The sequence below is a fragment of the Janthinobacterium aestuarii genome (genome assembly GCF_046113285.1).
In the GTDB taxonomy this organism is placed as follows: Bacteria; Pseudomonadota; Gammaproteobacteria; order Burkholderiales; family Burkholderiaceae_D; genus Janthinobacterium.
Map to the genome: position 1 here is coordinate 2,286,193 of NZ_CP142524.1, position 115,343 is coordinate 2,401,535.

The 115,343-nt window shown below is 64.0% G+C and carries 99 protein-coding genes, 2 tRNA genes and 1 pseudogene (2 of these 102 only partly in view); 55 read left to right on the plus strand and 47 right to left on the minus strand.

Annotation, left to right across the window (positions count from 1 at the left end; translation table 11 throughout):
* The 3 genes and pseudogenes from OX462_RS10350 to OX462_RS10360 form a co-directional block, all read left to right on the plus strand.
* Positions 1-2,047, plus strand: the 3' portion of a protein-coding gene (locus OX462_RS10350) for an efflux RND transporter permease subunit (RefSeq protein ID WP_070219500.1). Its footprint begins 1,154 nt before the window's first position; only the last 2,047 of its 3,201 coding nucleotides appear in the window; its start codon lies beyond the left edge, outside the window; the stop codon is at positions 2,045-2,047.
* Between the two features lie 44 nt (positions 2,048-2,091).
* Positions 2,092-3,537, plus strand: coding sequence for an efflux transporter outer membrane subunit (locus OX462_RS10355; protein ID WP_070219510.1), 1,446 nt, complete (start codon positions 2,092-2,094; stop codon positions 3,535-3,537).
* Positions 3,538-3,677: 140 nt separating this feature from the next.
* Positions 3,678-4,114 (plus strand): annotated as a pseudogene (locus OX462_RS10360) (fasciclin domain-containing protein).
* A gap of 55 nt (positions 4,115-4,169) precedes the next feature.
* On the opposite strand, the gene OX462_RS10365 reads toward OX462_RS10360, so the two are convergent.
* The 8 genes from OX462_RS10365 to OX462_RS10400 form a co-directional block, all read right to left on the minus strand.
* Positions 4,170-4,448: a hypothetical protein gene (locus tag OX462_RS10365; RefSeq protein WP_409028344.1), complete on the minus strand. Its 279-nt coding sequence runs from the start codon at positions 4,446-4,448 to the stop codon at positions 4,170-4,172.
* A gap of 45 nt (positions 4,449-4,493) precedes the next feature.
* Complete coding sequence (locus OX462_RS10370) at positions 4,494-4,838, minus strand: hypothetical protein (protein WP_070219501.1); 345 nt, start codon at positions 4,836-4,838, stop codon at positions 4,494-4,496.
* A 115-nt stretch (positions 4,839-4,953) separates the two neighbouring features.
* On the minus strand, positions 4,954-5,976 hold the full coding sequence (locus tag OX462_RS10375) for a serine hydrolase domain-containing protein (RefSeq protein WP_409028345.1): 1,023 nt from the start codon (positions 5,974-5,976) through the stop codon (positions 4,954-4,956).
* Between the two features lie 63 nt (positions 5,977-6,039).
* Complete coding sequence (locus tag OX462_RS10380; RefSeq protein ID WP_409028738.1) at positions 6,040-7,275, minus strand: PepSY-associated TM helix domain-containing protein; 1,236 nt, start codon at positions 7,273-7,275, stop codon at positions 6,040-6,042.
* Positions 7,276-7,290: 15 nt separating this feature from the next.
* Positions 7,291-9,459: a TonB-dependent siderophore receptor gene (locus OX462_RS10385; RefSeq protein ID WP_409028346.1), complete on the minus strand. Its 2,169-nt coding sequence runs from the start codon at positions 9,457-9,459 to the stop codon at positions 7,291-7,293.
* Positions 9,460-9,737: 278 nt separating this feature from the next.
* On the minus strand, positions 9,738-10,076 hold the full coding sequence (locus OX462_RS10390; RefSeq protein WP_070313444.1) for a hypothetical protein: 339 nt from the start codon (positions 10,074-10,076) through the stop codon (positions 9,738-9,740).
* A 39-nt stretch (positions 10,077-10,115) separates the two neighbouring features.
* Positions 10,116-10,457, minus strand: coding sequence for a hypothetical protein (locus OX462_RS10395; protein WP_070219505.1), 342 nt, complete (start codon positions 10,455-10,457; stop codon positions 10,116-10,118).
* Between the two features lie 222 nt (positions 10,458-10,679).
* Positions 10,680-11,009: a hypothetical protein gene (locus OX462_RS10400; RefSeq protein ID WP_070289293.1), complete on the minus strand. Its 330-nt coding sequence runs from the start codon at positions 11,007-11,009 to the stop codon at positions 10,680-10,682.
* 212 nt (positions 11,010-11,221) lie between these two features.
* On the opposite strand from OX462_RS10400, the gene ligD reads away from it, so the two are divergent.
* The gene (gene ligD, locus OX462_RS10405; RefSeq protein ID WP_409028347.1) at positions 11,222-13,708 is read left to right on the plus strand and encodes a DNA ligase D; all 2,487 of its coding nucleotides are present in this window, start codon (positions 11,222-11,224) and stop codon (positions 13,706-13,708) included.
* Here the strand turns inward: ligD and OX462_RS10410 are convergent.
* The 3 genes from OX462_RS10410 to OX462_RS10420 all read right to left on the minus strand — a co-directional run bounded on the left by OX462_RS10410 (position 13,692) and on the right by OX462_RS10420 (position 17,982).
* The gene (locus OX462_RS10410; protein WP_409028348.1) at positions 13,692-16,004 is read right to left on the minus strand and encodes a PAS domain S-box protein; all 2,313 of its coding nucleotides are present in this window, start codon (positions 16,002-16,004) and stop codon (positions 13,692-13,694) included. The two genes, ligD and OX462_RS10410, sit on opposite strands and share 17 nt — an antisense overlap.
* Before the next feature lie 121 nt (positions 16,005-16,125).
* Positions 16,126-17,001 carry a non-homologous end joining protein Ku gene (locus tag OX462_RS10415; protein WP_409028349.1) on the minus strand — a complete coding sequence of 292 codons (876 nt, stop codon included), beginning with the start codon at positions 16,999-17,001 and terminating at the stop codon, positions 16,126-16,128.
* A 3-nt stretch (positions 17,002-17,004) separates the two neighbouring features.
* Positions 17,005-17,982, minus strand: a complete 978-nt coding sequence (locus OX462_RS10420; RefSeq protein WP_409028350.1) for an SDR family oxidoreductase — start codon at positions 17,980-17,982, stop codon at positions 17,005-17,007.
* A gap of 127 nt (positions 17,983-18,109) precedes the next feature.
* Here OX462_RS10420 and OX462_RS10425 point away from each other — a divergent pair, with 127 nt between their 5' ends.
* The 6 genes from OX462_RS10425 to OX462_RS10450 all read left to right on the plus strand — a co-directional run bounded on the left by OX462_RS10425 (position 18,110) and on the right by OX462_RS10450 (position 21,604).
* The gene (locus OX462_RS10425; RefSeq protein ID WP_409028351.1) at positions 18,110-18,691 is read left to right on the plus strand and encodes a TetR/AcrR family transcriptional regulator; all 582 of its coding nucleotides are present in this window, start codon (positions 18,110-18,112) and stop codon (positions 18,689-18,691) included.
* Between the two features lie 67 nt (positions 18,692-18,758).
* Positions 18,759-20,399 carry a SulP family inorganic anion transporter gene (locus tag OX462_RS10430; RefSeq protein WP_409028352.1) on the plus strand — a complete coding sequence of 547 codons (1,641 nt, stop codon included), beginning with the start codon at positions 18,759-18,761 and terminating at the stop codon, positions 20,397-20,399.
* Entirely contained in the window at positions 20,396-20,785 is a 390-nt protein-coding gene (locus OX462_RS10435; protein ID WP_409028353.1) for an Imm1 family immunity protein, read from the plus strand. The genes OX462_RS10430 and OX462_RS10435 overlap by 4 nt, the downstream gene beginning before the upstream one ends.
* A gap of 1 nt (position 20,786) precedes the next feature.
* On the plus strand, positions 20,787-21,071 hold the full coding sequence (locus OX462_RS10440; RefSeq protein WP_409028354.1) for a hypothetical protein: 285 nt from the start codon (positions 20,787-20,789) through the stop codon (positions 21,069-21,071).
* Positions 21,061-21,438 carry a DUF2750 domain-containing protein gene (locus OX462_RS10445; protein ID WP_409028355.1) on the plus strand — a complete coding sequence of 126 codons (378 nt, stop codon included), beginning with the start codon at positions 21,061-21,063 and terminating at the stop codon, positions 21,436-21,438. The genes OX462_RS10440 and OX462_RS10445 overlap by 11 nt, the downstream gene beginning before the upstream one ends.
* Entirely contained in the window at positions 21,416-21,604 is a 189-nt protein-coding gene (locus OX462_RS10450) for a hypothetical protein (protein WP_409028356.1), read from the plus strand. Before OX462_RS10445 ends, OX462_RS10450 begins: the two co-directional genes overlap by 23 nt.
* Before the next feature lie 4 nt (positions 21,605-21,608).
* Here OX462_RS10450 and OX462_RS10455 read toward each other — a convergent pair whose 3' ends face one another.
* The 7 genes from OX462_RS10455 to tssF all read right to left on the minus strand — a co-directional run bounded on the left by OX462_RS10455 (position 21,609) and on the right by tssF (position 30,818).
* Positions 21,609-22,088 carry a GNAT family N-acetyltransferase gene (locus tag OX462_RS10455; RefSeq protein ID WP_409028357.1) on the minus strand — a complete coding sequence of 160 codons (480 nt, stop codon included), beginning with the start codon at positions 22,086-22,088 and terminating at the stop codon, positions 21,609-21,611.
* A gap of 71 nt (positions 22,089-22,159) precedes the next feature.
* A complete protein-coding gene (locus OX462_RS10460) occupies positions 22,160-23,275 on the minus strand; it encodes a T6SS immunity protein Tli4 family protein (RefSeq protein WP_409028358.1) in 1,116 nt (371 codons plus the stop codon).
* A gap of 2 nt (positions 23,276-23,277) precedes the next feature.
* On the minus strand, positions 23,278-25,137 hold the full coding sequence (locus OX462_RS10465; RefSeq protein ID WP_409028359.1) for a Tle4 family T6SS lipase effector: 1,860 nt from the start codon (positions 25,135-25,137) through the stop codon (positions 23,278-23,280).
* A complete protein-coding gene (locus OX462_RS10470; RefSeq protein WP_409028360.1) occupies positions 25,134-27,728 on the minus strand; it encodes a type VI secretion system Vgr family protein in 2,595 nt (864 codons plus the stop codon). The genes OX462_RS10465 and OX462_RS10470 overlap by 4 nt, the downstream gene beginning before the upstream one ends.
* Positions 27,729-27,740: 12 nt before the next feature.
* Complete coding sequence (locus tag OX462_RS10475) at positions 27,741-27,995, minus strand: PAAR domain-containing protein (RefSeq protein ID WP_409028361.1); 255 nt, start codon at positions 27,993-27,995, stop codon at positions 27,741-27,743.
* Positions 27,996-28,023: 28 nt separating this feature from the next.
* Complete coding sequence (gene tssG / locus OX462_RS10480; protein ID WP_409028362.1) at positions 28,024-29,013, minus strand: type VI secretion system baseplate subunit TssG; 990 nt, start codon at positions 29,011-29,013, stop codon at positions 28,024-28,026.
* Positions 29,013-30,818, minus strand: a complete 1,806-nt coding sequence (gene tssF / locus OX462_RS10485) for a type VI secretion system baseplate subunit TssF (protein WP_409028363.1) — start codon at positions 30,816-30,818, stop codon at positions 29,013-29,015. The genes tssG and tssF overlap by 1 nt, the downstream gene beginning before the upstream one ends.
* Before the next feature lie 175 nt (positions 30,819-30,993).
* Between tssF and tssK the strand changes: the two genes are divergently transcribed.
* The 12 genes from tssK (at position 30,994) to OX462_RS10545 (ending at position 45,953) form a co-directional block, all read left to right on the plus strand.
* Complete coding sequence (gene tssK, locus OX462_RS10490; protein WP_070219426.1) at positions 30,994-32,340, plus strand: type VI secretion system baseplate subunit TssK; 1,347 nt, start codon at positions 30,994-30,996, stop codon at positions 32,338-32,340.
* A 162-nt stretch (positions 32,341-32,502) separates the two neighbouring features.
* Positions 32,503-35,568, plus strand: coding sequence for a sensor histidine kinase (locus tag OX462_RS10495; RefSeq protein WP_409028364.1), 3,066 nt, complete (start codon positions 32,503-32,505; stop codon positions 35,566-35,568).
* The gene (locus OX462_RS10500) at positions 35,565-37,730 is read left to right on the plus strand and encodes a sensor histidine kinase (protein WP_121669904.1); all 2,166 of its coding nucleotides are present in this window, start codon (positions 35,565-35,567) and stop codon (positions 37,728-37,730) included. Before OX462_RS10495 ends, OX462_RS10500 begins: the two co-directional genes overlap by 4 nt.
* Positions 37,731-37,905: 175 nt before the next feature.
* Positions 37,906-40,116, plus strand: a complete 2,211-nt coding sequence (locus OX462_RS10505) for an EAL domain-containing response regulator (RefSeq protein WP_409028365.1) — start codon at positions 37,906-37,908, stop codon at positions 40,114-40,116.
* 154 nt (positions 40,117-40,270) lie between these two features.
* A complete protein-coding gene (locus OX462_RS10510; protein ID WP_409028366.1) occupies positions 40,271-41,113 on the plus strand; it encodes an urease accessory protein UreD in 843 nt (280 codons plus the stop codon).
* A 41-nt stretch (positions 41,114-41,154) separates the two neighbouring features.
* Positions 41,155-41,457, plus strand: a complete 303-nt coding sequence (locus OX462_RS10515) for an urease subunit gamma (RefSeq protein ID WP_070313463.1) — start codon at positions 41,155-41,157, stop codon at positions 41,455-41,457.
* Positions 41,458-41,486: 29 nt separating this feature from the next.
* Positions 41,487-41,816 (plus strand): urease subunit beta, encoded by a 330-nt coding sequence (locus OX462_RS10520; RefSeq protein WP_409028367.1) that lies wholly within the window; start codon positions 41,487-41,489, stop codon positions 41,814-41,816.
* Between the two features lies 1 nt (position 41,817).
* On the plus strand, positions 41,818-43,518 hold the full coding sequence (ureC, locus tag OX462_RS10525) for an urease subunit alpha (protein ID WP_409028368.1): 1,701 nt from the start codon (positions 41,818-41,820) through the stop codon (positions 43,516-43,518).
* Between the two features lie 12 nt (positions 43,519-43,530).
* Positions 43,531-44,055 carry an urease accessory protein UreE gene (ureE, locus tag OX462_RS10530; RefSeq protein WP_409028369.1) on the plus strand — a complete coding sequence of 175 codons (525 nt, stop codon included), beginning with the start codon at positions 43,531-43,533 and terminating at the stop codon, positions 44,053-44,055.
* A complete protein-coding gene (locus OX462_RS10535) occupies positions 44,055-44,735 on the plus strand; it encodes an urease accessory protein UreF (protein WP_121669901.1) in 681 nt (226 codons plus the stop codon). Before ureE ends, OX462_RS10535 begins: the two co-directional genes overlap by 1 nt.
* Before the next feature lie 22 nt (positions 44,736-44,757).
* The gene (gene ureG, locus OX462_RS10540; RefSeq protein WP_071076652.1) at positions 44,758-45,396 is read left to right on the plus strand and encodes an urease accessory protein UreG; all 639 of its coding nucleotides are present in this window, start codon (positions 44,758-44,760) and stop codon (positions 45,394-45,396) included.
* A complete protein-coding gene (locus OX462_RS10545) occupies positions 45,393-45,953 on the plus strand; it encodes a HupE/UreJ family protein (RefSeq protein ID WP_099411585.1) in 561 nt (186 codons plus the stop codon). Before ureG ends, OX462_RS10545 begins: the two co-directional genes overlap by 4 nt.
* A gap of 5 nt (positions 45,954-45,958) precedes the next feature.
* On the opposite strand, the gene OX462_RS10550 is transcribed toward OX462_RS10545, so the two are convergent.
* From OX462_RS10550 to OX462_RS10570, 5 genes are all read right to left on the minus strand, one after another.
* Positions 45,959-46,570, minus strand: a complete 612-nt coding sequence (locus OX462_RS10550; protein ID WP_070289317.1) for a 1-acyl-sn-glycerol-3-phosphate acyltransferase — start codon at positions 46,568-46,570, stop codon at positions 45,959-45,961.
* Positions 46,571-46,774: 204 nt separating this feature from the next.
* On the minus strand, positions 46,775-47,074 hold the full coding sequence (locus OX462_RS10555) for a hypothetical protein (protein WP_409028370.1): 300 nt from the start codon (positions 47,072-47,074) through the stop codon (positions 46,775-46,777).
* An 83-nt stretch (positions 47,075-47,157) separates the two neighbouring features.
* A complete protein-coding gene (locus OX462_RS10560; protein ID WP_409028371.1) occupies positions 47,158-48,222 on the minus strand; it encodes an alkene reductase in 1,065 nt (354 codons plus the stop codon).
* Positions 48,223-48,279: 57 nt separating this feature from the next.
* Positions 48,280-48,576: an ArsR/SmtB family transcription factor gene (locus tag OX462_RS10565; protein ID WP_070217983.1), complete on the minus strand. Its 297-nt coding sequence runs from the start codon at positions 48,574-48,576 to the stop codon at positions 48,280-48,282.
* 162 nt (positions 48,577-48,738) lie between these two features.
* On the minus strand, positions 48,739-49,101 hold the full coding sequence (locus OX462_RS10570; protein ID WP_035819959.1) for a DUF1304 domain-containing protein: 363 nt from the start codon (positions 49,099-49,101) through the stop codon (positions 48,739-48,741).
* A 194-nt stretch (positions 49,102-49,295) separates the two neighbouring features.
* Here OX462_RS10570 and sugE point away from each other — a divergent pair, with 194 nt between their 5' ends.
* Positions 49,296-49,616 carry a quaternary ammonium compound efflux SMR transporter SugE gene (gene sugE, locus OX462_RS10575; RefSeq protein ID WP_070217981.1) on the plus strand — a complete coding sequence of 107 codons (321 nt, stop codon included), beginning with the start codon at positions 49,296-49,298 and terminating at the stop codon, positions 49,614-49,616.
* A 23-nt stretch (positions 49,617-49,639) separates the two neighbouring features.
* Positions 49,640-49,969, plus strand: a complete 330-nt coding sequence (locus OX462_RS10580; RefSeq protein WP_409028739.1) for an SMR family transporter — start codon at positions 49,640-49,642, stop codon at positions 49,967-49,969.
* Here the strand turns inward: OX462_RS10580 and OX462_RS10585 are convergent, their stop codons facing one another.
* Complete coding sequence (locus OX462_RS10585; RefSeq protein ID WP_409028372.1) at positions 49,970-50,932, minus strand: M14 family metallopeptidase; 963 nt, start codon at positions 50,930-50,932, stop codon at positions 49,970-49,972.
* Positions 50,933-51,070: 138 nt separating this feature from the next.
* On the opposite strand from OX462_RS10585, the gene OX462_RS10590 reads away from it, so the two are divergent.
* A complete protein-coding gene (locus tag OX462_RS10590) occupies positions 51,071-52,183 on the plus strand; it encodes an acyltransferase family protein (protein ID WP_409028373.1) in 1,113 nt (370 codons plus the stop codon).
* Positions 52,184-52,186: 3 nt separating this feature from the next.
* On the opposite strand, the gene OX462_RS10595 is transcribed toward OX462_RS10590, so the two are convergent.
* Positions 52,187-52,651: a hypothetical protein gene (locus tag OX462_RS10595; RefSeq protein WP_409028374.1), complete on the minus strand. Its 465-nt coding sequence runs from the start codon at positions 52,649-52,651 to the stop codon at positions 52,187-52,189.
* Between the two features lie 148 nt (positions 52,652-52,799).
* On the opposite strand from OX462_RS10595, the gene OX462_RS10600 reads away from it, so the two are divergent.
* The 12 genes from OX462_RS10600 (at position 52,800) to OX462_RS10655 (ending at position 63,564) form a co-directional block, all read left to right on the plus strand.
* Positions 52,800-52,876: transfer RNA gene (locus tag OX462_RS10600), tRNA-Val, on the plus strand.
* Between the two features lie 89 nt (positions 52,877-52,965).
* A tRNA-Val gene (locus tag OX462_RS10605) sits at positions 52,966-53,042 on the plus strand.
* Positions 53,043-53,257: 215 nt separating this feature from the next.
* The gene (gene thrS / locus OX462_RS10610) at positions 53,258-55,165 is read left to right on the plus strand and encodes a threonine--tRNA ligase (protein ID WP_099411605.1); all 1,908 of its coding nucleotides are present in this window, start codon (positions 53,258-53,260) and stop codon (positions 55,163-55,165) included.
* A gap of 12 nt (positions 55,166-55,177) precedes the next feature.
* A complete protein-coding gene (infC, locus tag OX462_RS10615) occupies positions 55,178-55,738 on the plus strand; it encodes a translation initiation factor IF-3 (RefSeq protein WP_205711303.1) in 561 nt (186 codons plus the stop codon).
* Positions 55,739-55,965: 227 nt separating this feature from the next.
* On the plus strand, positions 55,966-56,163 hold the full coding sequence (gene rpmI, locus OX462_RS10620) for a 50S ribosomal protein L35 (protein WP_038493025.1): 198 nt from the start codon (positions 55,966-55,968) through the stop codon (positions 56,161-56,163).
* A 26-nt stretch (positions 56,164-56,189) separates the two neighbouring features.
* On the plus strand, positions 56,190-56,549 hold the full coding sequence (gene rplT, locus OX462_RS10625; protein ID WP_010399214.1) for a 50S ribosomal protein L20: 360 nt from the start codon (positions 56,190-56,192) through the stop codon (positions 56,547-56,549).
* 145 nt (positions 56,550-56,694) lie between these two features.
* Positions 56,695-57,711 (plus strand): phenylalanine--tRNA ligase subunit alpha, encoded by a 1,017-nt coding sequence (pheS, locus tag OX462_RS10630; protein WP_034751917.1) that lies wholly within the window; start codon positions 56,695-56,697, stop codon positions 57,709-57,711.
* Between the two features lie 78 nt (positions 57,712-57,789).
* Positions 57,790-60,216 carry a phenylalanine--tRNA ligase subunit beta gene (gene pheT / locus OX462_RS10635; protein ID WP_409028375.1) on the plus strand — a complete coding sequence of 809 codons (2,427 nt, stop codon included), beginning with the start codon at positions 57,790-57,792 and terminating at the stop codon, positions 60,214-60,216.
* A gap of 172 nt (positions 60,217-60,388) precedes the next feature.
* Positions 60,389-60,736, plus strand: coding sequence for an integration host factor subunit alpha (locus OX462_RS10640; protein ID WP_010399205.1), 348 nt, complete (start codon positions 60,389-60,391; stop codon positions 60,734-60,736).
* Between the two features lie 10 nt (positions 60,737-60,746).
* Entirely contained in the window at positions 60,747-61,154 is a 408-nt protein-coding gene (locus tag OX462_RS10645) for a MerR family transcriptional regulator (RefSeq protein WP_070217963.1), read from the plus strand.
* A gap of 210 nt (positions 61,155-61,364) precedes the next feature.
* A complete protein-coding gene (locus tag OX462_RS10650; protein ID WP_034783185.1) occupies positions 61,365-61,997 on the plus strand; it encodes a response regulator in 633 nt (210 codons plus the stop codon).
* 151 nt (positions 61,998-62,148) lie between these two features.
* Positions 62,149-63,564: a sensor histidine kinase gene (locus OX462_RS10655; RefSeq protein WP_409028376.1), complete on the plus strand. Its 1,416-nt coding sequence runs from the start codon at positions 62,149-62,151 to the stop codon at positions 63,562-63,564.
* Positions 63,565-63,629: 65 nt separating this feature from the next.
* Here the strand turns inward: OX462_RS10655 and OX462_RS10660 are convergent, their stop codons facing one another.
* Positions 63,630-64,439: a Crp/Fnr family transcriptional regulator gene (locus OX462_RS10660; RefSeq protein WP_034751913.1), complete on the minus strand. Its 810-nt coding sequence runs from the start codon at positions 64,437-64,439 to the stop codon at positions 63,630-63,632.
* A gap of 225 nt (positions 64,440-64,664) precedes the next feature.
* Positions 64,665-66,722, minus strand: a complete 2,058-nt coding sequence (locus tag OX462_RS10665) for a methyl-accepting chemotaxis protein (RefSeq protein WP_409028377.1) — start codon at positions 66,720-66,722, stop codon at positions 64,665-64,667.
* A 162-nt stretch (positions 66,723-66,884) separates the two neighbouring features.
* Here OX462_RS10665 and OX462_RS10670 point away from each other — a divergent pair, with 162 nt between their 5' ends.
* The gene (locus tag OX462_RS10670) at positions 66,885-68,573 is read left to right on the plus strand and encodes a peptide chain release factor 3 (RefSeq protein WP_373633058.1); all 1,689 of its coding nucleotides are present in this window, start codon (positions 66,885-66,887) and stop codon (positions 68,571-68,573) included.
* A 120-nt stretch (positions 68,574-68,693) separates the two neighbouring features.
* Here OX462_RS10670 and OX462_RS10675 read toward each other — a convergent pair whose 3' ends face one another.
* Together OX462_RS10675 and OX462_RS10680 are read right to left on the minus strand one after the other, a co-directional pair.
* Positions 68,694-70,586, minus strand: a complete 1,893-nt coding sequence (locus tag OX462_RS10675) for a putative bifunctional diguanylate cyclase/phosphodiesterase (protein ID WP_409028378.1) — start codon at positions 70,584-70,586, stop codon at positions 68,694-68,696.
* Between the two features lie 273 nt (positions 70,587-70,859).
* Positions 70,860-70,988: a hypothetical protein gene (locus OX462_RS10680; protein WP_256267358.1), complete on the minus strand. Its 129-nt coding sequence runs from the start codon at positions 70,986-70,988 to the stop codon at positions 70,860-70,862.
* A gap of 184 nt (positions 70,989-71,172) precedes the next feature.
* Between OX462_RS10680 and rnk the strand changes: the two genes are divergently transcribed.
* Complete coding sequence (gene rnk / locus OX462_RS10685) at positions 71,173-71,580, plus strand: nucleoside diphosphate kinase regulator (protein ID WP_162835757.1); 408 nt, start codon at positions 71,173-71,175, stop codon at positions 71,578-71,580.
* A 56-nt stretch (positions 71,581-71,636) separates the two neighbouring features.
* Here the strand turns inward: rnk and OX462_RS10690 are convergent, their stop codons facing one another.
* The 3 genes from OX462_RS10690 to OX462_RS10700 form a co-directional block, all read right to left on the minus strand.
* A complete protein-coding gene (locus OX462_RS10690; RefSeq protein WP_175444840.1) occupies positions 71,637-72,665 on the minus strand; it encodes a transporter in 1,029 nt (342 codons plus the stop codon).
* A 115-nt stretch (positions 72,666-72,780) separates the two neighbouring features.
* Positions 72,781-73,479 carry a YXWGXW repeat-containing protein gene (locus tag OX462_RS10695; RefSeq protein WP_409028379.1) on the minus strand — a complete coding sequence of 233 codons (699 nt, stop codon included), beginning with the start codon at positions 73,477-73,479 and terminating at the stop codon, positions 72,781-72,783.
* A 188-nt stretch (positions 73,480-73,667) separates the two neighbouring features.
* Positions 73,668-73,904, minus strand: coding sequence for a hypothetical protein (locus OX462_RS10700; protein ID WP_070313469.1), 237 nt, complete (start codon positions 73,902-73,904; stop codon positions 73,668-73,670).
* A 300-nt stretch (positions 73,905-74,204) separates the two neighbouring features.
* Here OX462_RS10700 and OX462_RS10705 point away from each other — a divergent pair, with 300 nt between their 5' ends.
* The 4 genes from OX462_RS10705 (at position 74,205) to OX462_RS10720 (ending at position 80,318) form a co-directional block, all read left to right on the plus strand.
* Positions 74,205-76,544: a coiled-coil domain-containing protein gene (locus OX462_RS10705; protein ID WP_409028380.1), complete on the plus strand. Its 2,340-nt coding sequence runs from the start codon at positions 74,205-74,207 to the stop codon at positions 76,542-76,544.
* A 19-nt stretch (positions 76,545-76,563) separates the two neighbouring features.
* Positions 76,564-78,876: an SUMF1/EgtB/PvdO family nonheme iron enzyme gene (locus tag OX462_RS10710; RefSeq protein WP_409028381.1), complete on the plus strand. Its 2,313-nt coding sequence runs from the start codon at positions 76,564-76,566 to the stop codon at positions 78,874-78,876.
* Positions 78,877-79,035: 159 nt separating this feature from the next.
* The gene (locus tag OX462_RS10715) at positions 79,036-79,434 is read left to right on the plus strand and encodes an OsmC family protein (RefSeq protein ID WP_070224653.1); all 399 of its coding nucleotides are present in this window, start codon (positions 79,036-79,038) and stop codon (positions 79,432-79,434) included.
* Positions 79,431-80,318 carry a pirin family protein gene (locus tag OX462_RS10720; protein ID WP_409028382.1) on the plus strand — a complete coding sequence of 296 codons (888 nt, stop codon included), beginning with the start codon at positions 79,431-79,433 and terminating at the stop codon, positions 80,316-80,318. Before OX462_RS10715 ends, OX462_RS10720 begins: the two co-directional genes overlap by 4 nt.
* Positions 80,319-80,324: 6 nt before the next feature.
* Here OX462_RS10720 and OX462_RS10725 read toward each other — a convergent pair whose 3' ends face one another.
* The 6 genes from OX462_RS10725 to OX462_RS10750 form a co-directional block, all read right to left on the minus strand.
* A complete protein-coding gene (locus OX462_RS10725) occupies positions 80,325-82,808 on the minus strand; it encodes a TonB-dependent siderophore receptor (protein ID WP_409028383.1) in 2,484 nt (827 codons plus the stop codon).
* A gap of 114 nt (positions 82,809-82,922) precedes the next feature.
* Positions 82,923-83,891: a FecR domain-containing protein gene (locus OX462_RS10730; protein ID WP_409028384.1), complete on the minus strand. Its 969-nt coding sequence runs from the start codon at positions 83,889-83,891 to the stop codon at positions 82,923-82,925.
* The gene (locus OX462_RS10735; protein ID WP_409028385.1) at positions 83,891-84,409 is read right to left on the minus strand and encodes a sigma-70 family RNA polymerase sigma factor; all 519 of its coding nucleotides are present in this window, start codon (positions 84,407-84,409) and stop codon (positions 83,891-83,893) included. The genes OX462_RS10730 and OX462_RS10735 overlap by 1 nt, the downstream gene beginning before the upstream one ends.
* A 109-nt stretch (positions 84,410-84,518) precedes the next feature.
* Positions 84,519-85,118, minus strand: coding sequence for a metal-dependent hydrolase (locus OX462_RS10740; protein WP_409028386.1), 600 nt, complete (start codon positions 85,116-85,118; stop codon positions 84,519-84,521).
* Positions 85,119-85,516: 398 nt separating this feature from the next.
* Positions 85,517-87,130 (minus strand): FHA domain-containing protein, encoded by a 1,614-nt coding sequence (locus tag OX462_RS10745; protein WP_409028387.1) that lies wholly within the window; start codon positions 87,128-87,130, stop codon positions 85,517-85,519.
* A gap of 227 nt (positions 87,131-87,357) precedes the next feature.
* Entirely contained in the window at positions 87,358-88,209 is an 852-nt protein-coding gene (locus OX462_RS10750) for a class I SAM-dependent methyltransferase (RefSeq protein ID WP_409028388.1), read from the minus strand.
* Positions 88,210-88,363: 154 nt separating this feature from the next.
* On the opposite strand from OX462_RS10750, the gene OX462_RS10755 reads away from it, so the two are divergent.
* Positions 88,364-88,783 carry a DUF2177 family protein gene (locus OX462_RS10755; RefSeq protein WP_409028389.1) on the plus strand — a complete coding sequence of 140 codons (420 nt, stop codon included), beginning with the start codon at positions 88,364-88,366 and terminating at the stop codon, positions 88,781-88,783.
* On the opposite strand, the gene OX462_RS10760 is transcribed toward OX462_RS10755, so the two are convergent.
* The 3 genes from OX462_RS10760 to OX462_RS10770 form a co-directional block, all read right to left on the minus strand.
* The gene (locus tag OX462_RS10760; RefSeq protein WP_409028390.1) at positions 88,764-89,714 is read right to left on the minus strand and encodes a PP2C family protein-serine/threonine phosphatase; all 951 of its coding nucleotides are present in this window, start codon (positions 89,712-89,714) and stop codon (positions 88,764-88,766) included. The two genes, OX462_RS10755 and OX462_RS10760, sit on opposite strands and share 20 nt — an antisense overlap.
* Before the next feature lie 143 nt (positions 89,715-89,857).
* On the minus strand, positions 89,858-90,256 hold the full coding sequence (locus OX462_RS10765) for a glycine zipper 2TM domain-containing protein (RefSeq protein ID WP_409028391.1): 399 nt from the start codon (positions 90,254-90,256) through the stop codon (positions 89,858-89,860).
* Positions 90,257-90,424: 168 nt separating this feature from the next.
* Complete coding sequence (locus tag OX462_RS10770) at positions 90,425-90,955, minus strand: GNAT family N-acetyltransferase (protein WP_070224661.1); 531 nt, start codon at positions 90,953-90,955, stop codon at positions 90,425-90,427.
* 175 nt (positions 90,956-91,130) lie between these two features.
* Here OX462_RS10770 and OX462_RS10775 point away from each other — a divergent pair, with 175 nt between their 5' ends.
* Positions 91,131-92,579 (plus strand): M20/M25/M40 family metallo-hydrolase, encoded by a 1,449-nt coding sequence (locus OX462_RS10775; RefSeq protein ID WP_230504746.1) that lies wholly within the window; start codon positions 91,131-91,133, stop codon positions 92,577-92,579.
* Between the two features lie 6 nt (positions 92,580-92,585).
* Positions 92,586-93,491 carry a LysR family transcriptional regulator gene (locus tag OX462_RS10780; protein WP_070224663.1) on the plus strand — a complete coding sequence of 302 codons (906 nt, stop codon included), beginning with the start codon at positions 92,586-92,588 and terminating at the stop codon, positions 93,489-93,491.
* On the opposite strand, the gene OX462_RS10785 is transcribed toward OX462_RS10780, so the two are convergent.
* From OX462_RS10785 to OX462_RS10805, 5 genes are all read right to left on the minus strand, one after another.
* On the minus strand, positions 93,478-94,941 hold the full coding sequence (locus tag OX462_RS10785) for an efflux transporter outer membrane subunit (RefSeq protein WP_409028392.1): 1,464 nt from the start codon (positions 94,939-94,941) through the stop codon (positions 93,478-93,480). The two genes, OX462_RS10780 and OX462_RS10785, sit on opposite strands and share 14 nt — an antisense overlap.
* Entirely contained in the window at positions 94,938-98,078 is a 3,141-nt protein-coding gene (locus tag OX462_RS10790) for an efflux RND transporter permease subunit (RefSeq protein ID WP_409028393.1), read from the minus strand. The genes OX462_RS10785 and OX462_RS10790 overlap by 4 nt, the downstream gene beginning before the upstream one ends.
* 9 nt (positions 98,079-98,087) lie before the next feature.
* The gene (locus OX462_RS10795; protein WP_409028394.1) at positions 98,088-99,224 is read right to left on the minus strand and encodes an efflux RND transporter periplasmic adaptor subunit; all 1,137 of its coding nucleotides are present in this window, start codon (positions 99,222-99,224) and stop codon (positions 98,088-98,090) included.
* Entirely contained in the window at positions 99,221-101,440 is a 2,220-nt protein-coding gene (epsC, locus tag OX462_RS10800) for a serine O-acetyltransferase EpsC (RefSeq protein WP_409028395.1), read from the minus strand. Before epsC ends, OX462_RS10795 begins: the two co-directional genes overlap by 4 nt.
* A 463-nt stretch (positions 101,441-101,903) precedes the next feature.
* Complete coding sequence (locus OX462_RS10805) at positions 101,904-102,761, minus strand: MBL fold metallo-hydrolase (RefSeq protein ID WP_070220958.1); 858 nt, start codon at positions 102,759-102,761, stop codon at positions 101,904-101,906.
* Between the two features lie 178 nt (positions 102,762-102,939).
* On the opposite strand from OX462_RS10805, the gene OX462_RS10810 reads away from it, so the two are divergent.
* From OX462_RS10810 to OX462_RS10850, 9 genes are all read left to right on the plus strand, one after another.
* Complete coding sequence (locus tag OX462_RS10810; protein ID WP_070220955.1) at positions 102,940-103,176, plus strand: hypothetical protein; 237 nt, start codon at positions 102,940-102,942, stop codon at positions 103,174-103,176.
* Between the two features lie 122 nt (positions 103,177-103,298).
* Complete coding sequence (locus OX462_RS10815) at positions 103,299-103,547, plus strand: hypothetical protein (RefSeq protein WP_034751890.1); 249 nt, start codon at positions 103,299-103,301, stop codon at positions 103,545-103,547.
* 329 nt (positions 103,548-103,876) lie between these two features.
* A complete protein-coding gene (gene prpB, locus OX462_RS10820) occupies positions 103,877-104,764 on the plus strand; it encodes a methylisocitrate lyase (RefSeq protein WP_070220951.1) in 888 nt (295 codons plus the stop codon).
* 78 nt (positions 104,765-104,842) lie between these two features.
* The gene (prpC, locus tag OX462_RS10825) at positions 104,843-105,997 is read left to right on the plus strand and encodes a bifunctional 2-methylcitrate synthase/citrate synthase (protein WP_070313487.1); all 1,155 of its coding nucleotides are present in this window, start codon (positions 104,843-104,845) and stop codon (positions 105,995-105,997) included.
* An 11-nt stretch (positions 105,998-106,008) separates the two neighbouring features.
* A complete protein-coding gene (gene acnD, locus OX462_RS10830; protein ID WP_409028740.1) occupies positions 106,009-108,603 on the plus strand; it encodes a Fe/S-dependent 2-methylisocitrate dehydratase AcnD in 2,595 nt (864 codons plus the stop codon).
* A 120-nt stretch (positions 108,604-108,723) separates the two neighbouring features.
* A complete protein-coding gene (gene prpF / locus OX462_RS10835) occupies positions 108,724-109,923 on the plus strand; it encodes a 2-methylaconitate cis-trans isomerase PrpF (protein WP_409028396.1) in 1,200 nt (399 codons plus the stop codon).
* Between the two features lie 144 nt (positions 109,924-110,067).
* Positions 110,068-111,603 (plus strand): MBOAT family O-acyltransferase, encoded by a 1,536-nt coding sequence (locus OX462_RS10840; RefSeq protein ID WP_121669877.1) that lies wholly within the window; start codon positions 110,068-110,070, stop codon positions 111,601-111,603.
* Positions 111,604-111,615: 12 nt separating this feature from the next.
* Positions 111,616-112,842 (plus strand): hypothetical protein, encoded by a 1,227-nt coding sequence (locus tag OX462_RS10845; protein ID WP_070220946.1) that lies wholly within the window; start codon positions 111,616-111,618, stop codon positions 112,840-112,842.
* A 15-nt stretch (positions 112,843-112,857) separates the two neighbouring features.
* Positions 112,858-114,798 carry a propionate--CoA ligase gene (locus OX462_RS10850; RefSeq protein ID WP_409028397.1) on the plus strand — a complete coding sequence of 647 codons (1,941 nt, stop codon included), beginning with the start codon at positions 112,858-112,860 and terminating at the stop codon, positions 114,796-114,798.
* A gap of 35 nt (positions 114,799-114,833) precedes the next feature.
* On the opposite strand, the gene OX462_RS10855 is transcribed toward OX462_RS10850, so the two are convergent.
* Positions 114,834-115,343: the 3' portion of a S24 family peptidase gene (locus tag OX462_RS10855; protein WP_070220944.1), read on the minus strand. Its footprint extends 204 nt past the window's final position; the window shows 510 of its 714 coding nt (coding positions 205-714); its start codon lies beyond the right edge, outside the window; the stop codon is at positions 114,834-114,836.

Sequence of the window (115,343 nt, forward strand, 5' to 3'; positions counted from 1 at the left end):
GCTGGGCTTTGGCTTCTCGATCAACACCCTGTCGCTGTTCGGCCTCGTGCTGGCCATCGGTATCGTCGTCGATGACGCCATCGTCGTGGTGGAAAACGTCGAGCGCAACATCGAGGAAGGCCTCTCGCCGCGCGACGCCACCATCCAGGCCATGAAAGAGGTGAGCGGTCCCATCGTCGCCATCGCCCTGGTGCTGTGCGCCGTGTTCGTGCCGATCGCCTTCGTGCCCGGCCTGTCGGGCGAGTTCTACCGCCAGTTCGCGCTGACGATCGCCATTTCGACCGTGATCTCCGCTTTCAGCTCGCTGACCCTGGCGCCGGCCCTGTCGGCCGCTTTGCTGAAACCGCACGATGCGCCGAAAGACGCGCTGACGCGCGGCATGGACATGGTCTTCGGCCGCTTCTTCGCCTGGTTCAACCGCTTCTTCGGCCGCGCCTCGCACCGCTACGAAGCGGGCGTGAAGGGCGTGTTGGGCCGCAAGAGCGCCTCGCTGGGCGTGTATGCGCTGCTGGTCGTTGCCGCCATCTTCACCTTCAAGTCCGTGCCGGCCGGCTTCGTGCCGGCGCAGGACAAGCAATACCTGGTGGGCTTTGCGCAATTGCCTGACGCCGCCTCGCTGGACCGCACGGAAGATGTCGTGCGCCGCATGTCCGACGTCATCAAGTCGGTGCCGGGCGTCGAATCGACCATCGCCTTCCCCGGCCTGTCGATCAACGACTTTACCAACGCGCCAAACGCCGGCATCGTCTTCGCCACCCTGAAGCCGTTCGACGAGCGTACGACCAAGGAGCTGTCCGGCGGCGCCATCGCGGCCGAGATCAACAAGCGCCTGGGCGGTATCCAGGACGCCTTCATCATGGTCTTCCCGCCACCGCCCGTCAACGGCCTCGGTACCATCGGCGGCTTCAAGATGATGATCGAAGACCGCGGCAACCTCGGTTACGACGCGCTGTACAACGCCACCCAGGCACTGGCCGCGAAAGCGTACCAGACGCCGGAACTGGCGGGCGTGTTCTCGGGTTACCAGATCAACGTGCCGCAGCTGTTCGCCGACGTCGACCGCGTGAAAGCCAAGCAGATGGGCGTGCAGCTGCAAACGATTTACCAGACCTTGCAGATCAACCTCGGTTCGCTGTACGTGAATGACTTCAACCAGTTTGGCCGCACCTACCAGGTGCGCGTGCAGGCCGATGCGGCATTCCGTTCGCATGCGCAGGACATCGCGCAGCTGAAGGTACGCAATGACAAGGGCGAGATGATCCCGCTGTCGTCGCTGATGCGCGTCAAGGACAGCTATGGTCCTGACCGCGTGCAGCGCTACAACGCCTATGCCGCAGCCGATTTCAACGGCGGCGCAGCCCCTGGCGTATCGAGCGGCCAGGCGCAAGTCGCGCTGGAGCGCATCGCCAAGGAAGTGCTGCCGCAGGGGATTTCGTATGAGTGGACGGAGCTGACCTACCAGGACATCTTGTCCGGCAATACGATGATCTATGTCTTCCCGCTGTGCGTGCTGCTGGTGTTCCTGGTGCTCGCTGCCCAGTATGAAAGCTGGACCCTGCCGCTGGCCGTGATCCTGATCGTGCCGATGTCGATCCTCTGCGCGCTGTTGGGCGTCAAATTGACCGGCGGCGACAACAACGTGTTCACCCAGATCGCGCTGTTCGTGCTGGTGGGGCTGGCATCAAAAAATGCCATCCTGATCGTGGAATTTGCCCGCGAACTGGAAGAGCATGGCCGCACCGTCGTGCAAGCGGCGCTGGAAGCGTGCCGTCTGCGTCTGCGTCCGATCCTGATGACGTCGATCGCCTTCATCATGGGCGTGGTGCCCCTGGTGTTCTCGCACGGCGCCGGTTCGGAAATGCGCCATGCGATGGGCGTGGCGGTATTCGCCGGCATGCTGGGCGTGACCTTCTTCGGCCTGTTCCTGACGCCCGTGTTCTACGTACTGCTGCGCACCCTGGCGCAGCGTTTTGAGAAAAAACCAGCCGCCGCTGCCGCCAAGCCTGTCGCCGCGCCAGCGCTGGACCTGGAAGGAGATATATATTGAAAACCAATGCAATCATCCGGCGCGCGGCGCCCGTCTTGAGCGCCATGGCCGCCGCAGTCCTGCTGGCCGCCTGCGCGGCGCCCGAGTTCAAGCAGCCGCAGATCGAGACGCCGGCGGCGTTCAAGGAAGCACAAACCTTGCCTGCCGTGCAGACGGCAGCCGACGGCACGCGCTGGAAGCAGGGCGTGCCGGCCGAGCGCCAGGCGCGCGGCGAGTGGTGGCTGGCGTTCAATGATCCGGCTTTGACTGGCCTGATCAACGAGGCCACGCAGGCGAACGCCAACCTGGCGGTCGCCGCCGCCCGCGTCAAGCAGGCGAGGGCGATTGCCGGCATCGCCGAAGCGGACCGCATTCCGCAAGTGGGCGTGAACGTGGGCGGCCAGCGCAACCGCGCTTCCGCCGTGTCGCTCGGCTTGCCGAACGGCGCGCCGGTGGCGGCGACCAACGTCTACCAGGCCAACCTGACGGCCAGCTACGAAGTCGATCTGTTCGGCAGGGTGGCATCGAACGTCAGCGCCTCGCGCAGCGATGCGCTGGCCGTGGAAGCGACTTACCGCTCGGTGCTGCTGTCCTTGCAGGCCGACGTGGCGCAAACCTACTTCCAGCTGCGCGCCACGGACGCCGAACTGGCGACCCTGGAACAGACGGTGCGCCTGCGCGAGGAGAGCGTGCATGTGAACCAGCGCCGTTACGACCTGGGCGACATCGGCGAATTTGACCTGTCCCGTGCCCGCACGGAGCTGTCGACCGTGCGCGCCGAAGCCATCGGCCTGCAGCGCCAGCGCGCCACCAGCGAGCATGCGCTGGCCGTCCTGCTGGGCAAACCTGCCGCCAGCTTCACGGCCGGCGTCAACCCCCTGCAGGACAGCGGCTTCCTGCCCGTGATCCCGGCCGGCATGCCGTCGTCCCTGCTGGAACGCCGTCCCGACATCGCGTCGGCGCAGCGCACCATGGAAGCGTCGAATGCGCGCATCGGCGTGGCCAAGTCGGCCATGTTCCCCGCCTTGAGCCTGAACGCTTCCGGCGGCGGCGCGTCCGATACCTTCTCGGACATCTTCAAGTGGAGCAGCCGCTCCTGGCTGCTGGGCGCCCTGATGTCGATGCCCATCATCGACGGTGGCCGCAACAAGGCGGCCGTGAGCCGCAGCGAAGCGCAGCTGGAAGAATCGGTGGCGACGTATCGCCAGAGCGTGCTGGTGGCCTTCGCCGAGGTGGAAGACAACCTGGCCGGCCTGCGCATCCTGTCGGGCCAGACGCAGCAGATCGACGAAGCCGTCGTCTCGGCGCGCCGCTCGGCCGACCTGGCGCAAAAGCTGTACGACGCGGGCCGTTCCAGCTACCTTGATCTGCTCGACGCGCAGCGCAACCTGGCGGCCATCGAGCGCAATGCCGTGCAGCTGCGCGGCAACCGCGCCGTCACCACGGTGGCGCTGATCCGCGCCCTGGGCGGCGGCTGGGGCGAGACGGAGCCGCAAGTCGCGGCCAACTAGTATCCCGGCGATAAGCCAGTCAAGAACGGCGTCGTGCATTGCACGGCGCCGTTTTTTTATGGTTGGCGCAGGTCGGCTCAGCGCTGTAGGTCGGCTTAGCGCGCAGCGCGTAAGCCGACAATACCCTGTTCATTACGTCCATGCTGGCCGCCAGCGCCCCCTTTGCCGCCGACATGGCGACCATGGTCGGTGGCCAGAGCATGTATCCGTCCAGGGACATCGTCGACAACGCCGTCAATTCGGCCGACCACACGACCCTGGTCGCCGCCGTGAAGGCGGCTGGCCTGGTCGACACCCTGGTCAAGCCGGAAACAAGGCGACCCTGACGAAAATCCTCACCTACCACGTGGTGCCCGGCAAATACGACTTCAAGGCGCTGGCCAGGGAAATCAAGATGCATGACGGTAAAGCCACCTTGCCCACGGCCAGCGGGGGCAAGCTGATGTTCGCCATGAACGGCATGCACAACATCGTGGTGATGGATGAAGGCGGCAACAGCGCCAACATCAGCACCTATGACGTGTACCAGTCGAATGGCGTGATCAATGTCATCGACACGGTGCTGATGCCACAATAAGCGGACGAAAAAAAAGACAGGGAAAACCCTGTCTTTTTGCTTGCTGCGGCCGTGATTACTTGGCTGGCGCTGGCGCTGCTGCTGGTGCGGAAGCTGCTGGTGCGGCCGGAGTTGCTGGCGTTGCCGGCGTTGCTGGTGCCGCTTTCTTCGCCTTGTGATGCTTGGCTTTCTTGTGCGCGGCCGGCTTGACGGCTGCTGCCGGTGCTTCAGCCTTGACGACAGGGGCGACGACAGGAATCGGTGCCACTGGAGCGACTGGCGCGACGGCTGGCGTCTGGGCGAAAGCGGCGGTGGCGAACAGGCTGGCGATCAGGGTGGCGATAACTTTTTTCATGATGAGATCCTTGGTGTTTTTTCGGGTGAATGCAGTGGGAAGAAATTACTTCGCTGGAGCCGCTTCAGCGGTGGCCGATGCCAGCTTTTCGTCAGCCTTGGCCTTGGTTTTCTTGGCTTTGTGGTGGGCTTTGGCCTTGGTGGTAGCCGCTTCCGCTTTGGCGCTGGCGACGTCCGTCTTGGCGGCGACGACGGCTTTCGCTTCTTTCGCATCCGCTTTCACGACCGTTTGCGCTTCCTTGGCATCGGCTTTCACGACGGCCTTGGTGTGGGCCGCTTCCACTTTGGCGGGAACCGAGGCTGCCGGGGTGGCTGCAGGAGCTGCAGGCGTCTGGGCAAAGGCAGCGGTTGCGAACAGGCCGGCGATCAGGGTAGCGATTACTTTTTTCATGGTGCAGTCCTCAGTGGTGGTTTGTCTGGTGTATCTGTTGGTGCCGGGATGATTCCCGTGTCACTGAGCATAAAACGCGCCCCGGGACGCTTGCGTTGACGGTCATTACAAACGCTTACATCTGCGTGGCATCCGCTTTCAGGATGGCCTTCAGGATGTCTTCCGAACGGCGCTGTCCATGTGCCTTGCCGTAGGCGCTGGACGCGATGCTCACCACCATGCGGTGCGATGGAATCACATAGATCTTGTTGCCGCCATTGCCGGAGGCGAAATACACGGCGATTTGCTGTCCTCCAATCTCCTGCGTCTTCGCGTACCAGAAATAGCCGTAGCTGTCGGCGTAGCGGTCGACGGCGCCGACGGCTACGCGCGGCGCCAGCGCCGCGTGCAGCCAGGCGGCGTCGATCACGCGCCTGCCGTCAACCACGCCGTCGTCGAGCACCATCTGGCCGATTTTCGCCGTATCGCGCGCCCGCAGCGACAGATTGCCCTGTCCCTTCGGATGGTTGGCCACGTCGCGGCCCCAGCTCCAGCGCCTGATGCCCAGTGGCGCGAACAGCACCTTGGCGGCGTAGTCTTCCAGGTCGGCGCCGCTGGCGTTTTCCACCACCCTGCCGGCGATGTACGCCCCCAGCGAGTTGTAGCGGTAGGCGCTGCCCGGCTTTATTGCGGCCGGCACGCCGCGCACGAAGGCGGCGGGGTCGGGCGCCGCATCGAGCTTGTCTTCATTGCCGGGCGACTGTTCGTCTTCATCGAAGGCGGCCAGGCCCGAACGCATGGTCAGCACGTCGTCGAGGACGACCTTGCCCGCCGGGCTGCCGGCCACTTCGGGCCAGTAGTCGCCCACGGTTTTTGTCGTCGCCAGCTGGCCGCGCGCCACGGCCGCACCGGCCAGCAGGGCGGTGATGCTCTTGCCGGCCGAGCGGATGTCGTGCAGGGTATCGGCCGTCTCGCCGTTGTAATAGCGTTCGGCGACGATGGCGCCGTCGCGCAGCACGACGACGGCGCGCAGGTCGCCGTGGCTGTCGCGGTCCTGGGCTTGCAGGACTTGCGCGATGGTGCCGGGGGCGCTGTCCTGTGCCAGGGCGGCGCAGGACAGGAGGAGGGTAGTCAGCAAGGACAAGGACAGGCGGCGCATGGACAGCTTTCGTGGCGATGGTCGGATCGCCAGTGTCGCCCAGTTGCGCCGTTTTGTGGCGTTTTACTGCACCTGCTTGCTGAAGTTGGCATGCAGCGGCGCCGGCGCCTTACCGGTCTGCGCCGCGCGGGCACGGCGTTTTCTCAACCAGATGATCAGGCCCGTCGCGCTCAGCATGGCCACCACCAGGCCCATGGCGGAAATCAGGATGCGCCCGGGCAGGCCCAGGATGCGGCCCGAATGCAGGGGGAATTGCGCCTGCAGGAAGATGTCGCCGGCGCTGCCCGTGCCGGGCACCACGCCTCCCGCCGGCTTGCCGTCGCGCCCGTCGAAGTACAGCCATGCATTGCCCAGGCCGCCGTCGCCATGGTCGTTGTCCGCCGCGAAGAAACCGACGCCATACAGGCCGTAGGCGGAAGAATAGAACACGCCGCCGGCCGGCAGCGTCCAGCCCCGTCTTGCCGCTTCCGTCTTCGCCAGCGCCACGGCCTCTTCGCGCGTCAGCAGCGGCTCGATGGGGTTCCCGGGGGGCTGCGGCGTGCGGCTGTCGAAGGCGTTCGGGCTGAGCGTGGACAACTTCGCGACCAGGGGACGCATCACCTGGGTTTGCAGATTCATCGACACGGACGTGACGGCCAGCACCAGCAGCAGCAACCAGACCCACACGCCGCCCGAGCGGTGCAGGTCGAAGTTCAGCCTGTGGCCCCCTTCGAGCCAGCGGAAGGCCAGCGACTTGCGCCAGCTGCGCCAGTTCGGAAACGACAGATACAGGGCGATGCCGCAGTCAAGGACCCACACGATGCCGATGATGCCCATGAACCACACGCCCAGCTCGATGCCCCAGCCATCGGGAATGTGCATGGTGTAGTGCAGTTTATACAGGAAGGGCAGCAGGTTTTCGCGCGTCAGCGAGACCACGCCCCACTGGCGCGTGCCCTGGATGGCGCCCGTGGCCGGGTCGACGGCCACCTGGTTGAAGCCCGGCTCGAACGGCTTGCCGGTGGCCGGGTCGGGCCGGCCTTCCACCGCGATCAGCGCCGTGTGGCCAGGCTCGATCGCCGTGAGCGTGTAGTTCACGCGCAGGCGCCGGTCCTGCGCCTCGAGCTGCTGCGCCAGCTCCAGTCCCGATTTTGCGGGGCCGTCACTGGCGGCGCTTGCGGCGTGGAACAGCTGCGGATTGAGCCAGGCATCGAGCTCGTGATCCCACGAGATCACGGCGCCCGTCAGGCCGGAAATGAACAGGAAGAGCGCCACCGCCAGGCCGAACCAGCGGTGCAGAACAACCATGGGAGGACGCAGTCGCATGGCGGCTCCCTAGTACTTCCAGCTCAGGGTGGCGCTGCCATTGCGGCCTGCCGCGTACAGCGACTGGGTCCAGTACAGGCTGGTCAGGTGCTTCTTGTCCGTCACATTGTTCAGGTTCAGCGACAGGCTGACGTTGCGGCTGATGGCGTAGCTGGCCATCAGGCCCAGTTGCGCGTAGGCGCCCTGGTGCAGGGTGGTGCTGTCGTCGACCTTGTTGTAGATGGCGTCCTGCCAGGTCAGGCTGGCGCCCAGCTTCAGCGCCGGCACGGCCGGCACGTGATAGGTGGTGGCCAGGTGAAAGCGCTTGCGCGGGATGAAGGTGCGCGCATCGTGGCCGTCGTCGCCTTCGATGCGCAGCTGCGCATAGCCGGCGTTCGCCTGCCAGCCTTTCGCCAGCTCGCCCGAGGCATCGAGCTCGAAACCCTGCGATTCCGAATCGACGCCCTTGTAGAACGTCTTGAGGTCGGGCGTGGTGCCGGCCGCTTCGGCCACGTTCTTCTGGCGCGTCTTGAACAGGGCGCCGGACAGGTTCAGGCGGCCGTCGAACCAGTCGCTTTTCAAGCCCGCTTCCAGGCTCTTGCCGGTGGCCGCCGCCAGGGTCTGGCCCGTGCGGTCGATGCTGCTTTGCGGGTTGAAGATTTCCGTGTAGCTGCCGTAGGCCGACACATGGCGGCCGATGTCGTACACCAGGCCCACGTAGGGCGTGGTATCGCTCTGCGACTTGGCCTGGCTGACGCCATACGCGCTGCCCGTGCTGTCGGCCTTGACGGTGTTCACGCCCGCCAGCAGCTTGGCGTTGTCGGCCAGGTTGAAGCGGGCGGCCAGGTAGGCATTCTTGCGTTCGTCCTTGTAGGCGCTGCCATTGGTCGATGCATCGAAGAGCGGTTCCGGGTAGGAGCCGTCGAAGGCCGCGCCGTTCGGCAGGGCCGTGCCGATGCCGCGGCCATAATACGACACGTCGTCGAGCGTGGACTTCGACCAGGCCAGGCCCATGCTGAGGTCATGCCGGCGCCCGGCCAGCGTGAATGTGCCCGTGGCGGCGACATCGAGCAGGCGCTGCTTGTTGGCCGAGGCATAGCGCGAAGGGTAGCTGAACAAGCCGTCGCCCGTGGCCTTGTCCGGCGTGCCGTAGACGTAGAACAGTTTGGAATCCGAGGTGGAGCGGTTGTAGGTGGCCGTGGCCGTCACGCGCCAGTCGGCATTGAACTGGTGCGCCAGTTCGGCGAAGGTGCTGTTGTTGAGGATGCTCCAGCGCGACCAGTCGGCCGACGTCGAGGCGGAAACCGGGTAGTCGGTGGGCGTGCCGTCCGTGTAGGCGACGGGCAGGGCGCCCCACATTCCGCCCCTGGCCAGGTTGTTCTGGTAGCTGTGGCCCACGGCCAGGCGGGTGTCCGGCGTCAGTTTCGCTTCGACGATGGCGTAGGCGACATCCTTGCGCGGCGAGTAGCGGTCCAGGTGGGAATCGCCTTCCTCGTGGGCGGCGACGAAGCGGGCCGCCACCTTGCCGTCGCTGCCGAGCGGCGTCGAGACGTCGGCATCGACGCGGCGCGTGTTCCAGGAGCCCAGCGTGACGCCGGCAGCAGCGGCCAGGCCCTGGGTCGGGCGCTTGCGCACGAAGTTGACGGTGGCCGACGGATTGCCGGTCGAGGAAATCAGGCCATTCGCGCCGCGCACGATGTCGACGCGCTCGAACAGCGCCGTATCGAGGTCGCCCATCACATTGCCGAAGACGAAAGGAATGCCGACGCCGTCGAACTGGAAGTTGGTGATGTCGTAGCCGCGCGCCGTGTAATAGCTGCGGTCCGTTTCTACCGCTTCCACCGTCACGCCCGTCGTTTGCGCCAGCACCTTGCTGGCGTTATCGAGCCTGAAATCGTCCATTTGCGCGCGCGTGACCACGGAAACGGCCTGCGGCGTCTCGCGCAGCGACAGGTCGAACTTGCTGGCCGAGGCGCTTTTGCGCGCCGTGTAGGCGTTCGCGTCGCTGCTGCCCGTGACGGTAATGGTTTGCATCACGGGCGTATCTTCGCCAGCATCATCGGCGGGGGCGCCGTCGGCGCCATGCGCCATGCCGGCGCCGAGCGCCAGTGAAATGGCCAGGGCCAGCGGGCGCAACGACAGCGCGGCGGGGCAGGATGGGGTGGACGATGCGGCGGAAAGAACGGTGCGACCTGGCATTGAAACGGCTCCTGAATCAAGGATGAGAATGAGAATAATTCTCAATTCTATTTGAGGAGGGGCCGGAATGGGGACTTTTTGTGACTGAAAAGCGTTGTTTTTTTACATCTTTACACGGTTTTACGTTGGAGGTTTTGCTTCCGGTCGTCAGTGCCGCTCATGCGCTACCAGTGCCAGCCGCGAAAAAAAAAGACAGCCGAAGCTGTCTTTGATACTGCGGGCGAAGCCGCCACGGAAGCGCAGACCCGGCGGACGCGCTCCCGTGGCGATTGCCGCGATTACTTCGCTGGCGCTGGCGCTGCCGGTACGGCTTCTGCCGCTTTCGTTGCGTCCGCTTTCACTTTCGCTTTGCTGGCCTTGTGATGGGCCTTGGCCTTGCTGACCTTGGCGTCGGCCTTGGCGCTGGCCACGTCGGCTTTCGCATCGGCGACGACGGCCGCTTCTTTCGCATCGGCTTTCACGACGGCCTTGGTTTCCTTGGCTTCCGCTTTTGCTACGGCTTTCGTGTGGGCCGCTTCCGCCTTGGCGGGAACCGGTGCTGCCGGGGCGGCAGGGGCTTGGGCGAAGGCGGCGGTAGCGAACAGGCTGGCGACGAGGGTGGCGATAACTTTTTTCATTGTATTGTCCTGGAGAGTGGTAAGCGATTGTCTGGGTGATTACTTGGCTGCTGCCGGTGCTGCTTCAGCGGTGGCCGATGCCAGCTTTTCGTCAGCCTTGGCCTTGGTTTTCTTGGCTTTGTGGTGGGCCTTGGCTTTCGTGGTGGCCGCTTCCGCTTTGGCGCTGGCGACTTCCGTTTTCGCGGCGACGACGGCTTTCGCTTCTTTGGCGTCCGCTTTCACGACCGTTTGCGCTTCCTTGGCATCGGCTTTTACGACGGCCTTGGTATGGGCCGCTTCGACTTTGGCGGGCACTGCCGGAGCTGCTGGGGCTGCGGGCGTCTGGGCAAAGGCAGCGGTTGCGAACAGGCCGGCGATCAGGGTAGCGATTACTTTTTTCATGGTGCAGTCCTCAGTGGTGGTTTGTCTGGTGTATCTGTTGGTGGTGGGATGATTCCCGTGTCACTGAGCATAAAACGCGCCCCGGAAGCTTACCGTTGACCTTGTTTACACTTTCTTACAATCAGGTGTTTTATAGGATGTTGCTGCATGATGCTGGCATGAAAATGAAAAAAGACAGCCGAAGCTGTCTTTTTGTGTGGCGCAAAAAATGCGCTGTGGGGATTACTTGGCTGCTGCTGCGGTCGCTTCAGTTTTGGCTTCGTCAGCCTTGGCCTTGGCTTTTTTCGCTTTTTTGTGGGCTTTGGCTTTGGTGACGGCGGCATCGGCCTTGGCGCTGGCGACGTCGGCTTTCGCATCGGCGGCAACAGCGGCTTCTTTCGCATCGGCTTTCACGACGGCCTTGGTTTCTTTGGCTTCTGCTTTAGCCACTTCCTTGGTGTGCTTGGCTTCGGCCTTGGCCGGCGCTGCTGGTGCTGGGGTTTGAGCAAAGGCTGCGGTAGCGAACAAGCCGGCGATCAGAGTAGCGACAATGTTGACAGTGCGTTTTTTCATGATGCAGTTCCTCGAGAAGTGGGGTTGTAGTTCAGGAGATGCATTTCCCCTGTCACTGAGCCAAAAACGCGCCGTGCGGCAATTGCGTTGACACGTTTTCTCTCAATTACAAACACTTACATTTGCCGGGGCAGGCGCTCTGTTAGCTGGCGTACCGCGCCTTGGCCCCTGGCGGCCTAGACTCGATGCCATCGTCACCGCATGGGTCCGCCATGAAAGCCGCCTTGAAAACCTATCAAGCCAAGCGCAACTTCGCCGTCACGCCCGAGCCTGCGGCGGGCGGCGAGGCGGCGGGCGGCGGGCTTACCTTCGTCATCCAGAAGCATTGGGCCAGCCGCCTGCACTATGACTTTCGCCTGGAACTGGACGGCACGATGAAAAGCTGGGCCGTGCCGAAAGGCCCCAGCTACGACCCGCGCGACAAGCGCATGGCCGTGCAAGTGGAAGACCACCCGATTGCCTACGCCAGCTTTGAAGGCACGATCCCCGAAAAACAGTATGGCGCGGGCAAGGTCATCATCTGGGACAAGGGCACGTGGCAGCCCCAGCCGGCCACGCCCGATGCGCGCAAGGCGCTGGCGGCCGGCGAGCTGAAATTCACCGTACATGGCCACAAGATGCACGGCAAGTGGGTGCTCGTGCGCATGAAGGGCAAGGGCGAAAAGCAGCCCGCCTGGCTGCTGATCAAGGAAAAAGATGAATATGCCCGGCCGGCGCTGGAATTTTCTGTCGTCGACGAATTCCCCGACAGCGTCAAGCACAAGGCCATGCCCAGGCGCAAACACAGCGCGGAGCAGGCGGCTGCGCCAGCCGCGAAGCTGCCAGCCGCCCTGTCGCCGCAGCTGGCCACGCTCGTCGATGCGCCGCCGCTAGACGCGCAAGACTGGATGTTCGAGGTGAAATTCGACGGTTACCGCATCCTCGCGCGTTGCGATGGCGAACGGGTCAGTTTGATCACGCGCAATGGCAACGACTGGACGGCGAAACTGCCGAAGCTGCGCCAGGCGCTGGAAAAGCTGGGCTTGCCGCCTGGCTGGTATGACGGCGAAATCGTCGTCAACGACGCCAGCGGCCATCCGGATTTTGGCGCCTTGCAGCGCGCCTTCGAGGCAGACACGACCAGCGAGATCGTGTATTACCTGTTCGACGTGCCGTTTTTCGACGGCCACGATCTGCGCGGCCAGCCGGTCGAGGCGCGCCGGGCCTTGCTGGAACAGCTGCTGCAGCGCTTGCCGGCTTCGCCGCTGCTGCGCTTCAGCGAAGCGCTCGACGCCAAACCCCGGCAATTGCTGGCCCACGCCTGCCGCCTGGGGCTGGAAGGGGTGATTGGCAAGCGGCGCGGCTCGCCCTACGTCACGCGGCGTTCCGGCGACTGGATCAAGCTCAAATGCGGGCTGCGCCAGGAATTCGTCATCGGCGGCTATACGGCGCCGCAAGGCGCGCGCGAAGGCATCGGTTCGCTGCTGCTGGGCGTGCACGATGACCAGGGCAAGCTGCGCTATGCGGGCAATGTGGGCAGCGGCTTTGACGATGCGGCCTTGCGCGACTTGCGGCGCCGCCTCGACACCCTGACCATCGAGACGAGTCCGTTTGCGGGCAAGGCGGGCGGCGTGCGCCAGCCCATCTGGGTCAAGCCGGAGCTGGTGGCCGAGGTCGGCTTTGCGCAATGGACCAGCGGCGGCGCCGTGCGCCACGCCGTGTTTCACGGCTTGCGTGCGGATAAACAGCCGGCCGCCATCGTGCGCGAGCGGCCACAGCGAATCGACAGGGAGAAGACGATGCCGAACCAATCCAGGCCGGACAGCGTCTTGCCGGCCAGTTTCAAGGTCAGCCATGCGGACAGGGTGATCGACAAGGACAGCGGCGCCAGGAAGATCGACCTGGTGCGCTACTACGCGCTCGTGGGCAAGCTGATGCTCGTGCATTTGCGGGGCCGGCCCGTGTCGCTGGTGCGCGCGCCGTCCGGCGTGGGCGGCGAGCTGTTTTTCCAGAAGCATGCGGACACGTCCGCCATGCCCGGCGTCAAACAGCTCGATCCCGGCCTCGATCCCGAGCATGCCAGCATGCTGGAAGTGGCCAGCGTACAGGGCCTGTTGTCGGCGGCGCAGTGGAATGTGGTGGAATTTCACACGCAAAATGCACTGGCCAGCGCCTACGACACGCCGAACCGCCTGGTGTTCGACCTGGACCCGGGCAAGGGCGTGGCCTGGCCCGCCATCCGCGAAGCGGCCGTGCTGCTGCGCGCCTTTTTGACGGAACTGGGCTTGCCCGCCTGGCTGAAAACCAGCGGCGGCAAGGGCTTGCACGTGGTCGTGCCGATCCGCCCGAAACACGACTGGGATACGGTCAAGGCGTTTTCGCAAGCCATCGTGGCGCACATGGCGCAGCTCATTCCCCAGCGTTTTGTCCTGAAAAGCGGACCGTCCAACCGGGTCGGCAAGATCTTCATCGATTATTTGCGCAATGGCCGGGGCGCCACCACCGTGTGCGCGTGGTCGGCCCGCACGCGTTCGGGGCTGGGCATTTCCGTGCCGCTGGCCTGGGAGGAGCTCGACCAGCTGAAGGCGGGCGACCAATGGAACGTGGGCAATGTCCACAGCCGTCTCGACGTGGGCAACGCGCCGTGGGCTGGCTATGCGCGCAGCGCGAAAGGGCTCGATGCGGCGATGAAAAAGCTGGCCTTTACGCCTCCGGCTTGAATGTCACGGTGGCGCGCGCCAGCTGCAGGGCTTCGTCGATGGCGGCGTTGAGCTGGGGAATCTCGACGGGTTTGGTCAGGTAGCGGAAAAAGCCCGCGGCCAGGCCATGCCGGATGTCGCCCTTCATGGCGTTGGCCGTCAGGGCGATGACGGGGATGTGCGCCGTGCGCGGATCGTTGCGCAGAATGCGTTGCGCCTGGTTGCCGTTCATGCCGGGCAGGTTGATATCCATCAGGATGACATCGGGCTGGCGTTCCAGCGCCAGCGCGATGCCCTGGCGCGCATCGGTGGCCGAGATCATGCGCAGATGCGGCAGGAAGCTGACGATGTCTTCCACCAGGCGCAGGCTGGCAGGATTGTCTTCCACGTACAGCAGCAGCGCCTGGCCGCTGGCGTCGTCCCCGGCGTCGCCGGCAGGCTCGGATAACCCCTCCGTATCCAGCGGCATGCTGTCGGGCGGCGCGGCCATGGTGTCGAGTTCGATCCAGAACACGCTGCCCTCGCCAAGGCAGCTGTGCACGCCCATGCGTCCGCCCATCAGTTCGACCAGGCGCTTGGTGACGACCAGGCCGATGCCCGTGCCTTCTTCGCTGCCGGCCTCCTGCCCCAGGCGGTTAAACGGCTGGAACAGTTCGGCCATCTGCGCGTCGTCCAGCCCCTTGCCCGTGTCGCGGATGGCGATGCGCACGCACAGCGCATCGGGCTGCGAAATTTCCAGCTCCACCTTGCCGGCCGGACGGTTGTACTTGATGGCATTCGACAGCAGGTTCAGCAGCACTTGCTTGAGGCGCGTATGGTCGGCCCTGAGCGTCAGCGCTTCGCAGGCGGGAAAGATCAGGTGGATCTGGCGCTGCTGCGCCTGTTCTTCCACCATCACGCGCACTTCCTCGATCAGCGCGGGCAGCGTCACCGCTTCCATCGACAGGCTCAGGCTGCCTGATTCGATCTTCGCCAGGTCGAGGATTTCATTGATCAGGGTGAGCAGGTGGCGCCCCGAGGTGACGATGTTTTGCACGAAGGTGCGTTTTTGCAGCACGGTGGCGGGCAAGGCTTCGTTGGCCAGCAGCTGGGCAAAGCCGAGGATGGCATTCAGCGGCGTGCGCAGCTCGTGCGACATGCTGGTGAGAAAACGGTCCTTCGCCTGGCTGGCCCGTTCGAGTTCGACTTTCTGCTCGTTGAGCGTGCGTTCGATGCGCTTGCGCTCGGAGATGTCGCGGATGGCCGACGACACGAGCACGCCTTCGTCCGTTTCCAGCGGCGACAGGCTGATTTCGACGGGAAATTCGGTACCGTCGCGGCGCAAGCCGTACAGTTCCAGCCCTGCGCCCATGGAGCGGGCGCGCGGCGCCGTGGAAAACGCATGGCGGTGGCGCGGATGGTCCATCGCGTAGCGGGCCGGGATCAGCACTTCCACATTGCGCCCGAGCAACTCCGCGCGCGAGTAGCCGAACAGGCGTTCCGTCTGCGAGTTGACGAGCACGATCTCGCCATCGCCGTTGACGATGACGATGGCGTCCGGCGCCGATTCGAGCAGGCCGCGGAACTTCTGCTCGGCGCGGCGGCGGTCGCTGACGTCGCGGATGGCGCTGATGACGAAGGTGCCGATCTCCGTCTGGATGGGCGACAGGCTGATTTCGACGGGAAACTCGACGTTGTCCTTGCGCAGGCCCAGCAATTCCAGGTCGGCGCCCATGGTGCGCGTGCGGGGCTGGTCGAAATAGCGCGCGCGGTGCGCCACGTGCGAATGGCGCAGCCGTTGCGGCAGCAGACTATCGATTTGCCTGCCGTTCAATTCGCCTTCCGCGTAGCCGAACAGGCGCTGCGCCTGCTGGTTGGCCAGCACGATGGCGCCCGTGGCATTGACCATGATGACGCTGTCCGGCGTCGATTCGAACAGCACGCGGTAGCGCACCTCGACGAACTGGGCGTCGCGCGCCGCCTTCAGCAAGGTCGTGTCCTTCATGGTGGAAATCAGGTAGCGGGGGGCATCCGCCCCGGCCTGTGCCACCTGGCACGCGACATCGACGTGGATGAGTTCGCCATCCTTGCGCCGCCGCAGCGATTCGCGGTCGTAGCTGCCATGCAGGGTCAGCTGTTCGTCGATCAGCTGTGCCGCCTCGGCTTGTCCGGGCAAGGAGATCAGCTCCCACAGCGTGCGGCCCAGCGCTTCGTCGTTGGCATAGCCGAAGATGCGCTGGGCACCCACCGTCCAGCGCACGACGGCGTGCTCTTCGTTCGTGATGACGACGCCGCCAGGGGCGCCGCTGAGGATAAGCTGATCTAACTCGGCATCCATTTTTTTCCGCACGCGAGACAGGGGCTTGCCGGCTGGCAGGCCTGTGCATAACGTAGCGAGAAGCTTGATCAAAGTCAATGCATTTATAGTATTGACTATTCTCGGTGGCGTGGGGCGTGCCTCAGGCCGCCTTGCGCCTGGCGGACGCCGTTTTGCGCGCGGGGGACGCGGCCGTCCGCTTGCGGACCGGTGCCGCGGACGTCTTCTTGCCCAGGCTTTGCTGCAGCAGGGCGACCAGGTCGATCACATTGCTGGCGTGTTCCTCTTCCGGTTCGGGGGCGGGCGGCGTGATGGTCTTGGTCTGTTTCGCCTTGATTTTCTTCTTGACCAGCGCCAGCACGTCTTCGCGGTAGCTGTCGTGGTATTGCTCCGGTTCCCACGCTTCGCTCATGCCTTCCACGAGCGACAGGGCCATCTTGAGTTCCTTGTCGGATATGCCGGCCGCCTTCAGGGTGCTGGCGGGCAAGTCCAGGTCATCCGTGGGGCGGATTTCATCAGCGTAGCGCAGGGTGTTGAGCACGATGGCGTCGCCCACGCAGACGAGCGCGCACAAATGCTGCTTGGTGCGCATGACTACGCTGGCGATACCCACTTTGTTAGCTTTGCGCAAGGTTTCGCGCAGCAGCGCATAGACTTTCTCGCCGCCCTTGGCGGGCAGCAGGTAATACGGGTGCTCGTAAAAGGTCAGCGGCACTTCCGCCGCATCGACGAAGGTGAGGATGTCGATGGTTTGCGTGGCCTTCACGTTCGCCTGCCTTAAATCCTCGTCGGACAGCACCACGTACTCGTCCGTCTTGTATTCATAGCCCTTGACGATGTCGTCCCACTCGACTTCCTTGCCCGTCTGCTTGTTGTAGCGCTTGTAGCCGATGGGCGCGAAGTCGCGCCGGTCCAGCATGGACAAGTCCAGTTCGTGGTCGAGGCTGGCAGAAATCAGCTCGACGGGAATGTGCACGAGCCCGAAGCTGATGGCGCCTTTCCAGAGTGCGCGCGCCATCGGCTAGTCTCCCACGCTGCCGGTGACGGGCAGGACGATGCCGCTGATGTAGCTGGAACAGGCGGGCGAGGCCAGGAAGACATAGGCGGGCGACAGTTCTTCCGGCTGGGCCGGGCGGCGCATGTCCGTGTCCTGGCCGAATTTCTCGATCTCCTCGGGCGACTTGTCGGCCGGATTGAGCGGCGTCCAGACGGGGCCGGGTGCGATGGCGTTCACGCGGATGCCCTTGTCGAGCAGGTTGCCGGCCAGCGCCATAGTGAACGCATGGATGGCGCCTTTGGTGGTGGAATAGTCGAGCAGGTGCTTGGAACCCTGCAAACCCGTCACGGAACCCGTGTTGATGATGGACGCGCCCCGCTGCAAATGGGGCAGCACGGCCTTGGCCATGTGAAAGTAGCCGTAGACATTGGTCTTCATGGTCAGGTCGAAGCGTTCTTCGCTCAGGTCCAGCAAAGATTCGGCGTGCTCCTGGAAGGCGGCGTTGTTCACCAGCACATCGATGTGCGTGAACCTCTCCAGCACCTGGCTGACGGCTTGCTGGCAAAAGCCCTGGTCGCGCACGTCGCCGGGGATCAAAAGACAGCTTTGGCCTTCCGCTTCCACGTAGCGCTTCGTTTCGTTGGCGTCCGCGTGTTCGTTCAGGTAAATGATGGCGACATCGGCCCCTTCGCGCGCGTACAGCACGGCCACGGCGCGCCCGATGCCCGAATCGCCGCCCGTGATGACGGCCACCATGCCGGCCAGCTTGCCGCTGCCACAGTAATCGGGCGCCAGGAAGCGCGGTTTCAACTGCATTTGCCCCTCGATGCCCGGTTTGTCCAGGTGCTGGGCGGGCAGGGGTGTGCCTGGCTGGCTGCGGCTGCCCGTCTGTACGGGCTGCTTGCTGTCCTGTTTGCCTTTTGCTACGGCATCACGGCCATCCTGCTCCTGCTGGATGGCGCGCTGCAAGTTGCCGGCGGACTGGTCTTTGTTTTCGTTCATGCTGGCCTCCCTGGAAACGAAGACCCAGTATCGGCGCGGCGCCGCCATCAAACGGTGCGCTTGCTAACAGAGTGGCGCAAACGGGCGTAAAGTTATATGATGATTGACATAAATGCAGGAGGGCAGCATGAAAGTGAGCAGGGAGCAGGCGGCGCTGAACCGCGAGCGCATCGTTGACGTGGCGGCAAGATTGTTCCGCGAAAAGGGCTATGACGGCATCGGCGTGGCCGACCTGATGAAGAACGCGGGCCTCACGCATGGCGGCTTCTATGGCCATTTCGCGTCCAAGGAAGACTTGATGATCGAGGCGTGCCAGCATGCCTTGAACAAGTCGCTGGAAGGCTGGCGGGCGAAGGTTGCCAGCGACCCGCAGCGCGCGCTGCCGGCCATCATCGACAGCTACCTGACCACCCGGCACCGCGACCAGCCGGGCGGCGGCTGCCCGGCGGCGGCCATGGGCGTCGACGTGGCGCGCATGTCGCCCGGCGCGCGCCCCGCGTTTACGCAAGCCACGCGGCAGCAGTTCGCGCTGCTGGAAGGCTTGCTGCCCGGCGGCGCGCCCGATGGTGCGCCCGAGCGGCGGCGCCAGCAGGCCATTGCCACGTTTGCCGCCATGGTGGGCGCCATGGTGCTGGCCCGTTCCGTCGATGACGAAGCGCTGTCGGCGGAAATCCTCGATGCCGTGAAGGCGCAATTGCTGCCAGACTGATCGCGTTCCCCCTGTCAGCCGGCCTCGTCGCATGATAGGCTTCGGTTTTCAGATTTTGGGATCATCCATGCTGCTCTGGCTCAGGCAATACCGGCGTCCTCTGTTGGCCGGAGACATCACCGCCGGTATCGTTGTCGCCATGATGATGGTGCCGCAAGGCATGGCTTACGCCTTGGTGGCCGGTTTGCCGCCCGTGGTCGGCATCTACGCCAGCATCTTGCCGCCCGTGCTGTATGCCTTGTTCGGCAGCAGCATGACGCAATCGGTGGGCCCCATGGCCATCGTCTCGCTGATGACGGCCGCGGCCCTGGCGCCGCTGGCCGACCCCGGCTCCTCGCTGTACATCGTGCTGGCCGCCCAGCTGGCCTTCATCAGCGGCCTCGTCCTGTTGCTGTGCGGCGTGCTGCGGCTGGGCTTCATGGCCAGCTTTTTGTCGCGTCCCGTGATCAGCGGTTTCAGCAATGGCGCCGCCATCCTGATCATCTGGGGCCAGATCACGCCCCTGCTGGGGGCCACCTGGCCACACTGGCACACGCCCAGCCTCGTGCTGGGGCTGTCCGGCCTGCTGTTCCTGTGGCTGGCCAAGCGCTACGCATCGCGCCTGCTGCAGCGCTGCGGGCTGAACAAGGTGGCCGCCGACGTGGGCGCGCGCCTGGCGCCGATGGCGCTGGTGCTGGCCGGCATCGCGCTCGTCGCCTATGGCGGCCTGGAAGCGATGGGCGTGCAGACGACGGGCCACGTGCCCAGCGGCTTGCCGGGGCTGAATCTGGCCACCTCGGGCGCCCATTGGCGCACCTTGCTGTCGCCGGCGTTGCTGATCGCCTTCATCATCTTTCTGATGAGCATGTCCGCCGCCCAGACCCTGGCGCAAAAACGCGGTGAAAAGCTGCATACGAACCGGGAACTGCTGGGCTTGGGCGCGGCCAACGTGGCCAGTGCGCTGTCGGGCGGCTTTCCCGTCACGGGCTCGATTTCCCGTTCGGCCGTCAATTTCCAGGCGGGCGCCAACACGCCGTTGGCCAGCATCATCACGGCGGGGCTACTCGCGCTGGCGCTGGTGGCGCCCACGGGCTGGCTGGCCCTGCTGCCGCTGCCCGTGCTGGCGGCCACCATCATCTTTGCCGTCAGCAGCCTGCTGGACTGGGATACCTTGAAATTGTCGTGGCGCTACGACCGCAGCGATGCGCTGGCCCTGCTGGCGACGACGGCCGGCGTGCTGGTGCTGGGCGTGGAAGCGGGCGTGGTGATCGGCGTGCTGCTGTCGATGGGGACGCTGATCTGGCGCGCCAGCCGCCCGCATATCGCGGTGCTGGGGCGTATTCCGAATAGCGAGCACTTCCGCAACGTGGAGCGCTACGAGGCGCAGACCTTGCCCGACGTCTTGCTGCTGCGCATCGATGCGGGCCTGTTCTTTGGCAACGTGGAAGCCGTCACGGAGCGCGTGGAAGACGAGCTGCGCGGCCACCCGACGGCGCGCCATCTGGTGTTGGTGCTGTCGGCCGTCAACCAGATCGACAGCACCGCCTTGCTGGGCTTGATCGAGCTCAACAGCACGCTGGCCAAGCGCGGCATCAGCCTGAACCTGGCCGAAGTAAAGGGCCCCGTGATGGACCGCCTGCGCCAGAGCAGTTTATTGAAAGACCTCAGCGGCAAGCTGTATCTGAGTACGGCCCTGGCGACGAACGATTTGAGCGGGAGCACAACATGACAATGGAATTGAATCTGCATGGGGAGGCGCGCGCCGTCGACACCATCGCTGCGCTGGAACAGGCGCTGATGGAAGCGCGCGCCCTGGCCCAGTGCGAGCTGTGGCTGACCATGGCAACCGATGCGGAGCAGGGCCCGGCCCTGTGCATGCTGCGCAATGGCGGCAACGCCTGGCTGATGTATCTGTCGGGCCAGGAAGACTTGAGTTTTCACTCGCTGGGCGACGAGGAGGCAGACGGCGTTTGCAGCTATCTGCTGTCGAATGGCCAGGTGGATGAGTATCCGGAAGCGTGGTGCATTGATGTGGAACACTGCCAGCGTGCCTTTGCCGATTTTTTCAGGACGGGCGGCGCGCGGTCGGCCGCCATCGCGTGGGAGGCGGATTGACATGCCGCACACCATCATCGCCGAGATCGACAGAGACCTGCTCGCCGCGCTGGAGTCCGGGGCAGGTTTATTGACGCTGCGCGCCATCCTGCTGCGCTACAAGGCCAGCGGCGTGACGGCGGCACAAGTGGCCGGCTTGCTGCAGGAATTGCGCCCGTCTGCGCAGGACGGCGCGCAGGATGAGGCGCGGGAAGACGTGATACTGGATGCCCTCGACCTGGTGACGGGCTGGTGCACGCCGCAGCTGCGGGTATGGGACGAGGCAGGGGGAAACCGTGCATCCTGAAAAGTTCAAGCAGGTGATGGGCCTGCCGTCCGCCGAACGCCATGGCTATTTTGTGCGCAAGGTAGCCGATACGCAAGAAGTGTGGGGTTTGCACCACGACGGCTGGGCCACGGCGCAAGCCGACGCCAAGGTGGCGATTCCATTCTGGCCGGAAGCGGCATACGCGCAAGCGTGCGCCAGCGGCGAGTGGGGACATTTCCAGCCGCGCGCCATCGCGCTGGGCGATTTTTTGCATAAATGGCTGCCAGGCATGGCCGGCAACGGCCAGCTGGCGTCCGTTTTCCCCGTGCCGCAAGGCCGCGCCAGCATCGCGGCGCCGGACGATTTACGGAGGGATTTGCAACATGAGGCAGAACAATATGAGTGAAGACAAGGATCGCCTCGACGCCTGGTACGACGGCTCGGCCATCTGCCTGATCGCCGTCGGCGCGCACGGCGACCCGTTGGATCTGGGCGACGACGAAGTGCGCGCCCTGATCGCGAAGCTGCAGCAATGCCTGGCTGAGTCCGAGGCAGGCGCGGTGCCTGATTGAAGGTTCAGGCCGCCGCCAGCGCCTTTTCCATCGCCACGCTGGCCAGGCTGATGCCGCTCGGGTGCGCATAGGCTTCCGCGCGCAAGGCAACAAAACCGGCGGCCCGGTAAAACGGCTCCGCATTGAGCGACGCGGACAGGTGCAGGCGCACGATGCCGCGCTGGCGCGCCAGCTGCTCCAGCGCCGCCAGCAGGCGCTTGCCGATACCGAGTCCCGCGCGCGCGGGATCGACGAAGACGGCATCGACTTCCTGCTTGTCCGCATCGAGCATGGCATAGCCGGCGATGGCCTCGTCCTGCATGGCGACGATGCCGCCACCGGCAGCCAGCATGGCGCCATACGATGCCGGCACGGGCGAGGCCGTCCACGCGGCGATCTGTTCCGGCGCATAGTGCGTGGCGCAACTGACGCGCACGGCCACCGTGCGCAGGGCCCACAGGGCGTCGATGTCAGAGGGCAGGGCGGGGCGCAGGGTGATGGGCATGGGGGCTTTCCGGGCAAAAGGAGCATGCTAGCGCAACAGCTTGCACGGCGCCAGCATGAGTTTGTCAATTGTCACTGCGCCGGCTTGTCCGGATCGATGTAATACGAACCCGGCGGCGCACCCGGCACTTTCACCCGGAACTTCAGGCCGGAGAGCAGCTTGTCCCACAAGGCGATGGCCTCTTCGTCCGTCAGCGACGCGGCTTCGGCGGCGCCGACCATGTTGTGGGCGACTTTGGTGTACATATGCGCCTCCAGTACAGATGGATTCGCGACATCGCGCGGTTTGCCGACCAGGGCCCATTCAAAATCGTGTACGCCATCTGTTCGTCGTATCAGCGACTCTTCTCCTTGCCAGTGCTGGACGTTGCGTTTGCCCTCGCGTAGCAGGGTTCTCTTGGGATAGCGATTGCCTTGTCTTTTCTTGGCCATATCAATACGGCCCAAGAGGGATAGTTCAATGTGCATTTTTTCATACAATTCACTCGAATAATCCATATATGCATTTTTATTCGAGCTTACTGAAAATGTGACGTCAGGAAAACTGGGGAAATACAGCCCCGCACTAACTATTTCCTGTTCCTCATAGCTATTTCCCTTAATGAATCCGTAAGGAATGCAATTTCCCGGTTCCGTCGGTATGTCAGATTCTTCGCGTAATCGAAAATTATTTGCACGAACTATTTGTTCGGCAGCGACATCCATTCTTGTTTTTCCTTCAGGAGTAGTGTCTCCTATGGTAAATGTGATATTTCCTTTTGTAATGTACGTATTGAAATATACATTGCCTTCATTTTTGGTATATTTGTCAGGGAAATATTGAATCTGCCAAATGCCTTCGGCTGGGGATTTTCCATTGTAGATAATTTCCGAAGTTGGGTTGTTGAATTTTATTCGTTCAATATCTTCTAGAACTTGTTTGTCGCGTCCTGCCAATCCATCGGTTCTTATTTCAATCGTTGATGGTAGTGATGTTTCCCCAAAAATCAATTCTGTCTCTTGCGGTATGCGCAGGGTGTAGCGCCCAAAACATACCAATTTCGTTTTTAGAAAGAGCACTTCAAGACGTTTAGTAAGAGCGATATTTTCTGACACGGCATTCTCCTCGATCGAACTTAGCGCTTTGAAAGGTTGGAACAATCCAAACATTGCAATAGTGGTGAAAAGAATTTTTTTTTGACTAAACATGATCAATTCCACTTTGCTGTTTTTGCGATTTGTATAATGGAATATAGCATTGATGCAAGTACATTTGGATTCGAATAGCTATCTTGGTGCCCGTAATCAGTTCCATCTTTCACCCCATGAATAAATAACCGTTCTTTTTTAAAGCACTTTTCTAAATTTTTTGAGGGTACTGTGTCATCGCCAGCGGCACTGGCTGGCATTAGCCGCAATCGTAGTTTTTGAGGGCCAGCTTGAACAATAAGCTCATTTTTGGCGTTGTCTCCGTGCAGAGACCATTTTTCAGGAGAGAGTGACTTGGGTCTTTCTTTTGCATCTGGTAGCCCGCTGTTAAGCCCATGGATTACTTTGAATGCGACGTTGCCATAACTTAAACGCTTCGGTGATGCGCAGTAGCTTGCATAAGTAAGGGTGTGGAACGTATCTTTTATTGATTCTAAAAATTCAAACGCGTTTTTGAGCCTGCGATTAACGTTCATCAAACCACCACCATTTTTTTCTTCTATTTTTGCCGGATTTATCCATTCTGGATTTATTAGCCGCCACCACGCATTTGGTGGTTGCAAATAAATAGCATCCAATGCTGTAGCGCCCTCGCGCGGCCAGCTCCACAGTTCTTTGTCTTGCTGATCTACCACCCTGAGCCATTTTTCACCGTACACGACGCCAGGCATCATCTCCAGCGGTGCCGGGGCATTCGCCAGAATGGCGGTCGCATGGACACCATTGATGCCAAGTACCTCAGCTTCGTATTCACCGGCAGTAGTGTCTTTTTCCTGAAAGCCGAATCGCATGCGCTTATACGCCCCGGCGGCGCCGATGGCTGGCATAACACTGTGATAAATGCCAAGTATGGTCAGGTCACTGTCGTTGACTATTTTTCCATAGTCAGGGTGTATCAAGGCGCGGGCCAGCAGGCCCCCCATGCTGTGTGTGACCAGAATGACTTCATGACAATTGAATCCTCGCTCACGATAACCTTTGACCAGGCCTCTTAGGCGTTTGGCAATGGTCACGGCAGTGACGCTATTGCTCTGCACAAAGTTGTAGCCCATCGCGTGAACTGGGTACCAGCATGCCGCGATTTTTTTCAAGTCTTCTTCCGTTACGGGATTGCCTGATATGCCACCAAACGTGGATGGGTCTTTCATTACCGACGCACTCAAGCCACTTGTCCCGCGCCAGACTGGATGCAGCTTCCCGCCTAACACCATATTGTTCATGTGCTTTTCAGTGTGTTGGAGCATGGAGCCATAAGCTCCATCAAATAACACTTCGCTCCAGCCGCGCCATCGGGCTACCTGCGCTGGAGTTGTGAACGCTTGCGGTTTCCCTTGTACAGGACGGCTGCCGGGGTTGACTCTGTTCGAGCCCATCAGGGGAGGGATGGCTGTCAGACTGTCAGGAACGTTCTGATGTCGTATATCGGAAGCCATTGTTTGTGGTCCCTCCGCGTCAAATCGTCCATTGTTTTCTGTGTAATGGTAGTATTCGACTTCTGTTTCGTTGGGGTCAAACACCAATTGACGTTGTTGAGGCGTAGCTTCTCTGAACCATCCGCCTAAACCAGTTCCGGCTGCAACGTCTGCCATCCCTCCCACCCCCATCAAGTCGTCCGGTCGCCATGCTCGATTGTCCGGGCGCTCCAACCGTTTTTGCCGCGCCTTGGACATACGTAAGTTGCTGCCCATGACACCCGGCAGAAAGATAATCGGTATCACTTTGCCTGGAGGCTTGGCGACCTCATGGCGTGCTGTGTCGCTGGTTCTGGTCATCTGCACCGCGTACTCAGCCCATCCGCCCACACCCTGTGTAAATTCTCTTGGATGATTACCTCGTTTGTTCAGCTCATCGTTGTCACTCATGGCAGTTCTCCCTTATAGCGAATGATGTAGCTGTCCATGCCCGTGGATTTTTGTAGTTGCGTGGAACCGTCTTCCGCGCTTTTGCCGGGCATGTTGCCGTCATCGCGCAGGATTTCAAAAGCAAGGCCAACGGCCGGTGTATCGTCGACATTCACCAGCAACACTTCCTGGTCAAAACTGCTGTGTGGCCGTTCATTGAATTCCTGCGACACGCTCTTCGGCGCCAGGGTTTCCAGGTTGCCGTTGAAGAGCACGGGCGAGGAGGTGAAGAACTGCACCTTGTCGCTGATTTCCAGCATGTGGTTGGCGCCGTGCAGGCGCACGCCTTTCTTGCCCTTGATGTTGACCCAGTCCGCTTCGCTGATCAGCGACAGCACTTTCCGGGCGAGGATTTCCACCTCGTCGCTCTGGGCCTGGATGGCTACCTTGCCGCTGGCGGCGATCAGTTTCATGCCGGCCTTGTGCACGAACAGGCTGAAGGTTTTGGCGATGCTGGCAAACATGCTGTCGCCGCTGGCGAGTGAAATATGTTTGCTGCTGGTGAGCGCCACATGCTCGCTGGCGGCCAGGTGGATGGACTGGGCCGTGCTCAGCTCGATGCCGGCCGGGCTGGCCAGCACCAGATGTGGTTCGGACAGTTCCGGGAAGTCGCCGCCGCTGCCCTTGATGGCGGCGTTTTGCCGCTGGATGGTGTCGGCCACGGCGCTTTGCTGTGCGGTACTGTCCTGCGCGCCCGCATCGACGGCCATGCCGGCCAGTCCCTCATGCAGTTGGCGTGCCTGCGCCAGGCGGGACTGTGTTTCGTCGAGCTGTTTGATCGACGCGGCGCCTGCCGAAGTCTCTGTGCTGATCAGCATGCCTCTGGCAGCGCGCAGGGCGCCCCAGGCGTTGCTGGCCAATTCAAAGCCCGCGCCGCGCGCTTCCTTGCGCCCGGCATTGTCGTCGATGCGGGTGATGTTGCCCAATGAAAGCCTGCTGTCCTGGTGCTCGCTGCGCAGCTGTGCCTGGATCGCCCCCTTGGTATCGTCGAGTACCAGGTGGTTGGCACTGCGGGCGCCCAGTTCGCGGCTGCGCACGCCGGACAGGGCGCGTTGCTGCGGCAATTGCCACGGCGGCGGATTGGCGCTGTTGTAGACGACGCCGATGACGATGGGGTGGTCAATATTACCGTCCTGAAATTGCACGACCACTTCCTGTCCCACGCGGGGCAAGGCGATCTGTCCCATTTGCGGTCCCGCCATCGGCATCATGACCCGTATCCATGGCGAGCTGCGTTCATCGAATTTGCCCAGGCGGTCCCAGTGAAATTGCAGGCGGATGCGTCCCAGGGCATCGGTATGGATGTCTTCCCCGGCCGGCCCGACCACCAGTGCCGTCTGCACGCCGGCAACCACGCACGGCGTGCTGTTGTAGCCACGGCCCGGGCGCCAGCGAATGTCCCGCCGCACGCACACCAGCGTGTTAGCATAATCCGATGGCGCGCTGGGGCCCGCTTGATAATTGTTGCTGGCGATATGCTCGGCTGACAGGATCAGGTATTCGCGTTCGGCAATACTGTCCGGGCGTTCCTGGCCAGGCTGATAGCGCTTTTCCTCGGCGCTGAAATGTCCATCGAGCCGGAAACAAAGGCCGGGCTGCGCGCCACGGTGATTGCCTGCCGCCTCGAAATACTGGCGCAGATGGTCGCTTTCTTCCATGCGGCGCTGTGCCAGGGACTCTCCATCATCGACATTGCTGTAGCCATAGGCGCCCGTATCTTCATACAACTCGTGGGCAAATACGTCGCCCTGGCGATTCAGCGAGTAGCCGCTGGCAAGGCGTGGCTGCGGATTTTTATAGTCGAAACTGGCCAAGGTCAGCTGTCCTGAGCCGATCCGGCGCACGGCTTGCCATTGTTGCAGGCCATCGTCTTCCAGGGAACCCGACTCGGCGTGAAAGCGCATGGCGCCGTCGCCGGATGCTGTGGCGATCATGTCAGCCAGGGTGCTGTTGTCCGCGAGCCACAAGGTATGGCCATCGGCACGGTGCTCGTACCAGTAATGCCAGCCGAGGGCTTCCCAGCGCCGGTGCAGGTGGTTGTAGTCGGTTTCATTGTGCTGGTTGGCGCAGGTGATCTGTGGATCGTCGCCATGGATGCTGGTTTTCCAGTCGCGCTGCTCGTAATGCGCAAACGTTGTTTCGGTCAGCTGCATGACGCTTTGGCCATGAAAGGACACGTTGTCCTGGCGCAGCCGGGCAAAGGCCAGCCACGGCTGCAGCACCATCCGGTACCAGGCGAAGCCGCCGTCGGCGCGCAGCAGGCAGAATTCGCCCACATAGCCGTTAAAGTGGCGCAGCGTGCCATCGTCGCGCACCATGGAAATGGTCACCATGCGGCCCATCATGGCCTTGAGCGCGATATGCGCGTCGTCCGACAGCAGCTCGGTTTCGAAACGGAAGTCGCGCGATACTTCTTCCCTGGCGGTCAGCGAATTGACCAGCAGGATGGCGCCGGCCGGCCCATCGTCATGGGGGAAATCGATCTTCAGCAGGCGCCGCTCTTGCGCGGCGAGGTCGAAGGCCGATAACGCCGCCTGTATGCTTGCATGCATGGCCTGCCTCCCTTATAGCGATGTGATCAGGCGGGCGCCGCAGGCGGTGGCATCGCCGTCATAGGCGTACGGCTTGCCCATGTGCTTTGCGCCGGCGCCGTCTGGCGTGATGGGAAAGCTGCCCTTGCACTTGGGGCAGAAAGTCATGTCGTCGACCAGCGCCGCCGTCTTCCCCATCACGGTGCTGCCCGACGATGCACTGGTGACCTTGCCGCCGTGATCGGTTGCGTCTCCTAGCCGGATGACGCCGCGTCCCGCATGTTTCATGCTTGCCTCGCTTTCAGGGATAAACTGCTCAAGCCAGTTGCAGCAAATAACGCACCTGCGCGCCGCGTACCTTGCCCTGTGCCGTCTGCAAGAACGTCGTCCAGCCAAGGCGCCTTCTTTCCGAAGGCTTGGAACTCAGGAGCAGGGGCCGGATGCATGGCGGACTCAGTATCAGCCGCACTTCATATTGCACATCCGGTACGCCAAACAGCGCCAGCATCTTTGCCAGTGCCGCCGCACCTGCGCTGTGCGGCAGGAAGCGTTGCAGGCCGGCAGTATCCAGCGGGCCGATATGCAGGCAGACGCGCATGTCCTGGCGCCACAGCCGCAGGCCAAGCGTTGCGCCGCGCGCCAGAACGAAGTTGACACTGCCCAGCAGGCTGCGCCGGTTTTTTTCCAGATAGTCCCAGCCTCCGACAAATTGTTGCAGGGCGACGGGCACGCCGCAGTACTCGGCCAGCGCGGGGGCAATCGCTTGCGCGGAGACGGGGCGGCAGCGCAGCAGACCCGCGTACCAGGCCGCGACGTCCTGCGTCACGGCGCCAGCTTCGCCGTTCGATGGCAGCGCATCGCGCGGTACGCCGGCCAGTGCCTTCAGCAAGGGCAGTTGCGCATCTTTTGCATGGGTCTCGCGTGCGGACTCCAGGCGATATTTTTCCCATGCCTGGCAATACAGCGAGACCATGCGGTGCGAAAAGATATCGAGGAAGGCCGAGACGCCGGCGTCCTTGCCCGACAAACGGCAGGCGGCGATGCGTTCCGAGTGATGCAAGGGTAAGGTGCCGCTGGCGCCCAGAAAACGCATGAAAGTCGGTGTCAGGATCAGTTGTTCATGCTCGTCGAGCGAGAGCTGCTCGATTTCGCTGGCTGGAAAGTTCAAGGACAGGCTGTTCTTGAAGCGCAGCACCTGGCTGAAGGCTTGTGCATGGGACACGTTCTGCTGACGTAGCCAGCACAGCAGAATACGCACCGCCTGCACGAACTGGTAGCGGCAAGGCTCGGCGAGCAAGTGTTGCATTACACCAGATTCTGCAATCCGCTTCTTGGTTTGCATCGGATCAGCTCCTCTCCGCTTTGCAGTGACAGCACCACCAGTTCGATGAAACTGTTGATTTGCACATACAGCCCGAGAAAGTGGTCGATCACCTGTACAAACAGGTGCATGCCGCTGCCGATAAAGGCTTCCTCGTCCAGCGTGATGCGCACTTCCACGCCATGCGCCAGCGAGGTGCCGCGCCTGTGCCGCAGCCATGTCGTGGTTGGCGAGTGCGCCAGCGCGACGATGCCGCCTATCTGGCGTTGCGAACTTGCCGATTGGGACAGGTCGTACAGCGTCAGCATTTCGCGCAGCGCCGGCAGTCCCTCCTGGACCAGTGCGTGATGATTCAGCGCCAGATGCGAAATCAGGCGCCAGTGCAGACCTGCGCCTGGCGAAAAGCGTCGCGGCTGGCTGGGGCGTCGCAGCATGTGCAGCGCGGGTCCGCCAGCGCACGGTTGCAAGTCTCCTTGCGGCTGGCCGTATTTGAGTGCAAGGGGAAGATCGCGGTTGCTGCATGTCAGCGACAGCGACAAGCTGGCCTTTTCATGGATCAGGGGATTGAAGTCGCTGTCGATCAGCGTGATTTTCTTTTCATGACCAGGGCTTTTGATGGCCAACGCCGTGTCGTGGCGCATGATCCAGTAATGGCCTTGTTGCGCCGTCCCCTCGCCATGCCGCAGGCTGTACAGCGGGCGGAATTCGGTCAGCGTGCTTTCGCCGCCGCGTTGGCGCAGCAAACGCACGGAGTCGATGGAAACGACTTCGTAACCATGCGCATGGGTGGCATGGGCCAGCACGGGATAGTCGGTTTTCTGCCGGGTGACGGAGATCGGTACGCCTTCCTGGCGGAAGAGATTGACCGCCGGACTGCAGCCCAGCCTTAAGTTTTCGCTGGAAATGCTGGACAACATGCGCGCCGTCGCGGAATCGGGCCGCAAACCAGCCATGCACAGATGCAGGGTAAAGCGCTGGCTGCCAGGCGGCAGGGCCGCACTCAGCGCCGCGATATCGATATCAAAGAAATTGAATTTTTCCGGATACGCAAAATACTCGCTCAGGATGCGGTATGCCGGCTGCGAACGGGCACCGAACGGTATCAAGGCATCCGCGTCGGCGAAGCCGACGGGGGTCAAAGGGACGGCGGGCAAGGCCGTCCATTGCGCCGCGTCGGCCGACACAAAAGCACAGACGGTATGCATGAACAGGGCATCGCGCAATGCGGCGGAAAAAGAAGCCTCGCCATCGATGAAAACGCGCAGCGACGCGGGCGCCGCACCGGGATGCCGGATGCCGATGTTCAGCGAGGCGCTGGCCGATGCTGGCAGGCGTACTCCCGGTGGCGCCTTGATCATCGCATCGAAAACGGCGCTGTCCAGTAACGATGCGCCGGTCGTCATATCGTAGGCCGTCTTGAAGCGGCAGCGTACGCCGCGCACGGGCGCTGTATCCATTTCACTGCCGGCAGGCAGCTGCAAAGCACCCGCTCCCGCCGCCGGGGCGCACTGGCGCACGATGCTGCAGGATGGAAAAGGACGCAGGTAATGCGGGAACAGGGCTTCGAACAAGGCTTCGGTAAATTGCGGATAGTCGTCATCGAGCCGTTTTGAGATGCGTGCCGCCAGCATGGCCACCGATTCGATCAAGTGTTCCACGTGCGGATCTTCGCAAGACTCGCCGGACATGTGCAGTTTGCCGGCGATTCTCGGGTAGCGCTCGGAGAATTCACGGCAATGTCGCCGCAGCATCACCAGTTCGCGTTCGAAATACGGCAGCAAGTCTTCCATCTTTCTTTTCCTGTGTCTTCGCGGCGGAATGGCCAGTATCCGAGCGTTTGCTCCAAGGAAAATTGCGTTTGCGCAAATAATTGAACAGGGTTACTGCGCAACATCAACGACTTCCACGCTGGCAACATCAGACTGGCAAAGCAGAAAGATTCCAACGGTCAACACGGAGAACGCAATGACATTGCCATCCAAATTACTTTGGTCCGAAGGCCTGGCCATCGGTCCCCAACAATTCCAGCAGCTGGACCGCTACCATGAAGCGCGCCTGCAACGTCTGGCCTCGCTCATTAACCCACATTTATGGGGCGTGCATGGCGTCAGCTGGAATGCGGATGCGCTGGCCAACAATAGCCTGCGGGCAGACGCCATGTCGCTCGTCTTTCAGGATGGAGAACTGTTTGAAGCGCCGCTGGGCGATGTATTGCCCAGTGCGGTTGACCTGTCCAAACTCCCTTCCAGCGAACATAGCTTTACTTTTTATGCCGCGCTGCCCGCGCTGCAGGCACATGGCGGCAATGTGAGCTCTGCCGGTGCGCGCTATGTCCAGGCGGATATCGAAACACCGGATCTGTACAGCGAGGCAGTCAGCATAGACGTGGCTTACCTGAAGAAACGCGTGTATCTGCTGTCCCAACTGGACCCTCTGAATGATTACCTTGCCATCCCGGTGATCCGTTTGTACCGCGCTGGCAATGGCGGCTTTGACATCGATGCTTCCTTCATCCCACCTGGCCTGACCATCAGTGCCGAGTCCTCGCTGCAGAAAATGCTCGATTCGCTGATCGATCGCATGGGGGCGAAAATTGAGGCGCTGTACAGCCGCCACCGTCAGCCTGGTAACAATACGGTGGAATTTCATGGCGGAGATGTTGCCTCGTTCTGGATGCTCCATACTTTGAGCATGGCCAGCGCCACGCTCAGTCATTGCGCCAGTTACCGGCGCCACCATCCCGTGTATTTGTTTGAAAAATTGATGGCGTTGGCCGGTGGCTTGATGACGTTTTCGAAGAAATACACACTGAGCGACTTGCCCGCTTATTGTCACGATGACGCGGCTGCCGGCTTCGGCAAGCTCGATGGCATCATTCGTGACCTGATCGATACTGTGCTCCTGTCGCGCTATTTCCCGATTGCGCTATCGAACGACGCGCAACAGAACACCCACTATTACGGCTTGCTCGATGCCAAGCGGATTGACCGTCAGACCGAACTCTGTCTTGCGGTAAACGCCGATATGCCGGCGCTGGAACTGGTCGCCACGGTGCCGTTGCAGTTCAAGATTTCATCTCCGGACAATATCGAACTGCTACTGGGCAGGGCACTGCCGGGTGCCGAGTTGCGCCATATGGCCCAGGTTCCCGCCGAGGTGCCAGTACGGCCCAATACGTATTACTTTTCGATCGATAACAAGGGCAGTATCTATGACAGCATGATCAAGGCCCAGGCGATTGCGATTTATGTGCCGTCTGGCATAAAAGGGCTGAAGCTGGAATTGTTCGGTATCAGTAGCACCGCCGCGTAACGATGCTTGGCCTGACGCGCCGGGGTATTGTCAAAAGATTGCCCTAAGGAATAGACTTGCCCCGGCAGTTGACGTTATCATGTTTTTGTAAGTGTCGGTGGCTGAATGGCCGGCGCATAGTTGAAACATGGTGACAGGCGAGGGTGAGCATGGGCATGGCGAATGATGCGTGATGTGCCTGGCGGCGGGACGGGCAGGGCAGCGGTGTACCGCTGCGGCCGCGCATTGCTGCTGGCATTCTGTGTCGCCGCGGCCCCGGCCGCCGTGCCGGCAGCGGCGCCAGCCGCTGCGCCGCCGCACCAGGGCCAGCGCGTGCTGGTCCTCAACGCCTACGATTACGGCCGCGCCGGCGTGGAATCGTACACGCGCACCTACGTGGCCGCCATGGCCGCCGCGGGTCTGGCCAGCGAAGACATCATGGTCGAGCACCTGAACCTCAATACCCAGGGCGACCCGGCGTTGCGCAACGAGATGCGTGATTTGTTGCTTTTAAGATACACCCAGATGATGGGGCGCAAGGCCGACCTGATCATCGCCATGCAGCAGCCGGCGCTCGATTTTTTGTTGTCCGACCTGGCGCCGCTGGCGCGCGGCGTGCCCGTGCTGGCGATTAACACCTCGGGCAAGGCCTTGCCGGCCGGCAGTCCGCTGGCCATCTGGCAGCAAAAGGCGAACGTCGATTTGCCCGGCACCCTGGCGCAAGCGATGGCGCTGTTCCCGGAGACCAAAACCATCGTCATGGCCGTTGGCGTCAGCGAGGCCGACCAGGCCTTGAAGCGCAGCATGCAGCAGGCGGCGCAGGCGTGGCAGGGCAGGGTTTACATCGAGTATCTCGACGGCCTGACCCTGGCGCAGATGCGCGTGAAGGTGGCGCACCTGCCCGCCGATACGTTGCTGGTGGCCGGCAATGTCAACCGCGACGTGGCCGGCGCCATCGCCACACCCGTGCAGTTTGCCGGCGAACTGGCGCGGCTGGCGAACGTGCCCGCCTTCGGCATGTACAACACGAACGTGGGCAAGGGCATCCTGGGCGGCTCCCTCCTGCACATCGAAGGGGCTGCGCAGCAGGTGGCGCAGATATCGCTGGCCGTGTTGGCCGGCAAGGCGCCAGCCGCGCCGGGCGCCTTGCTGCCGCCGGTCCGCCCCGTGCCCATGTACGACTGGGAGCAGCTGCAGCGCTGGGATGCCGACATCAGCCAGCTGCCGCCGGACACGCTGTTCTTCAACCGCCCGCCGCAGCTGTGGCACGAACACCGCGCCGCCGTGCTGCTGGCGGCCGGCGTCTTCATCGTGATGGCCGGCTTGCTGAGCGCCTTGCTGCTGCAGCGGCGGCGTTTGCGCCGCGCAGAGAGCGAGGCGCGCGAAAGCGAACAGCGCTTCCGCATCCTCGTCGAGCATGCGCCTGAAGCGATCGTCGTGTATGACCTGGACCAGGACCGCTTCATCGACGCCAACAGCAGCGCGCAGCGCATGCTGGGCATGTCGCGCGAAGCGCTGCTGGCGCGCGGGCCGTTCGACCTGTATAGCACGGAGCAGCCCGACGGCATGCCTTTGGGCCTGATGATGGAAGAGCATCTGCGCCGCGCCATGCTGGGTGAACCCATCCTGGTCGAGCGCCATGTGCGGCGTGCCGACGGCAGCGTCTTTCCCTGCGAAGTGCGGCTGGTGCGCTTGCCGATGGAAGGGCGGCGCCTGGTGCGCAGCGGCATCGTCGACATTTCCGAGCGCAAGCAAAGCGAGCAGGAACTGCTCGGCTACCGCGACCACCTGGAAGAACTGGTGCAGCAGCGCACGGCCGCCCTGTCGGTGGCCGTCACCGAGGCCGAATCGGCGAACCGCGCGAAAAGCGTTTTTCTCGCCAACATGAGCCACGAATTGCGCACGCCCTTGAATTCCGTGATCGGCTTTTCGCAGATGATGGCCGATTCGAGCAGCATGTTCGAGGAAGAAAAACACAACCTGGCCATCATCAACCGCGCCGGCCACCATTTGCTGACCTTGATCAACGATATCCTGGAATTGTCGAAAATCGAGGCGGGCCGCATGCAGCTGCAGGCGGGGCCCGTGGACTTGAACGGCTTGCTCGACGAGGTGCTCGAGATGGTGCGCATGCGTTCGGGCGACCAGGGCATCGCGCTGCGGCTCGAGCGCGACGGCGTGCCCCCGCTGGTGCGCCTCGACGGCGCCAAGCTGCGCCAGGTGCTGCTCAATTTGCTGTCGAACGCGCTCAAGTTCATCGAGCAGGGCAGCGTGACCCTGTCGCTGGCCTGCCAGGCGGACGGCGACGGGCAAATGGCGCTGGCGTTTGCCGTGCGCGATACGGGCAGCGGCATCGCGGAAGAGGACCTGGAACGCATCTTTGAACCGTTCGTGCAGGCCGACAGCGCCGTGGCGCAGGCGGGCACGGGACTGGGGCTGACCATTTCGCGCGAATTCGTGCGCCTGATGGGCGGCGAGTTGCGCGTCGAATCGACCTTGGGCGCCGGTTCCCGCTTCAGTTTCGAACTGCACGCGCCCGCGCTGCGGCAGCCGGCCCTCGCGGCGCAGGCGCCGGGCCGCGTGGCGCGCCTGCCGCCGTCCCAGCGCGGGCGCATGGTGCTGCTGGTCGACGATGACGACAACTGCCGCAAGCTGCTGGCCGGCTTGCTGGCGCCGCTGGGCTTTCAGCTCCAGGAAGCGGCGGGCGGCGTGCAGGCGCAAGCGATGCTGGCGGCGCAGCGCTACGACATCGTGCTCAGCGACTGGCGCATGCCGGACCTGGACGGTTTGGCGCTGACGCGCTGGCTGCGCGCGCAGCCGGCGCTGGTGCAGCCGCGCCTGGTGATCATGACCGCCTCCGCCTTCGAGGAAGAAAAGCAGGAGGCGCTGGCGGCCGGCGCCGACGGCTTCCTGCGCAAACCGATCGAGCAGGAACATCTGTTCGCCATGCTGGAGCAGCAACTGGGCCTGCGCTTCCAGCGCACTGCCGCCCAAGCGCCGCGCGTGCCGGCCGCCGCCTTCGATCTGCAACAGGCGCTGGGCCAGCTGAGCGCCGCCCAGCGGCAGGCGCTGCTCGAATCCGTGCAAGCCCTCGATTTGCGGCGCAGCGCCATCGTGCTGGCCGGCGTGGCGACCAGCCTGCCGCAGCTGACCGCGCACATCGCCGCCATGCTGGAGCAGCACCAGTACCAGCCGCTGTGCGCCCTGCTGGCGCAGCCAAGCAGCGAGCCGCAGGGCGAAGGTGCATGACGCCATACGCCCCCAAAGATGCGCGCCTGGGCGGCGTCTCCATCGTGCTGGCCGTCAGCGTGGCGCTGACCTTTGTCGTCACCGCGCTGCTGCTGGTGTTTGCCGTGCTGTTTTACCAGTCCGAACGCGAGCAGCGCTGGCAGCAGCTGCAGGGCAGCCTGTCCGTGAGCGCGGACCAGCTGGCCGTGGCCATCGAACTGCCATTGTGGAATCTCGATGAAAAGCAGATGCAGGCCATCATGCGCAGCATGCTGGGCAAGCGCGACCTGGTGGCCAGTTCCCTCACGCCGGGCATCGGCAAGGAAGCGCTGGTCCTGCGCCGCACTGCGTCCGGCGCCATCGGCAGCTTTTCTTCGCTGTCCGCGGAACCGGGCTGGCTGGTGCAGCGGCGCCCCGTGACGATGGGCGGACAGGTCATCGGCAGCGTGGCCGTGTATGCGACGCCGGCCCTGCTGCACGCGCAGCTGCGCCAGCGCGCGCTGGGCATCGGCGCCATGATCGTGGCGCTCGACGTGATCCTCGTGGCCAGCATCTGGCTGCTGATGTGGTGTCTGATGCTCAAGCCCCTGAAGGCGATCGGCCAGTATGCGGCCGGCATCCAGGCGGGGCAGGGCGAAGCGCCCGGCACGCCGCCGAAAGCGTGGTTCCTGGGCGAGCTGCGCACCTTGTACCGTTCCATCCGCGACATGGTGGCGCTGCTCGACAGCCGCTACCGCGCCCTGCAGCGCAGCGAGGAGCGCGTGCAGATGGCCACCGGCGCGGCCAGCATCGGCATCTGGGACTGGAACGTCAGCAGCGATGCCTTGCAGTGGGATGAACAGATGTATGCGCAGTTCAAGGCCGACGCGGAAAGCGGCATGGCGCCGGCGGCGATCTGGCGCAGGGCGCTGGTGCCGGACGACGTGCCCGCCGCCAAGGAGGCCCTGCGCGCCGCGCTGGGTGCCGGCCAGGCGTTCACGCATGAGTACCGCATCCTGTGGCCCGACGGCGCCATCCGCTACATCAAGGCCGATGCCGTGATCTTCCGTGACGGCCAGGGCCGCCCCATGCGCCTGGTGGGCTCGAACTACGACATCACGGCGCACCGCGAGGCGGAACTGGAACTGCTGCGCCACCGCCATCACCTGGAAGAACTGGTGGCCGAGCGCACGAGCGCCCTGTCGGTGGCCGTCAGCCAGGCGCAGGCAGCGAACCGCGCCAAGAGCACCTTCCTGGCGAACATGAGCCATGAACTGCGCACGCCCTTGAATTCCGTGATCGGCTTTTCGCGCCTGATGGCCGCCTCGCCGAACATGCAGGACGATGAGAAGCGCAACCTGGCCATCATCCACCGCTCGGGCAACCATTTGCTCACCCTGATCAATGAAATTCTCGAACTGTCGAAGGGCGAGGCGGGGCGCCTGCAGGCACAGACGGCCGTGGTGGCGCTGGCGCCGCTGCTGCAGGAAGTGATGGACATGCTGGGCATGCGCGCCGAGCAGCAGGGGCTGGCCCTGCGCCTCGACTGCGCGAACCTGCCGGCGGCCGTGGTGCTCGATGCGACACGCTTGCGCCAGGTGCTGCTGAACCTGATGTCAAACGCCGTCAAGTTCGCCGGCGGCGGCGAAGTCACCCTGCGCGTGCGCGGCGAGCGGCGCGCTGGCGACCAATGGGGGCTGTCGTTCGCCGTCAGCGACACGGGCATCGGCATCGCCCCGGAGGACCAGCAGCGCATCTTCGAGCCCTTCGTGCAGGCCGACAGCGCGGGACCGAAGGATGGCACGGGGCTGGGCCTGGCCATCTCGCGCGAATTCGTGCAGCTGATGAACGGCGAACTGACGGTGGAGTCGACGCCGGGGCAGGGCGCCACCTTCCGCTTCAGCATCCCCGCGCAGGCGGCCGAAGCGCCCGTGCCGGCGCCTGTGCCGCTGCCCGTGGCGCAGGCGCCCGAGGCGTTGCCGGCACTGCGGGCACAAGACTTGCTGCTGCTGACGGGGGAAGAACGCGCCGCCTTGCTGGTGGCGCTGCGCGAATTGAACCTGGCCAGGGTGGCCCTGCTGCTGGCGGCCCTGCCTGCGGTGGCGGCGCCGTTGCTGGCGCCGCTGCAGGCCATGCTCGACCAGCATCAGTACCGCCAGCTGTGCGGCTTGCTGGAAAATGAGGGGGCGCTGGCGCACACGTAAAAGTGTGGGCTGACAACATCGGTTTCGCTGAAAAGACGGACTAAGTAGGGCCGATGGATGGTGCTAAATTGCAATAAAGATTATGATGATAGTACGTAGTTCATCGCAAAGAAAATGTCTTGTCCAGCGTGGCAACGGACCGCCGCGCCTCATCCAAAGCTGAGAGAACTGCTACATGCACCGCGATTTTTCGGAAGTGAATTCGAAGGGCGAAGTACTGATCGTTGAAGATACGCCGGCTTCGCTGAAGCTGTTGAGCGATTTGCTGGGCGGCGCCGGCTACGCGGTGCGCCAGGCGCCGAACGGCGAACTGGCCCTGTGGACGGCCCAGGCGCGCCCGCCGGAGCTGATCCTGCTCGACGTGCGCATGCCCGGCCTCGACGGCTTTGAAGTGTGCCGCCGCCTGAAGGAGATACCGTCCCTGCAGCAGGTGCCGGTGATCTTCCTGTCGGCCCAGTACGATACGGACGACAAGGTGCGCGGCTTTGCGCTGGGCGCCGTCGATTTCATCGCCAAGCCCTTCCAGGCCGAGGAAATCCTCGCCCGCACCGATGCCCATGTGCGTCTGGCGCGGGCGCAGCTGCAGCTGGCGCAGGAGCGCGCCAACCTGGAACGCCGGGTGGCCGAACGCACGGCCGAACTGGAACAGGTGGCCAGCACGCTGGCGCACGAAGTGCAGATCCGCCGCGCCAATGAAGAATTGCTGCGCCTGTCGGGCCAGGTCTTCGAAGCCACCCAGGACGCCATCCTGATCACCGATCCGGCCGGCATCATCGTCACGGCCAATCCCGCTTTTACCCGCATCACCGGCTACGCGGCGCAGGAAGTGGTGGGCACGGACATCATGCGCCTGCATGCCGAATACACGGGCGAAGCGGTGCTGCTGGCCCTGCGCCAGGGCTTGCGCAGCAGCGGCTGCTGGTCGGGCGAGGTGCAGACGCGGCGCAAGAGCGGCGACACCTATCCCTGCCTGCTCAGCGTCTCCACCGTGCACGGGCCCGATGGCGCCGTCGTCAACTATGTGGGCGTCTTCCTCGACATCAGCGAGCGCAAGGCCGAGCAGCATCTGATCGATTTCCTCTCCTACCACGACGCGCTGACGGGCTTGCCGAACCGCGTGCTGCTGCGCGAGCGCTTCGAACAGGCGCGCGCGAACGCCGTGCGCGACAGCCAGCAGGTGGTGCTGATGTGCCTGGACCTGGACCGCTTCAAGAACATCAACGATTCGCACGGCCAGGCCGTCGGCGACAAGGCGCTGCAGGTGGTGGCGCGCTTCCTGTCCGGCTGCGTACGCGAGGGCGACACCGTGGTGCGCCAGGGCGGCGACGAATTCCAGATACTGCTGCAGGACGATGCCCTGCTGGGACGTACCCTGGGGCTGGCGCAAACCATCCTGGCCGGCTTGCGCGAAGAATTGAGTGTTGACGGCGAGCGCCTGGCGCTGACCACCAGCATCGGCATCGCCATGTGCCCGGCCGACGGCGACAGCCTCGACGACGTGCTGCGCCATGCCGACACGGCCCTCGTGCGCGCCAAGGAAATGGGGCGCGACCATTACGCCTTCTTCACGGAGCGCATGGGCAGCGATATCCGCGCCCGCCTGGCCATGCAGCAGCAGCTGCGCGGCGCCATCGGCCGCGATGAATTCGAAGTGTATTACCAGCCGCAGATGTGCTTGCGCACGGGCGCCATGCTGGGCGCGGAAGCGTTATTGCGCTGGAATAATCCTGTGCTGGGCAAGGTGCCGCCCGGCCTGTTCATCGCGCTGGCCGAGGAATATGGCTTGATCACGGCTATCGGAGAATGGGTGCTTGAAAGCGTGTGTGCGCAGATCCGCGTGTGGCACGATGCGGGCCTGGGCAGCATCAAGGTGGCCGTCAACCTGTCCGGCAAGCAGTTCGCGCAGGACCGCACGGTGCCCTTCGTCGAGGCGGCCCTGCGCAAGTACGGCATCGCGCCCGCCTGCCTGGGCATCGAGATCACGGAAAGCACGGTGATGGGCGACCCGGACAAGGCCGTGGCGGCCCTCACGCGCCTGAAGGACATCGGCGTAGGCATTTCGCTCGACGACTTCGGCACCGGCTATTCCAGCCTCGGTTACCTGAAGCGCTTTCCCATCGACGTGCTGAAGATCGACAAATCCTTTGTCGACGACGTCACCACCAGCAGCAGCGACGCGGCCATCGCCCGTTCCGTCATCTCGCTGGCGCACAACCTCGACATGCGCGTCATCGCCGAAGGCGTGGAAACGCGCGAGCAGGTCGCCTTCCTGACGGAACACGGCTGCGACGAAATGCAGGGCTATTATTTCAGCCGCCCCCTTGGCGCCGCACTGTTTACGGCCTTGCTGCGCGAACGGCGCACCCTGGCCATGGCCGAGGCATAAGCGCCGCGGTGCGGTCGCTGCACCATGCCGGTGCATTCGCTGCAACGCGGTGCACGATTCTCACGTTTCCTTCACCTGATGCTGGCACATATCCTGCTTAGGTAATCGCTTATTTACGCGATTGCCCCGCATGCCAGACAGCAGCCATCCAGTCATGCCTCCACCAGCCAGCGCACACGGCGCCTGGCAGGCGCACCTGCGCCTGGGCTTCGCGCTGCACGATGGCGTCAGCCGCCTTGTCGAGCGCACGCACAGCGGCCCCCTGCGCGTGCAAAAGCCCCTGTATCCGGAAGGCGATGCCGTCTGCCACGCCATCATCATCCATCCGCCCGGCGGCGTGGTGGGCGGCGACCAGCTGGCCGTCGACGCCACGGCGGGCGAGGGCGCACACGCCTTGCTCACGTCGCCGGGCGCCGCCAAATGGTACCGCGCCAACGGCCATGTCTCGGGCCAGCACATCGTGCTGCGCGCAGGCAGCGGCGCGGCGATCGAGTGGCTGCCGCAGGAGAGCATTTTCTTCGACCAGGCCTGCGTGCGCCTGCGCCATGAGGTGGACCTGGCGGCGGACGCCGGCTACATCGGCTGCGACATCGTTTGCCTGGGCCGCAGCGCCGCAGGCGAAATTTTTAATACGGGCAGCATCAGCCAGCAGGTGCAGATCCGCCGCGGCGGCAAGCTGCTGTGGTGGGAGCAGGGCGTGCTGGCCGCCGGCGGCGCCCTGATGGCCAGCCCCCTGGGATTGGGCGGGCACACGGTATGCGCCACCCTGATCGCCGTCGGCCGGCCCGTTTCTTCCGCCGTGCTGGCGGCCGTGCGCGAGATCGCCGTGCCGGCCGGCGCCGCGTTTGGCGCCACGCACATGAAATCGCTGGTGGTGGTGCGCCTGCTGTGCGGCGACAGCGAGGCGGCGCGCCGCATCATGCTGGCCGCCTGGCAGTTGCTGCGCCCCGCCATGCTGGGACGCGACGCCGTCGTGCCCCGCATCTGGAACACTTAGCATCTGGAACACTTAATCAGGAAAGAAGCGCAAGGAAAACCATGGACCTGACTCCCCGCGAAAAAGACAAGCTGCTCATTTTTACGGCCGCGCTGCTGGCCGAACGGCGCCTGGCGCGCGGCTTGAAATTGAATTACCCGGAAGCGGTGGCCCTGATCAGCGCCGCCATCATGGAGGGCGCGCGCGACGGCAAGTCGGTGGCGCAGCTGATGTCGGACGGCACCAGGATACTCTCGCGCGCCGACGTCATGGACGGCATCGCCGAGATGATCCCCGACATCCAGGTGGAAGCGACCTTCCCCGACGGCAGCAAGCTGGTGACCGTGCACCACCCGATACCGTAACCTACAAGCGACATTGACAGGAGCCCCTCATGACCCCAGGCGAATACCAATTGGAAGAAGGCGAAATCAGCTTGAATGCGGGGCGCGCCACGGCCACCGTGGTGGTGGCCAACCGTGGCGACCGGCCGATCCAGGTCGGCTCGCACTTTCACTTTTTTGAAGTCAATCCGGCGCTGGCCTTCGAGCGCTGGCGTGCCTACGGCATGCGCCTCAATATCACGGCCGGCACGGCCGTGCGCTTCGAACCGGGCCAGCAGCGCACGGTGAAACTGGTGGCGCTGGCGGGCGAGCGCAAGGTTTACGGCTTCAACGGCGAAGTGATGGGCGAACTGCAAGACACACCACCGGGAAAGGATTGAGATGGCCAGCATTCCCCGCAGCGCATATGCCGAGATGTTCGGCCCCACCAAGGGCGACCGCATCCGCCTGGCCGACACGGAACTGTTCATCGAGATCGAGCATGACTATGCGATCTACGGCGAAGAGGTGAAATTCGGCGGCGGTAAAGTCATCCGCGACGGCATGGGCCAGTCGCAGCGCTGCGCGGCCGAAGTGATGGACACCGTCATCACGAATGCCGTCATCCTCGACCACTGGGGTATCGTGAAGGCCGACATCGGCCTGAAAAACGGTCTGATTTTCGGCATCGGCAAGGCGGGCAATCCCGATATCCAGCCCGGCGTCACCCTGGCCATCGGCGGCGCCACGGAAATCATCGCCGGCGAAGGCATGATCGTCACGGCCGGCGGCGTCGACACGCACATCCATTTCATCTGCCCGCAGCAGATCGAGGAAGCGCTGATGAGCGGCGTGACCACCATGCTGGGCGGCGGCACGGGGCCGGCCGTAGGCACGGCCGCCACCACGTGCACGCCGGGACCGTGGCACTTGCACGCCATGCTGGCGGCCGCCGACGCCTTTCCGATGAACCTGGGCTTCATGGGCAAAGGTAACGTCAGCTTGCCGCTGCCCCTGGAAGAGCAGGTGCGCGCGGGCGCCATCGGCCTGAAACTGCACGAGGACTGGGGCAGCACGCCGGCCGCCATCGACAATTGCCTGTCCGTCGCGGACCGCATGGATATCCAGGTGGCGCTGCACAGCGACACCCTCAACGAGGGGGGATTTCTCGAGCACACCTTGGCCGCCTTCAAGGACCGCACCATCCACACGTTTCACACGGAAGGGGCGGGCGGCGGCCATGCGCCCGACATCATCGCCGCCGTGGGCCAGTCCAACGTACTGCCCTCGTCGACCAATCCCACGCGCCCCTTCACCGTCAACACGCTCGACGAGCACCTGGACATGCTGATGGTTTGCCACCACCTGGACCCGGCGATTGCCGAAGACGTGGCCTTTGCCGAGTCGCGCATCCGCCGCGAAACCATCGCCGCCGAAGATATCTTGCACGATATCGGCGCCATCTCGATGATGTCGTCCGATTCGCAAGCGATGGGCCGCGTCGGCGAAGTGATCATGCGCACCTGGCAGACGGCGCACAAGATGAAGGTGCAGCGGGGCGCCCTGGCACCCGACACGGCGCGCAGCGACAATTTCCGCGCCAAGCGCTACGTCGCCAAGTACACGATCAACCCGGCCATCACGCACGGGATTTCGCACGTGGTGGGATCGATCGAGGCGGGCAAGATCGCCGACATCGTCCTGTGGAAGCCCGCGTTTTTCGGCGTCAAGCCGTCGATGATTTTAAAAGGCGGCATGATCGCCGCCGCGCAGATGGGCGACCCGAACGCCTCGATCCCCACGCCGCAGCCCGTGCATTACCGCATGATGTTCGGTGCCTTCGGCGGCGGCCTGAAAAAGTCGTTCACCTTTGTCTCGCAGGCGGCCTACGACCTCGATATCGGGCACCAGCTCAAACTGAATAAATCCGTCATCGCCGTGAAAAACATGCGCGGCTTGCGCAAGCACGACATGATCCACAACGGCGCCACGCCGCACATGGAAGTGGACCCGGAAACCTACGCCGTGCGCGCCGACGGCCAGCTGCTCGTGTGCGAGGCGGCGGCCGTGCTGCCCATGGCGCAGCGCTATTTTCTATTTTAAGCGGGAGACATCATGCTGACTTTGCATACCAAACTGGCGGCTGACGATCCTCGCGCCGCCGCTGCTCAACTCGTGCTGCCCTACGACCAGCGCGAAAAATGCCGGCTGCGCGCCATGCTGTCGAATGGCGAGGATGTGGCCGTGTTCACCGTGCGCGGCACGGTGCTGCGCGACGGCGAGCGCATGACGGGGCCGGGCGGGCAGGTGGTGCAGATCGTCGCCGCGCGCGAACCGACCTATCTGGTGCGCTGCGCGGATGCGCACACTTTGCTGCGCTGCGCTTTCCACCTGGGGAACCGCCACACGCAGGCGCAGGTGGGCGACGGCTTTTTGCGCATCCGCAAGGATATGGTGCTGAGGGAGATGCTGGAAGGCTTGCGGGCGACCGTGACGGAAGAAAGCGCGCCGTTCGAACCGGAAGCGGGCGCGTATGGCGGCGGCCATGGCCACCACGACGGCCACGGCCAGCACTTGCTGGCGCCCGTGCCGCTGCGGCAGAAAATCCACCGCCCCGGCGATACGCCGGGCGCCGCCTGATGCAGGCGTCGGCCCTGCTGCATCTGCTGCAGTTCGCCAGCCCGGCCTTGCCGATCGGCGCCTACAGCTATTCGCAGGGGCTGGAAGCGGCGCTCGAGTCAAGCCTGGTGCACGACGCGGCCACGGCACGCGCATGGATCGCGCAACACTTGGCGCAGGTGGTGGCGCGCTGGGAAGCGCCCCTGTGCTGGCGCTTGATGCAGGCGTTTGCAGCGCAGGATCTGCGCGCCGTGCAGCGCTGGAGCGAGCGCTTCATCGCTTCGCGCGACACGGCGGAATTTCGCGCCGAAACCATCCAGATGGGTTATTCCTTGACCAAGCTGCTGGCAGAACTGGGCGTGGCCGACGGCGTCTTGATCGACATGCTGCAGGGCGAGCCTGAAGTGGCGCTGCCCACCGCGTATGCCTGCGCCGTGGCGGCGCTGGCCATCCCGCGCGAGGAAGCGCTGCTGGCCATGCTGTTCGCCTGGGCGGAAAACCAGGTGCTCGTCTGCGTGAAATCCGTGCCGCTGGGGCAGGTGGCGGGCCAGCGTTTGCTGCTGTCGCTGCGGCCGGACCTGGAAGCGGCGGCCCTCACGGCGCAAACGTTACCAGACGACGAGATGGGCAACTGGGCGCCGGGCCTGTCGCTGCTGTCGATGCGGCACGAAGTGCAGTACAGCCGCTTGTACCGTTCCTGAACTATTCAATGAGAGAGCAAACATGACATCGATTACCTCCAATCCCTTGCGCGTGGGCATAGGCGGGCCCGTCGGCTCGGGCAAGACGGCCCTGTGCGAAATGCTGTGCAAGGGCATGCGCGAGCGCTACGACATGGCCGTCATCACGAACGATATCTACACCAAGGAAGACATGGAAATCCTGCTGCGCGCCGATGCCTTGCCGGCCGAACGCCTGATGGGAGTGGAGACGGGCGGCTGCCCGCACACGGCGATCCGCGAGGACGCGTCGATCAACCTGGAAGCGATCGCGCGCATGCAGGCAGATTTTCCGCATCTTGATTTGATCCTGGTCGAATCGGGCGGCGACAATCTGGCCGCCACCTTCAGCCCGGAACTGTCGGACTTGACGATCTACGTGATCGACGTGGCCGGCGGCGAAAAAATCCCGCGCAAGGGCGGCCCCGGCATCACGCGCTCCGATTTGTTGATCATCAACAAGACGGACCTGGCGCCGTATGTGGGCGCCAACCTGGACATCATGGCGCAGGATGCCAGGCGCATGCGCGGCGAGCGCCCCTTCGTGTTTACCAACCTGCGCAGCGGCGACGGCGTGCAGGTCGTCATCGATTTTATCCGCGAGCAAGGTTTGCTCGATCAACCAGGCAAGGAGCTGCAATGAGCGCAACACTGACGAAGAAAGCAGCCGCCGTGGCAGCCCTGTGCCTGCTGGCCTTGCCCGCGATGGCCCACCCAGGCCATGGCGAGAGCGTGGGCTTTCTGGCCGGTTTCGCCCATCCGTTCACGGGCATCGACCATTTGCTGGCCATGCTGGGCGTGGGTCTGTGGGGCGGCCAGCAGCGCCGCGGCTGGGGGCAGCCCGCCACGTTTCTCGGCATGATGCTGCTCGGCGCGCTGGCCGGCATGGCGGGCTTGACGGTGTCCGGGCTGGAAACGGGCATCGCCGCCACGGTGGCGCTGGTGGGACTGGCCATCGCGCTGGCGCTGGCCTTGCCGAACTGGCTAGGCTTGGGATTGGTGGGTATGTTTGCGCTCGCGCATGGCAATGCGCATGGCCAGGAATTGCCGGCCGCCTCGGCCGCGTGCGGCTTCATGCTGGCCTCGGCCATGCTGCTGTGTGCGGGACGTGTCGTCGGCCAGGTGCTGGCCGAGCGCGTGCTGCGTGTGGCCGGCGTGGCCTTGACGGCCGCCGGCGTGGTGCTGATGGGGGTTGCTTGAGCGGCTTAAGCGCCGGGGCGCTTGTCGGACAGCACGATGGGCGCCGCCATTTCAGGATGCAAGCCCTGGTGGCCCGCATACACGGCGGCAATCGCCGCCATGTCGGCCTCCTTGTCGCCCGTCAAGTATAAATGGTCGACGACGCCCAGCACCTTGTTCGGGTAGTCGATGTAGACCAGCAGCAGCGGCACCTTGGCGGCCAGGGCCAGGTGATAAAAGCCGCTTTTCCAGTTCGGGCGGTAGCTGCGCGTCGCTTCCGGCGTGATGGCCAGCCAGTACCAGTCTGCGGCCAGCATGCGTTCGGCCTGGCGCTGGATCGTGCCGCTGGTGGTGCTGCGGTCGACGGGTTCGCCGCCGAGATAGCGCAGCACCTTGCCCATGGGGCCGCGGAACAGCGAATCCTTGGCCAGCCAGCGGAACGGCAAGGACAGCGCCCATTTGCCGAACAGGCCCACCATGAAATCCCAGTTGGACGTGTGCGGGTAGACGACGGCGATGCCGCGCGGCCCCGGCAAGGGGCGGAAGCGCAGGCGCCAGCCGAACAGGTGCAGCACGCGCAGCGCGCAGCGCTGGTGCCAGGTCGGCAAGTCGCCCGCTTGTACAAATAAATCGTCCATTGATACCCTTCAGTGACACTGTTTTAATGGGATGGCGCTGGTGGCCATTTTCCTTGAAGCAAAAATTCTGCGCAGGCATTTTATACGGGGCTGGCGGTGGCGACAAGCAGCCGAGGCCGCTATCCATGCGGTGTCGGCGCCGTTTGTACTGCCATTTTAACCATGCTTGCTTCCTGTGCCGGGCACTAAATGCACGGTATGTGGTCAAAACTTGATGCAGGGTTGATTCACCCGATAGGGAGCCATGGCATGAAAAACAGTAGCGATGATGTACATGGAAACAATGTCCGAACGGACAAAGTGATGGCCGAGCTCGTCGAGCGTGGCGTGGCGTTTCATCACGCCCTGGGCCGGACGGTCGCAACGGCCTATTTGCGCGAGCACGCCGTGCCGGCCGAAGTGATACGCCGCGTCTTCAGCAGCGTGCAGGCGCGCCGCCCGGCACGTCCGGCCCGGCGCCGATGGCGCTGAAAGACAGGCAAAAACGGCGGCCGCCACGATCATTGCGCAGTGAACTGCGTTGGTGTCGTTGCGCCCGCCGCATGGGGGGATGAGCGGCGCAGAGCCGCTCGTGCTCAGGGCGCTGTTCAGGCGTGTGCCGCCAGTGCCGGGTAGTCCGTATAGCCGGTCGCGTCCGGCGCGTACAGGGTGTCCGGGTTCAGCGGATTGAGCGGCGCGTCGCTGCGCAGGCGGATGGGCAGGTCGGGGTTGGCGATGAACCACAGGCCAAAGGCCACGGCATCGGCTTCGCCCTTGGCCAGCAAGGCTTCGGCCGCCGCCTTGTCCATTTTCTCGTTGGCAATGTACACGCCGCCAAATTCCTGCTTCAGGTACGGGCCCAGGCGGTCTTCACCGAGCGCTTCGCGCGCGCAGATGAAGGCGATGCCCCGTTTGCCCAGCTCGCGCGCCACATAGCCGAAGGTGGCGCGCGGGTTCGAATCGCCCATGTCGTGCGCGTCGCGGCGCGGCGCCAGGTGCATGCCGACCCTGTCGGCGCCCCATACTTCGATGCACGCGTCCGTCACTTCCAGCATCAAGCGGGCGCGGTTTTCAATCGAGCCGCCATAGTTGTCGGTGCGCAAGTTGGTGCTGTCTTGCAAGAACTGGTCGAGCAGATAACCATTGGCGCCATGGATTTCCACGCCGTCGAAGCCCGCTTTTTTCGCATTCTCTGCGCCCAGGCGGTAGGCTGCCACGATGCCGGGGATTTCTTCCGTGTCCAGTGCGCGTGGCGTGACGAATTCCTGTTTCGGGCGGACCAGGCTGACATGGCCGGCCGGCTTGACGGCGCTGGGCGCCACGGGCAGGTCGCCATCGAGGAAGACGGGTGCGGAAATGCGGCCCACGTGCCACAGTTGCAGCACGATCAGGCCGCCCGCGTCATGCACGGCCTTGGTGATGTGTTTCCAGCCTTCCACCTGCTCGTCGGACCAGATGCCGGGCGTGTCGGCATAGCCCACGCCCTGCGGCGTGACGGCCGTCGCTTCCGAGATGATCATGCCGGCCGAGGCGCGCTGCGTGTAGTACTCGGCCATCAGGGCGTTGGGCACGCGGCCAGGATTACCGGCGCGCGAACGCGTCAGCGGCGCCATGATGATGCGATTTTTCAGTTGCAGGCTGCCTATGGTGATGGGGTCGAATAAAGTTGCCATGGTTGCTATCTTTCCTGTCGAGAATGCCGCGAACGGCGATATGGATGGGGGGGGCTGTTACAAACCTTGCTGCATGTGGTCCAGAAAGGCCTGGATGGTGGCTTCATTGCGCTTGAAAAAGCTCCATTGGCCAACTTTTCTGGCGGAAATTAAACCGGCCTTTTGCAGGGTGGCCAAGTGCGCCGAGACCGTCGATTGCGACAACCCCAGCCGCCGGTCGATCAGGCCGGCGCAGACGCCAAAGTCGAGCGGATGGTCCTGTTCGCAAAAATACTGCTCCGGCTCCTTCAGCCACTGCAAAATCTGCCGCCGTACGGGATTGGCCAGCGCCTTGTGAATGGCGTCGATGTCCATGCTGTTTCTCCTGGTCGATGTTCGTCTTCAAGCGATATATGTATCGTCTTTTGTGAATTTCAATATCGGAATTTTACGATATAAATAAAAAACGTGCTGGCCGGTGGATTTATCAGGCAGGGGCGGGTGCCAGCGCCGGCCGGTCGGCCGCCCCGGCAGGTATCAGGCGAAGTGGAACAGCAGCAGGGCGATGACGGCAGGCACCGTTTGCAGATAGAGAATGCGCGTCATGACGGTGGCCGCGCCCCACACGCCGGCCACGGCGATGCAGGCCAGGCCGAAGACGGTGAATGCATGGGCGATGGCCGCGTCCGGGTGAAAAAAGCCCAGCGCCAGCGCGGCGACAAGAAAGCCGTTGTAGCAGCCCTGGTTCGACATGGCGGGGCGCACGATCTCCGCCTTTTCCTTGGACAAGCCAAACACCTTGCGTCCGCGCGCATCGAACAGCACGGTTTCCAGCAGCACGATATAGACGTGCAGCAGCAGGATGAGGGCGGTAAGGATTTGGGCCAGCAGTAGCATCATTGTTCCCGGGTGTGTGTGTGGATGCCCAATTATGCTGCCATCAGCATATCTTTTGGCAATAGCACCAGAAAAAATGTTCTGGCGGCAAGAGTTTTCACCCGATGGTATACTTTTCCCTTTGCTCCTGTGGGGACGACCCCGCTCGATGTGGGGGCTGCATGGCGGGGACGACCCTGCCGCCTCGGGAGAAATAGATGGCGTGGATCATTCTGGTATTGGCGGGCTTGCTGGAAATCGGCTGGGCCATCGGCCTCAAATATAGCGCCGGTTTTACCCGTCTCGTGCCCTCCGTCTTGACGGCGGTGTCCATGCTGGGCAGCGTGGTGATGCTGGGCCTGGCCTTGCGCACCTTGCCTCTGGGCACGGCCTACGCCATCTGGACGGGCATCGGCACCGTGGGCACGGCCATCTTCGGCATCATGGTGCTGGGCGAACCGGCCAGCGCCGCGCGCATCGCCTGCATCGCCCTGATCGTCTCCGGCATCCTGGGCTTGAAACTGCTCAGCCCGCAATAAAGGATGCCAGCATGAGTCTCACCATGACGTATTTCTACCTGGCCATCGCCATCATCGCGGAAGTCATCGCCACCAGCGCCCTGAAGGCATCCGAGGGATTCAGCCGTTTGTGGCCCAGTGTCATCACCGTGGTCGGCTACAGCACCGCCTTCTGGTGCTTGTCGCTGACCTTGAAAGTCATTCCTACCGGCATCGTGTATGCGATCTGGTCGGGCGTGGGCATCGTGCTCATTTCCGCCGTGGGCTGGTTCTGGTTCAAGCAAAGCCTCGATACGCCGGCCCTGATCGGCCTGGGGCTGATCATTGCCGGCGTGCTGGTGATTAATCTTTTCTCCAAATCAGTGGGGCATTGATCAGAAGCTGCTGGCCACCCGCGCCAGGTAATACCACTCGGCATTGGCTTGCGCGTTGACGTCCGGGAAGAGGAGGTAGGCGTCGAATTCGGCCGTCACGGGCGTGCCGTCCGCGCGCACGCCGATCTGCTCGCCCTGTTTGACCTTGTCAAAGCTGGACCAGGTCTTGATGAAGCGGTCGCTTGCATGCAGCTTGTCGTGCACGACGACCATATTCAGCGCTTCCATGTCCGCGTCGGCGATCGGTTCAGGCTGTGGCGCATCGATGAAGCCGAGGAAGGCCAGGGTGTTCATGATGGCGCGGTAGGCCACGTCCGGCGCGGCCGGGTCCGCATGCTGGCCGCATTCCAGGGTCAGCGCATAGCCGCCCGTCGAGCGCATGTATTCGGTCGTGCCCACGCCATAGCGCAATACCATGCCTACCTGGTCGCTATTGCCCAGGCGGCGCTGCACGCCCTGGCCATACGCATGCAGCCAGCCGTCGACGAAGCGGCGCACGCCCAGGCGGCGCGCCAGCGCGCGTTCCTTGTCTTCATGTTGAAACGGTTGCAGCGGGCCATCGTTGTTGCGCGGCCCCACCATGACGAAGGGCTGGCTGTCGGCATTGAACGAGTGCAAGTCGAGCAGCACGTCGTGCTGGCCCAGCAAAGGGCACAGCCAGTTGGCGATGCGGTCTTCAAAATCTTGTGGATTGTCGTTCGGAAACAGATTGCGGTTCAGGTTGCGGTCGCCGCTGCGCACGCCCTTGGCGTAGGCCAGTGGGTTGGTGATGGGCACGAAGGTGACGCTGCCGGCCAGAATCGAGAGGGCGCCGCTGTCGAGTTCAGCCATCACGCGGTGGATGCCCTTGGTGCCGCAGGTTTCATTGCCGTGCACGGCGCCCGTGACGATCAGGCGCGGGCCGCTGCCCTGGCCCGTGTAGTTGATGGATTTGAAGTGGAGTGCGCTGCTCATGCTGGACATATCCTATGCTGTTGCGGGAAGGGAAAGCGGGGTCGGCATATTTTAGCGGGATTCGCCGTGCACGCCTGCAAAAAGTTGGCCATGGCAAGGTGTGGCATGGCATGATCGGCGCCACCGTTGTTTTCCCTTGCCGATTCCATGTCCAGTACGTCCCATCCTTCCCGCCTGTATGGCCTCGATACCTTGCGCGCGCTGGCCATCGTGCTCGTCTTCATGAACCACTATTTGCTGTTCGTCAGCGAGGGTGGGGCGTTTGGTTTCTGGGGAGAAATTGGCTGGACCGGTGTGGACCTGTTCTTTGCCCTCAGCGGCTATCTGATCGGCAACCAGATCTTTGCGGCCCTGCGCAGCGAACACGGCTTTTCCCTGTCCCGCTTTTATGCGCGGAGATTCTTGCGCACCTTGCCCAATTTTTATGTCGTGCTGGCTTTGTATTATGTGTGGCCCGCGTTTCGCGGCGACAGCGCGCTGCTGCCCCTGTGGAAATTCCTGACGTTTACGCAAAACATCAATCTGACGCCGGGCACGGCGTTTTCCCATGCGTGGTCGCTGTGCGTGGAAGAGCAGTTCTACGTGCTGCTGCCGGCCGTGGCGTTGTTGATCGCCGCCTGCCGCAAGTCGCTGCTGTGGGCGTGGCTGGCCGTGGCCGCCAGTTTGATCGTCGGCATGCTGGTGCGCGCCTATCTGTGGGATGAATATGTGCAAGTGCCGCGCGGCGGGCTTGGCTACTACAAGTATATTTATTACGCGTCGTGGTGCCGCTTCGACGAACTGGTGGCGGGCGTGGCGCTGGCGCTGCTGAAGAATTACCACCCGACCGCCTGGGCGCGCCTGACCTCGTACGGCAACCGTACCTTGCTGGCGGGAATCGCGGGCACGGCGCTGATGTTTTACGTGTTTCTCACCGATCACTATGGCTATGCGGTGACCGTGTTCGGCTATCCGGCCCTGGCCGCCAGTTTTACTTTATTGCTGGTCGCCGCGCTCAGTCCCGCCAGTGCGCTCTATCGACTGCGCGTGCCGGGCGCGGCCAGCCTGGCCCTGTGGTCGTATGCGATTTATTTGCTGCACAAGCAGCTGTGCATCCTGCTGCGGCCGGTGTTGCAGGATCTCGGTTATGGGCCGGACGGCGCGCCGGCGATACTGGTCAGTGTCGCCGTCAGCATCTTGACGGGCTGGCTCTTGTATAGAGTGGTGGAAACGCCGTTCATGCGCTTGCGGGCGCGCTACGTTCCCGCCAATCATGCATGACGACTACATGTCGATCACGTCGAGTCCCCGTGGCGTGCCGACCAGCAATTCCAGGATCGCATGCACGCGCAGATTCGTGTCTTCGTGTTCCGTGTTGTAGATCAAGGTGCGCAGGCCGGGCACGGCTTCCGTAATGTGGGGGCTGGCGTAGGCATTGATCAATAACAAGACCAGGTCCGTGGCGCCCGCGCCGGGCTGGCGCCGCAGCCGGTCGTGGATCACGTTCAGCAGCGCGCGCTGCATGCGCGGCGTGGGATTGCTGATGTAGGCGAAGACGCTCGGCGTGTTGGCGATGGCCGCGCAGATGCGCCGTTCGATCTCGTCGGGCTTCACGTCGGAGGCAATATCGAAATAAGCGGCTTCCCAGCGCGTGCGCGCATAGGGATGATTGGGCGGGAAGGAGTCGGCCGTTTCAAAACCGCAGATGCGGCTCAGGGTTTTCAGCCAGGCGAATAGGGTGGAGTTCATGCCGCGATTCTAGCGGCATTCCGGGTGTGCCGGGCCGACTCTATATAAAGGAGGCTGACGCCCGGGAAGCGGATGAAAAACAGATTAAAGTTTCCTGTAAAACAGCCCTTGTCATTCTGGGAAAGCCTCTCTATAATGCTGGTCTTCGGGGCGGTTAGTTCAGCTGGTTAGAATACTTGGTCGACATCCAAGGGGTCGGGGATTCGAATTCCTCACCGCCCACCAGAATTTAGCAGTAAGTGGTTTTAAAGAGTTTTAAGCTGGCGCAAGCCGCAAGCAGTCATTTGAAATACAATGATCAACAAAAGTTTTACGGGCGGTTAGTTCAGCTGGTTAGAATACTTGGTCGACATCCAAGGGGTCGGGGATTCGAATTCCTCACCGCCCACCAGAATGCAGTTAGAGAGAAAGGTAAAACCGGTTATGACACCGCGAACTACTACCAAGCTTTGGGAGTGACGCTAGTCGAACGGGTTTCCTTTGTCTCAAAAAAGTGAAAAACGCGGCTAGTCCGCGTTTTTTTGCGTCTGCGTTTTCCTTTCAGTTTTTCAGTCCACACCATTCATTGCAGTTTTACCTGGCGCCAGCGCCGATATGGAGATCAATATGCTTACAATCCGACTTCCCGATGGTTCCGCCCGTCAATTTGACGGTCCGGTCACCGTGGCCCAGGTTGCGGCCAATATTGGTACCGGCCTGGCCAAGGCTGCCCTGGCGGGCAAGGTCGACGGCAAGCTGGTCGATACCTCCTATCTGATCGAGCAAGACGCGGAATTGGCGATTGTGACGGACAAGGATGCCGATGGCCTGGAAGTGATCCGCCACTCGACGGCCCACTTGCTGGCGTATGCCGTCAAGGAATTGTTCCCGGACGCGCAAGTGACCATCGGTCCCGTGATCGACAACGGCTTTTACTATGACTTCGCCTACAAGCGTCCGTTCACGCCGGAAGATCTGGTCGCGATCGAAAAGAAAATGGCGGAACTGGCCAAGAAGGATGAGCAAGTCACGCGCAAAGTTGTCGCGCGCGACGAAGCCATCGACTACTTCAACAGTATCGGCGAAGCGTACAAGGCTGAACTGATCGGCTCGATCCCGGCCGACCAGGAAGTGTCGCTGTATTCCGAAGGCAAGTTCACGGACTTGTGCCGCGGCCCCCACGTGCCGTCGACGGGCAAGCTGAAAGTGTTCAAGCTGATGAAGCTGGCCGGTGCCTACTGGCGCGGCGACTCGAAAAACGAGATGCTGCAGCGTATCTATGGCACGGCCTGGGCCAAGAAGGAAGACCAGGAGCTGTATCTGCACAACCTGGAAGAGGCGGAAAAACGCGATCACCGCAAGCTGGGCAAGCAGCTCGATTTCTTCCATTTCCAGGAAGAAGCGCCGGGCCTGATCTTCTGGCACCCGAAAGGCTGGTCGATCTGGCAGCAAGTCGAGCAATACATGCGCAATGTGTACCAAGTCAACGGCTATCAGGAAGTCAAGGCGCCGCAGATTCTCGACCGTGGCCTGTGGGAAAAAACCGGTCACTGGGATAATTACCGTGAAAACATGTTTATCACGGAATCGGAAAACCGCGCCTATGCGCTGAAGCCGATGAATTGCCCTGGCCATATCCAGATTTTCAACAATGGCATGCGCAGCTACCGCGACTTGCCATTGCGCTACGGCGAATTCGGCCAATGCCACCGCAACGAACCGTCGGGCGCCTTGCACGGCATGATGCGCGTGCGCGGTTTTACGCAGGATGACGGCCACATCTTCTGTCTGGAAGAGCAGATCGCCGGCGAAGTGACGGCTTTCCACCAGCAGGCCATGGATGTGTACACGGCATTCGGCTTCACGAATATCGACGTGAAACTGGCCTTGCGCCCCGATAATCGCATCGGCACGGAAGAGTCGTGGGATTTCGCCGAGGAATCCCTGCGTTCGGCCTTGCGCGCCTGTGGCGTGGAATGGACGGAATTGCCGGGCGAGGGCGCGTTCTACGGTCCGAAGATCGAGTACCACCTGAAGGATAGTCTGGGCCGCGCATGGCAAGTGGGCACCGTGCAGATCGATCCGTCGATGCCGGGCCGCCTGGGTGCCGAATACGTGGCTGTGGACAACACGCGCAAGGTGCCGATCATGCTGCACCGCGCGATCGTGGGTTCGCTGGAACGTTTCATCGGCATCCTGATCGAACACTATGCGGGTGCCATGCCGTTGTGGCTGTCGCCGGTGCAAGTGTCAGTGTTGAATATTTCCGACGCCCAAGCTGATTATGTACAAGAAGTAACAACAAAACTGCGCAAAGCGGGGCTGCGCGTACAGGCTGATTTGCGTAACGAGAAGATTACCTATAAAATACGTGAACATTCCGTACAAAAATTGCCTTACATCTTAGTAATTGGCGACAAAGAGCGGGATGCGAATACAGTGGCCGTGCGGGCGCGGGGCAATGTCGATCTGGGCGTCATGTCCGTCGATGCCCTGATTGAGCGACTCAAACATGAAGTCGACACCAAGGCCTGACGAGGAAACTCGCTGCACGACCGTCTTACAAGATTTTTAAAGGAAATTACAATAGCTACTGACAAGTCACATCGCATCAATGGCGAAATCACTGCCCCTGAAATGCGTTTAAGCGGGGTCGATAACGAGCCACTCGGTATCGTAAGTTTGGCTGAAGCCTTCCGCCTGGCGGAAGAGGCAAACGTCGACCTGGTGGAAATTGCGCCTACCGCGCAGCCACCGGTGTGCCGTTTGATGGACTACGGCAAATTTAAGTATTCGGAGCAAAAGAAAGCTCACGAAGCCAAATTGAAGCAAAAGATCATCCTCGTGAAGGAAGTCAAATTCCGTCCGGGGACTGATGATGGTGACTACAATATCAAGTTGCGTAATCTCATCAAGTTCCTTGAAGATGGCGATAAAACCAAGATCACCTTGCGTTTCCGCGGTCGTGAGATGGCGCACCAGGATATTGGCTTCCGCATGCTGGAACGTCTGAAAGCCGATCTGGAGCCGTACGGCCAGGTCGAGCAGTTCCCGAAGATGGAAGGCCGCCAAATGATCATGGTTCTTTCGCCTAAGAAGAAGAAGTAAGTTACAATAGCGTTTTACTGTGGGTGGACACAGCGCGTGCCAGCATTGGCGCGGCGTCAAACCCCAGGCAGAATTTGCGCGGCCCGCTCAGCAATGTGCGGGCCGCGTGAACTGTAGCGGACTCGCATCCGCTGCACAACATGTGAAAGCAGGCATCTAAGCGCAACGTCGTGTTGCCACCTGCAATCCTGTTATAAATGGAGCTGTCCGTAAGAGGACAGATTGCTATGCCTAAAATGAAGACCAAAAGCTCCGCGAAAAAACGTTTTCGCGTGCGTCCAGGTGGAACTGTCAAGTCGGGTCACGCGTTCAAGCGCCACATCCTGACCAAGAAGACCACCAAGAACAAACGTCAGTTGCGCGGTACCCGTAACATCAACGCATCGGATGTCACATCCGTTATGCGCATGATGCCGACTGCTTAATCTCACACTCAATTTAAGGAGTTACTATGCCTAGAGTAAAACGTGGGGTTACAGCTCGTGCCCGTCATAAAAAGATTCTTGTTCAAGCTAAAGGCTACCGTGGTCGCCGCAGCCGTGTATACCGTGTTGCCAAGCAAGCAGTTATGCGCGCTGGCCAATACGCTTACCGCGATCGCCGCAACAAGAAGCGCGTTTTCCGCCGCCTGTGGATCGCCCGTATCAACGCCGCTTCCCGTGAGCATGGCGTAACGTACAGCGTATTCATGAACGGCTTGAAAAAAGCAAATATCGAACTGGACCGTAAAGTCCTGGCCGATATGGCTGTGATGGACAAGCCAGCATTCGCTGCGATTGTCAACGCAGTGAAAGCAAAAATCGCTGCGTAAGCATCGGTCATTGCACAACGTCATCCACAGGGTGATGTTATAAAGAGCGGGGCAGGGGTGTGAACCTTATGCCCCGTTTCCGTTTTTGATTGTTGGGTTCTAGATTACTAAATCCAGGATTGATTTCCAAAACAGGAAAAGCCGCATGAACTCCCTAGAAGAACTCGTCGTCTCGGCCCAGGCTGACTTTATCGCCGCCGCAGACGCTGCCGCACTTGAAAACGCCAAAGCCCGCTACCTGGGCAAGACTGGCCAGATTACTGAAATGATGAAGGGCCTGGGCAAACTGGACCCGGACGCGCGCAAGGCGCAGGGCGCCCTGATCAACGCCGTCAAAGTGCAGATCGAAGACGCGCTGACGGCGCGCCGTGATGCGCTGGCCGATGCCCAGATGCAAGGCCGTCTGAACGCCGAAGCGATCGACGTCACCTTGCCAGGCCGTGGCCGCATGCCCGGCGGCATCCATCCCGTGATGCGCACGTGGGAGCGTGTCGAGGAAATCTTCCGCTCGATCGGTTTCGACGTGGCCGATGGCCCCGAAATCGAGAATGACTGGACTAACTTCACGGCGCTCAATAGCCCGGAAAACCACCCAGCCCGTTCCATGCAAGACACGTTCTACATCGATGGCAACGACACCGACGGCAAGCCCTTGCTGCTGCGCACGCACACGAGCCCGATGCAGGTGCGCTATGCGCGCACGCATACGCCGCCGATCAAGGTCATCGCGCCGGGCCGCACCTACCGCGTCGACAGCGACGCCACCCATTCGCCGATGTTCCACCAGGTTGAAGGCCTGTGGATCGCCGAAGACATCAGCTTTGCCGACCTGAAGGGCGTGTACCTGAACTTCGTCAAGGCCTTCTTTGAAACGGACGACCTGCAAGTGCGCTTCCGTCCGTCGTACTTCCCGTTCACGGAGCCATCGGCCGAGATCGACATCGCCTTCGGCTCCGGCCCCCTGAAGGGCCGCTGGCTGGAAGTGTCGGGCGCTGGTCAGGTGCATCCGACCGTGGTGAAGAACTTCGGCCTCGATCCCGAGAAATTCATCGGTTTTGCTTTCGGCTCTGGCCTGGAACGCTTGACGATGCTGCGCTATGGCATCAACGACCTGCGCCTGTTCTATGAAGGCGACTTGCGTTTCCTGAAGCAATTCAACTAAGCGTTGTTCCGTTTGATTCATGGCGCTGGAGCGCCCGTGCGCTCGCGCTGTGAGCTTTGACCATTTGAAGGCTTGATTATGCAATTTTCCGAAAACTGGCTCCGTACCATGGTCGATCCGAAGATGACTTCGGACGAACTGGCCCATCTGCTGACCATGTCCGGTCTCGAAGTCGAGGACGTCGATCCTGTCGCCCCGCCATTCTCGAACGTGGTGGTGGGCCTGGTCCTGGAGATGGAAAAACATCCGAACGCGGACCGCCTGAACGTGTGCCAGGTCGACGTCGGCACGGGCACCATGCTCAACATCGTCTGCGGCGCGCCGAACGTGCGTCCGGGCTTGAAAGTCGTCTGCGCGATGGCGGGCGCCGTGTTGCCCCCTGGCGCCGACGGCAAGCCGTTTGAAATCAAGGTGGGCCAGCTGCGCGGCGTCGAGTCGCAAGGCATGCTGTGCTCCGCGCGCGAATTGAAATTGTCGGAAGAAAACGCCGGCTTGATGGAATTGCCGGACGACGCGCCGATCGGCCAGAATTTCCGCGATTACTTTGCCCTCAATGACTTGAAATTCACCATCAAGTTGACGCCGAACAAGGCGGACTGCCTGTCCGTGCTGGGTGTGGCGCGCGAAGTGTCGGCATTGACGGGCGTGCCCCTGCATGCGCCGCAGTTCCGCACCGTGCCGGTTTCCAGCGATGAAATCCTGCCCGTGAAAGTCAGCGCGCCGGACCTGTGCGGCCGTTTCACGGGCCGCGTCATCCGCGGCTTGAACGCCAAGGCAGCCACGCCGGACTGGATGAAGCAGCGCCTCGAGCGCAGCGGCCAGCGTCCGCTGTCGGCCCTGGTCGACATTTCCAACTATGTCATGCTGGAGCTGGGCCGTCCCAGCCACGTGTTTGACCTGGCAAAGATCCACGGCAGCCTCGACGTGCGTTGGGGCAAGGCGGGCGAATCCGTCAAGCTCTTGAATGGCAACACCGTTGCCGTCGACGAGTGGATCGGCGTCATTGCGGACGACCAGGAAATCGAATCGCTGGCCGGCATCATGGGCGGCGACGCCAGCTCGGTCTCGGACGATACGGACAGCATCTACCTCGAAGCGGCATTCTGGTGGCCGAACGCCATCCAGGGCCGCGCCCGCCGTTTGAATTTCTCGACCGATGCGGCGCACCGCTTCGAGCGCGGCGTCGATTTCGCCACCACCGTCGAGCATATCGAGCGCATCACGGCCCTGATCGTGGAAATCTGCGGCACGCCGGCCACCACCGTCGGCCCCGTCGATGACCATGTAGTGAACCTGCCGCAACGCCAGCCCGTGACCATGCGCACGGCGCGCGCGCAAAAAGTCATCGGCGTGCCGCTCACGGATGCGCTGATCGCCGATATCTTCACGCGCCTGGCCCTGCCGTTCACCCTGGCGGACGGCGTGTTTTCCGTGACCTCGCCCAGCTACCGTTTCGACATCGAGATCGAGGAAGACTTGATCGAGGAAGTGGCGCGCGTATACGGCTTTGAAAACATCCCGACCTTGCCGCCCGTGGCCGCGAACGTGATGCAGATCGCACCGGAAAATACCCGCTCCTTGTTTGCGGTACGTCATGAGCTGGCCGACCTGGGCTTCCAGGAAGTGGTTAACATGAGCTTTGTCGATGCGGCATGGGAGCGCGATTTCTCGGGCAACACGAACCCGATCAAATTGCAAAATCCGATCGCCAGCCAGATGAGCGTGATGCGTTCCTCGTTGATCGGCAGCCTGATCGCCAACGTGCGCTACAACCTGAACCGCAAGACGAACCGCGTGCGCATCTTCGAAGTGGGCGCCATTTACCAGCGCGACGACAGCGTGCAAAACGGCCCCTTGTCGGTGGCCGGCTATGCCCAGCCCAAGCGCGTTGCCGCCATGGCCTACGGCGCGGTGGCCGACGAACAGTGGGGCCAGCCGTCCCGCACGGTCGACTTCTTCGACGTGAAGGCGGACCTGGAAGCGCTGTTCGCGCCGCTGGTCTTGCGTTTCACCAAGGCGGAACATCCGGCCCTGCATCCGGGCCGTTCGGCCAACGTGGAGCTCGATGGCAAGGTCATCGGTTTCATCGGGGAATTGCACCCGCGCTGGATGCAAAAGTACGACTTGCCGCTGGCGCCCGTGCTGTTCGAAGTCGATGCCGCTGCCCTGACGCAAAGAGTCGTGCCCGTGTACCAGGAAATCTCGAAATTCCCTGGCGCCAGCCGCGACCTGGCCGTGGTCGTCAAGCAATCGGTGGCCGTGCAGGATCTGCTCGACAGCTTCCATGCCGCCGCCAAGGCAAGCCCGGCGGCGCGTATCGTGCAAGCCATTGTTTTATTTGATGAATATCGTGGAAAAGGTCTGGAAGCGGATGAAAAAAGCCTTGCTTTCCGGATTAGCTTGCAAGATACTCAAAACACCCTGCAAGACGATGTGGTCGATGGCCTGATGGCTGTCCTGATCGATGCCGCCAAGCAGGGCCACGACGCGAAACTGCGTTCGTAATTACCGGACTGGCCGTCGCTTTTTGCGTGACGGCCTTTCCGTCGTCAATCGTAGACGAGCTTGCCATGTGGCGGGCTCGGGCGCACAGAAAAGGCAGGGCAGGAAAATTAATAACAGCGACGTTGATTCCGCCGTACTGCAATCCGCACTGGCCGCCGATTTGCATCGGGCCATGCTGGTTGCCAAAGTGCGCCAGGAAGCGGAAAAAGATTTGCCCACCTTGACCAAGGCGGAACTGGCCGAACTGTTGTTCGAGCAAGTGGGCCTGAACAAGCGCGAAGCGAAGGATATGGTCGAGACCTTTTTCGACGAGATCCGCAATGCGCTCGAGCGTGGCGAAGCCGTCAAGCTGTCCGGTTTCGGCAATTTCCAGTTGCGCGACAAACCGCAGCGGCCGGGCCGCAATCCGAAGACGGGTGAAGAGATTCCCATCACGGCGCGCCGTGTCGTGACCTTTCATGCGAGCCAGAAGCTGAAAAGCATGGTCGAAGAGACCAGTCCGCTGGCACGTGCTGCCTGAGTGAGTGGCGATGAACGAGCGCATCAGTAAAACCGAGTTGATCGCCCCCTTGCCGCCTATTCCGGCGAAACGCTATTTCACGATCGGCGAGGTGAGCGAGTTGTGCGGCGTCAAACCGCATGTACTGCGCTACTGGGAGCAGGAGTTTTCCCAGCTCAAGCCGGTCAAACGACGCGGCAACCGCCGTTATTATCAGCACCATGAGGTGCTGCTGATACGCCGCATCCGCGAATTGCTGTACGAGCAGGGCTTTACCATCAGCGGCGCGCGCAACAAGCTCGACAGCCGTGGCGCATCGCATGCCATCGCCGACGAGTTGCCAGTGCTGCCGGCCATGCCTGCCGTGCCGCAGGAAGCGCCGCTGGACCGCGTGTGGATACGCAATGAATTAATTGCGATTTTAAACTTGCTAAAATAAGATTTGTACCAATATAGGTGGGGTTGTCCGGTAGCGGTTGACTAAGTTGACTATACTGCATGGGCGCTCCGCCTTGGTGCTGACGCTACCGTACGGCGCGCCATATTTTGAATATAATGCTAATGTTGCGTTTTTGTTAGTGACGCTAAGCCGGAGCAGCGTTCAGGTTCCGGTAGTCTTTCCCAGGCCAGGAAAATTTAAGGGGAAACAATGATACGCGTTGCCATTTGTGATGATCACCAAATAGTACGAGCTGGGTTCAAACAGATTTTTTCGTCGTCAAGCGACTTCAGTGTGGTGGCGGAAGCCGGTACCGGGCGCGAAGCGCTCGATATCGCCCGCCGCGAAATTTGCGATGTATTGCTGCTCGATATCGCCATGCCCGATCAGAGCGGCATCGATACCTTGCGCACGATCCGCCAGGGCCAGCCGGAATTGCCCGTGCTGATCCTCAGCGGCTATCCCGCGCAGCAATATGCGCTGAATCTGTTCAAGATGGGCGCGAATGGCTATCTGAACAAGGAATGCGAAGCCGACGAGCTGATGACGGCCGTGCGCACCGTATTCCAGGGGCGCCGCTATGTCAGCTCCACCGTGGGCGAGTTGCTGGCGCAGTCGTTCGACCGCGACACGAATGCCGCCCTGCATACGGAATTGTCGGACCGCGAGTTCCAGGTCTTCCTGCGCCTGGCGCGCGGCGCCACCGTGTCCGATATCGGCGTGGCCTTGTCGCTGAGCATCAAGACGGTCAGTACCTACCGTACGCGCATCATGGAAAAAATGGGCTTGCAATCGAACAGCGACTTGACCTATTACGCAATGAAAAACAATTTGCTTGACTAGCGCTGCGGTGCGATCATGGAAACATGATCGCTCAGCCAGCTAACCGGGCACGACTTGATGTTGTGCAGTGCAGCAGTTTGTGGCGAGGACTATAATTGGCCGGCGCCGGCGCTCTCTCCCGCGCCGAACCTTGCTAAGGATGCACACCAGGATGTATTTCACCGCTCAACCGGCCCCGAATCACCGCCTGCCCCTGTACAAGACGATCCTGTGCGTGACGTGCGCCTTGTTGCTTGTATTGAATGGTTTCAGTCTTTACCATAACCTGGAGTCGCTGAAGGGCACGAATGCCTTGCTCAGCCAGAGCGCCCGCGTGGCCGACCGCCTGCAGTATCTGAACGTGCTCGTGCTCGATGCGGAAAGCAGCTTGCGCGGCTATTTCATTTCCGGCTCCGAAACCTATCTGGGGCCGTCGAAGACCGCTGCCACCGAAATCGACAACGAATTCAATGAGCTGCAAACCTTGCTCGCGGGCAGTCCCACCCAGCTGAAAAACCTGGGCCAGCTGAAAAGCCTGATCCGCCGAAAAATGTCGATGTTGCAACAGTCTATCGACGTCTACAAGCAGGGCGGGTTGGCCGAGATCGTCAACATTTCCCGCGTGACCGATGACCGCGCCACCATGGACGAGATCCGTCTGCAGGTGGTGATCATGACGCGCGAGCAGAATGAAGCGCTGTCGACCGGCAGCGCCGCCTTTTATCATGAGTACCAGAAAGCCGTGCTGCTCGGCATCGGCATCAATGCCCTGGCCATCCTCGTGCTGATCATGTTTTACCAGCTGGTGCGGCGCAGCTTCCAGAACCGGGCAGCCGTCGAGTATGCATTGCAAAATGCCAATGACACCCTGGAATCGACGGTCAGCAAGCGCACGGAGCAGTTATCCGTGCTGTCGCGTCATTTGATCAGTGTCAACGAAGTGGAAAAAGCGCGCCTGGCGCGCGAGCTGCACGATGAACTGGGTGCCAACTTGACCTCGATCAGCATGGACCTGGGCGCCGTCACGCAGCAGTTGGCGCATGCGCAGCCGGAACTGGCCGCGCAGCTGCGCCATGCCAAGGCGACCTTGCTGGAAACGGTGGAGCTGAAGCGCCGCATCGTGGAAGACCTGCGCCCCAGCCTGCTGGACAACCTGGGCCTGTGTGCCGCCATCGAAAGCTATTGCGAGGATTTTGCGCGCATGAGCTCGGTGCGCTGCGAAACGGATGTGGCCATCAATATCGATAACCGCGAAGCGACCTTGACGATCGCTCTGTTCCGCATCGTGCAGGAATCGCTGACGAATATCCTCAAATATGCACGGGCCGGCATGGTCAGCGTGACCTTGAAACGCAACGAGCACGGCCTGGTGCTGCGCGTGATCGACGACGGCATCGGCATCACGGAAGATGCGCTGCAAAAACCGATGTCGCACGGCTTGCTGGGCATGCGCGAGCGGGCCCTGCTGCTGGGTGGCACGCTTACCGTGCGCCAGGGGCCGGAAGGCAAGGGGACGTGTGTGGAGGCCGTGATTCCCATGCCGCTGACGCCGGAGCTGGAAGATATCGATGCGGATGCCGAAGCGTAATTTTCCTTGAGATAAAAAAATGGCCGGGCATGCAGCCCGGCCATTTTGCTAACTATCTTGCCCGATCAGCAGCGTGAAACGTCGCGCAGCAAGCGGTCGTATTCCGTCTTGGCGACCTTGTAGCACTCGCCCGCATAGCATTCCAGGCCGGCGCGGTCCAGCACCGTGATATTGCCGCGGCGATAGTGGATCAAGCCTTCTTCCTGCAGCTTGCCGGCGGCGGCCGTGATGCTTTCGCGGCGCACGCCCAGCATGATCGAGATCAGCTCTTGCGTCACTTTCAATTCATTCGATGGCGAACGGTCCAGGCGGTCCAGCAGCCAGCGGCACAGCTTTTGCTCGATCGAGCTGTGGCGGCCGCCGACGGCGTTCTGCGCCATCTGCGCAAACAGGGCGTTGGTGTAGCGCATCAGCAGCTGGGGCAGGGCGCCGCCTTGATTGAAGGCGTCGCGCAGGCTTTGCGTTTTCAGGCGGTAGCCGTAACCGGCGCTTTGCACGACGGCCGTGCACATGGCGCGCTCGCCTGCCAGCAGCGAGGCACCGGCCACGCCTTCATGGCCGACCACGGCGATTTCCGTCGTGGCGCCGTCTTCCATGACATACAGCAGTGAAATGATGGCGGTGGTGGGGAAATAGCTGTATTCCAAGTTATTGCCGTAGGCATACAATTCCTTGCCGAACGGCAGTTCCACCAGTTCCAGGTCTTCGAACAGCGATTCGAGCGCGGCGCGCGGCAGGGCGGCCAGCAATTCATTCTGTTGGGCACTGCTGAGGCTAACCCGCGACGCAAGCTTGATTTCCCGTCCGGCCGCCGGCATGGCGCGCGGCAGCAACTGGTTCTTCTGGACCGGGGTGCTAAGTTGAGTTTGGTTCATAGTATTCCTCACAGGCTTTTTACATCGGAGTGCGACTGCCGCGTTGCTGGTCAAAGAAGCTGCCGTGCTCATGTGATAACGGCGTTTTGTTCGACCGCGCGGTGCAGATCGCGATGTAGCTACTTTAAGAGCTTATGTAAGTGGCGAACATAAGATTAGCAGTCGCCACTTTGTAGTCTCTTTTGAGGCGAAATTGTAGTCCTTGTCCTACGTGCACACTTTTGACTAGCTAGCCTTGCGCCGTTCTGCGCGATTTTGTGATATGACGCGCGGTTTGTTGGCGCTCCACAGGCCGGCCGGACGCACGCTGGGCAAGCCGTCGTGCACGGTCGCGGCCGGCGCCTGGCGCGCGTTTGGCGCCTCGTGTTCGCCCAGGCGGAAGCGGCTGACGGCCTGCGTCAGTGCTTCGCCTTCCTGGTGCAGGCGCTGCGAACCGGCGCGCGCCTCGTCGACCAGGCCCGCGTTCTGGCGCGTCATGTCGTCGATCTGCGCCAGCGCCTGGTTGATGCGGGTAATCTCGCCATTCTGTTCGGCACCGGCGCTGCTGATGCGTCCGATCACCACGGCCACCTGCTGCACCGCATCGACGACCTGGCGCATGGTGCTGCCGGCTGCATTGACCAGGTCGCCGCCCGCATCCACGGTGGCGACGGAATCGCCGATCAGGCGCTTGATTTCCAGCGCCGCCTCGTTCGAGCGCTGCGCCAGGCTGCGCACCTCGGATGCCACGACGGCAAAGCCGCGCCCTTGTTCGCCCGCGCGTGCCGCTTCCACGGCCGCGTTCAGGGCCAGGATATTCGTCTGGAAGGCGATGCCGTTGATGACGCTGATGATGTCGACGATCTTGTGCGAACTGGCCTTGATCGAGGCCATGGTCTCGACCACGGCGCCGACGGTCTGTCCGCCTTTCAGGGCCACGTCGGCCGCCGTCGCCACCAGCGTGCGTCCCTGTCCTACGTGGGCTTCGTTGCGGCCCACGGTGGCCGTCAGCTCGCGCATCGAGTCCACGGTGGCGCCCAGCGCGTCCGCTTGGGTGGCCGTATGGCCGGACAGGGCGGCGTTGCCCTGGGCGATATCGGCGCCGGCCGCCGCGATGACGGCCGCGCCGCCGCGGATTTCCTGCACCAGTGCGGCCAGGCCGTGCGTCATGGCGCTGAAGTCGCGCACCAGGTCGCCGATCTCGTCGTGCGCCTGCGAGTTGATGCGCTGCGACAGGTCGCCCGCCGCCGCCGCGCCGACGGCCACGCGCAATTGCGTCACGTCGCGCGCGAACGCGGTATAAAAGCCTGCGCACAGGTAGGCGGCGGCCAGCAGCACCAGCAGCATGGCCGCCAGGATCAGGGCGCGGCGCGCCTCGTCGCGGGCGATGCGCTGCGCCAGCAGGCTGTCCAGCGCGGTGGCGGAGGCGCCGGAGAGCGCGTGCAGGGCGTCGATCGCCTGCATGCCGGCCGCGTGGAATTGCGCGCCCGACGTCTGGTCGTAGGAATTCGTCACTTCATTTTTCGTGCGTTCGAGGAAGGCCAGCGCGGCCGGCACGGCTTTCAGGGCCGGCTGCAGGCTGGCGCGCAGTTCCGGCCTGGCGGCAAGGATCTCGTCGAAACGGGAGGGCAGGCGTTCCAGTTCGTGGCGCGCGATCAGGGCGTTGGCGTTGACGAGCTGATCTTCGTTCGCCTCGAACAGGCCCGTGTCGATGTAGGCGGCGCCGCGCCCGCCGATGTCCGACAGGCTTTCGGCCAGGTCGGGCAGGGTGGCGGTGAAGACGGCGCTCAGATGGTTGGCGCCCGCGTCCGGGTCCAGGCTCAGGTGCGAACGGTCGGCCACCAGCTGGCCCAGTTTGGCCGCCTGGCGCAGCAGCGCCGTGTGCGCCGCGTAGCTGTCGCGCGCCGCCAGGCCCGCCTGGCGGCCCAGCAGGGCTTGCCACTGTTTCGTCAGTTCGGCCGCCTGGGGCAGGCCAGCGCCGGCCGGCAGGCGCGCCAGGGCCGCCAGAGAAGCCGTGATGCGCGCGTTGAGGGCCGTGTTGTCCATGCCTGCCTTGCCGCTCAGGCGCAAGTGCTCGAGGCCGCGCCGCTGCTGCAGCAGGCGCGTGCCTTCCTGCAACTGGCGCACATAGGTCACGCCCCGCTGCGCATCCTGCGCCTGGGCCAGCGACTTGCCCAGCTCCGAGATCAGCAGGGTGGTCGCCAGCGCCAGCGGCAGCAGGAAGACCAGGCAGACAAGCATGAATTTGGGCAGCAGGCGCAGGCGCTGCATGAGTCGGATGGCGGGGGTGAGAAGGATTTTCATCGGGTTTCCAGGGTAGGGTGACAATATTTCTGCAGTGCAATGTTGCCTGCGGATTGTGACCCCTTGATGAAGCGGGCGATTTTGCTTTTCTCTACAGTGAAGCAGTTCACACGGAAGGCCGATCCTTCTGTAAAATCGAGGGTTTTTTGCGAGGGCCATATTATGGTCACCAATATGGCCAACGAGAACGACATCACTACCCCCGATTCCAGCGACAATGCGGACAACGCCGCAGCGCCGGCGAGCAGCAAGGCGCCGGCCGTGATCGCGCGCGAAGTGCAGCGCCGCCGCACCTTCGGCATCATTTCCCACCCGGATGCGGGTAAAACCACCTTGACGGAAAAACTGCTGCTGTTCTCGGGCGCGATCCAGATGGCCGGCACCGTCAAGGCCCGCAAATCGGGCCGCCACGCGACGTCGGACTGGATGGAGATCGAGAAGCAGCGCGGCATTTCCGTCGCCTCCTCGGTGATGCAGTTCGAATTCCGCGACCACGTCGTCAACCTGCTCGACACCCCGGGCCACCAGGACTTCTCGGAAGATACCTACCGCGTGCTGACGGCAGTTGACTCGGCGCTGATGGTGATCGATGCGGCCAAGGGCGTGGAAGCGCAGACGATCAAGCTGCTGGCCGTCTGCCGCATGCGCAATACGCCCATCGTCACCTTCATGAACAAGATGGACCGCGAGACGCGCGATCCGCTGGACCTGCTCGACGAACTCGAATCGGTGCTGAAGATCCAGTGCGCGCCCGTCACCTGGCCTATCGGCATGGGCAAGAACTTCCGCGGCGTGTACCACCTGCTGAACGACGAGATCATGCTGTTCAAGGCCGGTGAAGAGAAGGCCGACGGCGCCTTCGAAATCATCAAGGGCATCGACAACCCGCGCCTGCAGGAGATGTTCCCGCTGGAGATGGATCAGTTGCGCATGGAAGTCGAATTGGTGCACGGCGCGTCGAACCCGTTCAACCTGGAGGAATTCCTCTCCGGCGTGCAGACGCCCGTGTTCTTCGGTTCGGCCATCAACAACTTCGGCGTGCGCGAGATTCTTTCCGCGCTGGTCGACTGGGCACCGGCGCCGCGCCCGCGCGACGCGACCGTGCGTTCCGTCGATCCGACCGAGCAGCCATTCACCGGCTTCGTCTTCAAGATCCAGGCGAACATGGACCCGGCGCACCGCGACCGCATCGCCTTCCTGCGCGTGTGTTCGGGACGTTTCGAGCGCGGCATGAAGGTCAAGCACTTGCGCCTGGGGCGCGAGATCAAGGTGTCGAACGTGGTGACCTTCATGGCCTCCTCGCGCGAACAGGTGGAAGAGGCGTACGCGGGCGACATCATCGGCTTGCCGAACCACGGCAACATGCAGATCGGCGACAGTTTTTCCGAAGGCGAGATGCTGACCTTTACCGGCATCCCGTACTTCGCGCCGGACTTCTTCCGTTCCGTGCGCATCCGTAATCCCTTGAAAATCAAGCAGTTGCACAAGGGCCTGCAGCAGCTGGGCGAAGAGGGCGCGGTACAGGTCTTCAAACCTGTGCAGGGCGGCGAACTGGTACTGGGCGCCGTCGGCGTGCTGCAGTTCGAAGTGGTGGCCAGCCGTTTGCTCAACGAATATGGCGTCGATGCCGTCTTCGAAGGCACCAGCATCAGCAGCGCGCGCTGGGTCAGCTGCGACGACAAGCGCGTCCTGCAGGATTTCGAGAACGCGCTGGGCCACAACGTGGCCTATGATGCGGCCGGCAACATGGCCTATTTGGCCACATCGGGCGTGAACCTGCGCCTGACGGAAGAGCGCTGGCCGAAATTGACATTCCACGCGACGCGCGAGCATTCGGCGAAATTGGCTTGATGTAGCTGGTGATGTCGGATTACGCGCTTTGCGCTAATCCGACCTACGCCGACCTGCCTGTGCATGGCGTAGGTCGGATTAGGCCAACGGCCGTAATCCGACACCATCGTTGGCAGCAACTCAAGCCGGCAAAATCGTCCGCGTGCTCCAGTCGCGCCGCTCCAGCAGCAATGCCGTCAACTGCGCCGCCGTCATCGGTCGCGCAAAGAAGTAGCCCTGCACGTTGTCGCAGCCCGCTGTTCTTAAAAATTCCACCTGCTGCAAGGTCTCCACCCCCTCGGCCACCACTTTCAGGTGCAGGCTGTGCGCCATGGCGATGATGGCCGTGACGATGGCTTCGCCCTCGCCGGGCAGGTCGTGCACGAAGCTGCGGTCGATCTTCAGCTGGTCGATCGGCAGGCGCTTCAGGTAGGACATCGACGAATAGCCGGTGCCGAAATCGTCGATCGACAGGTGGATGCCCGTCTCCTGCAGGCGCCGCATCAGTTCCACGTTGGCGTGGACGTTGTCCATCAAGACCCCTTCCGTGATTTCCAGCTCCAGCAAGCCATGCGGCAGCTGCGTTTCGTGCAGGATGGCGCGGATGTCGTCCATCAGGCCCGGGTCGCGCGCCTGGCAGGCCGACAGGTTGACGGCCACGTGCTCGAGCGAGTCGAGCAGCCCCGCCTTGCACCAGACGGCGGCCTGGCGGCAGGCGCTTTGCAGCACCCAGCGTCCCAGATCGACGATGATGCCGCTTTCCTCGGCCACGGGGATGAATTCGGCAGGGCTCAGCTGGCCCATCTCGCGGCAGTTCCAGCGTACCAGCGCTTCCACGCCGACGATGCGCCCGCTGCGCAAGTCGATCTGCGGCTGGTAGTGCAGATACAGTTCCTCGTTTTGCAGCGCGCGGCGCAGGTTCGCTTCCATGCGCAGGCGGCGCTGGGCGCGCATTTCCATTTCGGCCTTGAACACGGCGTAGCGGTTCTTGCCCTGGTGCTTGGCGTGGTACATGGCCGTATCGGCATTGCGCGTCAGGGTGGCCACGTCCTGCGCGTCGAACGGGTACAGGCTGACGCCGATGCTGGCGCTGACATACAACTGGTGGCCTTCGAGGTCGAACGGTTCGGCCAGCACGGCGAGGATCTTGCTCGCCACGCTGGCCATTTCCGAGGCGTCGTCGGCCGGTTCGACGATGACGACGAATTCGTCGCCGCCGATGCGGCAGATGATGTCGGTGCCGCGCAGGATGGCCACGAGGCGCTCGGCGACGAGCTTGAGCAACTGGTCGCCGCAGTGGTGGCCCAGCGTATCGTTGACGATCTTGAAGTTGTCCAGGTCCAGCAGCAGCAGGCCCACGCTGCTGTCCTGGCGGTCGGCGCGCGCCAGCGCGTAGGCCAGCGCGTCGTTGAATTCATGGCGGTTCGGCAGCTGCGTAACGGAGTCGACGTGGGCCAGGTAGTGCAAGTGGCTTTCCGCATGCTGGGCGGCGGTGCGCGTGCGGCGCACCATCAGGAACGTCAGGCCGAATGCGCACAGGCAGACGAGCAGGGTGAAGGCGGCAAATTGTGCCAGGCTGGCGTACAGCGGCGCCAGGCTGGCGCGCAGGTACAGGGCGCCGCCGCCGGGCAAGGTCTTGAGGATGGCGGCGCTGCCGTCCAGGTAATCGAGGTGCACGCCGTTGCGCGGCGCCGCAGGCACGCTATCGACGCTGCTGCGCGCATAGCGGGCAAACGGCGCGCCATAGGGACTGTAGAGCAGGGCTTGCCGGATATGCGGGGCGGCGGCGAGGGGAGCGAGCAGTTGTTGCGCCGCCAGGCGATTGTCCTGGCGCATGGCCTCGGTGGTGGCGGGCGCCAGCATGTCGGCCTGGATCTGCAGGCTGCGCTGGAGGGATGCCTGGAGGGAAAACAACTGGAAGAGGATCAGCAGCAGGCTGGCCATGGCCAGCATGGCCGCCGCGGCCAGCAAGTTCAGCCGGGCTATCCGGTCGCCGCGTAATTGCACGGACGGCAGTATCAATGGCGTCATCATGACGCTTCCTCCTGCCGGCCCCGCTTGCCGCCGCCCCGTGTGATCGCGCCTCGCCCTGCCATACTTTACGTTCCAGTCTGAAGAAAACCGAAGTGAGCCGGAACTCTCAACGTGTTGCTAAGTGTTGCTAAGGCCGACATATTGTCATTTTGCAGCGTGAAAGTACAGGGCGTGCGGCAATTTAGTATCCATGCCGGGCACCGCTGGCGGCAGACAAGGCGACAAGACAGGCGGAAAAGGCGGGCGTGTCTTTCTAATAATACATACTGAAGTTTAATCCTTTTTTTGCCTGCCGGTTTTTTTCTCTAAAAACATGCTGAAGGTAAACAAAATACCGCCAAGAATAACTTCAATGTGCCCGGCCATTCCGGCACGGATTAACTTTTTGACTGTATCGGCCATTGCAAGTCATTGATTTTAATAAATTTTAATGAAGAATGCGCGAACGCTATGGCCTTGCTTCGCGAGTTCGTCCATAATCCGCTGATGATGGACGTTCTGATGCTGTTTGTTTTGTCTGCCGCGGCCAAGCAAGTCGCCGCCAGCAAAACCGGACGCCGCCCTAATGATCAATAGTGAGGATATCTTGGAAAAAAAACCAAAAATTATTTTGTCGTCACAAGACCTGGAACGACTGGAAGCGTTGTTGTATGCCTTGGGTAATAACTTGTCGCCGGACAAGGCCGCCTTGCTCGATGAGCTGGGCCGCGCCGAGGTGCTCGAACCGCAAGAGATTCCCCCGACCGTCGTGACGATGAATTCCACCGTGCGCTTCACGGTGGAAAACAAGGAGGAATTCTGCCTCACGCTCGTATATCCGAAGGATGTGGAAGGCCAGGCCGACCGCATTTCCGTGCTGGCGCCCGTCGGCAGCGCGTTGCTGGGCCTGTCCGTGGGCGACAGCATCGCCTGGCCCATGCCGGGCGGCGTGGTGAAGGTCAAGATCGAGGAAATCGTCTATCAGCCTGAACGGGCCGGCGAGTACCACCGATAAGCAATGACGGCGGACGGCGCCTGCCGTTCGCCTGCCAGGCCGTGCCGGGACGGAAATTAACTGTTTCGCTGCACGCGCACCACCAGCCATCCCGCCACGACCGTAAATGTGACGATGATGGCGACGATGATCCAGAAGCCCTGCGGATGCTGGGCCAGCGGAATACCCCCCACATTCATGCCCAGCATGCCGGCGATGATATTGATCGGCAAGGCCAGCACGGTGACGATGGTCAGCACGAACAGGCTGCGGCTGTTTTCCTCGTTGACGCTGGCGGCGATCTCTTCCTGCAGCAGCTTGATGCGTTCCTGTAGCGAGGACATATCGCTGAGCACCACCGAAAATTCCTCCGTCGATTGGCGCAATTCCAGGCTGTCCAGTTCCGACACCCATGCGGGCGGACGCTGCAGCAGGCGGAACAGGGCGGCCGGTTCCGGCGCCAGCAGGCGCTGCAGCCGCACCAGCACGCGCCGCATGGCGCCCAGGTCTTCGCGTTTCGGCACCAGGCGCCCGGCCAGCAAGTGATCCTCGATATCGTCGACCCGTGCCACGGCATCGCGCACGATGTTGACCAGCACGTCGGCCTGGTCGCGCAGCAGGTGGATCAGCAGTTCCACCGACGAGCGGATCGGTTCGTGGTTCTTGATGACGGCCTGGCGCAGCCGTTCGATCGACTGCAGCGGCGCGCGGCGCGCCGTGATGACGAGGTTTTGCGCCACGCTGGCCCACATGGTGGAAATGTCGGATGCTTCGAACGAGAAGTTGTGCACCACATCATTGACCACGGCGATCAGGGTGTTTTCCGCCTGCTCGATGCGCGTGGAACGCGAACCCTGGTGCAGGGTTTCATAGAATTCGTCGGCCAGCTGCGTGTGCGTCATCAGCCATTTTTCGCTGGCCGCATGCGACAAATTAAAATGCAGCCAGACGAATTCCTGCGCCGGCCGCGCCGCGCCATCGGCCAGCCAGGCCAGCGCGGCCGTCGAGTCGAGCGCCAGCGGCTGCGCCTCGCGGCCAAACAGGAAGCCCCAGACCAGGCCCGAGGTGTCCGAGCCGTAGGTAAAACCGGCAGTTTCCATCGCCATCGTGAATCTTTCTCGCGCAGTGTGATTGATCGTCGCGCGATGTTAATACACGGATGTGTCCGGAAAATGACAAGGCCACCGCGATGGGTGGCCTTGTCCGGACTACGGCTGCATATTAATTGCGATGGGGATTATCGGGACGGCGGTCGTCGCGGTTCGGAACGCCGTCGCCGTCGCGGTCGTGGCGGTTGCCGTTGTCGCGGTCATAGCGGTTGGGGATGCCGTCGTGGTCGCGGTCGCCGTTCGGGCCGCGTGGCGACCAGCGGCCTTGCTCCATCTGCCAGCGGCCGTCGCGCTGGTTCCATGCGGGCGGCGCATACACGTAGCCGGGGCGTTCGGCGATCCATACGCCAGGCGTCCAGGCGTAGCGCTGGCTGCGCCATTCCCAGTGGCCGGGCACCCAGGCGTAGCCGTGGCGGGCGCGCGGGATGGCTTCGCGGCGCGGCGGCGGCGGAGCGATGCGGATGTCGTCATAGCGCACCGGCTGCACCTGTGCGGCGACCCAGCCGCCACGGTCCAGGCGCCAGCGGTTGTTCTCTTGTATCCAGGCGGCGCGGCGGTACTGGTTGCCGCCGCGTTCGCGCAGCCATTCTCCGTCGTTCCACACATGGCGCTGGCCATCCCAGTTCCAGTAGCCTGGCGCCCAGACATAGCCGGCGCGCGGTGCCGGCACGCTTTCAAACCGTGGCGGAGGCGGGGCGTTGCCGATGACAATGCTGACGCCGAGCTGATTCTGTGCCATGGCCTGCGCGGGCAGGAAGGCTGCGGCGCTGATGGCAAGCATGGCTGCTGCGTAGAGTGTGATGGGTTTCATGATGTGCTCCATTTCGGTGATTGCGTGAAATGGACTATAGGCGCTTGCCGGCGGTTTTTCGCCTTTGATTCAACTTATTACAATTGACACAATGCTGTGTGTCCGTGTATCCGTGGCCGATACAAATGGCGGCCTGGCGCGGTCGTGTTCAAACTGGCGCCAGGCGGCGTGGGGTCAGCATCGGTGACTCACAGGGCGCTGGCGGTGGTGTTGCCCAGCAAGGCCTGGCGTTCCTCGATCAGCGAAATTTTCTTTTCCTGTTCCGTCAGGCGCTTGGCGCTGACCACGACGACGGGGATGGCGCGGGCCTGCGCCGTATTGCCGGTTTCTGCCGCCTGTGGCCTGGTGAAGCTGGCATAGCTGGCACCGCAGGCGATGGCGACGGCGACGGTGAAGATGGCTTCCATGTTTTTCAAGGCTTTCATGATCGTTCCTTTCGTGTGGCGGGTGGGTATGCATGCACTGTAGCCAAGCGCCCGCCGGCCCGCCATGCGCATGCGACCAGCCGTGGTTTTGGCGGGATGGCCTGCAAAAAAACGGCGCTGAAATGCCTGCGCGGGCGACCGCTTGAATTGAGGCCTAATTAGACCTGTATCCGTGCATATGAATGTACTTGCCGCGTGGCATTATTTGATACTGCGCGGTGTAGCGTGCGCCGCCGGCGCTCCTGCTAGAATCGCTACGGTAGCCAGCGCGCACGCAATCATTCTCATCAGGAGTCACACATGTTCCAATTGTTTGGTTTTGGCGGCGCCCGCTGCCCGCGCTGCGAGCACAAGAACGGCGCTGCCGCCGGCTATTGCGCGCGATGCGGCTTGTCGCTGGGCGCTCCCGACAGCGACGCGGTGCTGCATGCCAATCAATGGCATCTTGCTGATGGGCAACTGGCCCTGTTCTTTGGCGTGCGCGAATTGTCCTCGCTGTTTGGCAGCGCCGCACGCCGCCTGCAGGTGCCCACCGAGTCGCGCGCCTGGATCGTGCAATCGGACGCTTTCACCTTGATACCGGCCGGCGATTACGACAGCGCCGCCTTCTTTGCGCGCCTGCCGGCGCTGCTGCCGGCACGCCCGGCCGAAGTGCTGATCGCGCGCGCCGACGCCGTAGGCCTGGAATTCGACCTGCCCGCCCTGGCCAGCACGGAACTGCTGGACGTCGCCGCCTCGCTGCGCGTGGACATCGCGCTGGGCCAGCCCGATGCGTTCGCGCGCCAGTTCATGCGCGCGCCGGGCGCCGTCACGCGCGCTCACCTGCACGCCTTGCTGCTGCCGTCCGTGCGCCAGATCGCGCTGGAATTCATCGGCAGCCGCGCGCTGCGCGAGATGGACGCGAATGCCGACCTGCGGCCCGAATTGAACGAACGCCTGCAATCGGCCCTGACGCAGCGCCTGGCGCCGTCCGGCCTGGCCGTGGCGCGCGTGGAAACGCTCAGCCTGCGGCACGACAAGCGCGCGGGCGAGGGCGATGCCGCCGCCAGCATCGGCACCCTGTGGCTGGGCGGCTTGCCGGCGCAGGAACTGGAACAGCACAGCCTGGAGCGCATGAAGCAGCTCGACCAGCTGTATGACGAGGAAGAATGGCAGCGCATCCGCCGCGAGGAACTGGCGGCGCGCCACGCGCACCGGCGCGCCGAACTGCGGCAGGACGCGACGCTGGAAAAGGCGGAGCTGGGCCATCAGGAAGCGGAGCGCCTGCAAGCGCTGCGCGGACGCCAGATTGACCTGTATGGCCGCATCCTGGAAGCGAAGTCGCGGCGCCAGGCGCTCGACCATGGCGCCGCGCTGGCGCTGGGCGAGCTGGAACAGGAACTGGCGCAAAAGGGCGCGCAGCGCGCCGATGAGGCGGCCAACTGGGAACATGTGCGCGCGCTGGCCGCCATCAAGATGCGCAGCGAGCTGGAATTGTCGCAGCTGCACGGACGCGAACAGATCCAGATGGCGCAGCAGCGCTTTACCCACCAGGTCCACCTGCAGTCGATCGCGCAGCAAGTGGAAAGCGCGCTGCTGATCGACGACGAGACGGGCCGCCGCACCCAGCTGGCGCGCCTGCGCCAGGCGGAAGCGGATGCGGCCCAGCGCGAGGCGCAGCTGGAGGCGGAGCAGCACCAGGCGGCCTGGCAGGGCCTGATGCTGGCCAACGCGGCGCGCAAGCGCGAGGCCGAGCGGGTACAGGAGTGGGAAGACCAGATGCAGCTGGCGCGCCAGCGCGAACTGCTGCGCGCCGAAGCGCATAAGGACGAGGCAGCCCAGGTGCAGGCGGCGGAGATCGCGGAAAAGGTGGCGGCGCTGCGGCGCGGCGGCGCGCGCGAGGACGCCATCGCGCAGCAGGAAAAGCTGCTGCGCACCATCGAGGCCGACGGCGTGCACGCGCGCCAGCTGCAGCAGCAATCGCAGCTGGCGCAGCTCGACGCGCTGGCCATCGAGGAACAGCGCCAGCAGCTGCGCCAGCTGGAACAGGAAGCGCAATGGCAGCGCGACTTGCTGGCCATGGCGCAGCAGCGCGAAAGCGATTACGCGCGCTGGAAGGGAGAATATGAGGCGTTGCTGGCGCAGCAGGCGCATGCGGCCGAACTGGCGCGCATCGATATCGACCGCATCGAGAAAATCGGTTCGCTGAGCGACACGGGCAAGGTGGCCATGGCCGCCGGGCAGAACGCGGCCGCGTTGGCGCAAGTGCTCAAGGTGCAGCTGCAGGCGGGCATGAGCGCCGAGCAGATCCACGCGCTGGCGGCGCTGGCGGCGGCCGAGAACAGCGTCGCGCCGCTGGACGCGCTGCGCATGGCGCAGGACAGCGTGGCGCAGGAGCGCAGCTACCTGGAAGGCCAGGCGGAGCGCGAACGGCGCCAGCAGCTCGACCTGATCAACCTGCAGAACGCGGCGCACGCGCACGGCCTGTCGGCGCAGGCGCAGCTGGGCGTGGCCGTGGCGCAGGCGCTGCAGCCGGGTGCGGCTTCTGCCTCCGCCGCACCGGCATCGGCGCCGGCCCGCTGCAAGAACGGCCATGCGCAGCGCGCGGGTCACCCGGAAGATAAATTCTGCGCCGCCTGCGGTGTCGCCCTGCAGCCTTGATGGAAGCGTTTCACCCCAGATGATGCAAAAAGCACGAGACAAACTGCGGGAACTGCGCGCCCTCCACGACGACGGGCTGCTCAGCGAGCAGGAATTTGAACGCCGCAAGAACGCCATCCTCGACGCCGAGTACGCGCCGCCCGGCGCCGCTCCCGTGGCCGCGCCGTTGCCCGTGCGCCAGGGCACGGAGCTGGGCTTCATGACGGGCCAGGAAATCGGCCCGCAGAACCGCCGCTACCGGCTCGAACGGCTGATCGGCACGGGCGGCATGGGGCAGGTATGGCAAGCGACCGACCTGGCCACGCACGCGGAGCTGGGCAGCAGCGAAATGGTGGCGCTGAAGATCTTGCCGCCGCAGCTGACGCAAAGCGCCACGCATGCCAAGCTGCTGATCGAGGAAGCGACCCAGGCGAGGAAGCTCGCGCATGAAAACATCGTGCGCGTCTACGAGTGGGCGCAGGACCCGGCCACGGCCAGCTATTTCATCATCATGGAATGCCTCGATGGCGAAGACCTCGAGCATTATCTGGCGCGCGAGGGCGCACTGCCTCTGTCCACGGTGCAGCAACTGCTGCAGCCGGTGGCCGACGCCCTGTCGTATGCGTGGGAAAAGCACAAGCTGGTGCACCGCGACATCAAGCCGGGCAATGTCTTCCTGACGGCGAAAGGCGACGTCAAGCTGCTCGACTACGGCATCGCTTCGCGCGTGCGCAATGCGGACAGCAGCCTGGCGCTGGACATGCCGAATGCGGGCACGCACGGTTACCGGGCGCCCGAGGCCGGCGCCAACCAGCGCCAGCCCAGCCCGCGCCTGGACGTGTATGCGGTGGCCGTGATGATCTACCAGATGCTCGAAGGGCGCATGCCGTTCGACGACGCGCGCAGCGCCAGCCATCTGCCGTCGGCGCCGCAAGCGCTCAACGCGCAGCAGTGGCAGGTGCTGCAGAACGGGTTTTCGCTGACGCCGGAATTGCGTCCGCAATCGGTGCAAGCCTTGCTGGAAAACCTGGAGCGCGCGGCCGGGCCGTCGCCCGAAGAACTGGCGGAGCAGGCGCGCCAGCAGCAGGCGCGCGCGGCGCAGCAGCAAAAGGCGGCGGCGCTGGCCGCCGAACAGGCCCGCGAGGCGGCGCTCAAAGAGGCACGTGCGCGCCAGGAAGAACTGGACCAGCGCCGCAAGGCGGAAATCCAGGCCGCCGCGCTGGAAAAGCAGCGATTGGACAAACTGCGCCGCGAGCAGGAGGCGCAGCGCCATTTCGAGGCGGAAGAGGCGCGCAAGCTGCGCAAGGAAGCGTTGCGCGGCCAGCTGCGCGCGCGCCGCGAAGCCGATGCCGCCACCGCCTTGCAGGAACACCAGGAATTGCAGCGCAAGGCCATCGTCGCCAAGGCGGAGGCGGCCTACCGCGCCGAGCAGGAACGCGCGCGCCGCGAAGAGGCCAGCCGCGCCGCCGCAGCCGCTGCCCCCGCGCCGGCATCCGTGCCTGCTCCGGAAGCGGAACACGTGGAACCGGTGCCCAATGCGGAAGGCGTCTTGCGCGACGATTTTCTCGATGGCTCGGGACAGGGGCCGGAACTGGTGCTCATTCCCAGCGGCCGTTTCCAGATGGGCGCGCACGAGACGGAACACAAGGCCGCCATCCAGGCCGGCTCGCAACAGGCCTGGCTCGAGCGCGAGATGCCGCAGCACTGGGTCGGCATCTCGCGCCCGTTCGCGCTGGCCCGGCATCCCGTCAGCGTGGGCGAGTGGCGCGCCTTCGTCAAGGCGACCGGCTGGGCCGGCGGTTCCGAGACGGACTGGGACAATCCCGGTTTCGTGCAGAACGACCAGCATCCGGTGGTGGGCGTGAGCTGGAATGACGCGCAGCTGTATCTGGGGTGGCTGAGCGAGCGTACCGGGCGCAAGTACCGCCTGCCCAGCGAAGCGGAATGGGAATACGCCTGCCGCGCCGGCACGCGCACGGCTTTCAACGTGGGCGATACGATCAGCACCGAGCAAGCCAACTACGACGGTTTGTACGTCTACAACGGCGGCCCGCGCGGCGTGTACCGGGGCGGCACCAGCCCGCTCGGCACCTTCGCGCCGAATTCCTGGGGCCTGTTCGACATGCATGGCAATGTATGGGAATGGGTGCAGGATGTGGTGCACGACAATTACGAAGGTGCGCCCGTCGACGGCAGCGCATGGGAAGAGGGCAGCGACAGCAGCCGGCGCATCCTGCGCGGCGGCTCGTGGCTGTACCACCCGCGCTACCTGCGCTCGGCCCTGCGCAACGGTTTTTCCACCGTGCTGTCGAACGACATCGTGGGCTTCCGCGTGGCGCGCACGCTCGATTAGGCAAGTACGGCGCCTGGCGTCGTCACGCCGGACCCGGAAGAAATGGCGCTGATGGCCGACGCCGTCTTCCGTATCATATGACCAGGTAGCAGGGGAGCGGGCTGCGCCAAGCGGGCAAACGGTGTAAATTGTGGCTTTCCAAACGCACCAAGGAACGCCATGACCATCAAAGCCATCCGCGACCAGTCGCAGCCCATGCGCCACATCGTGCACGTGCGCGATCACATCATTTCCGCCGACGCCTCGGTGGAGGAGGGCGGCGGCGACGCCGGCCCGTCGCCGCACGACCTGTACGACGCGGCCCTGTCGGCCTGCAAGGCGCTCACCGTCGTCTGGTACGCCAGACACAAGGGCATCGCGCTGGAACACGTGGAAGTGTCGACCGAGCGCGATGCCAGCGACGAGCGCAAGGGCGTGTACCGCCTGGCCGCCACCCTGCACCTGACGGGCGAGCTGACGGATGCGCAGCGCCAGGAATTGCTGGCCGTGGCCGGCAAATGCCCGATCCACAAGCTGATGACGGCCGTCACCACGGAAATCACGACGGTGCTGGCATGAGCGCGGCCATCCTGAAAAGCCACGAGAAGGACTTGGGCGGCGGCTTCATCGTGCGGCGCCTGCTGCCATCCGCAGTCAAACAGGCCGTCGGCCCCTTCATCTTCTTCGACCATTTCGGCCCCATCGATGTGGCGCCCGACGCCAACCACGACGTGCGCCCGCATCCGCATATCGGCCTGGCCACCGTCACTTATCTGTTCGAGGGCGCGATCGACCACCGCGACAGCATCGGTTCCTGCCAGCGCATCGAACCGGGCGCCATCAACTGGATGACGGCCGGGTGCGGCATCGTGCATTCGGAGCGCACGCCGCACGACCTGGCGGGACAACCGCACCGCACGCACGGCTTGCAGCTGTGGGCCGCGCTGCCGAAGGCGCACGAAGAGGACGCGCCGAGTTTCACGCACACGCCGCAGGCCGACATTCCCGTCGTGACGGTCGATGGCGCCGTGGTGAAAGTCCTCATTGGCACGGCGTTTGGCCAGACCTCGCCCGTGCGCACCTACATGCCCACGCTGTACCTGGACGTGGCGCTGCAGGCGGGGCGCGAGTTGCGGCTGGAGGACTTGCCGCCGGAAGCGGCGATCTATCCGATCAGCGGGGAGGTGCTGGTCGACGGCGTGGCGCTGCTGCCGCATACCATGGCCTTGCTGGAGGAGGGTAAGGCGCCTGTCGTGACGACAGGCGGCGGGCCGGTGCAGTTCGTCGTGATCGGCGGCGAGCCGCTGGACGGCCACCGCTACCTGTTCTGGAATTTCGTCTCGTCGAGCAAGGAGCGCCTGTCGCAGGCGGCCGACGACTGGAGCGCCCAGCGCATGGGACAAGTGCCGGGCGAGACGGAATTCATCCCGTTGCCGAAGGCGCCATTGCGTCCTCCGGCATAAGCTGGCTTAGAAGCGCGCGCGCAAGGTCAGTTGCGCCTTGCGCGGCTCGCCATAGAAATTGCCCCAGGCCGGCGCGCCCACCGTCTGGTAGTAGCGCTTGTCGAGCAAGTTCGTCACGGACAGCGATGCCGTCCAGTTGCGGTCGATCTGGTACGCGGCGCGCGCGCTCCACAAGGCATACGCGCCTTGCGCCACGGTCACGTCGCGCGTGACGCGCGAGCTCTCCGTCTGGAAGTTCACGCCGCCGCCCACGCTCCACTGCTGCAAGGCGCCGGGCAGGCGGTAGTCGCTCCACGCGCGCAGCATGTGGCGCGGCGAGTAGGTGCTGGCGAACATCACGCCCGCGTTCGACGTCTGCTCCAGGTACTTGAAATTGTTCAGCGTGTAGCCGGCGAACAGCTGCCAGCCCGGCGCCACTTCGCCGCTGATTTCCGCATCGAGGCCTTCGCTGCGCACCTTGCCCGTCGAGAAATAGCACTCCGTGCCGGACGAGCAGGTATTGGCCAGGTCGAGTTCCGCGCGGTTGCGCTGCTCGATGCGGAACAGCGCCAGCGAGGTGTTCACCTTGCCGTCGAACAGTTCACCCTTGACGCCCACTTCCAGGTTGCGGCCCTTGAGCGGGTCGAGCCGGGCGCCATCGGCCGTGCGCTGGTTTTGCGGCTGGAAGATGTCGGAGACGCTGGCGTAGCCGGACCAGCGCTTGTCGAATGCGTAGATCACGCCGCCATACGGCGTGACGACGCCGTTTTCGCGGTACGGGTCGATGTACACCTCGCCCGTGTCGCGGTACACGCTGCTCCATTTGTAGTTCGATACGCGCGCGCCCGCCACCACGGTGAGCGGATCGCTGACGCTGAAACGGGCCACGCCGTAGGCGCCCGTCTGCGTCATTTTTGTTACGCTGGGGTCGCCCCGGTAGCTGTGTTCGCGGAACCAGGCGTCGCTCGGTTCGGCCACGCCGTGATTCGGCTGCAGCGGATTGTTCGCTTGCTGCAGCAGAGCCAGACTGAAATCGCTGTCGCTTTCCAGGCGGTTCGTGCTGATGCCGGCGCTGAAGCCGTGGCGGCGGCCAAAGGCGTTGAATTTGCCGTCGAGCGACAGGTCGAGGCCCTTGTTAGTGCTGCCGTAGTCGAACACGCCGCCATACATCATCATGCCGGCCAGGGTGGCGGGGTCGATCGCGCCCTGGCTGAACATGTATTTCACGTCATGCCGCTCGCGCGTGTAGTTGGCGCTGGCCTTGAGCGACCAGTCGGCGTCGAAGTGGTGCTCGAATTCGGCGAAGACGGCCGTCTGGCGGCTAGCCCAGCGGTTCCAGTCGGCACCGAGGAAAGTCTCGCGGGGCAGTTTCGGATCGCTGCCGTCGCGGTAGCGCGGCATGCCGGAAAAGAAGGGCGTCGCGTGCAGTTTTTCGTAGCTGGCGCCCGTCGTCAGCTTGCTGCCCGGCGCCAGGTCGAATTCCAGCACGCCGTACAGCACGTCCGTGCGGCTGTCGGCCACGTCATAAAAATAATCGCGCTGGTCATGCGCGGCCACGGCGCGGCCGCGGATGCTGCCCGATTCGTTCAAGGGGCCGGTGACATCGACTTCGCCGCGCACGTCGTTCCAGCGGCCCGCGCTGAGCGCCAGCTGCACCTGCTTTTCCGCCAGCGGACGCTTGCGCACCATGTTGATGGCGGCGCCCGGCGAGCCGGTGCCCTGCAGCAGGCCCGTGGCGCCGCGCACGATCTCCACGCGATCGAGCATGGCCGTATTGCTGGTGAAGCTGTTCGCCTGCGGGTAGTACATGGCGCGGTTGACGCCGTCGAACTGGTAAGTGTCGACCATGAAGCCGCGCGAATACACATAGCGCCCGCCCATGGGGCTGTCGTACATGGTGATGCCGGTGGTGTTGGCCAGCACGGCGTCGATGGTGTTGAGGTTCTGGTCATCCATCTTCTGCCGCGTGACGACGCTGACGGACTGGGGAATCTCGCGCAGGGTCTGCACGCCTTTGCCGACGGTGACGGCGCGCGCCGCGTACGAGTTGCTGTGTTCACTGACGGGGTCGCGCTCCATGCTGGCGTTCACGACCACGGGCGCCATGGTCTTTTCCACGCTGGCCGCCGGCGCGGAGGAGGGTGCCGCCTGGCGCAGCACGTAGGCGCCGTTCGGCAGCTGCACCGCTTCCAGGCCGCTGCCGGCCAATACCTGGGCAAAGCCCTGCGCCACATTGTGGCTGCCGTGCACGCCGGGCGAGCGCAGGCCGCGCGTCTGCGCGGGATCGGTCGACAGGCTGACGCCGGCGACGACGGCAAAATCGTTCAAAGCGGTGGCCAGCGGGCCGGCCGCAATGGCGTAGGCTTGCGGCGCAGCGCTTGAAGCGGCGGCCTGGCCTTGCGCCAGCGCGGGCGCGGCGATAAAGGCGGCGGAGGCGGCGCACGCCATGGCGAGGACGGCCAGGCGGATGGCGCGCGCGGCGGGATGGAGGACGGGGGTGGTCAGCTGCATGCTCGGTCTTTCTGCTCAGGGTAAGGGCTATGGTGGATGAATCGGCTTCTTACCTGTCAAGCCGAAGCAGCGCAGCGAAACACCAACCCCTGGCGCAAAAAAAACTGAAAATAATTAGCTTGAACGGGCCGCCAACGTGGCCCAGTAGCGCGTGAAGTAGTTCACCTGCAGTCCGTGCGAGGCGCACAGGCTTTCCAGCACGGCGTCGATATCGTCGAGCCGGTAAGTGCCCGTGACGGGGCGTTGCGCCACGCCGGCGTCGCAGGCCAGGCGCCCGCGCCGGTAGCGCGCCAGTTCCGTGACCAGCCGTTGCAGGGGCCAGTCTGCCGCCACCAGCATGCCGCGCAGCCAGCTGTCCTGGTGCGCGGGCATGGCCAGCACGGCTTCCAGGCCGGTGCCGCCAAAGCGCAGCTGCTGCCCCGCTTCCAGGCGGCGCACGGCATCCGGGCGCGCCGCGCCGCGCACTTCCACGGCGTGTTCGAAGACGCTGACGACGCTGCCACCGTCATCGCAGCGCACGCCGAAGCGCGTGCCCAGCGCGCGGATCACGCCGTGCGGCGTGTCGACGAGGAAGGGGCGCGCATCGGGCTCCGTCGTGATCATGACTTCGCCGTGATGCAGGCGGATGCGGCGGCGCGCGGCGCTGTAATCGACGTCGACGGCGCTGTCCGTATTCATCTCCATGCGCCCGCCATCGGCCAGCGTCACGTGGCGGCGCTGGCCCGGCGCCGTGCGCAAGGAGGCCGTCCACGCTTGCCAGGGAGCGGACTGCAAGCCCGCCTGGCCCAGCATGATGCCGCCGCCGGCCGCCACCAGCATGGCCAGCACTTTCGCGGCGCTGCGCCGTCGCTGCTGCGCCGCCTGCAGGGCAGGAATTGCCAGCGCCGGCGGTATGATGGCCAGTTGGCCGTCCATGCGCTGCAGCAGCGCCCAGGCCCGGTCATGCTCGGCGCTGGCGTCGCGCCATGCCTGCAGGGCGGCCGGGTCGGCGCTGCCGCACTGGAGTTCCACATGCCAGTGGGCGGCGGCGGCCAGCACCTTGCGGGGGATGGGCGCTGACTGCGGGGTGGAAGGGGAAAACATCAGCCGGCCGCCAGCATCAGGCATTCCGTGTAGGCGCGCACCAGGTGCTTTTTCACGGTGGGCAAGGACACGCCGAGGCGCCGGCTGATGTCCACATAGCTGAGCTCTTCGATTTGCGCCAGCAGGAAGATGGCCCGCGTGCGCGCGCCCAGGCGGTCGAGCAGGCGGTCGATGGCGAGCAGGGTTTCGATGATGATGGCATGCGTTTCGGCGCAGATCGATATCGGCTCGGCTTGTTGGGCCAGCGCTTCCAGGTAGGCCTGTTCCAGCGCCTGGCGCCGGTAGCGGTCGATCAGCAAGCCGCGCGCGATGGTCGCCAGGTAGCCGCGCGGCTCGCGCAGGGGCGCCAGCGGTGTCACCTCGCGCTTGCCCAGCAGGCGTAAAAAAGTGTCCTGCGCCAGGTCGGCCGCCTCGGCGCGGTTGCCCAGCTTGCCGCGCAGCCAGCCATACAGCCAGCCGTGGTGTTCGCTGTACAAGGTGTTCAGGTGGCTGGCATGGGTGGGACTGACGGTACTCACTGCGTTCTCCAGGCAAGGGATGGGCTGGGCTGACGGAACGCGGGGTGCCGGCTGGCTGGGCTTTTTGAGAATGATACTCATTATCACATTGCCATGCGGGCGGCGTCAATTACTGTCCGCCACCGAGGCGCCAGCGTTCCTGCCACTGTTGCAGATCCGCCCAGGCTTGCTGCAGGGCAGTAGCGGACCAGCGCAGCAGGGCCTCGAACGCCAGCACGCTGCGCTGCCAGTGGATGCCGTCGAAAAACACATGGTCGGCCACGATGGTGGCGGCCAGCCAGGCGGCGATGATGACGATGATGTCGTGGCGGCCGCTTTTCCACCAGCGCAGCGAGTGGCGGCGGAAAATCCACGGCACCCCCAGCGGATTGGGCCAGTCGGCCAGCAGATGCATGATGCCGCCGGCGGCAAAGCCGAACAGGGGCGGCGCCCACAGGTGGTGCGGCAATTGCAGATACGTGTAGACGAGCAGGGCGATCCAGGCCAGGCCCCAGTGCGTCCACGTGCGGTGCGTGATCCACAGCTTGTGCGTGCGCGCCCACCAGGCCACTTCCAGCCAGTCCGGCGCCGTGCCGCCCAGCGCCCCCATGACAAAGGCGAGCATGCTCAGCACTTGATAGGGGCCGCCGGCGCCAGCGTGCGCGACCAGGGCCGCGGCGATCACGCCGGCAGCCCAACCGGTCGCATGATGCGCTTTGTTGGAAGCCATAGGAAATGTAAAACGCCGTGCGGGCGCTTTGTGAAGTACGGGAAATATTAACTGGATGAATATACAGTACTCAAGGGCGTCTCTGGGGGCTATTTGCGCAATATCTGCTATTAAAGTGTTAAATTATGTGTCGGAATGGACGTGGTGGCGGACTCGGCGTCTGATGCCGGCCGGCCAAGTGTGTTGTGCGGCTGATAATGTATTTGGCGCAGGGCGCGCTATGCTGAAAGCAGTCTTACGTTTTAAGAGGTGTCGCCATGAAAATCCCGCGCGAATTGCAGATTCCCGCCATCGTGTTTACGCTGGAAGCGGTGTTTATTCTGGGATTGTCGATGATTTTTCTCGTACTGATACCGCGCTAAAGCCTTGCGGATAACTGCAGATTTACAACAGTGTTACTACGCAGTTTGCATGGTGCTATCGCACAGCGCCGCGCCTTCGGTGCGGATGATCCAGCATTCGGGATACGGTTCGCTGGCGAAGCGGTTGTGCCGCGCGAAGCCGCTCAGCTTGTCGAGCGCCGTGGCCGGGGCCAGCGCGGTTTCCTTGCCGCTGGCCGTGTCCAGATGCCAGAAACCGCCGTTGCGGTGGAACAGCAGGGGAAGGCAGCCGGCCTGCGGCGTGGCCAGATGGCTTGCCGGCGTGGGCTGGGTGTCGGGCAGCAGCAGGTAAAAACACTCGGCGCGGGCGCCATGGTCGATGCGGTGCAGGATCACGCCGTGCGCGAGGATGGCCGTGACGCTGAGCACGACGATGCCCTTGATGCTGGCGGACAATTCAATGCGCATGCCCAGGCGCAGGGGCACGGGCTTGTGCTTGCCGGGCCATACGCCGTCGAGCAGCACGCCGTAGCGCGACACGTCTTCGATTTCAAAGCCTTGCTGGCTGCGCCGGATGATGGCGTGGCGGCCCGACAGGCGGCGCGTCAAGCCATTGTTGTCCTGGCCGTCGGGGCTGAAATGGCTGAGCAGCACATCAGCTTCGGGGTCCACCAGCTCGAAGCGTCCCAGCATGCATTCTTCCAGCGCGAACAGGCGGATCTGGCGCTGCTCGCCCGCTTCCGGCGCCGCATTGACGAGGCAGGCAGCCTGGCTCGGGTGCGGATGGCAGTGGCTGGCGGCGGGCAGGTCGACTTCGATCAATTCCTCGTCCCAGGCGATGGTGGTAAAGCCCATGTCGATCTTGCCTTGCGGCGCCGACAAATCCACGTGGGCGATGCCGGCATTGCGCGCGGTGACGTCGAGGTTGCAGCCGTCGCCGCCCGTCACGCGGGCAATCGAGGCGTCGTCGGCCATCACGCGCACGTTCTTGTGCGTGCTGAGGAAGATCTGGTGGATTTCCGTCAGGGTGGCGTCGCGGCGGGGTACGAGGATGACAAACGTGCATACCCATTTCTGTGCCACGGCGCCGTCGACGTGGCTGTGTACTTCCACCTCGATCTGGTATTGCCCGTGCTCCTTGTTACGCGAGGAAAACTCGACAAATACGGGGCGCCAGTCGCCGCGCGTGGTGCGCACGAAATCATGCTGGACGGCGCCGCGCGGGATCAGGTCCGAGCGCAGGCGCAAGGTCAGCTGCGGCGCGCAGGCGGCGCTCATGCCGCGCAATTCCATTTTCAGGGTTTGCCGTCCGCCTGCCGCACGGGGATCGAAGCCGCTGATGTGCAGGTGGGCATGTATCGGCTGGTAAGCGGGCGCAGTGGCCGGCTGTGCGGCGGGCACTGGGGTAAATGCCGGCAGGCTGGCGGGGGGCGAGACTGGCATGGGGCTGGCCAGGCTGGTCACCGCTTGAGCAGCATCGCGTATCACCGCATCGCGCATCGCAGCATCATGCGCACGGGCGTGCAGAAGCGCCGTTGCCGATGGTTCGGAACGGGCGCTGCGCAGTGCGCTCAACAGGTCGTAGCTGCTGGGGACATTCGTCGCTTGCGGGTGGTTGCCCGCGCAGACTGTTTCCCCAGGCAAGACCCAGAACGTACAGTGCGGGTGCTCCGGGTTGCTGCATTTTTTCATGACATTCTGACTCGAATCGAGCGGGGACATTGCGCCCTCTGTTCTACATGAGAGCTTACGCGCTTTTGCGCCTGCTTGGCAACTTTCGCGGCGCTTGAATGCGCTCTTTTTGCCCAAATTCATCCCCTTGGTCACACCTTGCCATACATGTCATGGAAACTATTGCTCAAAAACACATTTTATGTCTTTCCGGATATGTTATTTTGATATCGCCAGTCCCGCTGCGTTCAGCTGCGCTGTTTGCTGACGATGACTTCCAGATACTCGCCCGGCACCACCAGCGAGTGGGCGCCCGCTGTATTCAGGCGTTCGAGCAGGGCGAACAGCTCCTGCTCCAGCGCCTCGGCGCCAGGTGCGTCCAGCGCGGCAAAGGCCTTGTGGACGGGGCCGTAATAATCGCGGAAGACCTGCACCCAGTGGTGGGCGGAGGCGTAGCGGAAATTGAAGACCTTGCGCTGGCTGTGCACCTGCTCGGCCGCCTGGCCGAACAGGTCGCGCACATACGCTTCCTCGCCCCAGCGGGCCGGCGACACCACGCCTGCCGGCGGCGGGACATATTTGCCGATGGTCCTGAAGAGTTGTCCGATAAAGCCGTCCGGGGTCCAGTTGGCCATGCCGATGCGTCCGCCGGGACGCAGCACGCGCAGCATTTCGCTGGCCGCGCGCCGGTGGTCGGGCGTGAACATGACGCCGAAGGTCGACAGGGCCGCGTCGAAACTGGCATCGGCGAAGGGCAGGGCTTCGGCGTCGGCCACGCGGAAGGTCACGGCCAGCCCTTCCGCTTCGGCGCGCGCGCGCCCCTTGTCCAGCAGCGCCGGCACATAATCGGTGGAGACGACGCGGGCAAAGCGGCGCGCCGCCGCCAGGGTGGCGTTGCCGTTGCCGGCGGCGATGTCGATGACGTCTTCGTTGGCGCGGATGTCGGCAGCCTCGGCCAGCGACTCGCCGACCGGCTGCAGGGTCACGCCGATGACGGCGAAGTCGCCGCTGGCCCAGCCTGCTTGCTGGCGCTGCTTGATGGCGGCGTAGTCGGGCGCGCCGGCGGCGCCGGCCTGCGGTGTAGGAATGGTGTTGCTCATGGCATGCTCCTGGTGACGTTGGGAGAGGTCCTTCCATCAGACCGCGCGCCATGGGCATGGTTCAATTTATACAGGCTGTCGTGAGCGTGGCGGCATTTTGCATTATGCTGGCGCAACTGTTGCCCTCAACGCCGCCTGACGCCGAAAGACGACCATGTCTGCCCAACGCCCGCTCCAGCTTGCCATTGCCTATGGCGCCGCCTTGTGCGTGTTCCTGGCCATCGATGCCCTGTGGCTGGCGGTGCTGATGAAACCCGTGTACGCCGCGGCGCTGGGGCCGCTATTGGCGGACACGCCCCGCTGGGCGCCGGCCGTGTTGTTTTATCTGCTGTACGTGGCCGGACTGCTGGTCTTTGCCATCCTGCCCGGCTTGCGCGCGCGCCGCGGACGCACGGCGGCGGCGCTGGGCGCGCTGCTGGGGCTGCTTGCCTACGGCACCTATGATTTGAGCAACTATGCGACCTTGCGCGGCTGGCCGCTGGCCTTGACGGCGATCGACATGGTCTGGGGCGCCGCCTTGTCTGCCTTGTCGGCCACGGCCGGCTACCTGGCCGCTAGCCGCCTGGGACGGTGAATGCCGCATCGAAGCGCAGCGCCACCACGGTAATGTTGTCGCTATACAAGCCTTTTGGCGGATGCAAGAGGAAGTCGTCGAACAGGTCGCTGACGGCCTGAGCCGCAGTCTTGCCGGCACACAAGGCGGGCCAGCGGGCCGTGAGGGCCAGCGGATCCTCGCAGGCCCAGAAACCGTCGCTGGCCAACAGATAGTGGGCGCCGGGACGCACGCGCAGCACGCGGCGGTCGCCCAGGTGCGCGAGGAAGGGCGGCAAGGTGGCCGCATCGAGGCCGCGCAAGGGCTTGTCGAGCTGCAAGCTGTCGCTGATGGCGTTGCCTAAAATGAAGGCCTGCGAGATTTGCGAATGGTGCTCGCCGTGCACGGCGGCGCGCCAGCGCGTCTCGTCGAGCGCGCCGCGCATGGCGTACACGGTGGCCGGCACGTGGTCGACGGTGAGGATGCTGGCAACCCCGTCGGCAATTTCATACAGGCGCGAATCGCCCACGTGATACAGCAGCGGCGCTTCGCCGGGCGGCACTTCCAGCAAGGTCAGGGTGGTGCCCGGCGGGCGGGCCTGGGCTGGCGCCGTCCTGGCGAAGGTATCCTGCAAGCGCGTGTGCAACTGGTCGAGTTTGGCTGCCAGGCTGGCCGTGTCGAGGCAGGCGGGTACGGCAAGCAAGCCTTGCACGGCCGCTTCCGCCGCTTCGCGCCCATGGCCGTGGCCGCCCATGCCGTCGAGCACGGCGGCACGCACGTGGCCGCGCGGCCAGCCCGGCACCTGGCAGTGGAACGGCGCCTGCCGCGACAGGCAGACGGCGTGGCCGCTGGCATCGATCAGCAGGAAGTTGTCCTGGTTCTCGCGCCGGGGCATCGGGCCGGCGCCCACGCTGGTGCCGGCGGCGGCATCGAGCCAGGGGCCAAAGTCGAGCGCGTCTTTAATTAAATGCATCGGTTGGTGCGGTCCAGGCGGCCAGCAATGTTGATCGTAGGACACAGCTTAGCCGAAATCGTGCGGGGGCGATACCTTGCCTGTTTCGCAAAAAAACCTGCGGCAGCAGGCTGGCGCAGGTTTTATATGGTGGCGGGCGTCGCTTAACGGCGATGGCCCCAGCCGTGGCCGTGACCGTGGCCACGGTCATAGTAGTCGTAGCGGCCATGGTCGCGGTAGTAGCCGCGGCCCGGTTGCACGTAGACGACAGCCGGCGGGCCGTAGTAGCGCGGTGGCGGCGCGTAGTACACGGGCTGCGGCGCGGGGGCGTAGTACACCGGTTGCGGCGCAGGCGCGTAATAGGTTTCGCGGTAGCCGCCGCGATAGCCGCCACGGTCGTAGTAGCGGTCATTCGTGCTGATGCTGTTGCCGACTGCGGCGCCCAGTACGCCACCGACGATCGCACCATTGCGTCCGCCGGTGCTGTTGCCAATGGCCGCCCCGACAACGGCGCCTGCAACGGTATTGAAGTCGCGGTCACCGGCGACTGCGGCCGAAGACACAGCCACTGCCGCTACCATTACCGCACCCAGGAGTTTCTTGTTCAACATGGCATTTCCTTCCATTCCGGCGAGATCACAATGATCTGCATGAACTGGACTATATCTGCTGCCGCAAGCTTGTTCCACGTCTAATACAACTTATTACAATCGGGGCGGGGCGGTAACAAGTCAGCGCCGGCGCGCCTGCCATTCTGGACGAAGCAGGCTGTACATTTTGGCGTCGCGCATCACGCCGTTGATAAAGAAAGCCTGGCGTATCAAGCCTTCCTGGGTAAAGCCGTTCTTTTGCGCGATGCGCTCGGAGCCGATGTTCAGCGGGTCCATCAGCAGCTCGAGCCGGTGATACGGATAGGCGCTGAACAGGTAGTCGACCACCAGGCGCGTCGCTTCGCTGATGTAGCCGCGCCCGTCCCGCTGCCGGTCGAACAGGCGGTAACCGATTTCGCGCGAGGCTGGCGTGCGGCTCTTGAAGTGCGTGATCGTGCCGATGATGTGCTGTGAGTGATCTTCGATGAGGAACAATTCGCTGTCTTCGGTGACAAAGCCCGATTGCAGGAAGTCGCGCCGCATGGCCTCGGGCGACTTGAATTGCATGGAGAAAAACTCGCCGCGCGAGGGCAGGTCGTTGACGAGGGAAATATAGGTATTCAGGTCGGCAGCCTGCAAATGCCGGATGGTGCAGAGGGTTCCCTTGAGCATGTCGGTTTCCGGTAGCGATCACGAATCTTCATGGTAATCGACTCTGGGGGCAAGAGGCAATCGGTCCCGTAAAAGTTGCTGCAATGACAGAACAAATACGCTATCGTAGACAGCCGCGCCTTGCCCCTGGCCACGGCGTACCCGCTTCGACCTCGTTGACTGGAACTGACATCACATGCAAATCATCCTGACTGGCGCGCCATTGCGCCGTTCCGTTTTATCCATCGCCCTTGGCTGCATCGTCAGCGCCGGCGCCTTTGCCGCCGCACCGGGCAATACGCCGCAAGCGCTGGCGCAGGTGCGCGACACGGCGCTGCAAAGCGACTGGGCCTACGCCCGCCTGGCCGACATGACGGATTTGATCGGCCCGCGCCTGTCCGGCTCCGCAGGCGCGGCCGCCGCCGTGCAGCAGGTGGCCGACGCCATGCGCCAGCTGGGCGCCACCGTCACCCTGCAGCCCGTGAAAGTGCCGCACTGGGTGCGCGGCGTGGAAACGGCGGAAATCGTCGACTATGCGGGCCGTCCGCAGGGCGTGTCGCAGCGCGTGGTGCTCACGGCCCTGGGCGGCTCGGGCGCCACTGCGGCCGCCGGCCTGACGGCGCCCGTGATCATCGTCAAGAGCCTGGACGAACTCAAGGCACGCGCGCCGGAAGTGAAGGGCGCCATCGTGCTGATCGACACGCCGTTCGACCAGGAGATGGCCGAACGGGGCCTGGCCGGCGTTACCTACGGCCAGGGTTCGCGCGCGCGCTTCCTCGGGCCGAAGGCGGCGGCCGACCTGGGCGCGGCGGCCGCGCTGGTGCGCTCGGTCGGCGGCGCGAACTTCCGCATCCCGCACGCGGGCGCCACGGGCCTCGATGACAACAAGCGCATTCCGGCCGCCGCCGTCACCGTGGAAGACGCCTTGCTGATCGGCCGCCTGGCCGCGCGCGGGCCCTTGAAAATGCACCTGACCCTGACGCCGCAAAACCTGCCGGAAGCGGACAGCTACAACGTGATCGCCGACTGGCCCGGCACGGACAAGGCCGGCGAAGTGGTGGTGGTCTCGGGCCACCTCGATTCCTGGGATCTGGCGACGGGCGCGCACGACGACGGCGCCGGCGTCGTGGCGGCCATGGGCGTGGTGGAAACCTTGAAAAAGCTCGACTACCGCCCGCGCCGCACCATCCGCGTGATCGCCTGGATGAACGAGGAAAACGGCGGCCGTGGCGGCCAGGCCTACTTCGAGGCCCACAAGCAGGCGCTCGGCAAACAATACGCGGCCATCGAGATGGACAGCGGCGCCGGCCGCCCGTTCGGCATCCTCGCCAGCGTGGGGCCGAAGTCGGAAAAACTGTTCGCACCGCTGCGCGCTGCCTTGCTGCCGATGGGCGCGCACGCGTTCACGCGCCGCGACGCGCTGGGCACGGGCGACCTGCACCGCCTGGAAACGGGCGGTGTGCCCAGCTTCGAGCCGCTCGTCGACAGCCACAGCTACTTCCACTACCACCACACGCCGGCCGACACCCTGGACAAGGTCGACCCGGATAACCTCAAGCGCAACGTGGCGCTGATGGCGTCGCTGGCGTGGTTCCTGGCCAATATCGATGGCGAGATCGGCCGCGCGCCGGAGCAGGGCGAGTAAGCGCCAATGTCGCTACCCGATCTGAACCTGTTGATCACCCTCGATGTCCTGCTGGCCGAAGGCAGCGTCACGCGCGCGGCGCGGCGCTTGCGTCTGAGTCCATCGGCCATGAGCCGCGCCCTGGCGCGCCTGCGCGAGACGACCGGCGATCCGCTGCTGGTACGCGCCGGGCGTGAACTGGTGCCCACGCCGCGCGCGCTGGAGCTGCGCGAACGGGTGGGCCGCCTGCTGGGCGAGGCGCTGGCCGTGCTGGGACCGGTGCAAGCACTCGATCCGCGCCAGCTGGCGCAGACGTTCACGCTGCGTGCGAGCGACGGCTTCGTGGAAAATTTCGGCCCGGCCCTGCTCGCGCATATCGGCGCGCAGGCGCCTGGCGTGCGCCTGCGCTTCGTGCAAAAGCTCGACCGCGAAAGCGTGCAGCTGCGCGAGGGCAGCATCGACCTGGAAACGGGCGTGATCGGCAGTCTCACCAGCCCGGAAGTGCGCACGCGCAGGCTGTTCGGCGACCGTTTCGTGGGCGTGGTGCGCAGCGGCCATGCGCTGGCGCAAGGAGCGATCAGCGCCGAGCGCTATGCGGCCGGCCAGCACGTGCTGGTGGCGCGGCGCGACCAGGATACGGGACCGATGGACGACGCGCTGGCCGCGCTGGGATTGCAGCGCACGATCGCCAGCATCGTCGGCGGTTTTACGGCGGCGCTGGCGCTGGCCGCCGGCTCCGACCTGATCGCCACCGTGCCGGAACGGCATACGGGCAATCTGCGTGCCGGCATGTTCAGCTTTGCGCTGCCGCTGGGCATGCCGGACCTGACCGTGTCGCTGATGTGGCATCCGCGCATGGATGCCGACCCCGCCCACCGCTGGCTGCGCGGCTGCGTGGTCGACGCCTGCGCGGCCCGGATCAGCGCCGGCTGATGGCGCCGGCAGCGGCCTGCTGCACGGGCCCGTCGAAGCCGCCGGCCATGGCCGTGTAGCCGCGCGCCGTGGCGATGGCCACGTCGCGGTGCGCCGTCACCAGCTGCTCCTGCGCGGCCAGCGCAATGCGTTCCGCTTCGAGCACGCCGAGCAGGCTTTCTGCGCCTTCCTGATAGCGCACGCGCGCCAGGCGCGCGCTTTCCTGCGCCAGCCGGTGCGCCTCGCGCAGTTCCGCTTGGCGGTTGCGCAATTGCACCCATTGCGCGATGGCGCTGTCGGTTTCCTCCAACGCCAGCGCCAGCGCCTTGTCGAAGCCGGCCTGCGCGGCCTGCACCTCGGCCCCGGCCGCGCGGGCGCGGGCGCGGCGCGTGCCGCCGTCGAACAGCGGCAGGGAAAACGCGGCGCCCGCATGCCAGCGCGCCGCATCGCCGCCATTCCAGTCGCCGGCCACGCCGGAGGCGCCAAACAGCGCGCCCAGGCTGATGCGCGGGAAGCGTTCGGCGATGGCGGCGCCTTCGCGCGCGCTGGCCGCTGCCAGCGCCCGTTCGGCCGCGCGCACGTCGGGCCGGCGCAGCAGCAGGTGAGCCGGCTCATCCGTCAACAAGGTTTGCGGCAGCGTCAGCGGCATCGGCTGGTCGAGCGCCGCCAGTTCCGGCGCATCGAGACGCTGTCCGGTGAGCGTCGCCAGCCGGTTGCGCGCCAGGCGTTCTTCGGCGTTCAGGCTGGGCAGGCGGGCACTGGCCAGGCGCATCTGCGCCTCGGCGCGCATGCGCTCGGCCGGCGCGGCGCGGCCCGCGCTTTCGCGCTCGCGCACCAGTTGCAGGGTGCCGGACTGGTTCGACAGCTGCTCCTGCAGGCTGACGCGCATCTGCTGCGCGCCGCGCAGCACCAGGTAGGCGTCCACCACCTGCGCCAGGATCAGGCGCCGCACATCGTCGCTCACGGCGGCGCGCTCGTCCGACGATGCCTCGGCAGCGGTGATGCTGTGGCGCACGCGGCCGAACAGGTCGAGCTCCCAGCTGAAGACGGCGCTCCACTGCAGCGGCGAGGCGATGTGCGGCTGGCCGCCGCGGCTCTCGATCGCCGCCAGGCGCGCGCGTCCGGCCTGGGCGTCGAGATCCACCGCCGGCAGGCGGGCGCCGCGCGCGGCCTGCGCGAACTCGCGGGCGCTGGCCAGGCGCGCGGCGGCGATGCGCACGTCGTAGTTGTCTTGCCAGGCGCGCTTGACCAGCTGCTCCAGGCTGGCATCGCCCAGTGCCTGCCACCACAGCGCCGGCGGCGCGCCGGCCTGCAGTTCCGGGCCGCCCGCCGAGGGCAGGGCAGACAGTTGCGCCGGATCGAGCGCCCGCGTCGCCGTGGGCGTGCCGGCGCTGCAGCCGGCCAGGGCCAGCATGGCCGCCGCCAGCAGCGGCGCGGCGCGGCGCGTGTTCAAGTGTGTCATGCGGCTCATGCGGCTTCTCCCAGCGCGACCGTGTGCGTGGCCGGCGCCGCGCGGCGGCGGCTCAGCAAGGTGAAAAACAAGGGTGTAAACAACAGGCCCGACAAGGTCACGCCCAGCATGCCGGCGAAGACGGCCGTGCCCATCGACTGGCGCATTTCCGCGCCCGCACCGGAAGACAGCATCAGCGGTATCGCACCCAGCAGGAAAGCCAGCGACGTCATCAGGATGGGACGCAAGCGCGTGCGGGCGGCGGCGATGGCCGCTGCGCGCGCATCGGCGCCGGCCGCCATCGCCTGGCGCGCGAATTCGACAATCAGGATGGCGTTCTTGGCGGCCAGGCCGATCAGCACCACGATGCTGATCTGCGTCAGCACGTTGTTGTCCAGGCCGCGCCACGACACGCCGATCAGCGTGGCCAGCACGCAGCTGGGCACGATCAGCACGACGGACAGGGGCAGCAGCCAGCTTTCAAACAGGGCCGCCAGCAGCAGATACACCAGCAGAACGGCCAGTCCCAGCACCATGCCGGTGCTGGCGCCCGCGTGTTTTTCCTGCAGCGCCAGTTCCGTCCACTCGTAGTCGAAGCCGGCCGGCAGGCGCGCCTTGAGCAGTTCTTCCATCGCGGCGATGGTCTGCCCCGTCGAGTAGCCGGGCCTGGTGCTGCCCTGGATTTCGGCGGCGGGATACAGGTTGTAGCGCGGCACGCGGAACGGCGCCGTTCCTTCGCTGAAGGTGGCCACGCTGCCCAGCGGGACCATGTCGCCGCTGGCGGCGCGCGTCTTGAGTGTGGCCAGGTCGGCCACGCTGCGCCGGTAGGGCGCGTCCGCCTGTGCGGTGACGCGCCAGACCCGGCCCATCAGGTTCATGTCGTTGACAAACACGGGTGCCAGGTAGCTTTGCAGGGTCTCGTTGATGCGCAGCGGCGGCACGCCCAGGTATTCGGCCCTGGTGCTGTCCAGTTCAACCTTGATCTGCGGGCTCATGGCGTTGAACGGCGTGAAGGCGCCCGTCACCGAGGGCAGTTTCCCCGCTTCCTCGGCGATGCCGCGCGCGGCCGCCTGCAAGGCTTGCGGTCCCAGGCCGCCCGTGTCGCGCAGCATCAGCTTGAAGCCGCCGCCGGTGCCGATGCCGCGCACGGAAGGCGGCGGTATGACCATCACGCGCGCCGCGCTGATGGGCGCCAGCTTGCCGCGCAGGGCGCCCAGCATGGCCGGCCCGTCCAGGCCACTGCTGGCGCGCGCGCCGAAGTCCTTGAACATGGTGAAGATGACGGCCGTGTTGGGCGCCGACGTAAACGTGGCGCCGTCGGTGCCGACGAAGGCGGCCGTGTGGGCCACGCCGGGGTGGCTCATCAGGCGTGCCGTGGCGTCCTGCACCACTGCGCTGGTGCGCGCCAGGGTCGAGCCGGCCGGCAGCTGGATCGAGACGATGGCATAGCCGCGGTCCAGCTGCGGCACGAAGCCGCGCGGCGTCGCGTCCAGGCGCCACAGGGTCAGGCCCGCCAGCACGAGGTACACGGGCAGCATCAGCCAGCGCCGCGAGAGGATGCGCCCGGTCAGTTGCACGTAGCCGCCCGTCAGGCGGGAAAAGCCGCGGTTGAAGATGGCCATCCAGCGCGCGCCCAGGCTGTTGGCATCGCGCTGCGGCTTGAGCAGCAGCGCGGCCAGGGCCGGCGACAGCGTCAGCGAGACCAGTGCCGAGATCACGGTGGAGGCGGCGATGGTGACGGCGAACTGGCGGTAGAACATGCCGGAGATGCCATCGATGAAGGCCGTTGGCACGAACACGGCCACCAGCACCAGCGCGATGGCGACCAGCGCGAAGCCCACCTCGTTCATGCTGCGCTGCGCCGCGGCGCCGGGGCTCATGCCGTCCTCCATGTGGCGCTCGACGTTTTCCACCACCACGATGGCGTCATCGACGACGATGCCGATCGCCAGCACCAGGCCGAACAGCGACAGGGTATTGAGGGAATAGCCCATCGCGGCCAGCACCGTGAAGGTGCCGACCAGGGACACGGGAATGGCCAGGATGGGAATGACGGCGGCGCGCCACGAGCCGAGGAACAGCAGCATGGCCAGGCACACCAGCAGTGCCGCCTCGAAGATGGTGTCGCGCACCTTGTCGATCGAGGAACGGATGAATTCGGTCGGATTGTAATAGGCATGGTAGGCGACGTCCTGCGGGAAATCGGCTTCCATTTTGGCCAGCAGCGCCAGCACGCGGTCGCCGGTGGCCAGCGCGTTCGAGCCGGGCAGCAGGCTGATGCTCAGCGCGATGGCCGTGCGGTTGTCGACGAAGCCGCTTTCCGCGTAATCCTGCGCGCCCATCTCGACGCGCGCCACGTCGCGCAGGCGCACCACGCCGCCGTCGGCATGGGCGGCGACGATGATGGCCTCGAATTCGGCCACGTCGCGCAAGCGGCTTTGCGCCTGCACCTGCACCTGGTAGGCGCCATCGCTGCCGCCGGGCGGCTGGTTCAATACCCCGGCGGCGACCTGCGAGTTGGCTTGCCGTACCGCCGCGATCACTTCCGGCGCGCTCAGGCCCAGCGAGGCCACGCGCGCCGGATCGAGCCAGATGCGCATCGAGAAGTCGCGCGCGCCGCGCGTGTAGATGTCGCCGACGCCTTCGATGCGGGCCAGCTGGTCCTTGACGGCGGTGCCGATGAAGTTGGAGATGTACTGCTGGTCGCGCGTGCCTTTCGGCGAATCGAACAGCACTACCATCAGCTGGTCGGGCGAGGCCTTCTTGACGGCCAGACCCAGCCGGCGCACGGCGTCGGGCAGGCGCGCTTCGGCCACCGCCACGCGGTTCTGCACCAGCGACTGCGCCTGTTCGATGTCGGTGCCCGGCTTGAACACCACGCTGATGGTCAGCTTGCCGTCGCCCACCGATTGCGAGGACATGTAGAGCATGCCGTCGACGCCGTTGATTTCCTGTTCGATCGGCGCGGCGACCGTATCGGCGATTTCCTGCGCCGAGGCGCCCGGGTAGCTGGCCTTCACCGTCACCGTGGGCGGCACGATCTCGGGAAACTCCGAGATCGGCAGGCGCATGGCCGACACCGCGCCCACCAGGGTGATGAGGATCGACAGCACGATGGCAAACACGGGACGGCGGATGAAAAATTGGGAAAAGCGCATGGCCGCTCCTTATGCGCCGCTGGCGCGGGGAGCGGCCACGAGCACCTGGTCGCCTGGGCGCACCTTGGCCGCGCCGGAGACGATGACCCGCTCCTGCGGTCCGAGGCCGGACAGCACGATCTGCTTGTCGCCCTGCAGGCCGCCCAGTTCCAGCTTGCGCGGCGCCACCTTGCCCGCCGCGTCCACGATGAACACCATCTTTTTGTTCTGGTCGCTGAGGATGGCGGCGTCGGGCACCAGCAGGCGCTCTTGCGCCGCGCCGACGGGAATGCGCACGCGCGCAAAGCTGCCCGGCATGACGGCGCGGTCGGCGTTGGCCAGGCTGGCGCGCAGGCGCACCGTGCCCGAGCGGGCGCTGATCTCGTTGTCGACAAAATCGACGCTGGCTTCCTGGGCGGGGCCGCCGCCGTCGAGCGCCAGCTGCACCTTGGACGGCAGCCTGCTGTGCTGGCGCAGGCGCTGGAAATCCGCTTCCGACAGGTCGACCGTGGCGCGCACGGGGCTGTGCGCGACGATGGTGGTCAGCACGCCACTTTGCGCGGCGCCGCCGGCCACGTAGTTGCCGACGTCGACGCGGCGGTCCGACACCGTGCCGGCGATGGGCGCGCGCATGGTGGTGAAGGACAGTTCCAGTTCGGCGCTGCGCAATTCCGCCTGGCTCAGCATGACGGCCGCCTGCGCGCCTTCCAGCTCGCCGCGCGCCCGTTCCAGCTCCTCGGTGCTGGCCGCGCCCGTCTTCTGCAGCCGGCTGCTGCGTTCGAACTGGGCCGTGGCCAGCTTGCTGCGCGCATGGGCCTGGGCCAGGCTGGCCCGGGCGCGGTCGCGCGCCGCCGCGAAGGGGCGCGGGTCGATGACGAACAGCGCATCGCCGGCCTTGACCTGCTGGCCATCGCGAAAGGCGATTTGCTGCAAGTAGCCCGATACGCGCGAGCGTACTTCCACGCGCTGCGACGGCTCGATGCGGCCCGTGTAGTCGAGGCTTGCCTGCACCATCGACGTTTCCGGCAGGGCCACGGACACGGTCGGCTTGGGCGGCGGACCGCCAGGCGCGGCCTGGGAGCGGCCGCAGCCGGACAAGGCGGCGCTGCAGGCCAGGGCCAGCAGCAGTGGGACGGGCAGGGACGGGATCGGACGGGGGCGCATCATGCGGGGTCTCCAGAAGGCGTAGGGGGCTTGGCCAGGGCGCGGCCGAGCGCGAAAATGGCCAGCGCGGCGAGTATCAGCGCGCTGGCGACGGCAAAGGTGGCGTGCATGCCACGGATCATGGCGGCAGGCCGGGCGCCAGCGATATCGCCAGCGCCGGCGGCGAAGACGGCGCCCATCACGGAGGCGCCCGTGACGAGGCCCAGATTGCGCGACAGATTGAGCATGCCGGAAATGAGGCCGCGCTGGTCGGGGACGATGTCGCCCATCACGGCGGTATTGTTGGCCGCCTGGAACAGCGCATAGCTGGCCGTGAGCAACATGATCGGTGCGACGTAGCCGGGGATGCCCAGGCTGGCCGGCAGCAGGGACAGCGCCAGGCAGGCGGCGGCCGCGCCGCACAGGCCCGCGCCGCCCATGCGCTGCGCGCCGTAGCGGTCCACCAGCCAGCCGGACGGCACGCCGCAGAACGCCGCCACCAGCGGCCCGGCCGCCAGCACCATGCCGGTGACGGCCGTGCCCAGACACAGGCCGCGCGACAGGTAGAACGGGCCGACCACCAGGGTCGACATCATGACCGTCGACACCAGCATGCTGGTCGCCAGGCCCGCGCTGAGCACGGGCGCGCGCAGCATGGCCAGGCGTATCAGCGGCGCCGGCGCCTTCAGTTCGACGCGGACGAACAGGGCGCCGCCCACGCAGGCGGCCAGCAGCAGGGCTGCGTTGCGCATGCCGAAATGGCCGCGCCCCAGGGTCATGGCCAGCGCGTACGCGGCCAGGGTCAGCGCCAGCAGCAAGGTGCCGCGGTGGTCGAACACGGGCCGCCTGGCGTGCGCGCCGCCCCGGTCAGCCGGCAGGTAACGCCAGGCCAGCAGCAGCGCCACGCCGGCCAGCGGCACGTTGACGAGGAAGATGGCTTGCCAGCCGAAGCGCGCGATCAGCAGGCCGCCCAGCGCGGGCCCGAGCGTGGTGCCGACGGCCGACATGGTGCCGAGCAGGCCCATGGCGCTGCCCGTCCTGGCCTTGGGCACGGTGCTGCCGACGAAGGCCATGGTCAGCGCCATCATGACGGCAGCGCCCAGGCCCTGCAGGGCGCGCGCGGCGACCAGCAGCCACAGGGTGGGCGCCAGGGCGCACAGGATGGAGGCGGCGGCGAACAGGGCGATGCCGGCCAGCAGCAGGCGGCGCCGGCCGATCATGTCGCCGAGGCGGCCCACGCTGACGATCAGCGCGGTGATGGCCAGCAGGTAGGCCAGCACGATCCATTGCACGTCCTGGAACGGCGCATGCAGGGCCCTGGCCATGTCGGGCAGGGCCACGTTGGCGATGCTGGTGCCCAGCGCGGGCAGCAGCATCGACAGGGACAGGCTGGCAAGGGCGCCGCGCACGGGCATGGTGGCGGTGCCGGCCGGGGTGGCCTGCTGGCTTGGAGGTAGGGGTTTTGACGGCGAATTCATAAGGTGGCTTGTCCATCCAATAAGAGTGATTCCATGGTAACGAGGGATTTGGCATGGCGGAAGACGCATCATTTGCACTATATTGTTGCGTTTGACGCCATGTCTGGTGCGTGGGCGGCGCTGCAGCATCTGGCCCATCTCGAAGGCGGGCGGGCTGTCGGCCAGGTGGCAGCGGACGATGCGCCCGGGAATGCCGGCCACCGTGCAATGGGCGGGCACGTCCTGCAGGATCACGCTGCCGGCTGCCGCCTTGCTCATGGTGCCGATTTCGATGTTGCCGAGGATATTGGCGCCCGCGCCCAGCATCACGCCCGAGCGTGTCTTCGGATGGCGGTCGCCATGCTCCTTGCCGGTGCCGCCCAGGGTGACGTTCTGCAGGATGGAGACGTTGTCGTCGACTGCGGCCGTTTCGCCGATGACGATGCCGCTGCCCTGATCGAGCATGATGCCCGCGCCGATGCGCGCGGCCGGATGGATGTCGATGCCGAAGATGCCGGCCGCATGGCTGGACAGGGCAAAGGCGGCCTCGCTGCGGCCCGCCGTCCACAGATGGTGCGCCATGCGGCAGGTTTGCAGCGCGTGAAAACCCTTCAGGTTCAGCCGCGCGTGCAAGCTGTCGGGGCAGGCGGGATCGCGCTGCGCGATGGCCGCAAGGTCGGCCGTGATGCTGGCCAGGATGGGCGGCTGCGTGCTTGGATTGTCCTCGAACAGGGGCCGCAGCACGGCCGGGCGCATATCGCGCGCGCCCAGGCGCTGTGCCAAGATGGCGGCAGCCCGGCGGGGCTGTCGTGCGGCAGTATCAGCTTGGCGAGCTGCTGCGCCATGCCGCGCACCTGCGTCCACACGCCGGGAATGTCGTCGGACTGGCTGGCTGCGGCGGCATCGATGCGGCGCAAGGGCGGCGCAGGCGGCAGGGGGCTGGCATAGGTCAAGTAAGTCATCGTGGTGCCTGTCCAGGCAAAGGAAGGGGGAAAGTGGAGCGCATGGCAACAGGGCCGGCGCCGGCTGGCAAGTGCCCGGGCTCCCGGAAGGCAGGGCCAGGCAATTGCGGATACACGATAAGCCGCCACGAAGGACGAAGCAAATCGTAAATACTGAGCGTGCGGCTCACGATTCCTGATGCTTGGGGAGGCAGCGGCGCATGCCGCGCTGGCGCGCGGGCAGGCGGCGCCAGGGGGAGGTGCGATGAGGCGGGAGGGAGGGGGCGGAGCGTGGCCCCGCGAAATTACAGCGCGTTGAGCGGAATCTTCAGGTAGCGCACGCCATTGTCTTCCGGCTCGGGCAGCTTGCCCGCGTTGATGTTGACCTGGATGGCGGGCAGGATCAGGGTCGGCATGTCGAGGGTGGCGTCGCGGCCCGTGCGCATGGCCACGAATTGTTCTTCCGTGATGCCGTCGCGCAAATGGATGTTGCTTGCGCGCTGTTCCGCCACCGTCACTTCCCAGCGCGGCGCGCGGCCGTTGGGCGGGTAGTCGTGGCACATGAACAGCCGCGTCTGCGGCGGCAGCGCCAGCAAGCGCTGCACGGAGCGGTACAGCAGGGTAGCGGAACCGCCGGGGAAGTCGCAGCGGGCCGAGCCTACGTCCGGCATGAACAAGGTGTCGCCCACGAAAACGGCGTCGCCGATCTGGTACGCCAGGTCGGCCGGCGTGTGGCCGGGCACGTGCAGGGCGCGTACTTCCAGTTTTCCGATATGAAACACCTGGTCGGGCGCGAACAGCTGGTCGAACTGCGAGCCGTCGGCCCTGGCGCCGTCCTGGTGGTAGACGGCGGCGAAGGCCTGCTGCACCGTCTGGATGGCGGCGCCGATGGCCACGTCGCCGCCCAGCTGCTGTTGCAGGTAGGGCGCGGCGGAAAGATGATCGGCGTGCGCATGGGTTTCCAGCAGCCAACGGCACTGCAAGCCGTGTTCGCGCACGAAGGTGATCACCTTGTCGGCCGAGGCGGTTGAAGTGCGGCCCGCCTTCGGGTCGTAATCGAGCACGGAATCGATGATGGCGCAGTCCCGTCCATCCGCTTCGTAGACAACGTAGGTGACGGTGGCGGTGGTCGGGTCGAAGAAAGCTTGGATTTGTGGAGTCATCGCGGCGGCAAGGGACGGGCAAGGGAATGGCATTATATCGCCAGAGTTCGCTAAAAAAATGCTGCAAATTGACATTTGACATGCGAAAAACAGATAAGCGGGCATGCATGCCTCCGTCGCAGCCGTGCGCACGCTCGCGCTTGCAGCATGGTAACCTCATTCTTCCAAGGAGGAATTCATGAACGATATCACTGCACGCAGCGAACAGTACCGCGGTTTTACGATTTCCGTGACCCCGCAAAAAGATAACGACGATTTATGGGATTTTACCTACCGCCTGCAGCGCGACGGTGAGCCGGAAGCGCAGGCGATCACGCGCAGCCGTACCCTGGGCGGCTACGCGGCGCCCGAGACCGCTTGCACGGCGGGCCTGGAAGTGGCCAGGACGGAAGTGGATAATCTGCTGCGTCCTTGAGCCAGCGTAAATCGTTTAGCCTGAAAGTCGGCCTGACCGCGCGCCGGCGCGTGAAACACGTCGCTAGCGGTCCCGCTTCATGCTACGATTTCCAGTATTGAGTCAGTCAAAGGAGGCACCCCATGAATAGCAGTTCTAAAATTCACTATAAAGGCTGGGAAATCGTTCCCCTGGCCGTGCCCACCACCGATGGCAAATGGTCGGCCAGCTGCGACATCGAACGCGCCACGGCGGAAGGCCTGGAGGTGTTCGAAGGCTCGACCATGCAATTCGTGCGCGACGACGAGGAGGGCGCCATTGCCGCCGCCTGCGAAGAAGCCGTGCGCCAGATCGACAACATCATCGCCAATCCGCTGGTGCGGCTGGCGTAGACCCTGCATTTCCAGCAAACCTGCAGCCGGCACCCGCCGGCTGTTTTTTTATGCGCGTCGCCGGTGGCAGTCTCATATGTTTCATGTTTCAATGTTTCAAATGGAATGGTTGAAACATATTTGAAACATCATTGGCCTGAATCGTGACATCGCTGTTCCCTGGCGTGACAACGCGTGCAGCGCCGATGCGTGGCCATTTCCCTGGTTTTCACTGTGCCGTGGCGCATTTTCCGCGCGAGCGCATGGTGCTGGCACGGCATTTGCAATATCAATGTTCATAGCCACTCCGTGAAACATTCGGGACCGTCCGAAACCCATAAGGTGAACACATGACTCAATACTCCGCAGGTGCCGCATTCCGCAAGGCCGTCCAGGAAGAATCCCCGTTGCAAGTCGTCGGCGCCATCAACGCCAACCACGCCTTGCTGGCCAAGCGCGCCGGCTATAAGGCCATCTACCTGTCCGGCGGCGGCGTCGCGGCCGGCTCGCTGGGCTTGCCCGATCTGGGCATTTCCAGCCTGGACGACGTGCTGACCGACATCCGCCGCATCACCGACGTGTGCGATCTGCCGCTGCTGGTCGACGCCGACACGGGCTTCGGCGCCTCAGCCTTCAACGTGGCGCGCACGGTGAAATCGATGATCAAGTTCGGCGCGGCCGGCCTGCACATCGAAGACCAGGTGGGCGCCAAGCGCTGCGGTCACCGTCCGGGCAAGGAAATCGTCAGCAAGGAAGAGATGGTCGACCGCATCAAAGCGGCCGTCGATGCGCGCACGGACCCGAATTTCGTCATCATGGCGCGTACCGATGCGCTGGCCGTCGATGGCCTGGAAGCGGCACTGGAGCGCGCCGTCGCCTGCGTCGAAGCGGGCGCCGACATGATCTTCCCGGAAGCCATCACGGACCTGGACATGTACGCCACGTTCGCCAAGGCCGTCAACGTGCCGATTCTGGCCAACATCACGGAATTCGGTTCCACGCCGCTGTTCACCCTGGACGAGCTGCGCAGCGCCCACGTGGGCCTGGCCCTGTACCCGCTGTCGGCCTTCCGCGCCATGAACAAGGCGGCGGAAAACGTCTACCAGGCGCTGCGCCGCGACGGTACGCAAAAGAACGTCGTCGACACCATGCAGACGCGCATGGAACTGTATGAATCGATCAACTACCATGATTTCGAGCAAAAACTCGACGCGCTGTTCGCCGCGCAAAAGAAATAAGCAGAAATAAGCAAAAAGCAGGGACCGCATGCCGGTCCCGCAGTGACGCACCCGAGACTATTCAATCTGGAGAACACAATGACCGCACCGCAAGCCGCCACTTTCAAGCCTAAAAAATCCGTCGCCCTGTCCGGCGTCACCGCCGGCAACACGGCGCTGTGCTCGGTCGGCAAGACCGGCAACGATTTGCATTACCGCGGCTACGACATCCTGGACGTGGCCGACAGCTGCGAATTCGAGGAAATCGCCTATTTGCTGGTGCACGGCAAGCTGCCGACCTCGGCGGAACTGAAAGGCTACAAGGCCAAGCTGAAGTCCCTGCGCGGCTTGCCGTCGGCAGTGAAAGCGGCGCTCGAAGCGCTGCCGGCCGCCGCCCACCCGATGGACGTGATGCGCACGGGCGTGTCCGTGCTCGGCTGCACCCTGCCGGAAAAGGACGATCACAACGCGCCGGGCGCGCGCGACATCGCCGACCGCCTGATGGCGTCGTTCGGCTCCATGCTGCTGTACTGGTACCACTACAGCCATAACGGCAAGCGCATCGAAGTGGAAACGGACGACGACTCGATCGGCGGCCACTTCCTGCACCTGCTGCATGGCGAAAAACCGTCGGCGTCGTGGGAAAAAGCCATGCACACGTCGCTGATCCTGTATGCGGAACACGAATTCAACGCGTCGACCTTCACCAGCCGCGTGATCGCCGGCACGGGTTCGGACATCCATTCGGCCATCACGGGCGCCATCGGCGCGCTGCGCGGCCCGAAACACGGCGGCGCCAACGAAGTGGCGCTGGACATCCAGAAGCGCTACGACAATGCCGACGAAGCGGAAGCGGACATCCGCGAACGCGTCGCCAACAAGGAAGTGGTGATCGGCTTCGGCCACCCCGTCTACACAATTTCGGACCCGCGCAATAAAGTCATCAAGGAAGTGGCCCGTTCGCTGTCGCAGGAAGCGGGATCGACCAAAATGTTCGACATCGCCGAGCGCCTGGAATCGGTCATGTGGGAAATCAAGAACATGTTCCCGAACCTGGACTGGTTCTCGGCCGTGTCGTACCACATGATGGGCGTGCCGACGGCGATGTTCACGCCGCTGTTCGTCATCTCGCGCACCTCGGGCTGGGCTGCCCACATCATCGAACAGCGCATCGACAACAAGATCATCCGCCCGAGTGCCAATTACGTGGGCCCGGAAGACCTGGAATTCGTGCCAATCAAGGACCGTAAATAATGAGCACCCCCATGAATACCCTGTACCGCAAGTCCTTGCCGGGCACCCAGCTAGACTATTTCGACACGCGCGCCGCCGTCGATGCGATCCAGCCAGGCGCCTACGCCACTTTGCCCTACACCTCGCGCGTACTGGCGGAAAACCTCGTGCGCCGCTGCGACCCGGCCACCCTGGACGCTTCGCTGAGCCAGTTCATCGAACGCCGCCGCGACCTCGATTTTCCCTGGTTCCCCGCCCGCGTCGTCTGCCATGACATCCTGGGCCAGACGGCCCTGGTCGACCTGGCCGGCTTGCGCGACGCCATCGCTGCCCAGGGCGGCGACCCGGCGCTCGTCAACCCGGTGGTGCCCACGCAGCTGGTGGTCGACCACTCGCTGGCCGTCGAATGCGGCGGTTTCGACCCCGACGCCTTCGCCAAGAACCGCGCCATCGAAGACCGCCGCAACGAAGACCGTTTCGATTTCATCGACTGGACCAAGAAAGCGTTTAAAAACGTCGACGTGATCCCGCCGGGGAACGGCATCCTGCACCAGATTAACCTCGAGCGCATGTCGCCCGTGATCCAGGTGCAGGACGGCGTGGCCTATCCCGACACCCTGGTCGGCACGGATTCGCATACGCCCATGGTCGACGCGCTGGGCGTGATCGCCATCGGCGTGGGCGGCCTGGAGGCCGAAAGCGTGATGCTGGGCCGCGCTTCGTGGATGCGCCTGCCCGACATCATCGGCGTCAAGCTGACGGGTAAACCGCAGCCGGGCATCACGGCCACGGACACGGTGCTGGCGCTGACGGAGTTCCTGCGCAAGCAGAAGGTCGTCTCCTCCTACCTGGAATTCTTTGGCGAAGGCGCATCGCACCTGACCCTGGGCGACCGCGCCACGATCTCGAATATGGCGCCGGAATTCGGCGCCACGGCCGCCATGTTCTACATCGATGCGCAAACCATCAAGTATCTGAAACTGACGGGCCGCGACGACGAACTGGTCAAACTGGTGGAGCTGTACGCCAAGGAAACGGGCCTGTGGGCCGACAGCCTGGTGGACGCCCAGTACGAGCGCGTCTTGAGCTTCGACCTGTCGTCCGTCGTGCGCAATATCGCCGGGCCGTCGAATCCGCACAACCGCGTGCCGACGTCGGAACTGGCCGCGCGCGGGATTTCCGGCGTGGTGGAAAACGAACCGGGCAAGATGCCGGACGGCGCCGTCATCATCGCCGCCATCACCAGCTGCACCAATACGAACAACCCGCGCAACATGATCGCGGCCGGCCTGATCGCGCGCAATGCGAACCGCCTGGGCCTGACGCGCAAGCCGTGGGTCAAATCGTCGCTGGCGCCCGGCTCGAAAACCGTGGAGCTGTACCTGCAGGAAGCGGGCCTGATGCCGGAGCTCGAAGCATTAGGCTTTGGCGTGGTCGCTTTCGCCTGCACCTCGTGCAACGGCATGTCGGGCGCGCTCGACCCCGTCATCCAGGACGAAGTGGTGTCGCGCGACCTGTACGCCACGGCCGTCCTGTCGGGCAACCGCAACTTCGACGGCCGCATCCACCCGTACGCGAAACAGGCTTTCCTCGCCTCGCCGCCGCTGGTGGTGGCCTACGCGATTGCCGGCACCATCCGCTTCGACATCGAAAAGGATGTGCTGGGCCATGACGCGGACGGCAAACCGATTCTGTTGAAAGATATCTGGCCGTCGGACGAGGAAATCGACGCCATCGTCGCGTCCAGCGTCAAGCCGGAGCAGTTCCGCAAGGTGTATATCCCGATGTTCGCCGCGCAGGCGGATGACGGCATCAAGGTCAGCCCGCTGTACGACTGGCGTCCGCAGACGACGTATATCCGCCGTCCGCCGTACTGGGAAGGCGCGCTGGCAGGCGCGCGGCCCTTGAAAGGCATGCGTCCGCTGGCTGTCCTGGGCGACAACATCACCACCGACCACTTGTCGCCATCGAACGCCATCATGCTCGATAGCGCGGCCGGCGAATACCTGGCGAAGATGGGTTTGCCCGAGGAAGACTTCAATTCCTACGCCACGCACCGGGGCGACCATTTGACGGCGCAGCGCGCCACGTTCGCCAACCCGACCCTGAAAAACGAGATGGTCATCGAGGACGGCAAAGTGAAGGCCGGTTCGCTCACGCGCATCGAGCCGGAAGGCAAAATCTCGCGCATGTGGGAAGCCATCGAGGTGTACATGGAGCGCAAGCAACCCCTGATCATCATCGCCGGCGCCGACTATGGCCAGGGTTCCTCGCGCGACTGGGCCGCCAAGGGCGTGCGCCTGGCCGGCGTGGAAGCCATCGTGGCCGAAGGTTTTGAACGCATCCACCGCACCAACCTGGTGGGCATGGGCGTCTTGCCGCTGGAATTCCTGCCTGGCGTGAACCGCAAGACCCTGGGCCTGGACGGCAGCGAAACCTACGACGTCGTGGGCGAGCGCACGCCGCGCTCCACCTTGACCCTCGTCATCCACCGCAAGAACGGCGAGACGGTCGACGTGCCCGTCACCTGCCGCCTCGATACGGCGGAAGAGGTGTCGATCTACGAGGCGGGCGGCGTGCTGCAGCGATTTGCCCAGGATTTCCTCGAATCTTCGAAAGCCGCGTAACGGCAGGTCGGATTAGCGCTTGCGCATAATCCGACCTTATCTGCCAAAACGCGCCAACAATGTGTCGGATTACGCGCGGCGATGCCCCGCTGATCCGACCTACCTCTTCCAGGAAAACTCATGACCCACGTACCCCAAATCAAGATCCCCGCCACCTACATGCGCGGCGGCACCAGCAAGGGCGTGTTCTTCCGTCTGCAGGATTTGCCCGCCAGCGCGCAAGTGCCGGGCGCGGCGCGCGATGCGCTGCTGCTGCGCGTGATCGGCAGCCCCGACCCCTACGGCAAGCAGATCGACGGCATGGGCGGCGCCACGTCGAGCACCAGCAAGACGGTGATTCTGGCGAAAAGTACGCAGCCGGAGCACGACGTCGACTACCTGTTCGGCCAGGTCTCGATCGACAAGCCTTTTGTCGACTGGAGCGGCAACTGCGGCAACCTGTCGGCCGCCGTCGGCTCGTTCGCCATTGCCAGCGGCCTGGTGGACGCGGCCCGCGTGCCTGCCGACGGCATCGCCACGGTGCGCATCTGGCAAGCCAATATCGGCAAGACCATCATCGCCCACGTCCCCATGACGCAGGGCGAAGTGCAGGAAACGGGCGACTTCGAACTCGATGGCGTGACCTTCCCGGCCGCCGAAGTGAAGCTGGAATTTCTCGACCCGGCCGCGGACGAGGAGGGCGGCGATGGTGGCAGCTCGGCCATGTTCCCTACCGGCAATCTCGTCGATGACCTCGACGTGCCCGGCATCGGCGTGTTGAAAGTCACGATGATCAACGCGGGCATCCCGACGATTTTCGTCGATGCGGACGCCATCGGCTACACGGGCACGGAACTGCAGGACGCCGTCAATGGCGATCCGGCCGCGCTGGCCCGCTTCGAGACCATCCGCGCGCATGGCGCGCTGCGCATGGGTTTGATTTCCCATCTTGATGAAGCGGCGAAGCGCCAGCACACGCCGAAGGTGGCCTTTGTCGCCAAACCGGCCGGCTATGTGTCGTCGAGCGGAAAAAAGGTGGAGGCGGGCGACATCGACCTGCTCGTGCGCGCTCTGTCCATGGGCAAGCTGCACCACGCCATGATGGGCACGGCGGCAGTTGCCATCGGCACGGCGGCGGCTATTCCCGGCACCCTGGTGAACCTGGCAGCGGGCGGCGGACCCCGCAACTCGGTGCGCTTCGGCCACCCGTCGGGCACCCTGACGGTGGGCGCGCAAGCGCAGCAGGTCGATGGCCAATGGCGCGTCACCAAGGCCATCATGAGCCGCAGCGCGCGCGTGCTGATGGAAGGCAGCGTGCGCATTCCCGGCGACGCGTTTTAAGGCCAGGTAGGCCGATGCGCAGGCAGATCAGTTGATATTTCTGCTAGCAAAGAAACGGAGCGACAAGGAAAATGGGGGAGCGTCAGCCGCGATGCGTGCAGCGCAGACGCTGGCGACCTCCCACACTTCCCGACGGGTGAACTGATGTTATTTAACTCTTACGTCTTCCTGTTCGCGTATCTGCCCATCACGGTGGCCGGTTTTTTCATCCTGGGACGGCGCAGCGAATTATGGGCTGCCGCCTGGCTGGCGTCGTCGTCGCTGTTCTTCTACGCGTACTGGGATTACCGCTACCTGCCGCTGTTGCTGGGCTCCGTCGTCTTTAACTATGGCTGCGCGGCCTGGCTGGCGACCAGCCCCCGGCCGCGCAAGAAATGGATACTGGCTGCCGCCATTGCCGCCAACCTCGGCTTGCTTGCCTACTATAAATACGCGGGATTTTTCGTTGCCAGCCTGGCGCAATTGCTGGCGCAGCCAATTCCCGCTTTGCACGTGATTCTGCCGATTGGCATCTCGTTTTTCACGTTTACGCAGATCGCCTTCCTGGTCGACACCTGCAAGGGCAAGGCGCAGGAAAGCCGCTTCGTCCACTATCTGCTGTTCGTCACGTATTTCCCGCATCTGATTGCCGGTCCTGTCTTGCATCACAAGGAAATGATGCCGCAATTCGCCGACCGGCGTACCTTCCGCCTGTCGGCCAGCAATATCGCCATCGGCAGCACGATTTTTTTCATCGGCCTGGCCAAGAAGGTGCTGATTGCCGACAATATCGGCGCCTATTCGGCGCCCTTGTTCAGTGATCCCGCCGCGCCATCCTTGCTGATCGCCTGGGCTGGCGTGCTCGCGTATGCCTTCCAGCTGTACTTCGATTTCTCCGGCTATTCCGACATGGCCATCGGCTTGTCGAGACTATTTGGCGTGCGGCTGCCGCTGAATTTTGCTTCGCCCTATAAAGCGCGCAATGTCGCGCAATTCTGGCGCCGCTGGCACATGACCCTGTCGCGCTTCCTGCGCGACTACCTGTATATCCCGCTGGGCGGCAACCGCTGCGGGCCCGTGCGGCGCTACCTGAACCTGATGATCACCATGGTGCTGGGCGGCCTGTGGCATGGCGCCGGCTGGAATTTCATCGTCTGGGGCGCGCTGCATGGCGCTTACCTGGCGATCCACAAGGCCTGGAGCACGGTGACGCGCAAGCTGCACCTGCCGTCCGGTACGCGCGTTGGCAACATCCTGGCGACGGCCCTTACTTTCATTGCCGTCTGCGTCGCCTGGGTCTTCTTTCGCGCACCCGACATGGCAACCGCCCTGACAATCATCCAAGGCATGGCGGGCGGCTTTGGCCTGGATTTGCCCGATGCGCTGGCGCCCCATTTGCTGCCGCTTCAGCCTGTGCTGGCCGCCATGGGCATGGGCTATTACCTGGGCGGCGGCACGGTGTTCATTGAAAGCTGGACGTGGATAGCGGTGGCAGCGCTGATTACTTTTTCCATGCCGAATACGCAGCAGATCATGCGCCACTTTGATCCGGCGCTGGATTTTCCTGCCGGTGGGCGACACCTGCGCGCCTGGCTCACCTGGCGCGCCTCGCCTGCGTGGGCGACCGCCATCGCCGTGCTCGCGCTGGCGAGCATGCTGGCCCTGAACCGGCCCGCTGAATTCCTGTATTTTCAATTCTAGAAAGGGCGCATCATGACGGCATCCCCTTTCAAATCCTATCTGGCCGTACTGGCGCTGGTGCTGGCGGGGGGCGCCGTGCTGGCGGGCGCCTTCGTTTTCGTTGTCGACCCTTATGGCCTGTATGGCGTCGTCCGGCGCGATAATTTCAATGCCGTCAAGCCGGGCCTGAGCCGCTACCAGAACCAGATCAAGCAGGAACATGCGCTGCGCAGGCAGCCGCGCTTCATCATCCTCGGCAATTCGCGCGCGGAGATCGGCTTCGATCCGCGCGCCAGCGCCTTGTCGGCGCTGGGCGCCGGCTACAATCTGGCGATTCCGGGCACGGGCCTGGCGACATCCGCCAGCCAGTTTGCGCAACTGCGCCAGGCCGGCGTCCGGCCACGCACGGTCATCGTGGGCATGGAATTCATCGATTTTCTCAATCCCGCCGTCGCACCGTCCGCACGTGCTGCGTCAGCGGCCGCCGCGCCGGCGCATGGCCGCGCGTTCTGGCGCTTCGATGCGCTCTTTTCGCTGGCCTCCGTCAAGGATGCCGTGCACACGCTGCGCATTCAGCACGACGATGAGGCGGCCACCTTGTCGGCCGATGGCTTCAATCCCTTGCTGGAGTACGGCGCCCATGCGCGCCGGGATGGCTACCACAAGATGTTCACGCAGCGGGCGCAGGAAAGCGCCGCCAGCTTGCGCCGCAAATCGACGCGGAGCCTTGCCACCGAAGACTTTCGATTGCTGCGCACCTTTTTGCTGGCGATGGCGGCCACCGAGGCCGATATCAAGCTGGTGATCTATCCGTATCACGCGCAAATGCTGGCCATGTTCGAGGCTGCCGGGCTGTGGCCCCTGTTCGAAGTATGGAAAGCACAGCTGGTGCGGGAAATTGGCGCGGTCAAGGCGCGCTACCCGGATGCGCATATTTCCCTCACGGATTTCAGCGGCTATGGCGCATACAACTGCGAGCCGATACCCGCCGCCAATGAGCGCGGCACTGCCACGCGCTGGTACTGGGAGGCCGGACATTTCAAGAAGGCGCTGGGCGATATCGTATTGCAGCGCGTGATGTCGCCGCAGGATGTTGCGCCTGGCGATGGGCAGTTTGGCATGCCGCTCGATGACGCCAGCCTCGAGCAAAACCGCGCGCGGATCGCGCAGGAACGCAACAGTTGCGCGGCGGCGCAGCCGGCATTGTTTTCAAGGCAGCTGCTCGCCACACAGCATGGCCACACTGGAGGAAGCAGATGAACAGATAAGCAGAACATGCACGAACAAAAAAACACAGATTGCACGCATACCGGAGGAGACATGAATTTCGCAGCATTTTATCAACGCTCGATCGACACGCCTGACGTTTTCTGGCGCGAGGAAGCGGAAAAGATCGACTGGAACACCCCGTTTTCGCAAGTGCTCGATTATTCCCGCCCGCCGTTCGCCAAATGGTTCGTCGGCGGCACCACGAATTTGTGCCACAACGCCGTCGACCGCTGGGTGGACCGCCAGGGCGATGCCGCCGCGCTGATCGCCATTTCCACCGAAACGAACACGGAGCGCAGCTACAGCTTTCGCGAGCTGCAGCGCGAAGTGGAGCGCTGCGCCGCCATATTGCAGTCGCTGGGCGTGGTCAAGGGCGACCGCGTGTTGATCTACATGCCGATGATCGCCGAGGCGGCGTTTGCCATGCTCGCGTGCGCGCGCATCGGCGCCGTGCATTCCGTGGTGTTCGGCGGCTTTGCCGCCAACAGCCTGGCCAGCCGCATCGACGATGCGCAGCCAAAATTGGTGTTTTCCGCCGATGCCGGTTCGCGCAATGGCAAGGCGATTGCCTACAAGCCGCTGCTCGACGAAGCCATCCGCATCGCCGCGCACAAGCCGCAGCATGTGCTGCTGGTCGACCGCCATCTGGTGCCGATGGAACGGACGCCTGGCCGCGACGTCGATTACGCGGCCCTGCGCGAACGGCACCTGGACGCGCAGGTGCCAGTCGCCTGGCTCGAATCGAACGAGCCGTCGTACGTGCTGTATACCTCGGGCACGACGGGCAAACCGAAGGGCGTGCAGCGCGACGTGGGCGGCTATGCGGTGGCGCTGGCGTCGTCGATGCAGTACAACTTCTGCGGCAAGCCCGGCGAAACCTTCTTTGCCACCTCGGATATCGGCTGGGTAGTGGGACACTCCTACATCGTCTACGGCCCGCTGATCGCCGGCATGGCCACCATCCTGTACGAGGGCTTGCCCATCTGTCCCGATGCGGGCATCTGGTGGAGCATCGTTGAAAAATACAAGGTCACGCGCATGTTCTCTGCGCCGACGGCCATCCGCGTGCTGCGCAAGCACCCGGTGGAACTGATGCGCAAATACGATTTGTCTTCCCTGAAGGCCCTGTACCTGGCAGGCGAGCCGCTCGATGAAACCACCTCGCAGTGGATCGCCGACGAACTGAAGGTGGACATCATCGACAATTACTGGCAGACGGAGACGGGCTGGCCCATCCTCTCGGTGGCCAAGGGCATTGCCGACACGCCGACGCGCCTGGGCAGCCCCGGCCAGGCCATGTACGGCTACCGCGTCAAGCTGCTCAACGAGGCGACGGGCGAGGAGTGCGGCGCCAACGAGAAGGGCGTGCTGGTGCTGGAAGGCCCGCTGCCGCCCGGCTGCATGCAGACGGTCTACGGCGACGACTCTCGTTTCGTCGACACCTACTGGTCCACCTTCAGCGGTCGTCAAGTGTATTCGACCTTCGACTGGGGCGTGCGCGACGCGGACGGCTATTACTTCATTCTGGGCCGCACGGACGACGTGATCAACGTGGCCGGCCACCGCCTGGGCACGCGCGAAATCGAGGAAAGCATCACCAGCCATCCGAACGTGTCGGAAGTGGCGGTGGTGGGCGTGGAAGACAAGCTCAAAGGCCAGGTGGCGATGGCCTTCGTGATCCTCAAGGACCCGCAGGGTTTTGACAGCGTCGAGGCGAAAACAGCGCTGGAACGCGAAGTGATGGCCGTGGTCGACCGCCAGCTGGGCGCCGTGGCGCGGCCCGCGCGCGTGCTGTTCGTGGCGCAGCTGCCGAAGACGCGCTCGGGCAAGCTGCTGCGCCGTTCGATCCAGGCCATCTGCGAAGGACGCAGTCCGGGGGACCTGACGTCGATGGACGATCCGGCATCGCTGCAGCAGATCCAGGCAGCATTGGCGTCAGCGCCATGATGGGAACGAAGTTTATCAATCGATAAACCTCGTTCTCAGATCCGGTCGCTTTCCTTGCGCACAACCCTGCCGACGATCAGGCATTCATTGCCGCGGCACAGCTTGCGGTGGTATTTGCGCTGGTCGGGGTTGTCCGACGTCAGCCACCATTCGCCGATGTCGCGCGCCATGCGCTTGACCACCGGTTCGCCTTCGTAATTGATGGCAAACACGATGCCGTCGGCCGGCCGGTTGTCGGCCGTATTGATGATCACCACATCGTCCTCGTACAGGGCCGGCTCCATGCTCTCGCCCTTGACCTTGATCGCCACCAGTTTTTCAGGGTGGTAGCCATTGCGCTCGACCCAGCTGCGCGGCACGCTGATGGTGCTGCCGTCGTGCGTTTCCGGTTCGATGGCAAAGCCCGTGATGCCGGCCGACAGGCGCAGCTTCACCTTGCGGATCGGGTAGAAGCGTTCATCTTCGCCATCTTCCACGACCACGGGCTGCACGCCGGCCAGCGCGCGCGCGGCCATGGCCGCCTGGTCGGGCGCCGCGCCCTGGTC

Coding starts and splice junctions, on each gene's coding strand:
- OX462_RS10355 (WP_070219510.1), top strand. CDS start 2,092: ATGGCCGCCGCAGTCCTGCTGGCCGCCTGCGCGGCGCCCGAGTTCAAG.
- OX462_RS10365 (WP_409028344.1), bottom strand. CDS start 4,448: ATGAAAAAAGTTATCGCCACCCTGATCGCCAGCCTGTTCGCCACCGCC.
- OX462_RS10370 (WP_070219501.1), bottom strand. CDS start 4,838: ATGAAAAAAGTAATCGCTACCCTGATCGCCGGCCTGTTCGCAACCGCT.
- OX462_RS10375 (WP_409028345.1), bottom strand. CDS start 5,976: ATGCGCCGCCTGTCCTTGTCCTTGCTGACTACCCTCCTCCTGTCCTGC.
- OX462_RS10385 (WP_409028346.1), bottom strand. CDS start 9,459: ATGCCAGGTCGCACCGTTCTTTCCGCCGCATCGTCCACCCCATCCTGC.
- OX462_RS10390 (WP_070313444.1), bottom strand. CDS start 10,076: ATGAAAAAAGTTATCGCCACCCTCGTCGCCAGCCTGTTCGCTACCGCC.
- OX462_RS10395 (WP_070219505.1), bottom strand. CDS start 10,457: ATGAAAAAAGTAATCGCTACCCTGATCGCCGGCCTGTTCGCAACCGCT.
- OX462_RS10400 (WP_070289293.1), bottom strand. CDS start 11,009: ATGAAAAAACGCACTGTCAACATTGTCGCTACTCTGATCGCCGGCTTG.
- ligD (WP_409028347.1), top strand. CDS start 11,222: ATGAAAGCCGCCTTGAAAACCTATCAAGCCAAGCGCAACTTCGCCGTC.
- OX462_RS10410 (WP_409028348.1), bottom strand. CDS start 16,004: ATGGATGCCGAGTTAGATCAGCTTATCCTCAGCGGCGCCCCTGGCGGC.
- OX462_RS10415 (WP_409028349.1), bottom strand. CDS start 17,001: ATGGCGCGCGCACTCTGGAAAGGCGCCATCAGCTTCGGGCTCGTGCAC.
- OX462_RS10420 (WP_409028350.1), bottom strand. CDS start 17,982: ATGAACGAAAACAAAGACCAGTCCGCCGGCAACTTGCAGCGCGCCATC.
- OX462_RS10425 (WP_409028351.1), top strand. CDS start 18,110: ATGAAAGTGAGCAGGGAGCAGGCGGCGCTGAACCGCGAGCGCATCGTT.
- OX462_RS10430 (WP_409028352.1), top strand. CDS start 18,759: ATGCTGCTCTGGCTCAGGCAATACCGGCGTCCTCTGTTGGCCGGAGAC.
- OX462_RS10435 (WP_409028353.1), top strand. CDS start 20,396: ATGACAATGGAATTGAATCTGCATGGGGAGGCGCGCGCCGTCGACACC.
- OX462_RS10440 (WP_409028354.1), top strand. CDS start 20,787: ATGCCGCACACCATCATCGCCGAGATCGACAGAGACCTGCTCGCCGCG.
- OX462_RS10450 (WP_409028356.1), top strand. CDS start 21,416: ATGAGGCAGAACAATATGAGTGAAGACAAGGATCGCCTCGACGCCTGG.
- OX462_RS10455 (WP_409028357.1), bottom strand. CDS start 22,088: ATGCCCATCACCCTGCGCCCCGCCCTGCCCTCTGACATCGACGCCCTG.
- OX462_RS10460 (WP_409028358.1), bottom strand. CDS start 23,275: ATGTTTAGTCAAAAAAAAATTCTTTTCACCACTATTGCAATGTTTGGA.
- OX462_RS10465 (WP_409028359.1), bottom strand. CDS start 25,137: ATGAGTGACAACGATGAGCTGAACAAACGAGGTAATCATCCAAGAGAA.
- OX462_RS10470 (WP_409028360.1), bottom strand. CDS start 27,728: ATGCATGCAAGCATACAGGCGGCGTTATCGGCCTTCGACCTCGCCGCG.
- OX462_RS10475 (WP_409028361.1), bottom strand. CDS start 27,995: ATGAAACATGCGGGACGCGGCGTCATCCGGCTAGGAGACGCAACCGAT.
- tssG (WP_409028362.1), bottom strand. CDS start 29,013: ATGCAACACTTGCTCGCCGAGCCTTGCCGCTACCAGTTCGTGCAGGCG.
- tssF (WP_409028363.1), bottom strand. CDS start 30,818: ATGGAAGACTTGCTGCCGTATTTCGAACGCGAACTGGTGATGCTGCGG.
- tssK (WP_070219426.1), top strand. CDS start 30,994: ATGACATTGCCATCCAAATTACTTTGGTCCGAAGGCCTGGCCATCGGT.
- OX462_RS10495 (WP_409028364.1), top strand. CDS start 32,503: ATGATGCGTGATGTGCCTGGCGGCGGGACGGGCAGGGCAGCGGTGTAC.
- OX462_RS10500 (WP_121669904.1), top strand. CDS start 35,565: ATGACGCCATACGCCCCCAAAGATGCGCGCCTGGGCGGCGTCTCCATC.
- OX462_RS10505 (WP_409028365.1), top strand. CDS start 37,906: ATGCACCGCGATTTTTCGGAAGTGAATTCGAAGGGCGAAGTACTGATC.
- OX462_RS10510 (WP_409028366.1), top strand. CDS start 40,271: ATGCCTCCACCAGCCAGCGCACACGGCGCCTGGCAGGCGCACCTGCGC.
- OX462_RS10515 (WP_070313463.1), top strand. CDS start 41,155: ATGGACCTGACTCCCCGCGAAAAAGACAAGCTGCTCATTTTTACGGCC.
- OX462_RS10520 (WP_409028367.1), top strand. CDS start 41,487: ATGACCCCAGGCGAATACCAATTGGAAGAAGGCGAAATCAGCTTGAAT.
- ureC (WP_409028368.1), top strand. CDS start 41,818: ATGGCCAGCATTCCCCGCAGCGCATATGCCGAGATGTTCGGCCCCACC.
- ureE (WP_409028369.1), top strand. CDS start 43,531: ATGCTGACTTTGCATACCAAACTGGCGGCTGACGATCCTCGCGCCGCC.
- OX462_RS10535 (WP_121669901.1), top strand. CDS start 44,055: ATGCAGGCGTCGGCCCTGCTGCATCTGCTGCAGTTCGCCAGCCCGGCC.
- ureG (WP_071076652.1), top strand. CDS start 44,758: ATGACATCGATTACCTCCAATCCCTTGCGCGTGGGCATAGGCGGGCCC.
- OX462_RS10545 (WP_099411585.1), top strand. CDS start 45,393: ATGAGCGCAACACTGACGAAGAAAGCAGCCGCCGTGGCAGCCCTGTGC.
- OX462_RS10550 (WP_070289317.1), bottom strand. CDS start 46,570: ATGGACGATTTATTTGTACAAGCGGGCGACTTGCCGACCTGGCACCAG.
- OX462_RS10555 (WP_409028370.1), bottom strand. CDS start 47,074: ATGATCGTGGCGGCCGCCGTTTTTGCCTGTCTTTCAGCGCCATCGGCG.
- OX462_RS10560 (WP_409028371.1), bottom strand. CDS start 48,222: ATGGCAACTTTATTCGACCCCATCACCATAGGCAGCCTGCAACTGAAA.
- OX462_RS10565 (WP_070217983.1), bottom strand. CDS start 48,576: ATGGACATCGACGCCATTCACAAGGCGCTGGCCAATCCCGTACGGCGG.
- OX462_RS10570 (WP_035819959.1), bottom strand. CDS start 49,101: ATGATGCTACTGCTGGCCCAAATCCTTACCGCCCTCATCCTGCTGCTG.
- sugE (WP_070217981.1), top strand. CDS start 49,296: ATGGCGTGGATCATTCTGGTATTGGCGGGCTTGCTGGAAATCGGCTGG.
- OX462_RS10580 (WP_409028739.1), top strand. CDS start 49,640: ATGACGTATTTCTACCTGGCCATCGCCATCATCGCGGAAGTCATCGCC.
- OX462_RS10585 (WP_409028372.1), bottom strand. CDS start 50,932: ATGTCCAGCATGAGCAGCGCACTCCACTTCAAATCCATCAACTACACG.
- OX462_RS10590 (WP_409028373.1), top strand. CDS start 51,071: ATGTCCAGTACGTCCCATCCTTCCCGCCTGTATGGCCTCGATACCTTG.
- OX462_RS10595 (WP_409028374.1), bottom strand. CDS start 52,651: ATGAACTCCACCCTATTCGCCTGGCTGAAAACCCTGAGCCGCATCTGC.
- thrS (WP_099411605.1), top strand. CDS start 53,258: ATGCTTACAATCCGACTTCCCGATGGTTCCGCCCGTCAATTTGACGGT.
- rpmI (WP_038493025.1), top strand. CDS start 55,966: ATGCCTAAAATGAAGACCAAAAGCTCCGCGAAAAAACGTTTTCGCGTG.
- rplT (WP_010399214.1), top strand. CDS start 56,190: ATGCCTAGAGTAAAACGTGGGGTTACAGCTCGTGCCCGTCATAAAAAG.
- pheS (WP_034751917.1), top strand. CDS start 56,695: ATGAACTCCCTAGAAGAACTCGTCGTCTCGGCCCAGGCTGACTTTATC.
- pheT (WP_409028375.1), top strand. CDS start 57,790: ATGCAATTTTCCGAAAACTGGCTCCGTACCATGGTCGATCCGAAGATG.
- OX462_RS10640 (WP_010399205.1), top strand. CDS start 60,389: ATGCTGGTTGCCAAAGTGCGCCAGGAAGCGGAAAAAGATTTGCCCACC.
- OX462_RS10645 (WP_070217963.1), top strand. CDS start 60,747: ATGAACGAGCGCATCAGTAAAACCGAGTTGATCGCCCCCTTGCCGCCT.
- OX462_RS10650 (WP_034783185.1), top strand. CDS start 61,365: ATGATACGCGTTGCCATTTGTGATGATCACCAAATAGTACGAGCTGGG.
- OX462_RS10655 (WP_409028376.1), top strand. CDS start 62,149: ATGTATTTCACCGCTCAACCGGCCCCGAATCACCGCCTGCCCCTGTAC.
- OX462_RS10660 (WP_034751913.1), bottom strand. CDS start 64,439: ATGAACCAAACTCAACTTAGCACCCCGGTCCAGAAGAACCAGTTGCTG.
- OX462_RS10665 (WP_409028377.1), bottom strand. CDS start 66,722: ATGAAAATCCTTCTCACCCCCGCCATCCGACTCATGCAGCGCCTGCGC.
- OX462_RS10670 (WP_373633058.1), top strand. CDS start 66,885: ATGGTCACCAATATGGCCAACGAGAACGACATCACTACCCCCGATTCC.
- OX462_RS10675 (WP_409028378.1), bottom strand. CDS start 70,586: ATGATGACGCCATTGATACTGCCGTCCGTGCAATTACGCGGCGACCGG.
- OX462_RS10680 (WP_256267358.1), bottom strand. CDS start 70,988: ATGGCCGATACAGTCAAAAAGTTAATCCGTGCCGGAATGGCCGGGCAC.
- OX462_RS10690 (WP_175444840.1), bottom strand. CDS start 72,665: ATGGCGATGGAAACTGCCGGTTTTACCTACGGCTCGGACACCTCGGGC.
- OX462_RS10695 (WP_409028379.1), bottom strand. CDS start 73,479: ATGAAACCCATCACACTCTACGCAGCAGCCATGCTTGCCATCAGCGCC.
- OX462_RS10700 (WP_070313469.1), bottom strand. CDS start 73,904: ATGAAAGCCTTGAAAAACATGGAAGCCATCTTCACCGTCGCCGTCGCC.
- OX462_RS10705 (WP_409028380.1), top strand. CDS start 74,205: ATGTTCCAATTGTTTGGTTTTGGCGGCGCCCGCTGCCCGCGCTGCGAG.
- OX462_RS10710 (WP_409028381.1), top strand. CDS start 76,564: ATGATGCAAAAAGCACGAGACAAACTGCGGGAACTGCGCGCCCTCCAC.
- OX462_RS10715 (WP_070224653.1), top strand. CDS start 79,036: ATGACCATCAAAGCCATCCGCGACCAGTCGCAGCCCATGCGCCACATC.
- OX462_RS10720 (WP_409028382.1), top strand. CDS start 79,431: ATGAGCGCGGCCATCCTGAAAAGCCACGAGAAGGACTTGGGCGGCGGC.
- OX462_RS10725 (WP_409028383.1), bottom strand. CDS start 82,808: ATGCAGCTGACCACCCCCGTCCTCCATCCCGCCGCGCGCGCCATCCGC.
- OX462_RS10730 (WP_409028384.1), bottom strand. CDS start 83,891: ATGTTTTCCCCTTCCACCCCGCAGTCAGCGCCCATCCCCCGCAAGGTG.
- OX462_RS10740 (WP_409028386.1), bottom strand. CDS start 85,118: ATGGCTTCCAACAAAGCGCATCATGCGACCGGTTGGGCTGCCGGCGTG.
- OX462_RS10745 (WP_409028387.1), bottom strand. CDS start 87,130: ATGAAAAAATGCAGCAACCCGGAGCACCCGCACTGTACGTTCTGGGTC.
- OX462_RS10750 (WP_409028388.1), bottom strand. CDS start 88,209: ATGAGCAACACCATTCCTACACCGCAGGCCGGCGCCGCCGGCGCGCCC.
- OX462_RS10755 (WP_409028389.1), top strand. CDS start 88,364: ATGTCTGCCCAACGCCCGCTCCAGCTTGCCATTGCCTATGGCGCCGCC.
- OX462_RS10760 (WP_409028390.1), bottom strand. CDS start 89,714: ATGCATTTAATTAAAGACGCGCTCGACTTTGGCCCCTGGCTCGATGCC.
- OX462_RS10770 (WP_070224661.1), bottom strand. CDS start 90,955: ATGCTCAAGGGAACCCTCTGCACCATCCGGCATTTGCAGGCTGCCGAC.
- OX462_RS10775 (WP_230504746.1), top strand. CDS start 91,131: ATGCAAATCATCCTGACTGGCGCGCCATTGCGCCGTTCCGTTTTATCC.
- OX462_RS10780 (WP_070224663.1), top strand. CDS start 92,586: ATGTCGCTACCCGATCTGAACCTGTTGATCACCCTCGATGTCCTGCTG.
- OX462_RS10785 (WP_409028392.1), bottom strand. CDS start 94,941: ATGAGCCGCATGACACACTTGAACACGCGCCGCGCCGCGCCGCTGCTG.
- OX462_RS10790 (WP_409028393.1), bottom strand. CDS start 98,078: ATGCGCTTTTCCCAATTTTTCATCCGCCGTCCCGTGTTTGCCATCGTG.
- OX462_RS10795 (WP_409028394.1), bottom strand. CDS start 99,224: ATGATGCGCCCCCGTCCGATCCCGTCCCTGCCCGTCCCACTGCTGCTG.
- OX462_RS10805 (WP_070220958.1), bottom strand. CDS start 102,761: ATGACTCCACAAATCCAAGCTTTCTTCGACCCGACCACCGCCACCGTC.
- OX462_RS10810 (WP_070220955.1), top strand. CDS start 102,940: ATGAACGATATCACTGCACGCAGCGAACAGTACCGCGGTTTTACGATT.
- OX462_RS10815 (WP_034751890.1), top strand. CDS start 103,299: ATGAATAGCAGTTCTAAAATTCACTATAAAGGCTGGGAAATCGTTCCC.
- prpB (WP_070220951.1), top strand. CDS start 103,877: ATGACTCAATACTCCGCAGGTGCCGCATTCCGCAAGGCCGTCCAGGAA.
- prpC (WP_070313487.1), top strand. CDS start 104,843: ATGACCGCACCGCAAGCCGCCACTTTCAAGCCTAAAAAATCCGTCGCC.
- acnD (WP_409028740.1), top strand. CDS start 106,009: ATGAATACCCTGTACCGCAAGTCCTTGCCGGGCACCCAGCTAGACTAT.
- prpF (WP_409028396.1), top strand. CDS start 108,724: ATGACCCACGTACCCCAAATCAAGATCCCCGCCACCTACATGCGCGGC.
- OX462_RS10840 (WP_121669877.1), top strand. CDS start 110,068: ATGTTATTTAACTCTTACGTCTTCCTGTTCGCGTATCTGCCCATCACG.
- OX462_RS10845 (WP_070220946.1), top strand. CDS start 111,616: ATGACGGCATCCCCTTTCAAATCCTATCTGGCCGTACTGGCGCTGGTG.
- OX462_RS10850 (WP_409028397.1), top strand. CDS start 112,858: ATGCACGAACAAAAAAACACAGATTGCACGCATACCGGAGGAGACATG.